The organism is Cohnella sp. GCM10027633 (genome assembly GCF_042675445.1).
In the GTDB taxonomy this organism is placed as follows: domain Bacteria; phylum Bacillota; class Bacilli; order Paenibacillales; family Paenibacillaceae; genus Cohnella.
The window spans coordinates 115344-230686 of record NZ_JBHTGV010000006.1; the positions used below are offsets into that span (position 1 = coordinate 115344).

Below are 115343 nucleotides of genomic sequence, written 5' to 3' on the forward strand. Positions count from 1 at the left end.
TGGTTCACATCAGACGGCTGCGTACCAAAATCGAGCCGGATCCGTCAAACCCGATCTATATCCAAACGGTGTGGGGAATCGGGTACAAGCTGGGGGAGGCCACGGGTTGATGCCGACGTACATCTCGATTTCCGTCATCCTGCTAATCTTAAGCAGCTTGCTTGGTTATCGCCTCTGGCACATGAAGCGGCAATTGGCACTTATGACCACGCGGGTTGAAGAGATTCGTGCGGGAGCCATCAACCAAAGAGTACGCCTCCCAAGCAGCAGTTCCGTTTTGGTCGGACTCGGAGGAAGCATAAACCGGCTCATAGACGATTTGCAGCAAAACATGGAGAAGCTTAATCTGCTGGAATCCGAACGAAAGAAGATGATTACCCACCTATCCCATGATCTGCGCACGCCGTTGACAGCGATTATGGGTTATGTGGAAGTCATGCAACGTGACCAGACCTTGACGGATGACATTCGGCAGCAGTACTTCCGGATCATAGCCGCCAAGGGAAACAAGCTGGATGCATTGGTCAGGGACTTTTTCGAGCTGTCCAAATTAGAAGCGGAAGAAGGCGCGCCGGAGTCGGAAAAATTAAATATCGTCGAGAAAATACAGGAGTCGGTCCTCTCTTTCTACCAACAGTTCCAACTCGCGGGGATCACGCCGCAACTGGAATTCCCGGAGCGGCACGTTTATGTTTGGGGAAACAGGCAGAGTATCGAACGAATCATGAACAATCTGCTGAGCAATGCGCTTCGTTACGGTGCGAATGGTGAGACGATCGGCATTCGGGTGCGGGAAGCGGAAGCACGGGTGCGGGTCGATGTATGGGATTGCGGCCAAGGGATTTCGGAGACCGACTTGCCCCATGTCTTCGAGCGCCTCTACACCGGCAAAGCTTCCCGCAACGCGAGCCAGCAAGGCAATGGACTAGGTCTAACGATTGTTAAGAAGTTGGTCGAGGAGCAGCGCGGCGAGATTCAAGCTAGCAGCATTCCGAATGAGCGGACCGTGTTCTCCTTCTACCTGCCTCGGGCAACTTAAGAAACATGTAAGAAATAGTTCAATCCGATGTAAATCCGCTATCGTATAATCAATCCAACCCATGCGAATGGTTACGAAGCTAGCTTCGCAAAACTCTAAGGAGGTTGGAAACGAGTGGAATATATCTTGAAAACAAGCGGCCTTACCAAGAAGTATAAGACGCATACGGCCGTTGACGGGATCGGCCTTTCTCTAAAAAAAGGCGAAATCTACGGATTCCTCGGGCAGAATGGAGCCGGTAAAACGACGACGATCCGCATGATCATGGGCTTGATCAAGCCCACGTCCGGACGGATCGAATTGTTCGGGAAGGACGCGGAAACAAGCCGCAAATCCGCTTTCGAACGCATCGGTTCCATGATCGAAATCCCCGGTTTTTACACGAATTTGACAGCTGTCGAGAATTTGGACATTCACCGGCGGATGATGGGGATGGGGAACAAGGAGAGCATGGAGGAATCGCTGGAGCAAGCCGGTTTGCTGGATGCCCGCAACAAAAGAGTGAAAAATTTCTCACTGGGAATGAAGCAGCGTCTTGGCATCGCCCGGGCCTTGCTCCACCATCCGGAATTGCTTATTCTTGACGAACCGACAAACGGACTGGACCCGGCTGGAATCAAGGAAGTGCGCCAGTTAATTATTGACTTGGCCTCCAAGCGGAATATCGCCGTGCTCGTATCAAGCCATATCTTAAGCGAGGTCCAGCAGATGGCGACGAAGCTGGGCATCGTGCATCGCGGAAGGCTGGTTGAGGAGATCGAGCAGCAGGATCTGCAGATGAAAAACAGGCATTGCGTCGAATTTAAAGTGAGCAACGAGCGCGAGGCGGTCATGCTGCTAGAACAAAAAATGGACATTCGCGATTATTCCGTTCCCGAATTGGGGGTTATACGGGTGTTCGAGCAGTTGTCGGAGTCGGCTACCATCAATCGAATGCTGGTTGAGAACCGGATCGAGGTTGCGGAAATCACGATGATGCGCGAAACCTTGGAAGATTACTTCCTAAGCTTGACGGGGGGCGAACTCGGTGCTTAACGTTTTCTATGCCGAGATATTGAAATTAAAACGCACCCAGCTCCTGTGGCTGACGCTCTTCGGAGGCATGCTGCCGGCCGTTTTATCGATATTCGGACAATCAAGGAACTTGAATTGGAACGAGCTTTTGATCAACAATTCTCTTTTCCTCAATATCATGATCGCACCGATGCTGCTTTCGCTGCTCGCAGGCTTTGTTGTCGTTCGGGAATACGGCGATAATACGATCAACCAGCTTTTCGTATACCCGCATCATCGTGTGAAGATCCTGATCGGCAAGATGATCATCATTCTATTCTTATCGACGGCAATCTTTGCGTTGAATTATGCTTTGACCTTGGCTGCCGGCAGCATCATGAGCGAACAATCGGTTTCGGAAGAGTTATTCTGGAAGTTCACCCGCGCACACGCATGGATGTTGGCGTTCCAAGCGCTGCTTATCCCGGTTACGATGACGGTAGGGATCATAGGCAAAAGCTTCATTCCGCCGATTGTACTGGGAATCGTCGCCGTTCTCATCAATATGTTGGGAATGCAGGGGGTTGAAGACCATATTGCCGGGCGCGTTACCTTTGTCAGCTATATCCCTTTCGGCTCCATGATCGTACACTTACTGGATATAATGAAAGCGAATGTCCCCGATGAAATATACCGCATCCATGCACTCTATCCTCAGGCAGCCGTCTTCTTGTTGTTTTTTCTCTTCAATGTATTCTACTACACGAAATCCGAGGTCCATAGCGGCTCTTGAACGTATTGGATCAGGTGTAGGTAAAAAGGAGCGGCAGATGAATCGTTCAGCACGCCCTAACTAGAACGAAACCGGCGAGGCGAAGACCCGAACTTCCGCTTGAACGCCCGCTCGAAATGCGGCATCGAACGAAAGCCGGAAGCGTAGCAAATTTCCGTTACGGACAGCCCCGTACCGCGCAGCATCGACATCGCGAACAGCAGGCGCCGCTCCTGAAGATACGATTGATACGTCGTTCCGGTCGCCTTCTTGAAGCATTCGCTATAATAATTGGCCGATAGACCGGCTTGGGCGGCTACGCCCGCAAGCGTCAAATGCTCGCGGAAATGATGCTCGATATGGATGATGCTGTCCCGTACGATCGCCTGAAGCGGCGACGCCTCGCCGGGAGCCATGTCTGGCGCCTGCGGCCGAGCGACATCGAGGCGGCGCTGCCGCGCCAAGTCGATCGCCAGCCGTTCGAAGCAACCCTGGACGATTAGCTCGCTCCCGATATCGCGGGTTGTTGCCTCCTCGTCCATCCGCTCGAACGTCTCTTCCCACGACGCCGCCTCCCGCTCGCCGAAATCGCATAGCTGCGGTCCCGGTCTATCGAATACGATGCCCCGCATCGGTTCGCGCACGAATCGGTCCGTGAAGATGAAGTCGAACAACCGGATCGTCTCGCCTTCGTACGGGACGATCTCGTGGAAGTCCGCGGGCGTGAGCAGGAAAGCGGAGCCGCGGCGCAGCTCCGCCCGGACTCCGTTCACCCGTTGATAACCTCTTCCCGACACGACGAACGCCATCTCGAAAAAATCGTGCCAATGAGCCCCGACCTTGACGTCGATCTCATGCCGAAACAGCCGGAACGACTCGGAGGAAGCCAAGTAATAGGCGCCGAGCAGCCTCTCGGGAGTGCTCGTATGCTCATCGTTCTTACCCACGGTCTTCCTCCTCGAGCGCTCCGTCTTCTATCTCCGATTATACGTTAACGAACGGGCTGCCGGCGATGTCCTTGCCTCTAGCGAGCCATACTTTATGCCCCGGGTTTTTGTCCGCGTACACCTTCGCCTCGGTCGAGAAGTATCTCATCGTGTAACCGCAGCGCCGGTTCGGACTCTTGTTCGCCGTCGCCCCGTGAATGATGCGGGAGTCGTGCAGCGAGCACTCGCCAGGTTCGAGCTCGAAATAGACCGCCTTCGATTCGTCGATGCTCTTGATCTCGGTCCCGAAGATGTTCTCGTTGCCGTCGACTTCTTCGTACTCCGAGAATCCGTTGCCGTGCGTGCCCGGAATGACGCGCATGCAGCCGTTCTCCTTGTTGCTGCGGTCGATCGCGAGCCAGACGGTGACGATCCCGTCGAAGTTGCTCAGCCGGCCGTTCCAGTACGCCGAATCTTCGTGCCACGGCGTCTGCTTGCCGATGATCGGCTCTTTGCAGATGAAGTGGCTGGACCATAGGCCGATATTCGGTCCGATGAACGGCTCTACCAGATCCAGCACTTCGTCACTCAGCAGAAACTTCAACAGTCGCTCGTCCCGGAAGTGCGGGGTATCCAGCTCGCTGTTGAGTTTTCTTCCGACCAGCTCCCATTGCTCCTCGAATATCGACGTCAGTTCGGCTTGCTTCTCTGCCGAGAACAGCGGTTTCTTGTGCAGCCAATAGCCGTTCTTCTCGTAAAAAGCGACTTCCTCTTGCGACGGTTTGCTTGCGATCATGGCGCATCCTCCTCATGGTTACGATCGTGGTTCGATCTGAATTCATTGTAGGAGAAACACGTCCGATAGCGCTCCGCATATTGTTCGCAAAAGTATGCTTATCTTCGGGTGTTTGCGGCTTCTTGCGCTTACGTTACACCAACGTCCGGAGAGACTCCGGGTTGAATGCCTTCAGTTCGTCTATGCGTCCGTCGCGGACTTTCGCCGCCCATTCCGGATCGTTCAAGAGCGATCTCCCGATCGCCACGAGATCGAATTCTCCCTGCTCCAAGCGACGAACGAGCTCGCCGAGATCGGCCACGCCGGCGCTCTGGCCGCGGAACGAGCCGAGGAATTCGTCGTCGAGTCCGACGGAGCCGACCGTAATCGTCGGTTTGCCCGTCAGCTTCTTGACCCAGCCCGCGAAGTTCAAGCTCGAGCCTTCGAACTCCGGTTCCCAGAACCGGCGCGTCGAGCAGTGGAAGACGTCGACTCCCGCTTCGACGAGCGGCGCGAGCAGCTTGCCTAGCTCTTCGGGAGAATGGGCCAGCTTCGCATCGTATTGCGCGGACTTCCACTGCGACATCCGCAGGATGATCGGGAAGTCCGGGCCGACCGCCGCGCGGCAAGCCGCGACGATCTCGGCGGCGAACGTCGTCCGGGCGATCGGATCTCCGCCGTATCGGTCGGTCCGCTTGTTCGTCCTCTCCCACAGGAATTGATCGATTAGATAGCCGTGCGCGCCGTGAAGCTCGATACCGTCGAAGCCGATTCTCTTCGCGTCCGCCGCCGCTTGGGCGAACGCTCGAACGATGGATTCGATCTCCTCGATCGTCATCGGTTCTCCGGCGGGCTCTCCGTTCAGATTAAGACCGGAAGGACCGATCGAAGGGGCGTCGGGGTAAGGTAACGAACCGGGCTTGCGCGCCATGCCGACGTGCCATAGCTGCGGTACGATGCGTCCACCGGCTTCGTGCACTTCTTGCACGACTCTGGCCCAACCCGCCAGCGCTGCATCGCCGTGAAAGTTCGGAATTCTGTCGTTCTCTCCCGCCGCGGGGTGATTAATCAACGTCCCTTCGGTGACGATCAAGCCGACGCCGTTCTCCGCGCGACGACGATAGTAGGCCGCGACGTTCGGTCCCGGAACCCCGCCCGGGGAGAAGGCCCGCGTCATCGGCGCCATCAAGATGCGGTTAGCTAACTGAAGCTTACCTATGGTAAAAGGTTCGAAAAGAGCGGCGACGGATTGTGCTTGCTTCGTTTCCTGCGGGTTGCTCATCCTTGTTCCTCCTCAGGTCAATCCGAGCCGGGAACTCACAGCTCGGATTGAACGTTCTCCTTGAATTGTCGTATTCCTTGCTCGTCGCGCCGATAATACGTCCATTGGCCGTATCGCTTGGATTCGAGCAAGCCGGTCTTCTGTAGCTTGACCAAATAACCGGAGATCACCGATTGGGCGAGCCCGGCCTTCTCCGCGATCGAGCCGACGCACACGCCGCCCTCGAAGCCGCAGCCAGCGGGCAAGTGGCTCTGGGGACCGAAATGCCGTTCAGGCTCTTTCAGCCACTCCAGGATGTTATACCGCGTCTCGTTAGACAAAGCTTTGATAATCGATAAAGTGTCCATAACGCTATTATATCTATTTTTATAGAAATGTATATATCTGAATGCAGACCTATCAGTAACGATACGAAAGGCCACCCCCATCGGGATGGCCTTCAAGCAAAGGGCAACGAGAGTCAATCATCACCCCATTTATTCCGCGACATTCGATGTGAACCGATGATGTCCCGAGCCGACGGTATATCTCGTATAGGTCCGTCCATGCTGACCCGATGGCACATAGACGTTCGCCGTCGCGTTCGCGGGAATCGCAATACGTAAGTCGAGCTCGGTGCCCTTCCTTTGCCAACTTACCGACACCATGCCTCTAACCGTACGAACCTGTGCGCTTGCATGCGCGAGGTCGCGAGGAATATAAGGCTTGACGGTGATCTCGTCGTAGCCCGGCTTCGCGGGCGATATGCCGGCCAGATGCTTGTACAACCAGGCATCGAGCCCGCCGATCAGAAACGCGTGGTTGTTGGACGACCGATCGTCCGCGAAGCTCTCCATCGCCGTCGTGGCCCCGTAGGCTTCGATCCAATAGCCCCAGCAGCCTTGATTCGTATTGGTGGCGAGCTCGTAGGCGACGTCGTTCCTGCCGTTGTCCGCCAGCGCTGCCAGAATCGCCTCGGCACCCAAGCAACCGACCGTCATCGTCTGCCTGGCCCGAATGTCGGCGACCAGGTGATTCAGCACGCCTTCCCGGGCGGAATCCGGTACGATCTCGAGGTACAAGGCGAGCGCGTTCGCCGTCTGCGAATTGTTGTCGTAGTATCCGCCGGCGTTCAGATAAGCGGCATTGATGCCGCTTCTGACATGGCTGGCCCTCGCCGATAACGCAACCGCGTCGTCGCGATAGCCCAGCGCTTCCGCGATTCTCGACAGAAGAACCAAGCATCTGTAATAGTAGGCCGATGCCAGGTAAGGCTTCGCGATATCCTTCGATTGACCGAACCAATCTCCGAACAGGACGCTGTTCTGCAGCAGGCCATCGCGATCCACACGCGTCGCGTAGACGTCCAGGCATCGCTTAATCATGGCATAATGCTTCTTCAGAAACGCCTTGTCGCCGTAAGCCATGTAATAGTCCCAAGGAATGAACGCGACGGCGGCAACCCAAGGCATGTCGAGGGCGTATTCATGGCCTTCGCTCGGGCATATGAGCGGAACGATGCCGTTATCCAACTGGCCGTCGGAAATGTCGTTGAACCATTTGTCATAGAAGGCAGCCATGTCGAAGTTCAGAAGATCCGCTTCGGAATGGCAATGGGCATCCCCTAGCCAACCCTGCCTTTCCCGGGTCGGGCAGTCCATCGGGACGGATACGAGATTCGAGCGGAAAGACCATACCGCGCTGCGGTGCAGCCGATTGAGCAGCTCGCTCCCGCATGCGAAACTCGATTCGTTCAAGATATCGTTGTGCACGACTTTGGCGACGACTCGGCCTGCGGTCAGCTCTCCCGGATAACCGGATATCTCTACGTACCGGAAGCCGTGGCAGGAAAATCTCGGCTGGTACGTTTCTTCCCCCGCGCCTCGCACGATATATTCGTCATAATGCGGCTGCGGCTCCGCCAACCAGCCGGCCTCGATGCTTCCCGTATCGATCGTGCCGTCCGGCCGAATGCGTTCGGCATAACGGAGGGTGACCAGGGTTCCCGAAGGACCGCTGACTGCCAGACTTAGGGTGCCGAACAGATTCTGGCCGAAATCGACGAGGAAAGTGTCCTTAGCGCCGCGTGTAACGGATACCGGCTTAATCTCCTCGGAACAATCGATAGGCTGCAATTGCGCGGTCAGCAGAAGCGGGCCGCTGTCTGGAATCGTCCCTCCCCAGGCTGAATCGTCATACCCCGGCAAATCCCATCCCACGGGCTCGAGCCTGGCATCGTAAGTTTCGCCCTTTCCCTCCGAGATGCTGCCTCCGGCATGTCGCAAAGCCGTATAAGGTCCCTTCTTCAGACGCCTCCACGTGCGGTCGCCGACGATAAGATCGGAGGTGCCGTCGTCATAACGAATGTCGAGACGGAAGATAACCTTTCTCGTGTGCATGATGCCTACGGCGTTGGCTCCGCCGCGGAGCAGACTCGTCACGTCATGCGCGCGGTACAATCCCCTTCTGAAATGCGTCTGTCCGGGGCTGAGCAAGTCTTCGCCCACCTTAACGCCGTTGATGCGCAGCTCGTACGCGTTCGCCTTGCTGCCGGTTGCGCCGATATACGCTCTCGCTGTCTCGACGCGCGCGTCCTTCTTCAGCTCGAAGGCGTTGCGTTCATAATAGACGGCTGTCGGACTGTTGGGGTATTCGGCATTCAACCAACCGCACCCCCAGTCCTCGAAAGCGAACATGCCGGTTTCGAAGCAGGCGGCTTCGCTCCACGGGGACGGATCGCCATGCCGGTCCCATAGCCGGACCTTCCACCAATAGCGGGTCGTCGACTTCAACGCCGAGCCGCCGTAGCTAACGGCATTTTGTTCGCTCGATTCGACTTTGCCGCTATCCCATAGATCGCCGATGTCGTCGTCGATAGAGAAGGGACGGGAGGCGACGATGATTCGATAGGCTCGCTGCGCATAATCCGAACCGTCGTACGCCGTTTCCCAGCTTAATCTGGGTTTCGGTTCGTCTATTCCGAGCGGTGCCGTCCGGTATTCGCATCGCAGGTTTATCGGTATGCCCGGAACGGTCGCCGAATTCGTATGCTGCATGAGTTAACCCCTTTTCTGCTATAATGATAGGCCTTGAGCCGACCCTACAGGGCTTCGATGAAAGTCTCCTCGTCGATGACGGAGCGATAGGCGTAGATAAACACGCCTGCGGACCATGCCTGATACGCCATGCCGGACGGCATGCCGCTCCTGCCGTTCAGCCATTCGTTGAATTCCCACTCGAATCGTTTGCCGATGCTGTTCGCTCTCGCCAGATTGGCCAGCTCCGTCTTGGCGAAGTCCTTCCTGCCCGCTTTCATGAGCGCCGCGACGTAGAATCCGCCGATGAAAGGCCAGATTCCTCCGTTGTGATACTGATACTGCAGGTTAAGATGAGCGTTCCTGTAGTACTCCCGCCAGTCCTTGTCGCCCGGCATGATCGGCGGATAGTTGGCCATGATGGGATAAGGCTTGTTCATGCCCGTCTGCACGAAGTAGTCGATGATGGCGTTCGTCTTGGGCTCGTCGGCGACGCCGAACAGGATGGCCAGGCTATTGCCGAGCGCGTCGCAGTGGTAGCCGAAGTCCCTGAACGAGGCATAGGGCAAATAAAACTTGCCGAACCAGTACAACTCGGTGCTCATCCGGATAATCCGCAGCCACTCTTGACTGTAGCCTCGCTCGTTGACGATTCTCGTCTTCTCTTCGACGTCTCCCGGCCAGAGCAGCAGATTCAGCTTGAATTTCACGTCCTCGGCAAGGTCGCGATACTCCGCCCCGCTCTCTCCGCATAGCTCCGCGAGCTTGGCGTATTCGATCAGCGCTTTGTAATAGAGCACGTTGTCGTACAGGATGTTGCCTCTGTTCGCGTACAAGTCCCCCCAATCCGCCGCTTCCTGGACTTCGAGCAAGCCGCAATTGTTGCTGTCCTGATATTCGAGCCATAGCATCGCTTTCTTAATCGAAGCCCAGTGGCTTATTAGGAACGGCAAGTCCTTGTAGCGTGAATAATAGACGCTCTGTCCGATGATGTACCACGGATTGCTGTCGACGGCGCCTTGGTTCGGTTCGGTTGCCGGACGGTCGACGTCGACGGACAGAGGGATCATGCCGAGCCTCGTTTGATATTTCGATAGCGTTTCGAGCGTGACGCGGAAGGCGTCCCGGAACGTCCGGTTCTCGACGAAGGAAGCGCCTAAGAACGTAATGATGCTGTCTCTCGCGAACACTTGGTTGTACCCTTCGGATAAGGCGGACGCCTTGGCTCCGATCTCGTGCATGCACCGCTCTACGACCAGCACGGATTTGCGGTAGGCTTCGTCAAGCAAGTTCATCGGCGTCGTACTCCTCTCTATTCGGTGTGTAGGGTCGAATCGGCATCCGTTACCTGCCTACCCGATGCAGGGCCGGAAGGACCAACTGCGGGTAATAGATGCCGTGACGCTCCGCGAACTCGACGACCGCGATTCCGGTATGCTCGAAGGCGAAGCTGCCTACCGGGAAGGGCCGGACGCCGAGCAAGAAACCGAGCAGCACGCCGAGGGAGCCGCCGTGGGCGAAAACGACCGCCGAGAGCGAACGTGCATGCGCTTCGGGAACGAAGCCTCCCATCCGGCTGTGCCAACCGATCGTGCTTAATTCCTTCAGGAACGGGGGGATAATTCTCGCGCACATGTCGAAGTACCCTTCGCCCATCTCGGTTTTCCATGTATCCTCCGCATAGGCGTCCCCCGCTTGACGCTGCATCGCCTCGAAGGCCGTGCTCGGCATCTTATCGAGCTCCCGGTTCGGCAACCACTCGTGCAGGAACGGCAAGATTCGAATGTCCGGTTCTCTGCCGGCCAAGACGATTTCCGCGGTTTGCAAGGCCCTGCCATAGGGCGAAGAGAATGCATGATCGTAGGTTTCGTCTTGCAGCGCTTCCGCCGTCTCCTTCGCCTGCCTAACGCCGCAATCTTCCGATAAGCAGCCGGATACCGGCCGTTCGGGACATGCGAAGGGATCGCCCGCCATATGTCCGTGCCTGATCAATGTAAGTCGCATCGTTTGTCTCCTTTGCTCATGAATGAAGGCAATGAATGAAGGTTGTCGTCTCCACCCATTGCCTTCGTTAGCGGAAGCCGGCTCGGTTATTGGCCCGATAGTTGCTTCACGTACTGCCGGTGCATCTTGGTCATATACTCTTCGACTTCGACGGCGCCCGCGGCATCAAGCTCTTTGACGTAGTTGTCGAATGCGGTCGCGGACTCGGCCTCCGTCTTGGCCAGGATGACGGAGTATGCATTCTCGTACAGCCGCTTATCGACCGCTTGCTGTTTGGCCAACGTGTCCGTATCCGCGCCGGCCATCAGGTCTCCGAGCGTCGTCGCATCGTACCAGTAAGGGCTGAGCTCCTTGTCTCTCTGCTGCGCTCTCGTGTCGTTCGTCACGATCGGATCGTCCTTCAGAATCCAGTACGTGCCCCAGCTGGTTTTGCCCATGTCGGAGCCTACCAGCCTCGAATAATAGCCCATGCCGGTTTCTTTCTCGATGTTCACTTGCTTCTCGCCCGCCAGCCAGCGGTCCAGATAAGATTGGACGAGCGTCGGTTTGCCGTCTACCATATCCCACTGAATGCCCTGCGGACCGTTCATCGCCAGGAAGTTGCCTTCCTCCGTCGCCAAGTAGTTCAGCAATTTCATGGCCGCTTCCGGATTTTTGGCTTTGTCGGTGATGATCAAAGCTCCGATACCCTTCTTGCTGACGGAGTATACGGCCGGCTTGTCGCCGTTCGGGAATTTGAATACGAAGTTTTGGAAGTACATTTTGTCGGCGTTCGGGAGATTCGCGTCGGTGTACGTCTTGAGTACGTCGTACGTCTGGTTCCAACCGCCGATGTGCGCCGCGACTCTAGCCGGGTAGAGCTTGGATTTCTGCCAGGTCGCGTAATCCTGCGTGAACGCTTCGGGATCGATCAGTCCTTCGCGGTACAGCTTGTTGTAGAATTGAAGAACATCTTTGCCCCAAGGCGCTTTGGGCCATAGCTTGATGGAATCGTCCGCGCCGACGTAGACTTTGGAGTCCGCGGGAGAACCGGCCATCGCGATCATGCCGAAGTATGGCGATCCCCAGTTGCGGTTGAAGCCGCTCAGCGGATACATCGTTTGCCCGTCTGCCGTCTTCGGATATTTCTCCTTCACTTGCTTCAAGTAGGCGTACACGTCTTCCGACGTTTCCAGCTTCGGCGACCCGAGCGCTTCGTAGATATCCGTCCTCACCTGCAGGCTGTAGCCGTATCCCGGCGGCGTGGCGCCTTCCGGCAAATAGCCGTTGGTCAGATGATAGATGTTGCCGTCGCTTTGCTTCAGCATGTTCAGGGCGGAGCCGTATTTCTTCTTCAAATCCGGGCCGTATTGATCGATCAGGTCGTTGAGCGGAATGGCGATCTTGTCCGCGATAACCCGGGTCGGATCCGACAGCATGATGAGGTCCGGATATTCGCCGCTCGCGAGCATCACGTTCAGCTTGTCTTTGCCGACGCCAGAGAAGACGTCCCATTGCAGCTTGATGTTAAGCTTCTCTTCCAGCTTCTTCGCGATGGGGTTGTTCTCCCAGAACGGATCTCCCGTCGGGAAGTTCGGCGTTCCTCCGCCGGAGTTCACGATCGTCAGCACGACCGGCTCTTCCTTCGTCTCGCTCGCTTGGTTGCCGGCTGGGCTGCTGCCGGGACTGCTCGTGCCGCTCGGGCTGCTCGATTCCGTTGCGTTATTGCCGCCTCCGTTGTTGGCGCATGCCCCCAGCATGGCGACGCAGATTGCCGCTATCGCCATCATCCTTGCCAATCTCGAATACCTTCTCATTTCGTTCGACTCTCCCTCTCGACGTTTATTTATGAATAGTAGGCTTTCGATGAATCCGAAAGTCCTATCATCCTTTCACGGCGCCTACCGTAAGTCCGCCTACGAAATACTTTTGCAAGAATGGATAGACCATGACGATAGGAACGGTCGTGATGGTTATGGTCGCCATCTTGATGACTTCCGGCGTAAGGATGGAGCCGGATTGCTCCAACCTGGCCGCCTGCAAGGGGTCGGTAGATTGAATTTGCGTTTCCATCAAGATTTTGACGAGCAAGCCCTGCAACGTCGAGAGATCCACGGAACCCGACGTGTACATATAGGTATCGAACCAAGTCGTCCACTGCGCGACGCCGATCATCAGCGCGATCGTGGCCAGTACGGGCGTCGACATCGGCAGAATGATGCTGCGCAGCGTCCTTAATTCGGAAGCCCCGTCGATTCTGGCCGATTCTGCCAGAGAAGGCGGCAAATCCTCGAAGAACTGTCGCATGACCATGACGTTCCAGACGCCGACCGCTCCCGGGATGATGTAGACAAGGAAGTGATTGTACAGATTCAGGTCCCTGATCAACATGAACTCCGGAATAAGTCCTCCCGAGAAGTACATCGTGATGATGAAGAAGAACAAGATGCCTCGTCTGTAAATCAGCTCTCGGTTGGAGAGCAAGTAGGCGAGTATAGCCGTGCATAGGATGCCTACGAACGTGCCGATTAGCGTTCTTGCGATGCTGATATAAGTAGAGTGCAGCAGGCTGCTCTCGTTGAAAATGGCGCGATACGCTTCGATCGAAAATTTCCGCGGCCAGAAGTAGATGCTGCCTCTCATGGCGTCTCTGCCTTCGTTGAAGGAAACGACGAGAATGTTCCAGAACGGAAAAACCGTTAGAAATCCGATCATAAGCAGGATGAAGCCGTTGATTGCATAGAACAATCGTTCTCCAGGTGTCGCTCTCATTCAGGTTCCCCCATTGCTTCTAGACAGCCCTAGAATATGCCCGTCTTCAAATATCTTCTGCAAAAGGCATTGCAGAGCACGATCAGAGTCAAGCCCACGACGCTTTTGAACAGACCGACCGCCGCTCCGTAGGAGTAAGCCGCTTGCTGCAGACCGTACTTCAACACGTAGGTGTCGAGCACCTCGGAATGCTGCATGTTCATCGGATTCTGGAGGAACAGCTGCTGGTCCAGGCCGGCGTTCAGAATATAACCCAAGCCGAAGGTGAAGAGCAGGATGATCGTCGGCAGGATCGTCGGCAGCGTGATGCTGAAGATCTGCCTGAACTTGCCCGCGCCGTCCATCATGGCGGACTCGTACATCTGCTTGTCGATCGAAGCGATCGCCGCGATGTAGATAATCGAGTTCCAGCCGATGTTCTTCCATACGTTGAGGCTCGTGATCATCGGCCAGAAGTGATCCGCGCTTCCGAGGAAGTTGATCGGTTCGTCGATCACGTTCAACCGAAGCAACAAGGAATTCAACGGCGCAAGCTCGTCGATGGAGAAGATCGTCATCGCCATCCCCGCCACGACGACCCACGAGATGAAGTGCGGCAAGTAGGAGACGGTCTGGATCACTTTCTTGTATACCGCGTTCCTCACTTCGCAGATCATGATCGCGAACGCGATCGCCGCCAGCGTGGAGAACACCAAGCCTAACGAGCTGATGACCACCGTATTGCGCAAGACGTAGGAGAAGTCGGGACTTTCGAAGAACGTCTTGAAATACTTGAGGCCGACCCATTCCCCCCCGAACGGCGTTCGATAGGAAAATTCTCTGAAAGCGAGCAGCGAGCCGTACATCGGTCCGTATTTGAAAATCGCCATGTACGCGATAAAGGGGACCAGTAAGAGAAGATGCACTTTTTGTCTTTTTATTTTGCTAAGGACGTTCAACGAATTCCTCCCCTATCCCGGCCGTATCCCGGCGTTGGCAATCGCTTGCCGGTTTTCCTATCTCAATTATGGTGGGGCGGCGCATGGAGTTCAATTTAAGGATCTATCGAATGCCATTGCGATCCGTATTCGTTTTGTATGGAAGAATCCATAGATACAAACAGAATCTATAGAAATCGAACGATTGGATAAACAGACTGCCCCGGCACGGTTGTAATCGTGCCGGGGCAGTCTGTCGGAGGCGTTATGCCGATTGCGGCCGAGGATCGACGGAGAACTGGATTTCGACGACCGTTCCCGGGTTGCCGGCGCATACTTGGATGCTCGCGTTGCCATAGAATAGCCTGAGACGCATGAACGTGTTCGTGACGCCGTATCCGACTCTGTTGTCCGGCGCCTCTCCCCGGTTCAGCTTCTCGATATAGTCGATGAAGCTCTCTTTGACCCCCATGCCGTCGTCGCTGATCGTAATCGCGAACCGATCCTCCGTTTTGCGAATATCGACGACGATATGAATGATCTTTCCGTGGATGCGGCCGTGGACGATGCTGTTTTCGACGAACGGCTGAATCGTCATTTTACTGATCGGCAGCTCCTCGAACGCGGGGTCCATTCGCACGTCCAGCCGGATCTGATCGCTGTGGCACAGGTTCTGCAGGGCGACGTAATACTCGATCAGCTTAATCTCGGACTTGATCGGGATGATGTCCCTGCCTTGGCTGAGCACGATCTTATAGAAATCGCTTAACAGGTCGATGATCGTGACGATTTTCGTCTCGTTTTTGCCGTAGGCGATCCATCGGACGGCCGACAAGAGGTTATACAAGAAATGCGGGTTCATCTGCATTTGCAAATATTTGATTTCGCTTTCTACCTTTTGGCGTTCCGTCTTCGTAATGTCTTCGGTCAGTCCCTCGATCCGGAGCGCCATGCTGCACAACGTTCGATCGAGCGCGGCCACCTCGCGGATCCGGTTCGTGCCCGGCAACAGATGCCGTTGCCCCTTCTCGATGGCTTTGATTTTGTTCACGAGCTTCTCGATGCTCTGGGAGAAGCGCTTGGAGAACAGAATCGCCAGAGCGACGCCGATCAAGATGAAGAAGCACGTGCACAGCAATACATAGTTGCCGATGGATCGTTTTTCCTCCTCCAGCTCGTAAGCGTTATAGAGAATGACCGAAGTTAACGCGTTATTGACGTTACCGTGATACGAGTAGTAGAAATCTTGACCCTGCCGGATCTTCGCGAACGTTTCGGCGCTCTGCGCACTGTTCTCCACGTCGTCCAGCATTTGTTTGCCGATCCATGCCTCCGGATTCGAGCGGAAGATGATATCCCCTTCGCTCAGCAGATAGATCAGATACTTCGCATCGCCGTCCGCTTTATACAGACTGCTAAGTTTGTCTTGATTGAGTTCGATGGCCAGCACGCCGCCCGGCAGGTTGATGTTGATATACTTCAGCAGCATGATTTTCGTCCCCGTGCCGTCCTCGTCGAACGTGACCCATACGTCTTTGCCGCGGGCCTCGATCGCCTTCTTCATCAGATCCTGCCTGCCGAAGCTCTCGATGCTCTTAATGTTTTTGCCGTCCGTGATCAGATCCGGGTCCATTTTATAGATGGCGATGCTTTTCATATCGTTGTTCGTCGAGACATAGTTTTCGAAGAGGTTGTTAATGTCCATGAATTGCTGGAAAAGCGCGTAGTCGACGCCGCCGGATCTTTTGCCTAAGAACAGGCGGGATATCGTACTGTCCGAATAGATGTTTCTGGCGGTCAGTTCGCAGTTTTTCATGATGTTCTCGATGCCGTTCAGCGTCTGGGACGTGGCATACCGCATGAATTCTTCGTTCTGGCTGTTCAGCGTCCGGTTCAATCTGCCGGTAATAATCGAACTGATCGTCACGCAGCAGACGAGGACGATCACGATGTTAACGGCAAGCATAATATGGAAAAATTTAAAGTCTCTTCTTCTAAAAGCGAGTGCCATTTCCGCTCCTCACCTTCTACGATCGTCCGTACCCCGTACGTTATATATGCTTGTTCCTGTATTCTCCGGGCGTCATTTGAACGTAATTTTTGAAGACGATGTTGAAATACGTGCTGTTCTCGTACCCGACTTTCTCGCCTATCTCATGGATTTTAAAGCGGGTTTCCTTGAGCAGCTCCTTGGCCTTCCCAATCCGCAGCCTTGTCAAATACTCCTGAATGCTGATCTCCATCTTCTCCTTGAACAAGATCCGGAGGTAGTTGGGGCTCAGATAGACCCGGTCCGAGAGATATGTCAGCGTAATCGGCTCCCGGTATTCATGATTCAGAATGCGTAAAATTTCTTGGATAATATAATCGTCTTTGTTGAGCCGTTTTCTGCCCATGTACGAGGATACGGAAACTAATATTTTACTCGTGTAGACGATCATATCCGGAATCGTTTTGGCGCTCACGATCGTTCTATAAATGTCGATTTCGTTCTCGGCGATTTTCTCGAAGCTTTCCTCCATCCCTGCCATTCGCTTGGACAGATTGGACAGCAAATAAATAAACAAGCTTTGAACGTGGTCGATATGTTTGTTGGGTTCGGCGAGCATGACTTGCACGAGGCGGTTGATGTCCTCCTCGTTGCTGTCTCCTTCGCATACCCGGTCGATCATTTGCGAGATGGCCGCTTTCGGTTGAAGAGGCTCCGATTCCGGCGCGGCGGCGATCGCCTCCTTGACCTCCGCGTAGCATACGATTCGCCCGTAGCCCAGTTCGACTTTTTTCCTCGCCGCCGTCCTGGACTGTTTATAAGCGCGGTTGAGCTCGTCCAGATTGGCGAACGGGTCGCTGACGCCGATAATGTATTTATAGCTGTTTTCCATGGACAAGCTTTCGATTTCGCTCTCGATTTCTTTGATCATGCCGTTGCTTTCTTCGTCTCCCTTGACCAAGGTGTGAAGCAACGCGAGGATGCCTTTGCCCGACTTCTTCAGAAATATCGCGTTCTTAAAGCCGCCGTTGCTCTCGAGCCTGTAGAGAATGACGTTGAGAATGTTCGCGTTCTCGAATATATCCGCATCCTCGCCGAAGTCGAACTCGATCAGGGCAAGCTTATACATGCCGATCATTCTCAGCTTTAAATCGTTCGCCTGCGCGTACAAGGACCGCGAATCGCCGGCGCTTCCGTCCGATACGATCAACTCTTCCAAGAATCGGGATTGCAGGTAACGAAGGTTGTTGTTGAATTGCTCGATCATCTTGTTGTTCTCGACGTGCGAGAGCTTCTCGTCGACCAGAATCGAAGTCGTCTTTTTGATCAGCGCGATCAATTCTTCCTGCTTCAGCGGCTTGATCAGATAGCTGTAAGCCCTGACCTCCATCGCTTCCTGAATGAGACTGATGTCCTCGTGGCCGCTGGAGAAGATGATTTTGGCTTGCGGGTTGAATCGAACGATCTGCTTGGCCATCTCGATCCCGCTCATGCCGGGCATTTTGACGTCGCTGATAATGATATCGGGCATGAGCGCGCGCGCTTTCTCCAGTCCGTCCAGCCCGTTGAACGCGGTCTCCACCTGGCGGATGCCGAGGATGTCCCAATTCATGTAGTTGTGCAAGGCATTCCGTTCAAAGTCGTTATCTTCGACGATCAGCAGTTTGATCATTGGCGGCGATTCCCTCTCCTCGAAGTTCGATCGTTATGCCACTACTATAACATTAAAAATAAATCCGAAGATCGGGGTTACGCAATACCTCTCTTATTCGCTTCAATTCGAAAGCGGATGCCGGCACCTCTCCGGGAACATAACGGCGGTCCCGATTGAAATCGCCGAAATACAAGCTTTTGAAGATCGCCTGCAGCTCGTCCAACTCGAACAGCTTGACGGTTCGAACGACGCCGTCGACCTCGATATGCACCGCGTCCGACACGTAGATAGAGCAACGGAATCGCTCCGAGAACGGCAGCTTCGCCGGATGATCGCCGATCCGGAACGTTCCCTCCGCCGGCTCTCCGTCCTTGAACGCCCGCACCGTTACATTCGACTTGAAATCCTTGTTCTCGAACGGCTTGTTCCGGATATATACGGGATTCGTAATCGCGACGTTCCCTGCGCCGTCATAGCACTTGGCGATCACGAAGCTGTCCCGGTCGACGCTCAGCGCTTCGGTCCACTCGAAGCTGGCGCCGTCCGTTCGGCATTCCCTCCAGACCTCTCCGTTCACGATCAGTTGAATCGAGCTTAACGGAGCTTCGCTGCAGCCGATGGCTTCGACGCGAAGCCGGAACGATTCGTTGTCCGCATAATTCAGCACCGTTCCCGGCCGATGACCGTTCACGGACAACCGAAGTATCGGCCCGGTCGTGACGACGTTTCTGCCTGCTTTGACCGCCGTGCACAATGCGTCGATGCTGAAGTCGTCCGCATACGAATAAGTCTTGAATTGAAGTTGCTTCCGCGAGAGGGAGTCGAACGTAAGATCCATCTCAGCTACGCCCGGCATGAAGTATCCTTCATTCAACACCTCGTACCATAACCTCTGATAATGGACGTGATCGCCGTCGTACCCCATGATGACCATGGCGTCGATCGATCGCGCCAAGATGTCGAACCCTAACGTCGTCGCGATGTTCGTGATGAATTCGCCCTTGTGATCCCACCAACTCGTCGGATGGGCGGCGACCGCGACCGAGTTGCTTCCTCTTTCGTTGGCGAGCGCTTCATACGGATAAGGGAGTTCGTAATTCGGCTCCTCCCCGATCTTGGTGAACAGCCAAGGATCCCAAGCCCGGTCGTAATAGCGGCTGAACGGGGGCTTCTGCTCGTAATTCATGAGGAACATGTGACCGTAACGGCATTTCACGATTTCGTTGCCGATATCCATGATCAATTCGTCGTCGTTCACGGCTTCGATAATGTCGCGATATTGGATGCGATAGGGCATAGACTCGTCGACCGGTCGCGCGCGAATATCCTCCTGCAGCGTCTCGGCGTCGTAAGGCGACCCGGCAAAAAAGAAATGGAAACCTTCGCCCTTCATGACTGCCGAGGCGTTGATAAGGTTTCCCGTGTTCGTGCGTTCGTTCCTCGCGACATGAGAGTGCGCGTCGAAGGCGAACAATCCGAATGCTCGCGGATCGACGATTTCCTTCAGGAGGATGTCTATCCGAGTATTGTCGTTATCGATAATTACCGTTTCCTGCGCCGGTACGAATAACTTCCCTTTCCCGCATTCGACCGCATAGACGCCGGCCTCGACTTCGAACTCCTGCCAGCCGTTGCCGTACGCGGCGGCTATCCTATGCCGGTCCGCGACAGGATCGCCTTCGCTCGGCAGCTTATACAATTCGATTCTGCAAAATAACGGCTTCCCGCGTTCGTCGCAAGCCCTCACCGTCAACTTCATCTTCATTCCCCCGCATTTTCAAGGATATAGCTCCATTATATAAACCCGAAAAATGCGCCAACCATACAAAAATCCATCGAAAGGCATTGCGATCGTTCACACTTTTTCGAGTTCAAATAGATAAATAAGAAAACGATCGATACATTTCAATCCCGCATCGCACGGGATTCCCCCCTTCACCGTTCAGGAATCCGTCACTCCTTCCGATTACCATCGCTTATAATGAGGACGACTATCGGTACAGTAGAGAGGAGCAAGACGATTATGAACCCGCATTCGCCTTATCGCGTTACGATCGACGGCGCGGAGGCAACCGTCCATACCGTTCAAGACGCAAGCTACGTGCTCTTGTCGTCCGACAAGATCATGCAGGTGGAAGTAGCGACGACGATTCCGTTCCGGACCGTGAAGGTTAGACCGCTAAGCGTCGGAATCGCGCCGGTCGTCGAAGGAAACCGTATCCGGTTCGAGGTAAAGGCGCCCGCCAAGCTGAGCATAGAGCTGGACGGCTCGTTGCGCTCTCCGCTGTTCCTGCTGGCGAACCCGCCGGAGACCTTCCGTCCCTCTCCCGACGACGTCGGCGTCCGTTATTACGCGAAGAGAGACGAACCTTACGATGCCGGCGAGATCGTGCTCGGCAGCGGCGAAACCTTATATATCGAGGAAGGAGCCCGCGTATACGGCCGCGTGTCCGCCTATCGCGCCGACGACGTCAAGGTTGCCGGCAGAGGCATTCTGGACGGTTCCTTGTGGAGGCTGGAAGGGGCGAAGCCCTATAGCGAGCGGACGCAGCGCATCCGGTTCATCGAATGCAGCCGAGTCTCCATCGAAGGCATTACGGTCGTAGACGGCGAGAACTGGCACATCGTTCCCATTGCCTGCAACGAAGTCCGCATCTCGGACGTCAACGTCATTACGTTCGAAGGAACCGGAGACGGCATCGACGTCGTCGGCTGCAAGGACGTCCGCATCGAAGGCTGCTTCATCCGGTCGAACGACGACTGCATCGCCGTCAAGGGGAACGATTACTTCCATCCGTCCGGCTGCGCCGACGTGGAGCGGGTGCGCGTCGAACGATGCGTGCTTTGGAATGCCCCATGGGGCAACGCGATCGAGATCGGCTACGAGACGAGATGCGAGCATATTCGCGACATCGTCTTCGAGGACATCGATATCATCCATTGCGAATTCGAGGGTTGGCAATCCGGAGGAACGTTCACGATTCATAACGGCGACCGCGCTACGGTCAGCGACGTGTTCTATCGCCGTATACGGGTGGAGGATTCCCGGGAGAAGCTGGTCGATATCAAGATCCAGCATTCCGTCTATTCCAAGGACGAGCGGCGAGGGCTGGTGATCAACATTCGATTCGAAGACATCGACGTCGTCGACGGGCCGTTCCCGGTATCGATCATCCGCGGATTCGACGGCGATCATCTGATCGAGAACGTAGCGTTCGAGCGGCTGACCGTGCACGGCGAACCGATCTTGAGCGCCAATCAGGCGCGCATGGTCGTCGAATTGGCCAAGAACGTCTCCTTCTCGTAGATTAGGGCGAGGATGTTCTCGCAAAGCGCCGGCGAATCGACGGATCGTTAACCGAACTCTTTTTTCCAAACGGCGTATCGCGTATCATTACAATAGAAGCGATAGTAACGATAGCGATTCGCCCTTGGGAGGAACGGTCATGGACTCAACGATCTTGCACTTCATCTCTCCGCCGATACCCTATTTCGTTGACTGCGGTCATGCCCATTACGGAGTCGGGGATGCTCATATCGAACGGAATTGCATCAACGTATTCGATCTGATCGTCGTCCGCAGAGGAGTTCTCGCGATCGGCGAGAACGGTCGGTCGTGGGAGATCAAGGAGGGAGAAGGATTCATCTTGCTCCCGAACGGCCACCATTACGGCAGCGCTCCCTGCGATACGGATACCGATATTATATGGATTCATTTTCAAACCTTCGGAAGCTGGCAGATGTGCGGCGATATGAAGGAATGCATGGGGAATCAGTTGGCATTGATCGAGGAACACAAGAAGCTTGCGTATCTTAACCACGCCGACGTCAGTCCGATTTTCATCCCGAAACACATGAAGCTCTCCTCGAAAGCGCTGGAGCTTCTGGAGACATTCTTCCAACAGGAACACGAGCCTTTATCGATTCGCAACTGGAAGCGGCAAGCGACGTTCCAATCGTTCCTTCAGCTCATGGATCGCGATTTCGCATCGCCCTTGAGCGACACCGCGATGAACCTCGCGGATCGGATCGAAATGTTCATTCGTCAGAACTATGCCGGCGAGATCACGAATTCGGTGCTGCAGAAGCAACTGAACTTTCACCCTAATTATTTGGCCAAGGCGATGCTTAAGGTATACGGAATGACCCCCATGGCCTATCTTCAATATTATCGCCTCGAGCAATCCAAACGGCTGCTTCTGCAAACGTCCTGGTCGGTGGCCCGGATCTCCGAAGAGGTGGGCTTCCAACATCTCTCCTACTATTCCTCCGCTTTCTCCAAGAAAGAAGGACTCTCCCCCCTCGGCTTTCGCCGTAAATTCGCCAAGAAGCGCTAAGCGCGGGCAACCGGATCAAGTTCTTGTCTTCCAAGACAATGATTTGGTCCTTTTTTTAACTATTTCACACTACCTTATTAGCGACTATGTGTGATAATCCTTAAAAATGAAAGTGTTTTCATAACCAAGAAGGAATCTCGAAAATTATCGCGAATTTGAGAATTGTGTTGAATATTGCAGGCTCAATATTCTATTGTTGGGGGGGCGGATCCGTTGAATAACAGGCTAAAAAAGGCGTTTGCGAGCAACAGACCGACACGGTCGGAAACCAAGAATTTCTCTACCGAGACGACGGGCTTTACCCGATTTAACCCGATGCGTTCCGTCGGCATGAAGCTGTTTCTTTTTCTATTTTTGAGCATCGTCGGATTCGTATTAATCGGAGGAACATTGTCCTATCGGTTGTCCGAAAGCATCATTAAAGACAAAGTATCCGAGAACGCGATCGGAACGATTACGCAGGCGGGAGGTAAATTGGACAACTACTTGCGGACTTATGATCAACTCACCCTGCAACTGCTTATGGAACCCGAGGTGAACGGCGCGACGGCTACGCTCTTCTCGCCGGAGGCGACGAGTAACGACCGGCGCGAAGCCAAGAAGACGCTGCAAGAGAAGTTTAACCCTTATACGAACGCCGACCCGAATATTCTGGCCATTCATGCCCTGTCCGCCGACGGGGATAAGCTCACGACGGTCGGTACGGGTAATTCGCTCTTGATGCAGGTCGTCGCGGATACCGGCGCCAAGGACAAGAGCTGGTTTACGCGCGCCATTGAGGCCGGCGGCAACCCGGTGTGGTTATCGACCTCGAGCGAAGGGCTTGTCGAGTCGTCCAATCGCACATCGTCGTTCGGCATTGCAAGGTTGCTCCAGACCCCGGTCTCGAACAATCCGATCGGCGTTATTCTCATCGAGATCAACTACGAGGCGATGAAGGCGGAGCTCGTTTCCTTGACCGGCACGCAGAACAACCACGTTCACCTGCTCGACGCGGACGGGCAATACGTATACGACGACGGCTCGCAGCCGATCGGCGCGAAGTCTTCCCTGGCGCTGACGGCAACGCCGACGGCCACGTACGAAGCGGCCGATCCCTACGGGCAGAACGCGCTTATCGCGGCTTCCCGCTCCGAATTGACGGGATGGACGCTATACGGCACGTTCCCGGTGGACGTTCTCGTCCGGGACGCGAAGCGGATATGGACGCAGACGCTGCTCATCGCGGCTGTCGCCGCCGTGCTGGCCGTCTTCATCAGCATCGTGCTCGTTCGCATGATCGGCCGTCCGCTCGTTCAGCTTCGCAACCTCATGCAGCTCGGCCGGCAAGGGCAGTTGCAGTCCCGCGCCCGCGTCGGCAACCGCGACGAGCTCGGACAGCTCGCCGATAGCTACAACGGCATGATCGACAACATCGCCTCCCTCGTCCGTCAGACGAGCGATTCCGCGTTACACGTGCACGGCCGCTCGGACGACATTCTCGCGGCCTCGCGGAGAACGGCCGACTCCGCCAAGGAAATTTCCCAAGCGACGGTCGGAATCGCCTCCGGCGCTTCGACGCTCGCCGCGCAAGCCGAGCACGGGATCGAGCTGACGCAGCATATCGGCGTCCGGATGGACGACGTCGTCGAGAGCAACCGCCGCATGGGCGTCACCGCGTCGGAGATGCGCAACGTCAGCCGGGAAGGCGCCGCCTACATGAGCGAGCTCATGACGAAGACGAACGCCGCCGAGGCGCAGACGAGGATCATCGCCGGCAAGGTCAAACAACTGGAAGGAAGCGCATCTTCCATTCTCAGAATCGTCGAGCTGCTTCATAACCTCTCGAAGCAGACGAACATTCTGTCGCTGAACGCCACGATCGAAGCTTCGCGGGCGGGCTCGGCGGGCAGAGGGTTCATGGTCATCGCGGGCGAGATCCGCAAGCTCGCCGAGCAGTCGCGCCAGTCGCTCGACTCCGTCGGCCATACGATCGAACGCATCCGCACCGAGATCGGCGAGACGGCCCAAGCGCTCGAGGAAGCGTACCCGACGTATCGCGAACAGATCGTCTCCGCTAACCATGCGGACCGTATATTTACCGACGTGCATACGAATATGGACAGCTTCATCGGGCAGTTGGGCAGCGTAACGGATTCCGTCGAACGCCTTAAGCAATCCCAAGCTTCGCTCGCGACGACCATGCATAGCGTCAGCGTCGTGTCGCAGCAATCGAGCGCAGCTTCGGAACAGGTCGCCTCGCTCGGCATGGAGCAGCTGTCGGTCAGCGAAGGCTTCGTGACGCTCGCCGAGCAGCTGCGCGAACTGTCCGCCAGCCTTAGAGACACGCTGGCCAAGTTTACGGTATGAACACGAACGGGGCTGCATCCCAAGTCGAAGTCTAAGTCGACATGGGGTGCAGCCCCGTCCTTTGCGAATCCTGTTCCGGACTATGGCGCGCTATTCGAATAGATCGGTGCTCAAGTATTTAAGACCCGAATCGTTAATCGTAAGGACGATGCGCGAGCCGCGCTCCCGTCCTTCGAGCAGCTTCAACGCGGCCGCCAGGTTCGCGCCGGAGGAGAATCCGGCGAAGATGCCTTCGCGGCGGGCCAACGCCCGGGTCGCCGCGATCGCTTCTTCGTCCGTCACCGTCAAGAAATCCGTCACGTCGTCTCGGTTCAGCAGCGGCAACGGCATGCCGTAGCCGCCCCCTTGTACCTTATGGCGGCCGTCCGTAACGGGATGACCGGCAAGGAAGGGCGCGGCCTCCGGCTCGATCGCGTAGCAGCGAATCGCCGGATTATACCGCCGAAGCGCCTTGGCGCAGCCCGCGAACGTACCGCCGCTGCCCAAGAAATCGACGAACGCGTCGATGTTCCCTTCCGTCTGCTCCCACATCTCGGCGGCGGTATAATGCTCGTGGGCATGGACGTTGCCGAGGCGTTCGAACTGATCCGCCCTGAAGGCGCCCAATTCCGTCACGAGCCGCTGCGTCACGGCTTCCGCGAGCGCGATGCTCTCTCCCGACACTTGACCGGGCACCGAACCCGGCGGTTGGTCGACGAGCACGACTTCGGCGCCGAGCGCGCTCATCATGCGCGCCCGTTCGGACGAATTCCCCTTCGACATTACGGCGACGAACTTGTATCCTCTTACCGCGCATACGATCGCGAGACCGGTCCCCGTGTTGCCGCTCGTCAGCTCCACGACCGTCTGTCCCGGCTTCAGGCTGCCGTCCTTCTCCGCTTCTTCGATAATCCGAAGCGCGATCCGGTCCTTCTTGCTGAAGCCAGGATTCAAGTACTCGAGCTTCGCGTAGATTTCCCCGTCCAGTCCTTCGGTCAGCCTGGACAGCCGAACCATCGGCGTATTGCCGATCGCTTGGTCTGCGCCGGTTAACAGTTTTGCTCTCATGGGCCACCCTCCCTTTCTCTGTCTGCTAGTATTCCAACACGACCATCTGATGGCATTCCAATCTGCCCAGCGTATAAGTCAGGACGCCGTCCGACTGAACGAACGGGAGCTCTTCCATCTGCGGTGCCGCATAGACCCGACGGATCGGCTGTTCGACCCGAATGCGCGAAGGGATATCGTACAGAGGCACGATGTCCTCGACGACCTCGATTCCGTTGCCGCGCTTGACGGGGGAGGCGTAGAGCAGATGCTGAACGTAGCGGTCGCGTGACGGTTGATGCTGCAAGGTAACGATGCCTTGCGCCGGCAATCCGACCTTCATGCTGTTCCTGCCCGCCAACAGACGGTCCAGCGCGTCCAATACCATTTCCCTCAGAATCAGGCTGCCTTTTACCGCATAATCCTCGAACACTGCCCAAGCGATATAGATGCCGTTCGCGCTTCGCACGACGCCCGGCCCTCCGTCGTTCATCGCGCTCGGCGTATGCTGATGGGAGCAGAAGGAGAAGACGTCCCGGTTGAAGTACGGATCTTCGCGTCCTCCGATCGCCGTACCGCCGGCCAGCTCGATTCTCTGGCCTTTGCCGTACATGACGTAGGCCGCTTCGTTCAACGCCCCCCGAGCTTCCTTCAGCCGATAATAATCGGGCTGATACGGATTCGGCTCCAGCCACCGGACGCCGAGATCGATCGCGAACCGATCGCCTTCGGGGCGTAGTCCCGAGCGCCCCGTCGCGAGCACTTGACCGCCTCCGGCCAAGTAGGCGTTCACTTTGTCCGACAGTTGCCCGTCCAACGTTACGTTGTCCGGAAGGATCAGTACGGCATAGCGGCCGAAGTCCGCCAGCGCGTCGACGACGTCGAACAGAATCTTCCCTTCCAACAGCATCCGAACGGCTCCGGCGTCGGTCTGCAGCGTGCGCGTATCTTGCATCGCGTCGTCCGTCGCCTCGAGCGACAGCAGCGCGACGTCTGCGACGTTCGAGACGTCGGCGCACCACGGCTCCTTGGCCTCGACTTCCCGGTAGGCCGCTCCGATGAGCGAATACGTGGCCGGATCCATGCTGCCGCTCGGATGCAATTGATCTCCGATGGAGCAACGGGAACCGTTCGCGAGACTGAGCGCCGTCTCGTACCGCAACGCGTTCGGGTGCTTATAGCCCCCGAATTCTCCCCACGTCGTATGGAATTTGCCGGTCATGCCGAGGAAATCCATCCCCAGCGTCTGGGCGTACCTCGCCGATAACGGGAAGTGATCGTACCCCCATCCGCCCGTCGGAAGCGATTCCAGCTCCAGATGCGTATTCATGCGTGCCAGATCGCGCCTGCCGCGGCGGATGTGGCCTCCGTTATGGAAGATTCCTATGCCCGGCCGTAATGCATCGACGACTTCGCGGACGCGATTCGTATATCGTTCATATGTCCGTTCCCATACGTTCAGCATCGCCTTCTCGTCGCGGGGATCGCCTCCCGCTTCGCGGACCGAAGCGACGCAGTACTGGCAATAGCACTTGTTAACGCCAACGATGTCGAGGAAGATCCCATCCGCCTCGTAGCGCGTCAATACTTCCTCGATCTGGGCGATCAACAGGTCCAGATACGGCGTATTGAAGCAGAGCACGTGATACCCCGCTTCCATGAAACCCTGCGCCCAGCTCGTCTTGTCGTCGATGTCTCTGACCAGCCAATCCGGACGGCGCCGAGCCAGCTTCTCGTCCAATCCGGCCGAGAGATAGACCGGCGTCTTCACGCCGATCTCGTGCGCGGCCTCGATCATCGCGCCTAACAGATCGAAAGCGAGACCGGGATGCGTCTCGTTCTTCTCGCTCGGATGATAAGCCCAACCGTGGTGGCACTTGGAGAATACGGTAATCGAATCGACGCTTCCTTCGCGTAGCTTTTCTTGAAACTGCCGCTTCTCGAAACGTTCCCCGATTCCGGCTATCGCTTCCGACGTATGGAAATCGAGGTGAACTTGTCTGAACCTCATACGCGCCTCCTATTTCGCTATCTCGGCCAACAGCTCTCCGACGATGCCGTCGTAGTCTTGATCGCTTAGCGAGAACAGCTCTTCTATGGTCTTCCTCGAATCCCGGTGCAGCTCCCGTTGATCGTCCCATAGGAACACCCGACGCATGCGCAGCGCCAGCTTGTCCCGGTCTCCGCCTCGCTCGACGTACATTCGGAAAATCTCGCAGTCGCGAATGCCCTTCTGCAGCAGCTTATAGCGAAGCGACAGCATCGGCTTGCCTTCCCGCCCCGGATACACGAAGTTCGTGTCGCCGGCCGGGAAGAACGGATAATGATAGGAGATACGGTTCAGCGGATCGTTCGGCCAAGCCGTATAATTCCAACGCAGGAAGCCGTCCAGCTTGAAATGCCAAGCGATCCAAGGAATCGCCCTGCTCTCCAGCAGATGCGAGCTAATGAACGTGTTCGGGTACTTGATGTCGCACGCGACGTAATAGAGCGTCTTGCCCGCTTGGCCTTCCTTCAGGCTCATCATCCGTTCGTACTCGACGGCTACGCAATCCAGCCCGGCCACATGGTCCAGCAGCCCTTCCTCTTCCATGAATTCCGCATGATTGATCGCGACCTTGTATTGGAAGGAAGGCGCCATCGCCCGCAGCTCCCGCATGCGGCTGCGGAACCTCGCGAGATCCTTCGGCTCATCCGCCAGTATTCTGACCCGATCGATCCAGCCCTTCTCGATGAAGTTCCGCTCGAGGGCGGCGACGTATCGCGCCAGCTGGCGCTTCTCTCTCATATACTTGTAGGTTCCGCTGCTCTCGTCGTAATACCGGATCCGCACGGCATCGTCATGGTCCTCGATGACGCCGCCGAAGCCCGCATCCTCGAGCACCCAGATGTTCAGCAGGCCGAACACCTCGATCTCCTGGCGGATGCCGTGCTTCATGCACAATTCCACGTACCGGTTCAACGCTCCGAAGTCGAATCGCCATTCCTCGTCCGCTTGCCGCGTCACTTGGACGATGCTGTATTCGAATTGATTCGCGGGATCGATCCGATCGTAGCAGGAAGCTTGTCCGGACCACGGAATCTCGGAGACGACGACGGAGATCGCCTTCTGGCCGAGCTCCGCCAGGGAGGAGACGTACGGCTCCAAGATCGCGAAATGCCGCTCGCTCCACAGCTCCGCGTCGTATTTGCGGGCGATATTGGAGCTGTGCTGCCATAAGTCCAAGTAAAAGGCGTAATCCGCCGGCGAGCTCAAGGCGACGTCCAGCACTTTCAATTCGAAGGTCAACGTACGTACGACGGTCTCGTCCTCGAACATGCGATGCCTGAATACGGTAATTACCGGAACGTAAGTCCCCGGCTCCGCATCCGAATCGATCTCGACCTCGATCCATACGGGCTGCGCTCTTCTCTTCTCCACGTAGATCGAAGCCTGTTGCAAGAGCATGTCCGACTTCAATTGCCTGTCGTCATCCTCTACGAGACCGACCAGATTGGCTCGAACGCGGCCCCGTTGCAATCCCGGCACATCCACGCGGACGCGATAAGTATCGATGGGACCCCGCTCGTAGAAAACCGCGTCTTCGTTGACGCATACGAGCATTTCCTCCTCCGAATACATCAGCAGCTGCACGGCCGCCCTGTCGTTCTTCCCGCATACGAGGGAGATCGGCTTGTTCTCTTCGAAAGGCGCCGCGAATTTGTGATAGACGCCGAATACGTACTTATAGCTGTCATGCTCCAGCCCTAACGTTATCGTCATGGGTATTCCTCCAGAAGTTAAGAAGTCCGCTTATTCGCTAGGCCATCCGATGGAGGCCGGCAAGATTCACCTCGCCCCGCAGCGGCTCGCCTTGGACGAAGAGCTCCAATTCGCGGGTCAAGTAATCGCCGATCCGATAGAGCCCGTTGTTGGTCGCGCCCGCGATATGCGGGATCAACGTGACGTTGGGCAACGAACGGAACGGATGGTCGATCGCCGGGGGCTCGGGCTCGGTGACGTCCAAGCACGCCCACAGCCGTCCCTTGCGCAGCTCCGCTGCCAGCGCCTCCTCGTCGATGAGCGATCCTCTGGCCGTATTGATCAGAACGGCGTCGTCCTTCATCAGCCGAAGCGTCCGTTCATTGATCATCCGGTCGGTTTCCGGTATCGAAGGCGCGTGAACGGATACGACGTCGGATTCCCGGAGCAGCTCGTCCAGATCGACCTTAACCGCTCCCATCGCGCGGATGTCCGCTTCGGAGACGAAGGGATCGTGGACGAGAACGCGAACTTGGAACGATTGCAGCAGCCGGATCAGATGCTTGCCAGACAGCCCCGCGCCGATAATGCCGACGTTCACCTCGTACAGCTCGCGCACGAGCTCGCGCTGCCTATCCCATTCTCCTTCGCGCGTATTACGGGCAAGCTGCCAAATGTTCTTGAGCGACACGATCGCAAGACCGAGCGCCGTCTCGGCTACGCCCCGCGCCAAGGCGTCGTTGGCGCTGCAGACGCGGATTCCGCGCTGCGCCACGGCCGGACTCGCGATCGGCTTCACCGTTCCCGCCGCGTGGGCGATCAGTTGGAGGTTCGGAGCGCGATCGAGAATGCTTGCGTCCAGCGACGGACATCCCCAGGAGGTGACGACGATGTCCGCCCCCGCGATGAGCTCCGCCGCCTCTTCGGGAGAAGGCCTTCGCGGACTTGGATTGACGCGCAACCGTCCGAGCTTCTCCAATCGCTCCAGGTGCTCGGGTTTGAATAACCGGTCCGTGAGCGTCCGGTCCTGTAGCAGCACGATCTGCCTGTCGTTCATCGTTTCGTCTCCTTCAGCCATCGATCTAGAAAGGAATAAGCCAGCTCCCGGATTTCATCCGGGAAATCATGCCCCCCCGCCCCGATGTAGGACCGGAAGCGGTCTTCGCGGCCGAGCCGGCGGTACAGCTTCATCAGCTCGTGCATGCCTTCCCCGACCGATCTCCAATGGGGGAAGATATGATCGTCCTGGCCGGCGTAGTTGAAAAAAGGTACCGGCGCGCATAAGGCGGCGATCTCATGGAATTCGAAAGGAACCCGGTCCTCGGCCAAGTCCGCCGAAATCTTCGGAATGTGCGTATACGGATACGGACGATGGCCCCAATGCTCGGGCTGCGGGTCTCCGGTGAACGGGCTGAAGCCGCAGCTCGATACGACGGCCTTGATCCGGCGGTCCATGCCCGCAAGGAAATAGGAATTGTAGCCGCCGAAGGAATGACCGATCGCTCCGATGGCCTCGGGATCGACCTCCTCCAAGGAACGGAGCACGTCGACGCCTTGCTTGTGATCGGACAGGTTCTTGGCCACCATGGACCACTCCAGATGCCGCTCGTAGAAGGGCCCGCTATGGAACGCGGGATAACCCGGATAGATCCGTTCGCCTGCCGTGAGGGCGTCCGGCGCGAGCACGACGTAACCTCGCCGCGCGAGCTCTACGGCGTACATGCGGTTGGCCCTTCCGGAGTCCGTCGCGATATCTTCTTTGCCCTGCTCGATCGTCGGATGGAGCGCGATAACGGCGGGGTAGCCGCTCTCCGGACGGGGGAACAAGGCGGGATCCGGCAAGAGAAGATAGGCCGATATTCGATCGCCGTAAGCCGTATCGTAGACGACTTGGATTCTCGTATGTCCGGGCTGCTCGCTCTTGGACACCTGCTGCAGTCTCGCGGACGGTCTTGCGGGCATCGCGCCGATATACGCCAGCCAGCTCCGACGGATTGCCGCGAGCTTCTCTACCCATTGTTCCTCGCTCTCGATGCCGCCGAGCAGCGGCGGAATGCCCGATCGGTTCAATTGCGACAGGACGTATGTCATAAGGCATCCCTGCTTTCGATAGTAAATAGACGGCTTCCTCCGAATAGAGGGATCGCCCCGTCGGAGAAAGCCTCCATAAGAACATTACTTATAAGCCGACATGAAGTCTTCGATAAGGATCGTCTTGTTCTCCAGCCTGGCCTGTTCGGCGGCGAACGCCATGACGTGGCTCTGCACCGATACGCTGGCCGAGGATAAGCTCTCGCCGGGACCGTCGCCTCGGACGAGCTGAACGAAATCCCTCATGATGCCCCGGTCCCCTCCGCCGTGATGACCGGTCGCGTTCAGATGAATCGTCTCCGTGGTCCCCGTCTTGAAGTCGGTCATTTCGATCGTTTGTTTGCCCATGTGCGCCCGCAGCTGTCCCCGGGTACCCATCAGCTTCAAGGTTCTCCCGCCGTCCGTCGTGAACGCGGACATCGTGAACGTGGCCGTAATCTCGTTCGCGAATTGCATGGCGACGACCTGATGGTCGACCACGTCGTTGTCGCAATGATAGACGCATCTGCCGTACGGACCGTTTCGGAGCGCTTCGAGGACCCCTTCGTTGCTCGTGTCGCTGCTGATCGCGGCACGGAGAATTCTCGCGGACGTCTCGTCGTCGAGGTCCATATAAATATCCGGTGCGTAATAAGGACAGGTCGAGCTGACCGGACAGCCGTCCATGCAACGCAACGGCGCTCCTTCGGGCGCGTTGTCCTTCTTGAAATGGGTAAGCGCTCCGAAGGAAGACAATCGCGTACAATCCGCCCCCGCCAGCCATACGAGAATGTCGAGGTCGTGGCAGCTCTTGGCCAGAATCATCGGGTTGGACTCTGCGGAATTCCGCCAATGGCCCCTGACGAAGCTGTGGGCGTGATGCCAATACCCGACGTTCTCGATCATATCCATCGACATGAGCCGCCCGATCCGGCCTTCGCCCAGCAATCGCTTGATGGTAGAGAAGAACGGCGTGTAGCGCAGCACGTGACAGATCGAGAATACGCCGTCGTGACGCTTGGATAGCTCGCCCAGCGTTACGCATTCCCGCGGGTCGTTCGACATCGGCTTCTCTAGCAACACGTGATAGCCGAGCTCCAGCGCTTTGACCGCGGGCTCGAAGTGCATGCGGTCCTGCGTGCAGATGATCACCGCATCCGCGACCCGCGGCCCGGACAACAGCTGCTCCCAGCTTTCGTAACATCGGGCGGGGTCGATCCGATGCCGAAGCGCGAAAGAACGCCTTCTCTCTTCATCCGGCTCGGCGACCGCCGTAAATTGCATTTCGTTCGGGTAGTCCAGCGCGTATTGGGCGTATTCGTTGCCTCTTCCGCCCGCGCCGATGACCGCCGCCGTTATTTTCTTCATGCCGTTTCCTCCTGTCTTGCCGCTATCATCCTTTAACGGAACCGATCAGCGCGCCTTGCTCAAAATGTTTTTGTATGAACGGATACACCGCGATAACAGGCAAGCAGCCCAGCAAGATGACCGCGTATTTCAGCGATTCCAGCACGACCTTCTGTCCGGACGCCGACGAAGCCTCGAGGACGTCCCCGGCTTGGCCGACGACGATCAGGTTGCGGATCACGAGCTGCAGAGGGAACAGGTCTTGATCGCGCAGCAACAAGAGCGCGGCAGAGAAGCTGTTCCAGATTTCCACCGTATAGAACAACCCCACGGTCAGCAACACCGGTTTGGACAACGGAACGACGATCGACGTCAGCAGCCTGAAGTCGGACAGTCCGTCTATCCGGCCCGATTCCTCGATCTCCTTCGGGATCCCTTGGAAGAACGTCCGCATGATAATCAGGTTGTACGTGTTCAGCGCGTTGGGAAGCACCATCGCCCAGATCGTATCGACCAACCCGTACGATCTCGCCACCAGGTAGAACGGAATCATGCCGCCGTAGAACATGATCGTGAAGACGATGAACAGCATGATCGGCTTGCCGAAAATCAAGTTTTTCCGCGATAGCGCGTAAGCGCCCATGACCGTGATCGACATGGAGATGAAGCCGCCGAGAACGACGTACAGCAACGTGTTGCGATAGCCGATCCAGATTCTCTCGTCGCCGAGCGCGGCGTTCACCGCGTCCCATTGGATCCCTCTCGGCCATAAGCCGACTTCGTTGCGGACGACGAATTCGGGCGAGCTGATCGCCACCGAAACCATGTGCAGGAAGGGGAATAGGCAAGCGAACGCCACGCCGGCCAGCAGCAAGAAGTTGACGACGTCGAACGCGCCGATCCTTCGATTCGTTACCATAGGCTCGTCTCCCCTACCTTCCTGCTGACCCGGTTGGCCGTATAGATGAACAACAGCGATACGATGGCCATGGACAGATCGATGGCCGCGGCGTAACTGAATCCGCCTCCCAGTATCCCGATGCGATAGACGTAAGTCGAAATAATGTCCGATGTTTCCATGTTCGCCGCGTTGCCGAGCAAGAACGCCTTATCGAAGCTGACTTCCAGAATGCCGCCGATTTGGAGAATGAACAGAATGACGATGGCCGGCACGATGCCCGGAAGCGTAACGTGAAGCGTCTGCTTCCATCTTCCCGCCCCGTCCATCTTGGCCGCTTCGTACAGCTGCGGATCGATCGCGGTCAACGCCGCCAGGAAGATGATCGTTCCGAAGCCCACGGTCTGCCAGATATCCGAGGCGATGAAGATCGTACGGAACCACTCGGACTTCTGCAGGAATAAAACCGGTTCGAAGCCCATCGTCTGAATCACCTTATTGATCCAACCCGTGCTCGGAGACAGCAGCATGATCAGAATGCTGGAGATGACGACCTGGGACAGGAAGAACGGCATGTAGCTCACGGTCTGCACGAACTTGCGGTACTTCTTCCAGCGCATCTCATGGAACAGAATCGCCAGAACGATCGGCGCCGGGAAGGAGAACAGAAACTTATATAATCCCAATAAGAGCGTATTCCGAATAATGATCCACGCATCGGGGTTGTCGATGAACGTCCGATAATGCTTAAGCCCGACCCAGTCGCTGGCCCACACGCCCTTGAACAGATTGTAGTCCATGAAGGAAACCGCGATCCCGAACATCGGGACGTATCTGAACATGATGTAGTAGATAAGCGCGGGGGCGAGCAGCAGCAAATACACGCGATCGCGTTTCAGCCGACGCGCGACGGATAGTCTATTCATGGCTGCCTCTCCTCCCGAATAAAGGGCAGGACCCTACGCGCGAGTGTCGGCGTACGGCCCTGCGGTTCGCATAGCGATAACGCTTTATTTCGTATTCGCGATCTGACGGTCCAACGCGGTCTGAAGCGTCGCGCGAATCGTCTCGAGACCGTGCTTCTCCAGATCCTTCACGAAAGCGTCCCATTCGGTCATCGGCCGCTCGCCGTAGATGAACTTCGTCACTTCGCCCGTCCAGAACTTCCAGATTTGATCGTTATACGCGGATAGGTTCGCGGCTTCGTCCGCCGTCAACGCAGGGCGGCTGTAAGCGACCGGGAACCGGTATTTCGGCGCTTCCACGTACGCTTCCTTCTCCTCGTCCTTCACGAGAGCGAGCCAAGCTTCGAAGTCGAACCAACCGTAAGTGGCAGCCGTCTGGATGCCGGAGACGACGCGAAGATCGTTAGGCTCCTTGTACGTATCGTTGAACTTCCGCTTGCCGTCCGCGATCGTATAGGTCTCGCCTTCTTTGCCCCAGCTCTGGATGTCCTTCCCCTTCTCGGAGAAGATGTAATCCAGGTAACGGTAAGCCGCATCCTTATTCTTCGAAGTCGAAGCGACGGACAATCCGAAGCTCTCGGAACCGCCTCTAGGGAGATAAGGCTCGGTACCTACGCCGATCGGAGGCGCCATGAACTCGAGGCTGCCTTCCGGCAGCTGGTTGTTCATGATCTCGATCTGGCCGATGAATTGGACGGTAACGAACGCCTTGTTCGTCGACATGAATTGCGCCCATGCTTTGTAATCCATCGTGAGCCAATCCGGCGGCATCAGCTTCGCTTCCAGGAACTTGTGGAGCGTCTCGACCATCGTCTTGGCATTCGGATCTTGAAGACCGTACTTCATCTTGGTCGGATCCTGAGGATCTTGGTAGAATTCCGGATAGATGCCGAACGAAGGACCGAACGTATCCAGCGTGCTCAGGCCGTGGCGGAACAGGAACGGGTAGCTGTCCGGGTACAGCTCCTTCAGCTTCATGGACGTCTCGTAGAGCTCGTCCCAAGTCGTCGGCGGAGTCAGTCCGTGCTTCTTGAAGATATCCTCGCGGTAGAACCAGACCATCTGGCTCGATTCGCCCGCTCCGTCGTTAATGATGCTGTAGATTTCGCCGTTCGGAGACGTGACTCTCGCTTTGACTTCCGGCTTGCTTTCCAAGTAAGCTTTCACGTTCGGCATCTGATCCAGATGCTTGGACAGATCTTCGAACGCGCCCTGCGGACCGAATTTCTGAACGTCGTTCGGGAAGACGGACATGATGTCCGGCATATCCCCGGAGGATACGGCGAGCGCCAGCGATTCGGGACCCGTCGCGAGCTCCTGCTCGACCGTGATGTTCGTCTCTTCCTTCACCCACTTCCATACGCCCCAATCCTCTTTCGGAGGCCAACCCGCGTTGTTCTCCGTCAGGATGCGAATGGTCGCCGCTTCCGGCAGCGCCGGAGCCGCGCTCTGCGATGCGCTTGCCGTCGGGCTCTCGCTTGCGGAGCCGGAAGGACTCGAAGCGGAATTACCGTCGTTATTGCCGCATGCGCTGATCAATAAAGCCATTGATACGACTGCCATCGATGCTAACTTGCCTTTTCTCATCTCGTTACCCCATCCTTTAGAATTGAATGTGTAAGCTTGCGCGTCGGAAGTCGATCGAGCCGATCCGGCGTCTCCTTCTTTCGCTTGCCCCCATCATAGGCCGGGGCGGAAGCCGCGGTATATAAGACGTTGCGCGGGAAGCTGGTACTTTTATCGGATAGTCGAAAAAAGTACCAGTCCGCCGTAAAAAAGCCGAAACGGCGGCAGGACCGGGATTACACCCGCGCGATCCTGCCGCCGTTCCTCATGGGGCCGAGTGCCCGCTATTGCGATATTCGCTCGGCTTAAGCCCCGTATATTTCTTGAACATCCGGTTGAACGAAGTGATGTTCCGATAGCCGACGGCTTCCGCGACCTCTTGAATTTTCAAACGGCTGTCGTGCAGCAGCAGGGAGGCAGCTTTGTTCACGCGCGTCTCGTTCACGAATTCCACGAGGTTCGTGCCCGTCTTCTCCTTGAAATAGGTCGACAAGTATCCGCTGCTTATATTCAGCTTCTCGGCAAGGGCGTCCAAGTAAATTTCTTCCGCTAAATTGTCCTTCACGTAATCCATGACGAAGGTAACGATATTGTCCTTCGGTTCCTTCTTCGCGTGAATCGCTTCCGCGGTTTGCTTCACCCAATCGCGAAGCAATCGCTCCAGTTCTTCGGCGGTGACGCATTGGCCGATTCTCTCTTCCGCGTTGGCCAGAATCTCCTCGAGCCGGGCCGGACTCAATAGCCCCGCGGAGACGGTGTGGCGAATTCGCTCCGTGATCCATTCGGCGAACCGCAGCCAGGCTGCCGCCGTTACGTCCGCGCTTCGCCACTGGTCCAGGAAGCGATCGAACAGCTGCGACAACGCTTCCGTATGGCCTTCCCGGAGATTCGCCCGGAACTGCGTATCCTGCTCGGGGCTGAAGCCGAATGCGATCGTTCCGCCCGGCGAATCGGCCACGATCTGCGTCTCGTCCACGAGACGACGCTCCTCGATGCGCTCCAGTACTTCCTTATAGGCTTCGTTGATCTGCTCCGAATGATCGAATATCGAGGTGACCGCGATCGTAATCGTACCGCTGTCCCGGTCTTGGTCGAAGATCGCCTTCATGTCTTCGAGCATCCGATGCAGCTCCTCCATTCGATCGATGAACACGAGGCTAAGAATGCGATTGTATTCGATCTGGAACGTCAGGGCGTCCGGGAAAGACTGGTTCAACCTCTCTTCGATGAACACTTTCATATAGTACAGCCATCTCTGGAACGTCCCGTTCGACGAAGGGGCGTTCTTCTTCTCGACGACTTGGATAAGGACGAACACGAAGGGCTTGCCGGCGAAATCGAGCTTGTCGGAATCGTTCTCGTTCCGAATGTCCTTCAGCCGGTGGATGAACGCCCATTGCTTCTGCAGCTTGTTCTTATCGCGCAGTTGGCTGCTGATCAGATCGAATTCCTGAATATTGGACCGATAATCGCCCGCGTCTCCCGATCCCCTGATCGAGGCGATCAGCTTCTTGAACGGATTGTTGATCCTGGCCGCGAACAGCAGGGAGATCACGATGACGAACAGGATCACGCCGGCGATCACCGCGACCAACGTGAACTTGAGCCGCGTCTGGTAGGCTAACTGAGACTCCGGCACCCGCTGCATATAGGTCATCCCGCTATTGTCGGCCGTCTTATAGAAATGATATTTGTCGTCGTGTATGAATTCGTTTCCCTTATGCTCCTTCAGCGCGCCGAGCGACAGGATGGAATCGGAAGTCCCGCTTCGGTATATCGTCTCTCCCGCCCCGTTATAGATCGCGAAGTCGTCGTTGATCGCTTGATGGAACGCCGTATACATTTTCTTGGCATCGAGAAGGACGACCATGTAGAACTCATCGTTGTCCGCGCGCTTGAATACGATCGGAATCAGCTCTCCGACGGCCTCTCGCCGGTTCTGGAATATATTCGAGTAGAAGGACTCCGCCGGGAAAACGCGATTGTTGTACGTCTGTTCGAACTGCGCGTCCCAGAACGACAGAGGATACCGATCGCTTGCCAGGAACGCGCCGAACATGACGTCGGGCTTCGCGCTCGTGCCTTTTTCCACCGCGAATTGACCGGACTTGGAATAGAACACGATGTTATGGATGAACAGGTTCGGATTGGATACCCAGTACACGATGTCCTTGATGACTTCGGGGAAATCGGAATATCGGGGTTCGCTCTGCAACTGCTGAACCCGTTCGCTGAAGTAGAACAGAGACATTTGCTTCTTGATCATATCGAAATGCTTCTCGTAGTTAGCCATCGTGTTGCGCAGCATCAGAGTATTGTATTTGACGATCTCCTCGCGGACATTGCTCTTCGATACGGAGAGCGTATAGGTGGTAAGCGCCGCGAGAATGAGGATGATGCACAAAAATCCCGCGACCAGTCGCAGGAACAGGGAGTTGGACTTCGAGCGTATATAGCGCAGGGGCTGTCTCCTGTTCATAACCATCCCTCTTTCTGTCGACGGACCGGATGCGCGCGCATCTTCGTTCCGTTATTCACGCTCCGCCGGCGAGTTTCTGACTTCTGTAGGCTTGTCCGAAGAGAGCTCCGTCATAACCGGTTGCCTCCAAGGGAATATCGCGCAGATAGACCGGTTGGCCGTCATTTTCCCGCGACAACTTGGCCGCTATCGCCGCCAGTTCGACCTCCGCCAACGAAGCGAAGGCAAGAGGAGCGGGCGTCTCCCCCGCGTAATAAGGCAAAGCGACTTCTAACAAAGATCGGTACAGCTTGCCGAAATCGACTTGAAAATGAGTGACGTCTCGTTGCGTCGTAATCGTTGCGTACATCGGCAAATATCCTTGCGTCGCGCCGACGATCACTTGTCCTCGATTGCCGTTATGCCATACGACTTCGACGTGTTGCTGTACATGCTCGGCTAAGTACCGGACGTACGCGATTCCTTCTCCCATAATGCCGTGAAGCATCGAGTACGCGTGAATGCCGTAGTTGAACTCATCAACGGAACAGCCGGCGATCGCGAATACCGTCTCCTTGCGATCATGCGTAGCGGACCACTCTCGGATTTCCTCGCACCAGCGCAACGACGATCCGCCGAACACCTTGATCCCTCGTCTCTCCCACTGGAGTATGGTCGAGAGGTCCTTGGCGTTGCCTGCCATCGGTTTGTCCAGGAAGATGCTTTTGCCGGCGTTGACGAAAGCCTCGGCCCGCTCGAGATGAACGTCCCAATCGCAGCTATGAATGATGGCGAGATCGACGACTTCGGCCATGTCCGTCAAAGAAGAGAATACCCGTTCTATGCCATGCCGCTCGGCGAACTTCTCCGCGTAACCCGCCGGGTACACTCGGCCGCCGTCATATACGCCGACGACGGAGTGCCCGAGTTCCCGAATGATGGGAATCCAATTGTCCGGATGAGAAGTATCGAGGTCTACGATGCCGATTCGCAATTTGCCCATCGTCGTTATGCTCCTTCCGCCAAGCGGTTCTACTATCTTCCTATTCTAACATGGTTAATATAAATTTAAGAATTTGTTTCTCGGAGGTTAACCGCCGTAGCGTATGATGGTCATACGTATGCGAACGGCATGCGGGACGAAGACTGGAAGGGAGCCGTTATCGATGAAATCATGGATACCGATCGCGCTCGCGGTCATGCTGCTTGGCGCGGGCTGCTCGTCTCCGCTTCGGGACCAAGCCTCTATCGAGAAGGACGTGAAGCTCATGGATCGACAGCTCATCTCTGCCGCCGAACGCGGAGACAACGATAGACTGCGGCAGCTCTTGCAAGAAGGCGCCGACATGAACGCGCGCGACTCGCGCGGAAGAACCGCCATCATGGCCGCGACGCACGGCAACCGGCCGGAGGCGGTCAAGCTGCTGATCGACGCGGGCGCGGATATTAACGCGCAGGACGATAGACGGGACAATCCGTTCCTGTATGCCGGGGCCGAAGGACGGTTCGAAATTCTGGAGCTGCTCATCGCGGCGAAGGCGGACACGAAGCTGACGAACCGTTACGGCGGAACCGCGCTCATTCCCGCTGCGGAGAAGGGACACGTGGACAACGTACGCTCGCTGCTGACGAAGACCGACGTCGACGTCAACCACGTGAACGATCTCGGCTGGACGGCTCTGTTGGAGGCCGTCGTCTTAACGAACGGCGGACCGAAGCATCAGGAGATCGTCCGGCTACTGATCGCGCACGGAGCGGACGTGAATATCGCCGACCGGGAGGGCGTGACGCCGCTGCGGCATGCCGTCAACCGCGGCTTCGCCGAGATGGAAGCGATCCTTCGCGAAGCGGGGGCGCGGTAGATGTCCATTCGGTTGCGCTTGCTCCTGACGAACACGATCATGCTCGTCATTACGATCCTTATCTTCCTCACGACGGCGTTCTTGGTTACGACGGCCGTGACCGGAGACGTGCGAAGCGTGAAGCAATTTTACCGGATCCATCTCTCTCTCGATCCGTTGAACGCGGCTCAGGAGAACATTTTCCAGGAACTGAAATACGTCGCCAAGAACGATCCCGACCAATTGCTTAACCCGGAGACGCTGAAGGAATGGGAATATAAGCTTCGAGTGGAACGGGCCTCGTTGCTTATCCGTCACGAGGACCGAACCCTGCTCGATGCTCCCTCCCTTGACGCCGAAGGACTCGCGTCGCATCTTCCCGCCTACGAGATGGACAACTTGAACATTCGCGATACGTTCACGATCGGCGACCGCTTCTTCGCGTACGGCAAGTTCGATTATTATTACGGCGATAGGAGCAAGGGCAGCTTGTTCGTCATCCGGGAAGTCAGTCCTTTCACGGCGCTCGTCGGGAAGCTGCTGCCCGTTCTCATCTCGCTCTTGTTCGTGCTACTGGTCGGCGCCAATATTCTGCTCTATTGGTACGTGACCCGCAGCATCGTCAAACCGCTTAGCTTGTTGCGGGCTTCGGCGGCGCGCATCAAGGAAGGCGATCTGGACTTCCGGGTGCGGCCGTCGACGCAGAACGAGATGGGCCAGCTCCTTCAGGCGTTCGAGGAGATGCGCCTCAAGCTGAAGGAATCCGTCGAGCTGCGCATGCGGTACGAAGACAACCGGAACGCGCTGATCTCCGACATCTCGCACGACTTGAAGACGCCGATCACGACGATCAAGGGCTACGTCGAAGGCATCCGCGACGGAGTGGCCGGCACGAAGGACAAGATGGACAAGTACATGGAGACGATCTACGGCAAGGCGGTCGAGATGGATCGCCTCATCGACGAGCTGTTCCTCTATTCGAAGCTGAACTTGAAGAAAGTCCCGTTCGACTTTCGGCGGATCGACGTGCGGCGGTTCTTGACGGATATCGCGGAGGAGCTGCGGTTCGATCTGGAGAGGCAGTCGATTCGGCTCCGGTGGCCGGACGAACATGGCACCCCCGTCTTCGCGATCGTTGATCCGGAGAAGCTGCGGCGCGTCGTCGGCAATGTCGTCTCCAATAGCGCGAAGTTCATGAACGCGGAACCGAAAATCATCGAGCTGCGTTTGACGGCGGAACCGGACCGCGTAATCGTCGAGATCGCGGACAACGGCCCCGGCATCGGACCGGATGCGCTCCCTCGGGTGTTCGAACGATTTTACCGGGAGGATGCCTCCCGAAGCGAAAGCACCGGCGGAAGCGGCCTTGGGCTCGCGATCGCCAAGGAAATCATCGACGGACACGGCGGCACGATCGCCGCAACCAGCAAGCCGGGAGAAGGAACCGTCGTTCGGTTCTCGTTGAACCGGGCGGAGAGGAGCGATACGAAGTCATGAAGCACATTCTCATTATCGAGGACGAGTCGAGCATATCGGATCTGCAGAGAGATTATTTCGAACTGAACGGATTCGCGGTGGACGTCTGCCACAGAGGCGACGAAGGGCTTCAGCTCGCGCTGGCTCGTCCCTACGATCTGATTCTGGTCGATCTGATGCTCCCGGGAATGGACGGCTACGAGATTTGCCGGCGCATTCGCGAGCGGAAGGAAGTGCCGATACTGATCGTCTCCGCCAAGAAGGAAGAGATCGATAAGATCCGGGGCTTCGGCATGGGCGCCGACGATTACGTCACGAAGCCGTTCAGCCCGAGCGAGCTCGTCGCCCGGGTCAAGGCCCACCTGACTCGATACGACAGACTGGTCGGCGGCAAGGACGCGAACAAGAACGAGATACGCATTCGGGCGCTCTCTATCGATACCGCCTCCCGCAGAGTGTTCGTCGGAGACGCGGAAGCGATCTGCACGGCCAAGGAATTCGACTTGCTTACGTTCCTGGCGACTCATCCGAACCGGGTGTTCAGCAAGGAAGAGCTGTTCGAGAGAATCTGGGGCATCGATTCGTACGGAGATATCGGGACCGTTACCGTGCATGTCCGGCGCATTCGCGAGAAGATCGAGCAGGACCCTTCCAATCCGCAATATATCGAGACGGTGTGGGGAGCCGGCTATCGGCTGACCGTATGACCGATTAATAGAACGTTAGCTTCCCGTTCAGAATTCGTTAAGATCTGCTTCCTTCCCCGTTAAGAATGACCCCTTAAGATGAAGAGGTAGCGAATTCATCCGATAAGGGAGTGCATTATTCATGAACAAACAAGCCATCGCCCTGATGCTCGCGGCGGCGATCGCGACGACCGGAGCTCTCGTACCGTATAACGTCACGCAGGCGCAAACCGCGAGGATCTCGTTCAGCGACCTCGCCCAAGCGGGTTCGTATCAAGCGGCCTTGCAGGCTCTGGCCGATAAGCGGATCTTAGCCGGTTACGCCGATGGAACGGTCAAACCGAACCGTACGATGAACCGCGCGGAATTGTCCAAGGTGCTCGCCGTCGCGTTCGGCCTGAATCCGCAAGGCGCGGCGGAATTGACGGCGGACGACGTATCCAAGGATCACTGGTACTATCGGTATGCCGCCGCTCTGAGCGGCAACGGCATCCTGCAGGCGGAGAACGGCAAGTACCTGCCGCATGCGAACGTCACGCAGGAACAACTGGTAGGCGCGGTAGCGAAGCTGATCAATAAGAAACCGATTATCGTGCAGACATGGGTCGACGGCTATGAAGCGGACGCAACCGCGACTCGGGGCGTTGCGGCGCAGCTCGTCTGGGAAGCGATCCCGCATATTCCGTCCGCGTCGGCGACCGTGACCGGCGTCAAGGCGCTGAACCCTGCGACGTTGGAAGTGACCTTCTCGGCGCCGCTGACGGCCGCCGACGTCAACTTGGAACAAGCGAAGCTGAACTTTGCGTTCGACAACGGCATCGGCATTCTCAACGTGCCGCAGTTGAAGAACGGCGCACGGTCGACGTATATCGTTCCCGTAACCGTCCAACAACCGGGCACGACGTATAAGCTAACGTACAAAGGCACGGTCGCGGGATCGTTCGAAGCCGCGACGAACAAGGTAACGCTCGGCACCGCTCGCCAAGTATCGAACGATACGTTCGAAGTCGAGTCGTACCGCGCGGAAGGCACGGCGGATTACGCGTACCTCGTCGAAGCTTACTACGGCAGCCGGAACGGCCAAGAGATCGCGCTCGACGAGAACAACGCGCATAACGGGCAGTCGTATATGATCGTCTCTTCGCTAAGGGACAAGAGCGTGACGCTGACTCCGGAAGGCGGCGAGCCGATCGTCGCGGCATACGTGCCCTACACGCAAGCGACCGACGGACGCCAAGCGCCGAAGTTCCGCTTGCCTAGCGGAACGACGCTGCAGCCCGGCGTCCAATATACGGTAACCTCCTCGTGGGCGACCGTGAAGGACGCCTCGTTCGTTGCCGGCGCGATCGCCCCGCTGACAGTTGCATCTACGGTCGCGGTGAGCGAGACGAGCATCGAGGTCGCGCTCTCGCAAGATCCGAAGGACGAGCTGTTCTCCGGCCGCGGCGTCGAACTGACGGCGGCGGACGGCACGAAGCTGACCGCGCAATACCGCGTGCAAACCCGCAAGGGCGCCGTCGGCACGTTCGACCTCGCCGCGGGAGGGAAGCTGGCTCCGGGAACGACGTACGCGGTCGCGCCGATCGGGAATTGGGCGATCGCGAGCGGGGTGACGGTAACGACCAAGTAAATGGGAATAGCCCGCATGCTCCGAGGAGCTTGCGGGCTACTTTGCATTATTCGGCTCGGTCGTTTCGACTTGTTAATGCTTGCACTCGTCGTCGAACTGCACCGCGCCCACCGCCAGCGGAGCGCTGGCGACGCCCGGGTTGTCGCCGAGATAAGCGCCTTGCGCGATCAGCTCGCGCTGCAACGCGGCGATCGGCACGTCGCGGAAGCCGGTGCCGGAAGCGCTGGCCATGGCGGAAGCTACGCCCGCTGCTTCGCCCATCGCGAAGCAGTTCGGCATGACGCGAAGCGAGCCTTGAACCGGACGGTCGGACGAGACGGAACGGCCGGCGACGATCAGGTTGGATTTGCCTTGCGGCAGCATGCAGCGGTACGGTACGCCGTGCGACTGTCCCGGCGGCAGATGCTTGACCGTCATCGTCGTGGCGGCGTTGGCCAAGTGAATATCGATGAAGTACGAATTGCGGGCGATATCGTCCTCGAACGAACGCGCGGATAAGAAGTCCTCGACCGTCAGCGTATAGTCGCCCTGAATGCGCCGCGTCTCGCGGATGCCGATCTGGTCGCCGGAATGGACGAGATGAATGTTCTCGAAGCCCGGGACGTACTGGCGCAAGAACCGGATTTGCGTCTGGATCAGCTTGCGCCCCTCGATGGCCGCACTCGTTAACTGCTCCGCATTCGTACCGTCGACGCCGAAGACGTGGCCGAAGTTGAAGCCGGCGACCGAATCCGTCACCCACGAGATGCCCGAGATGCGCTTGCGCCCTTCGGGGAGATCGCCGTTCTGCTGCGCCCGGATGACGGTCGGCTCCAGATGCGCCGGCTGCCCCGTCTCCTCCAGATAACGCAGGAATCGCCCCTTATCCGCACCGGTGACGAGGTAGCACATCGTGCCCGGCTGCAGTTCCCCGCCGTCGCCGCCCGATTGGAACGGAACGCCGGCCAGCGCGGCCAAGTCGCCGTCGCCCGTCGCGTCGATGTACAGCTTCGCCTGGATGACGGACCGTCCGGACTTGTTGCTGACGACGAGTCCCGCGATCCGATCGCCGTCGAGCAGCACCTGGTCCGCGAACGTATGGAACAGTACCCTCGCACCGCTCGCCAGCACTACTTCGTCGTATACCCGCTTCAGCGTCTCCACATCAATCGGCACCCAATCGAGCTGGGCGCCGTACGCCTCTTCGAACTTCGGTCCTGCCGCCGCCTTCATCTTGTCCAGCAGGTCCAGCCCGATGCCGCGAATGACCGGCTTCTCGCCGTCCGTGTACGGACAGAATGCCGGTACCAAGGCGGCCGTTCCCATTCCGCCCATGTAGCCCCGCTGTTCGATCAGGAGCACGTCCGCTCCGCTGCGCGCAGCCGCGATCGCCGCGGCGATGCCCGTCGGGCCTCCGCCGACGACGACCACGTCGGGCGAGTCGCTGACCCGCAGCGCCTGCGCAGGTATGGTCACGAGAGTCGAAGATTTCATCATGAGTTCCCTCCATCGTGTTCTCTATTGCTTTCAGCCTCATTATAGAGCGCGGTCGCGGCGCGATTAAGTTTAACTTTTGTTTCACTTATCTTTCGCTTATGCTAGAGTCGACGTCTTGAATATGAACGGAAAGGAAATTCGACATGCCGATTCGTAAATCCGTTACGCTGCGCACGATCGCCACCGAATTGGGTCTGACGGTGCAGACCGTCTCCAAGGCGCTGAAGGGCAAGCCCGGCATGTCCGAAGAGACGCGCCGACTCGTCGTCAGAACCGCCGAGAAGCTCGGCTACTATACGTCGGAGCAAATCCGCAGCCTGAAGGTCGACCGCATCGCCCCCTATCCGAGCGAGAGCATGCATTTCCTGCTTGCCCTCACCGATGCGTCCGCCTCGTACATCCGCGAATTGTTGAACGGCTTGCAGGAGCGATTCTATTCGTTCGGCCATCGGATCGAGCAAGTGATTCTACCGCGCCATGTGCAAGCGAAAGACATGCCGGACTGGATCGAGGCCAAGGGCATGAACTACGCGGACGGCGTATTCATCGCCCCGACCATCTCGCCGGAGGCGTGGGAACGCGCTCTGTTCGGCTTGCAAGCTCCGCGCATTCTGCTCAACTTCCCTCCGCCGGGACTGAGACTCGACAGCGTCATCTGGGACGTGTACGAAGCCGCCTATCAATCGGTCTCGTATTTGCGAGAGCTCGGGCACGAACGAATTCTGTACGTCGGGGACATCCACCGACAGCGCGGCTATATTCTGCGTTGGCAAGCGTTCGTCTACGCGATGGACAAGCTGGGAGCCGGCTCTGACTCCGCCCCGCGTTGGACAGGCCGGCGCGACGACGACCGCGAATGGATGGCGGAGCTCCGAAGCCGACTGGACGCCTACCGGCCGACGGCCGTCGTCTGCGGCATCCACGAGGACGTATCCGCCGTCTACTCGTTATGCCTCGAGCGGGGCTGGCGCGTGCCCGAGGACGTCTCCCTCGTCGGCTTCCTGAACGAGCAACCCGCCGAGCTTCCGCCCTTCACCCGGCCGCTGCTGCCGATTCGCGACACCGGCTACCGCGCCGCCGACCGGATGCTGTGGCGCATCGCGAATCCGACGCTGCCCTACGAGCATATCCGCATTCAGAGCGAGCTGTTCGTCGGCGGCACGACTGCCGCTCCCCGCGCATAAAGGAAGGCTATGTTAAATTCTAATGTTGTTATTTGACCAAAAGAAAACCGCCTTAGTAAAAGGCGGTTTTCTTGATGTCGTGTCCCGTTAGCTTAATCATTCAGTTCATTTAATCGATTTTCAGCTTTTTCTCAATTAAAATTTAACTTTCTTGATTAATAGGTTTCTCACCTATCAACTATTGCAGCTCCAAAAAGAAAGTTATAGTTAACGTTGGTTAGTACTAATTTATTTATACTTTTTATCATTACCTTTTCTTCAAGTATTGGCCGTCCAAAAATTGCCACATTTTGAGCCATTATAGATTGTTCTTGTGATTGGAATTCTGGTAAGCGTCTATTGGAAATTCCATAGACCGATGCTTGAAGTGGCATTGCTCCATTCCTTATATAGCTGAAATATGATGGATACACTATTCCATCAAACCCTGCTTGTCGTACTGTTGAACTAATTTCACGGGTAATATCATATGCATGCTTTCCTGCCAGAAAAAGCATATTTTATGCGAGATCCAAACTATCAAATTCAGATTCATCCTCATTGAGAATTACTGATAAATTCAATAGTTTCAAAGACGTTTTAGGAAGCAATGTAGCAACATATAATTCATCCTCCATTTTTGCACGCATTTCATGTATACATAGATCCAGATCAGGTGAAGCATAAAGAACCGGCTGCCTAACCGAATCTAAACGGCCGCTACCCAAAAATTCATCTGGTGGGCTGTCAAATTCCTCTGAATTATATCTGAGGTTCTCTCCACTTCTAATTCTGTAAAGCGGAGAATCATTTATTGTTAATACTTTTTTAGGGTATTTTTCCAAAATCTGCTTTATGACAGCCCTACGTTTATCAGTATCTAGTAAATCTTTTAAAGGTTCGATATCTCCATACATCCAAGCTCTAGGTCCATAATAAAAAAAACCAATACCTAATATTTTCTCAAAAACCTTCATATCCTTTTCGAGATTTTCATTTAGATAAATAGATGTTTCCTGAAGTTCATTGAACTGAATTCCCGGAAAAGCTCCATATTCACAACGAACCAATGACCCCCATACAAAAAAGCGATAAACAATTTCTTTCAACTGTTTTAGTGTTAATTTATTTCCCGTCATTAACATACAGTTTGGACAACTTTCACTGTTAGTACAACCAATTCGCTTGGCATCTAGCCGCAAACCTTGATCATGAAAACAGTCAGAACATGCAACTATTATTTCATCCATATTTTCATCGTTAGTTATTACCATGAATATACCTCTCAGTTTGTCTCTCAAATTTATTCCTTTTTCGATTCCTTCAAACCTCAAACTTACTATGCACCCATTACACGCATGTCTAGGTACTTACCAGTCCCTACATTTTCCATATTATCCTGCCCTTTAACGTAGTAACGGCCGCCATGCGGCAGCCGTTCATGTATCGTGCCCATTAGTTTAGCGACTGAACGATTATTTTTCCCTTAAATACTTATCCAGCATTCTTCTTGAGTAACCTCCCATTGGAGGCTCGTAACCAAACGTTTCATATGCCCATACAATTTCTCTTTGTAGCTGCCCTCCATCATCTTCATTCATAACTTCATAAAAAAAGTCAACATTTAATTTGCCATTACTGCTCACTGTTAGACTGACTTGCTCCCATAAAGCCTGCTTGTTATCTTCAAAACATTTATACAATTTAAGCAATAGATCACTTAATTCGGATAGTAATTCGTCGTAAATTTGTTGAGAAACATTATATCTTGTTGGAATATCACTACCATCTACAATTGAGTTTGTATTTAGTTCAACAAAATAGAACGCTGATGACCAACTCGCTTTTCCTTCTTCTACTTCCCCAAGGTAATAAAATTCACCCCAACTAGTTGGAATCATAGCATTAATTTTTTGAGCTATTTCTTGGTATACTTCTGCCAATTGGTTTTCCATTTATCTATTCCCCCTTAAGCAAAACTGCCCGTTAACTTAGTGACGGCCGCCATGTGGGAGCCGTTCATGTATCGTTTCCCGTTAATTCAACGTACTGGCGGGAATTTCTCCATTTGAATAATACCTGATATCCTTTCCATTCTTTTTAGCATATTCGATTTCTTTTTTAGTGCTGCTTCCAATGTACCCGCCTACATCAATGACAAATATTTCGTCTGATATATCAATTTTTTTAAAGTGGAGGTTACCGAGCAATTCTGCCTGTTCACTCGTAAGTTCAAATCCTTCGCTTTGCTCAAAAAACGCGAGGCTAATAACAATATTTCCTTGAAGCGTTAAATAAGTATTTGCTTGTTCGAATTGCTTTTTAAATTTAGTAGACCCACATAAAGTGATGATCGGCATAAATCTTTCCTTCCGTTGGGTTAACGTTTCCCGTTAGCGCAATAATCAATTTAAATACGCGAAAAGTCCAGATCTATATACGGTGTATTATTCAATAAGTTGGAATAATAGAAGCTTCGAGCTTGTTCGTCCCATTCGCTCCAATCGGGAGCGGTAAAGTCTCTGCTTCTATAAAGCGCGGATAAAACTCTAGCTTGTCTTAAATCGATAAATAGCGGAATTTTTTTTAACGATTCTTGGCTTATCGTATTTTCTTTACAATAGCCGTTTATGAAATTGGAAAAAAAGCGCTTCGTAATCTCTTTTCTGAACTCTCCATCCGCAATAACCCACGGTATAGGAATCTCATAAAATAATGGTGTAGCGATATCAGACACAAACCAACTATATTCTGCTTCGTCGAAATCGATAATATTGGCTTTGTCCTCATCATTCAGATAATTTCCGCAACTGACATCCCCATGAATGAGTCCATATGTACCTGTTTCCTTGGATAGAGAACTAATCTCCCGAATTATTCTATCGAAACGATCATGTAATTCCAGCGGACAATGCTTCTTAAATGAGGATAACAAGGCATTGTCATTCCATTCATACCGCAGATATTGGGGTGTATAATCACGAGAATGTTTATGTATTTCCCCAATAAATTTACCTATATTCTCATAAAAAGCATTGCTTTCCTCCGCGATCCTTGCACTTCTGCCAGAGACCTTCTCAAAGGCTGTCACAATGAAAGCCTCATCAATCTTATGAAGGAGATCACCCGCTACTGAACGAATCGGTCTAGCTACTTTTATGTCGGACTCGGCTAAAAACAAAATAAAGTCTAATTCCGCTTTCGTTAGTATTTCGTTTCGATGCGAGATGTGGGCAATTCTTAGAATAACTTCACGGTCGCCGAACACCCCTCTATAAACGAAGTTTTGAAACCCGTTTAGTTCGATTAATGTGTCTTCTCGAATACCGAATCGATCTGCAGCCTGTTTCAAGATGTCTTGGTTAAATAGCTGCTTAATATTCTTGTTCATAGTCGACTTCTGTCACACCCCAAAGGCCAATATTGATTACCAGAAATTAGGACGCTTTTTATCTGATAAAGTTGCATGAACCTGCTCGTTACTTAACAAATGAATAGGAGCTGCCGTTGGCTAGCTCCCCAGGTATCGTTACCCGTTTGTTGAACTGAGAAAATTCACTGATGACTAATAATTCCGAAAATAAGTTTAAACGCGCTGCGCATCTTATTCATTCGTTTAAAGCCTTCTTTGGAATCCCAGATGAATACTTTCTTTCCTAACCAAACTCTAAAGTAAAATGAATGAAATACAATTGGCTTAACAATGCCCTTTTGCTCAAGTTCTGTCCCGTCAGCAAGCTCTGTTTCCGTTCGAATTAACCAAGTGTTCCCTATGCCAATCTCGATATATTTCAAGCAGGACGACCTCTTTCAACGACGATATCGATCGTTTTAATAATACCACATATTGGAATTATTCTGCCCTTTAGTTGAAAAAAAGGCAGCCTAATGTTGGCCACCGTTTCATGGTGTTTCCTGAACTATCGTTACCCGTTAGTTGAGTGCCTCAATTGAAGTAAATGCAATCATGATTTATACTTCACAAACCAATCCATTGTTGCCACACTATTCTTTTTCGTTTATCAAACCGTTACTCACTCTTCTAACTGTTAGCGTTTCACTCTCCGATTCCACCACATTACCGCCAAAAGGAAGTTCAAGGTCATCAATAACTCGTGTCACGGTACCATTTTTGTTTTCAAAAGTTATCACCAAAGCAAAGGATTTGGCGTCCAACGGAATGCGAACTTTCCCTTCATGAGAGTCATACTTATTGTCATTTGTAATGGTAAACAAGATAGAATCCTCTTTCTTGATGAAATGCCTGTTTCGAAAGGTTGACGGTTTCTCAACCGCATCTTGAACATTACAAGAATAAAAATAAAACAGAATACGAGCTTTATAATTATAAAAGGGATCGAAGGAGGGGAGTTTACTGATAAATTGAAAGCCTACCTTGTCACCGCCCTGCGGCTCCTTTCGTAAGGTTACTCCAGGCCTAGGGCTTTGTATTTGCGTAAAATTAAAAGACATGCAAGAGATGGCAAGCGGGGAACCGAACACATATGTATTGGTTGTATCCATTAATTCATCAACACTCGGAACATTTCCTAACCGCTTAAGATTTAACAAGCGGAAAATCAGATATAAGAACAGCATAAAAATGAGCGTTGCACCGATCATAGTCCACAACAAGAACGTAAAATCATTTTCAGATAATCGACTTTTCTCATACCAAAGAAACACCCACCAAGCCGATCCTACACTGAGGATCACACCTATGGTCAAGAAGACGCTGATTTTGGTGTTTGTCCCATTCTCCGTCGTTGACCGATATTTATTCAGCAGCCTTTCAATGTGCCTCACAGGGTTTTCTGTCATTGTCTGGTGATACGTGTAGCCCTTTAAGTCTGACAACGTGTCCCTTGCTTTTTCAATCACATGCTGGCTGTTAATTGAAATAAAAATGGTAATAAAGCCCACAAGACTAAGCAATCCTCCTGTGACGCCAAATAAAACAGAGGCTATAAGCCCTAAATCATGAGTAGTTTCCACAATTGTAAGATTGTACATAACTTCCTCCTAATTTCTTCTATATCTTTATCATACCATCCTATCGCACCACGCAAAACTGCCCGTTACTTCAACAAATGAAAAGGAGCTGCCGCATGGCTAGCTCCTCAATTAACGTTGAACCGCTTGCTTCTCGTAAGTTTTCAGGATTTCGTCTTGGATCGCCCGCAGCTTTGCTCCGGTATGGTCGACGTCTTGACGAGAAGATGCTCGCCAAGCTGCGTTTTCAAATCGCGTATAAAGCTTTGCGCTTTTACATCATCCGATTTGTCCAAGATGAACACATATTGGTTGTGATATTCATCGATAAACCAAGTTCCGTAATCCTCCAATTTGAACAAATGATAAGGCACAATTGGAAAATGTAAACACTCTTTAACACAGCCTAAAATAAGAAGCGATCGCCCTGATTCGGGACGATCGCTTCTTGCCGCTTCCGCGCGAGCGCGTTATCTCGCAGCTCGTACGAGCTCACCGACTTGCTTCGCGGCGCTCAAGCAAGCCTCGATACAAGGTATCGCTTCCTTCATGTTCCGAACGATAATCGGTTCGTTGCCCAGCCTCTCCGCGATTCGCAGTACGGCCCCGACATCGTACCGATGGTTCCATTCCACGATCATTTTGCGCAAGTTGGCGAACGATTGCTTATAATTCCAGGGGCGAATTCCCGTTCTGGACAGCACGAATCTTCGAACGATCCGATAATCCCGCACGAGCACGTGAGGGTTCAGCAAGAGGACGAGGTCGGCCTTCCCGATCGAATCCAACGTCCAATCATGGTACTGGACGCCTTCGATGATCCAATGATCGGAACGGACGACCGTTCGCAACGTCTCGTCCCGCACGTCCTCCGGGTACTTCTTGTTGTCGGAGCTGCGGTCCCAGGTCATATTATCGATCTCGTAATACGGAATCCCGTACCGCTCGGACAGACGCTTCGCCAACGTCGACTTGCCGCTGCCGCATGAGCCGATAATGCGGATTCTCATCGTTCGCTCATCGCCATGGCGTTCTCGGCTACGATAAGCGAACGCAGACCGATCCGGTTTAAGTAGACAAGCCTCGGTTCTAAGTGCCCGAGCACATCGCCGGCGACTCCGCCGCCTATGGCGGGAGATTCTCGCAACCCTTGAACGAACCGCAACAGCGCCGGAATCGGTAAGCTCGCCGCTTCCCCCAGGCTCAGGCCTTCCAGCTCGATCGCGGCGCTCACCGGGCCGAGCTTCGTCCCCCCGCAAGCCGGACAATCGATCGGACCGGAGAAATAATCGATTGCCTTCAAGTTGCCCTTCGACTTCGTACCGGCATCTCGCATATACCGCAAGTCGTTGACGCATCCGCGATAATAGACCGTCGTTCGCTTCTTCTTATATACCGAAGTAATCGGTTCTACGTCGTACCCGAACGTCAGAATCTCGATATACCTTGGATCCTGCTCGGAGAGCGGCCTTGCGGCGTCGATCCCGATCGTCTTGGCCAACTGCTTGATCCTTTCCACTGGCGCGCAAGTCGTGCCTGCCCAGAGCAGCACCGCGCCGCTCTTCAAGCTCAGCTCCGGCGCGATCGTGCGGCGGGGCTCGATGTCGGCTCCCGCGCATGCCGGGCAAGGCGCGATCTCCGCCGGAAGTCCGTGATTCCCGGCCGAAGCATATAGCGACTTCACGAGCTCTAATGCTGCGATGACCGTACCGACGAGCGAGCCCGGCCGCTTCTCGTTGAACGGTTTGTACGAGAGCGCATGAGTTTCCACGAACGCAATATCCCCTTTGTCGCATAGGCGATGGATTTCCTGCTCCTTCCATCATGACAAATGCATCGCGATAAGGGAAGACCGAATCTAGCGTTAGCGAGAACGCTGCTCGGACATCAATTCAAATTCAGCATATCCTGACTAACTATGCTCTTGGTTTCATCGTGTCTGAACAACAGCTTATAAGCCGAATCCCAATCCGGCCTGCCCGCGACTCTCAATGCCAGCGTGAATTCCATCGCGCCTAAGTCTGGTAACCGGAACCCGACGGAAGGTCCTCTCCGGTTCTCGTTCGCCGCCAATGCATCGTAATCCCACGCCAATATCAACCGCCTCTCGCCGTCGCCTCCAATCAAATAAGCTTCCATCCGTCCGGCAGGAACGGCGTCCGGACTATCGTTCAATACCCACAGCTCGGGCGCGAACCATTCGCCTTCCTTCCAATCGAACTTCTCGATCCGGGCGCTCGCCAGCACCGGTCTGCACGCGGACTGAACGGCATAATACGCCGGCTTAGGCCGGGCGGGCCAACTGACGATGCTGTTGTTCGCCGCGGCTGGCCAAGGCTCGTTGTAACACCAGTTCAATGCCATGGCGCATTTCGGCTTCTGGCGCCTCGATTCCTCGTAGATGCATTTATAACCTTCCGATTGCAGCCATTGCCCGTATGCTACGACTTGCTCCAACGTCTCGTAAGCGCCGAAGTAATACGCAAGTTGATCGGACATTAACCACATATTGTCGGCAAGCGCGTTGAACGCATGATGGCTTTCCCACGACGTCCCCCGCTTCGGCGGGAACAGCTCGTCCGGCGGAATGAAGCTCTTCAACGCCTCGACCGATGCCGGCCCCGGCACGCCGAATTCCGTATAAGCCGTATTGCTCGCGCGCCTCATCGCTTGGAACACGTCTTCCCCGGTTTCATACCGGAACATGTAATGGCCGTGACCCATCCCGTCGAGCGGCGATGTCATGATGAACGGCGTCGCGGGGTCGAGTTGATAACAGTTCATATTCAGTAACCTGAGCGGAAGCGATTGATCGGTCATCCCCGACCAGGAGTTGAACAATTCGTTGCCGCCGCACCAGAGCACGACGGACGCATGCTTGCGCAGCCGGACGATGATCGAACGCGACTCTTGATCCAGCACCTTCAAGTACGCCGGCGAGTCCGGATAGAGGTTGCACGCGAGAGGGAATTCCTGCCACACCATGAGGCCCATCTCGTCGCAATAGTCGAAGAACGCTTCTTTATTGACGATGCCGCCTCCCCATACCCGCAGCAGGTTCATATTCGCGTCTTTGGCCAACTCCAACAGCGTGCGGTAATCGTCCGCGGTAATGTTACCGGGGAAAATATTCGGATTCACCCAGTTCGTCCCTTTGCCGAATACTCGCCGTCCGTTCACTTCCAGCGTAATAGGAGGATGGCTGCGGCTTTTCGGGAAAGTGGAGGGCTCTTGCCACGCGCCTTCGTGCATCACCAGCTTTATGCTGCGGAAGCCGATCGTTTGCCGATGAACGACAGGTTGCGACGAACTTCCCGCGGCTTGGAATACGACTTCGGAGACGTATAGCGGCTGCGCCCCTTGGTCATGGGGCCACCACAGCCGCGGCTGGTCGACCGACACATCCAATGAGCAGCTTCCCCCGTTAACGGCGCAACGATGGCGGATAATCGCCTGACCATCCGGATCCGATAACGTCCATACGAGATCGCCCTCGGCCAGGCGGTTGAAGTCGACCTTTAGTTGAACGTCGGCCCTGTCATACGTCTCGTTAAGCGAATACAGCGCGTCGGACGATACGATGTGCGCTTCGGGTCTAAGCTCGATGTAAGTCTCGTCCCAGATTCCGAGCGGGATCAGCCTCGGGTGCCAATCCCAGCCGTAGCTCACGGCGGGTTTGCAGGACTGGTCCGCTTGCGATCGGCTGACGGGCGCGTCCGCCCGCTTCGGAGCCGGATCGATGACGATTTCCATTCGGCTTCCTTCTCTGCAACGCTCGGTGATATCCAGCCTTACGGTAGTGAACATCCCCTCCTGACGATGAAGCTCGGTACCGTCCAAGAAGATGCGGAAGCGATAATCGATCCCATGGGAAACGAAGATCAACCGTTCGCCGGCTGGCATTGCGGGTAGGCGCAGCTCGGCGCGATACGTCCAGAACTTATCCTCTATCCACCCATACTGCCGCCAATTCTCGCCGTACGTATGGTCGCCCCAGCCTTCCGCCTTGGCCCAATCCAATTGCACCGCGCCGGGAACGGTCGCGGGAACGAAGTGAGACGGCGCTTCGTCCGGGCGATCGCTCCAACCGACTTGCCACGCTATCGCGTATTTGTTATCCACGATGTTAATCCCTCCGATGATAGGCGTTAAGGTCGATATTCCGTTCCGTCCAATCCAAACAAAGCACCCAATCCTGACCTCTCCCGCTCGTTGGCGGCGCGAACGACCGGTCTTCCGCTCGATCGAATTCTCCAAGCGCGATGAACGCCCCCGTACGAGGACAGAACCACGATGCACGCAACCGCGTACCGGCCAATTTCCCCGTCGCCGCGCGTATAGCCAGACCGTTCGGGGAGTAGATCCATCCGTAGTTCGCGCCTCTTGTCGCCACCATATAGTTGGAGCCCGATGCGTTTCCCGCGATTAACTCTTGATCCGGCATGCGGCCGACCGTATCCCGCGATTCCATTAACGAGCGCAAATGGCGCATCTGCTCGGCTCCCGGGCGCCGTAACGCCGTCTTCCAATCCATGATGAAGAAGGCACCCGGCTCTTCGAACGCCACGGAGGCGTATGCGCCGTCGCTCATCGACCAGACCGAATGGTGGCCGTACGTGTGCCCGAACGCTCCGGCGAATACGGCGTAATAGGCCGCCTTGCGCACGTCGGCTTCGTCGAAATACCCGTTGTCGGCTTGGAATCCCCGCGGGATATCTTCGTAGCAGGGCTCTGCGTCCAGCGTCGGCTTGACGGGCAATCTGGCATAGTCGGATTCAACAAGCTTGTAATTCGTCCGCTCGCCGATATCGTGGGAGGATTGAATCATATTGAAGTCGAGCCAAGGCTCGTCATGAACGTACAGCGAGGAAGAGATGCCGCCGCTCGGGTGGAACGTCATCAGGTGCTTGCCGTTATCCCCGTCCTTCAGCCCTTGCGCCATGCGTCCGACGATGTCGAAGTGTCTTCGGGTATGAAGCGGGCGATCCCCTCCGAGCACCCAGACGACGTTCGGTTGATCCCGATACCGCGTGCCCAGCCACCGGCCGTACGCGTACGCGTTGTCCGGCGTGAAGATCTCGGGTCCCTTGCCCCATAGCCGATTGAACTTATCTCCCCACGTCGGCAGCAACGCGATATAGATGCCTAGTTCCCCGGCTAGCCGGATAATATAGTCCGCATGGTCCCAATAGGAATACTCGCCGTCATCGTCCGGATTCGCGGGATCGATCCGACCGTCCGCTTCGATGGCGAGAGGCTTGCTGCCGTAGGCGTTGCCCGTCGTCGCTCCTTCGAATTCCGCCAAGAGGACGGCTTGGATCACGTTGAACGATTGGGCTGCCCGAACGCGCAAATATTGTTCGGCGTCCTCCCGGTTCAACTTGTGGAATAGCTCCCACGCGGTATCCCCTAGCCAGAAGAAAGGGGTTCCGTCTTCCTTCGTCAACAGGCGTCCGGCAGCGTCGACCCTTAACGGCTGAATGCCTCCGCTCATGTGCCGTTCCCTCCCCCGTGAAGCACGCGTACGAAATAATCTTCCTTGCCCACCTGGCCGCCCTTCAACGCCAATTCGATGCCGTCGAACCTCGCGTCCTCCGAATAACCGCGACAGAGCGGCCCTCCCGGCGCGATCGGCGCCGCGCATTCCAGCGCGTAAATGCCGAGCTCGCGCATAACGTACCCCGACGTGTCTCCTCCTGCGACGACGAACCGATCGACCCCGCCGATCGAGACGACCTCTCTCGTCAGCCGTCCCAGCTGCTCGCCGATCAGCTTGCCGGTGTCCGTAGGAGACGCTCCCGCGCGCTTCAGTTGTTGCCGCGTTGCCGCGATGGCCGCATCGCCTACGCCCATGGCCGAATACAGCAGAGGACTTCTGCCCTGCCGCAGCCATTCGGTTGCGCATGCGATCAATCTGCGCCGCTCCTCGTTCGCTTCGACCGGATCCAATAGCTTCGCCGCATCGACCGGTACATCCGCGAAGCCATACGCGATCGCATGACGGATCTGCGCTTCCGTTACCGGAGAGCAACTTCCCGATACCGCGAGCACGCGATCGACTTTACCCGCCGGCCTAGGAATCGCTTCGTCCGGCGACGTTATCCCCGCCTCCCGCCAATGCGCAACGAGCGCGTATTCGACGCCCGATGAACCGACGACGAACCGATTGCCGGCATTTGCCGCGCCTTCCCAGATGAGCTCGCCCGCGCGGTTCAATCTCTCTTCGTCCATGACGTCGTAGAGCAGCATATCGGGACGATCCGCCATCCGCGCCGCGAGGCGTTCCCTTACGAGACTCCCGTCTCCCGTCAGATCGAGAATATCCATGAGACCGATCGTTCTGTCCGTTTGCCTCGACAGCAGCAGGCGCAGATCGGATTCATCCATCGGGGTTACCGGATGGCGCATCATCGTCGGATGTCGGTCCAGCCGATAGATCTCGTCTCCGAACGCCGCGTAGTGATGGCCGAATAGCGTATACCGACGAAGCTGCGGGACGCCGACGAGGAGCGGAACGCAGCCTTGCTCCCCGAATACGGCGCCCGCCGTATCGACCGCGCGTCCGATGCTTCCGATTGCCGGGGAGGAATCGAACGTCGAGCATATTTTGTAATGGACGATCGTCGTCGGAATGTCCCGCATTCGCTCCAATACGGGCCGCAATTGCTGTTCTAGCGCTTCCGCCCCCAAGGAACGGCTGATTCCCGCAACGCCGTATGCCCGTAAGTTCGGGAATTGATCTAGCCGCTCTTGCGTCGGAGGCTCCAAGAAGAGCGCCGTCTTGACGCCGCCCCGCGTCAATGCCTCCATCGCGTCCGTAGAACCGGTGAAATCGTCGCCGTAGAAGGATAAGAGCAATTCGGTATTCCGACTGTTCCGGCTTCCCATTCCGTTACGCCTCCCCGTCCGCGGTCCGCGTTCGACCGAACTTCTCCAGCGCTCGGCGCAGCTCCGGATGCGATTGCGCGTATGCCGCCGCATCGATTCCGTTCATGGCCGCTTCCCATGCTTGCTTCATGCTGACAACCCCGGCGGCAGGACCGTCCGGATGCGCCATAATGCCGCCGCCGGCAACGTTGAGCAGATCGGAAGTTCCGAGCGATCGGAACGTTAGCTCCGCCTTTGCCGCCGACTGTCCGGACGACAGGACCGGAACGGCCTCGTAACCGCCGAACAGCGGCTTCCGCATCGCCTGAACGGAATGAATGACGGACTCGTTGCTCTCGTAGAACTTGCTGTCGAGCGCGTTAACGTGCAGATGGTCCGCTCCGGCCAATCGGCACAGCTTCTGATAGGCGGGGAACGCGATGCCTAGCAACGGGAATCGGGTCATCATACCCCATTGATTCCGGTGGCCGTGGATCGGAAGCTGGCTGTAACGGTTCAAGTAGGTCAACCCCGCCAAGCCGATGCTTTGGATGCTGACCATGACGCACGTTCCTCCGGCTTCCAGCACCAGGTCGTGGCGACGGCGAAGCTCGTCGATCTCTCCGGTAATATTGAACGCGTACATCGTCTTGCGCCCGGTACGATCGGCCGCCCGCTCGATCTCTTCCATGACGGCCCTCACCTTGAGGTCGAACGGGGCGAACGTCGGATCGGCGTTCAGCTCGTCGTCCTTGACGAAGTCCAGCCCCGCTTCCGCCAGCCCTCTGACCGTCAAGCGAAGTTCATCGATGGTTAAGCCGACGCTCGGCTTCACGATCGTGCCGATGATCGGCCTGCCGTATACGCCGGCTAGCTTGCGCGTCCCTTCCATTCCGAACTTCGGTCCCGGGTAGACGCGGGAGAACGGTTCGGGAAGCTCCAGTTCCATCAATCGCACGCCGGACAGCTCCCGTAATTCATACAAGTTGCCGGCTACCGCGGCCATTACGTTCGGAATAGAAGGGCCGAAGTTATGAAGGGGATAATCAAGCACCACTTCGCATCGGCTATAGTCTCCGTTATGTCCCTTAGGCGTCGCCGCTCCCGGCAACGCGGGGCGCTTGACGACCTCGGTTACCCGAACGGAGACGATCGCGGCCGCGCTGCGCGCCTTCACTTCGTCCGTCTCGCCGGGAACCGATACGAACGTGCCGGTCGATTGCTCCCCCGCCATCACTTGCGCCGCATGCCAAGGATCGAACGCAGTCTCGATCATGTACGTCGCTCTAACGTACGGCCTCGTCTCTTGTTCTCGTTCGTCCATTCGAACGACCTCCTCCTCAGGCGCGCTAGTCGTGCGCCCGCAATTCGCGTTCGATCGGCAGCTCGCCGGTCAGCTTCGCGATCAACAGCTCGGCCGTGCAAGCAATGTCGCCGTACGTGTTGACGATCGTGTCGATCGCCGCTTCGTACTCCTTATGGACGAACGGGTGATGATGCGCGACGAATACGACCTTCGTGCCCAGCTTCATCCAGCCGCCCATCATGTTCCGCGCGACTTCGTCGTGCAGCCGGACGACGTTCAGGCCGTAGCTAAGCTCGCTGCCGATAGAACAGAGGATCAGATCGTACGCATGGTCGACGGCCGCCTCGAACAACCGGTCCGGCCCGGGATCGATCCACTGATCGACATGCCCGCAGCGCTCGCGGAGCGCGGACAATATTCTCGCGTACATGTCTCCGTAACGATCGGAGCCGTTCATCGCTACCGCATGCAGCACGCGGCTCCGCTTATCCAGGGCGACGGGAATCAAGCTTCCGCGATCGCGAACGACCGTAATGGCCGCATCCGCGACCCGGCTGGCGACGGACTCCGAATACGTCCGATCTATCGGTTCGATCGTCCGGTCCTGCCCGGACGTCAGTCCGAACTGTTCCTTCAACGCGACGACTCGGCAAGCGCGATCCCTGAGCGCTTCCAGCGTTAACCGGCCGTTCGCAAGCCTCGCTTCCATCTCGCGGTAGAACCGCTCGTCGATGCGGGGAAACAGCAGCATGTCGCAGCCGTTCTCGAGCGTCGCCGCGCAGGCGTCGTAATAATTCATATAGCCGACCGCCCCTCCCATCTCGACCGCGTCCGAGACGATGAGCCCTTCGAAACCGAGCTCTCCCCGAAGCAAGTCCAGCAGCAGCCGCTTGGATAAGGTCGCCGGAGGATAAAGCCCGCGATCGTCGGCCTCGTCGTAAGCAGGCAGCGCGATATGCCCCGGCATGACGGCCATCGCTCCCCCGTCGATCAACGTCTTGAACACCCGTCCCGGCCCTGCATGCCAATCTTCCATGCCGAGCGGATTGATAGGCGTGGTCAAGTGCTGATCCCAGGAGGCGAACCCGTCTCCCGGAAAATGCTTGATCGTCGCCATCATGCCGTTGTCCTGCAGCCCGCGAATATACGCGCCCGCCATCTTCTCGGCATATGCCGGCGTATGGCCGGGACTTCGCGACGAGACGACGGGACTGTCCGGGTCGATCGCCAAATCCGCGACAGGAGAGAACGTCCAGTTATAGCCGATCTCTCCGGCTTCCGACGCCGCGATTCGGCCGACCTCGTAGACAAGCTCCTCGGATCCCGTCTGACTGACGCCCATGAAGGTCGGGAATTTAGATGCGCCGAGAATCATATCTCCCGGACCGCTCTCCAAGTCGCTGACGATGAACGGCGGCATGTCGCAAGCCGCCTTGAACCGCGCGATCTGGCCGTCCAGCTTCCCGCGTTCTTCCGGATGGAAGAACATCGCGCCGTATTCGCGTAATTCCGCAACCTCCGCCCGTCTCCAAGTCGGACAACAGACTTGATTAAGCAATCTTCGGAAGTCCCAGCCTTCGACGGTTCGTCTGATTTCATCCGTAATCCTGATTCGATACTTCATCGTTATGCCTCCGTCTCCGCAACCGGAAAGCCAAGGAGCCAAAGCCTCGTCGGCTTTGGCTCCTCGCCCGTTCGTCTATTGCGCTATGATTAATCTTGCAGGCCGTTCGCTTTTCTTGCCGCCGAATAGTTCTCTTGATAGAACTTGGTCACGTCGTCCGCGCCGGCTTTCTTGAACGCTTCGAGCGCCTCTTGCTTGATGTCCGCGAACGATTCGTCCGATTTAGCCAGAATGAGCTTCGCCGCGTAACGCATGCCCAGTTCCTTCAGGTCCGCGTCCTTCTTCTTCAGATCGTCCGTCAAGTTAGGCGACACGATCGTATTGTTCAGGATGACCTGCTCCTCGGACATTCCTTTGAACAACGTGGTGAAATTGGTCAACTTGCCTTCCGCTTCCTGCTTCACGAATACTTCGCCCGGCGAGGTTACGCCGTAGAATTCGCTGAAGTCCTTCTGCAGCTCGTTCGTTCCCTTGGCAAGCGCGTCGGCCGAGGTGAACAGGTCCACCGGAACGCCGTCGGCCGGATTCAAGACGCTCGAGCCGAGTCCCATCAAGTTAATGTCGAGCGCGATCCCCGTCGCTTCCCACTCCGGACCGCCCTTGGTTTTCAAGGCGAGCGTGGAATCCTTAAGAATCGGTTTGCCGTCCACCAAATCCCAATGAACGCCTTCGACGCCGCTGTACATCGTTCTTGCGCCTTCATAGGAGTAGAGGTAGTTCAGGAATTCCATCGCTTTGTCGGCGTGCTTCGAGCTCTTGGAGATGCTGTACGTCTTGTCCGTCCAGCCGATCGGCTTGACTTCGCCGAACCATGCATGGTTGCCGGCAGGAATAACCATGTAACCTTGACGCTCCGCGGCATGCTTCTGATTGAATTCGCCCGCCGTCCAGTCGGCCGGCGTGATGACGATCTGGCCGGCGGCCGTCTTGGCCGTGTAATCGTCGAACTTCATCGTCAGGCTGTCCGGATCGAGCAATCCGCGGCGATTGGCTTTGTTATAGAAGTCCATCCCCATCCAGTAGCTGGACTTCTCGTCGGTTAACAAGTTGATGAATTGTTTATCCAACGCGCCTTTGATCATCGTCTCCGTATTGGCGCCCGTCTGTCCCGTCAGGAACGTGAACGGATAGATATACGGCCACAAGCCCCAATCCTGGAACATGGAAACCCCGTACACCTTCTTGCCTTCGGCCGTCGTCGGGTGTTTCTTCACGATTTCGTCCAACACGTTGAGAAGATCATCGGCGGTCTTGATCGCCGGAGCGCCGATCTCCTTGTAATAATCCCAACGGATCGCCGGGCCGATCGTAAGCGGCGCAACCGTCGTGCTAGGTTGGGATTGCACTTGCGGAGGCAAGAAGTAGAGCTTGCCCGTGTTCTGGCTCCAGTTCTTCTTACTGTAATCCACGACCGTAGGAACGTTCGCCGTAATGTCTTGGCCGTACTGAGCCAGAAGGTCGTCCATCGGCACGATAAGATTGCCTTCGATCAATTGCTTGCCGTATTTGGTAGGATCGGCGCGCACGATATCCGGCAAGTCCCCGCCGGCCATCAAGACGTTGAATTTGTTGTCGTCGGCTTCGACGTATTCGATCTTGACGCCGATCTTCTTGGCGATCTCTTGCGCGATCGCGCTATCCAAGTGATTGTTCCAGATCGTTCCGGTTTGGACGACGACCAGCCGCAACGTAACCGCATCGGCGGATTTATCGACTTCTTGCGATCCCGAATCACTGGCGGAAGCGGCAGGCGTCGTGCTTGCGCTCGGGCTAGGGGATGCTTCGTTATTATTGTTGTTGCCGCCGGAGCAAGCCGTCAGCGCGGCGCTCATCGCGAGCGTTGCCGCCGCGACGGATAATGCCAATCTTCTTTTTATCAAGTGGATTGAACCTCCCTGAAAGTACGAGTATTGGATGATCTATAATTATCGAAGGATGTCGGCCCAGGCCTTGACCGAATGCCCCCGGATAATCCGATGAACGATCGCCGCGTTATCCTTTCACGGCGCCAAGCATAATGCCCTTCACGAAGAAACGTTGCAGGAACGGGTAGACGAGCACGATCGGCAGCGTGACGAGCATCGTGATCGTCATGCGGATCGATTGCGGCGTCATGACCATCGTTGCCCCTTGCCGCGTTAATTCGTCGGCGGTCATCCTAGCCAGATTCTGCGACTGGTTGAGCATGTTGTACAGCACGAGCTGCAACGTCTGCAGATCCGGATCCTCGATCAAGAAGAAGTTGTCGAACCACGTGTTCCATTGCCCGACCGCGGCGAACACGGCGATCGTCGCGACGATCGGCATCGACAACGGGAAGATGATTCTCGCGAATATCGTAAGGTAACCCGCGCCGTCGATCTTCGCCGATTCCTCGAGCGAAGCGGGCAGCTGTTCGATATACGTTTTGATTAGAATAACGAAGAATCCGACCAACGCGCTAGGCACGATGTAGAGCAGGAAGTTATTTTGCAAGCCGTACGCCTTCATCGTCAAATACCAGGGGATGAACCCGGCATTGAAGTACATCGTGACGAGCACGAACCGATAGATGACTTTACGGAACGGAAGCTCTTGCTTCGTGATCAGATAGGCGAAGAACGTGCAGCAGAGGACGGTCAGCGCCGTTCCGATAACGGTACGGAGCAAGGAAATCAGCGCCGCGTGCGACAATCCCCGAAGATGCATCGCGACGTCGTAACTCTTCAACGAGAAGCCCGCCGGCCACAAGTAGACGCCGTGCACTTGGGCTTGGTAGGAATCGCTGATCGAATAGATGAAGATGTAGTAAAAAGGATAGATCGTCACGATAATCAGCAGCGATAACAACAAGTAATTGACGACGATGAACAACGCGTCCGGCCAATTGATCGCCTTCTTGGTCATAGGAATTCCTCCTGCGTAGTTTCGGACATGCGGTTCGGCAGCGGCTAGATGATGCTCTCTCCGCGAATCTTCTTCGAAAGACGGTTAACGGAGAACAAGAGGATGATGCTGATTACCGTCTTGAATATGCCGACCGCGGTCGAATAGGAATAGTCCCGCATGACAAGACCGAGCCGATAGACGTACAGATCGAGCACTTCGATGCGATCGGCGACGAGCATGTTGTTGAAGACGAGATACTGCTCGAATCCTGCCGACAGCAGGTTGCTGATCGATAAGAGGAGCAGGACGAGGAACGTCGGCATGATGCTCGGAATCGTAATATGCCAGATGCAGCGGAATCTTCCCGCCCCGTCGACTTTCGCCGCGTCGTACTGCTCGCCGTCGATGCCGACGATCGCCGCCAAGTAGATGATCGAGCTCCACCCGACCGTCTTCCATAGCAACAGTCCGGTTTGAATGCTCCATACATGGTCGGGATTGCCCAACACGTTGACGGCCGCGTCGCTGAAGCCGAGCTTATGCAGAACCTGGTTGACGGCTCCCTCCGTGCTGAACATGCTGAACGCGAGCGAGAATACGATAATCCAGCTAATATAGTTAGGCAGAGTGGACGTCGTTTGCACGAGCTTCTTGAACCAACCGCTCTTCACTTCGGAGATCAAGATCGCCAGAATGAGCGGTATCGGCGCGGTCATGATCGATAGGAAGCTGAGCGCGATCGTATTCGTAAGAACGCGGACGATATTGGGATCGTCGAATATTGCCGCGAATTTGGCCAACCCCGTGAATTCGGTATCGCTCAGCGGAATGCCCGGCTGGTAATCGAAGAACGCGTAGATCCATCCGAAGAGAGGCACGTAGCTGAACGCGAAGGCGAAGAGCACGAACGGCGTCGCCATCAGGAGCAGCTTCCAGCCGTCGCTATGGATTCTCTTCTTCTTCGTCGCGATTGCCGCATGCCGGTTCGCTTCAATGGCTGTCCCCATCTGAATTCCTCCTTGTCTTCCTGTTGTACTCCCATCTTAACCTTGCGGGATTGCCATCAGAATGAACGATACGCGGAGGAAATTGAACAATATAAGGAACAAGGCAGCCCTATGGCTGCCTTCTTCGTACGTAGCTTGAACGATATTGCGATTTAGTTGAACGCGATCCGACAACCGTTCAAGCTTGCGCCGGCAACCGAAGGACGACCGTCGCGCCTTTCGCGACCGGAACGAATTGAATGCCGTACTCGTCGCCGTAATACAACCGAATTCGCTTGTTCACGTTCTGCAGGCCGATGCCGTTGCCGCTGCCCGTCCGCTCGATCTCGAAGCCTTCCCGGAGCCGATCGTTCATCTCTTCGAGCTGGTCGGTTTGAATGCCCGCTCCCGTATCCGAGACGACGATGACCAGAAGATCCGCTTCCCGTCTCGCGCTGATCTTGATCGTAACGACTCGATCTTCCGAATGGCTTCCTGATGCGATCGCGTTCTCGACGAGCGGCTGCAGGATGAATCTAGGCACGGTGTCGTCCAGCGCATCCTCGTCCGCCTCCACTTCGTAAGCGACGCCGTCGTTGAACCGCAAATTGATGATTTTGACGTAGTTGTCCAAGTAGCTTAACTCGTCCCTGAGCGAACACATCGTGTTCTTGTTCGTGTACGCCGCGCGCAGGATATTGCCTAGCGCAACGATGCTGTTGACGATGTTATCGGCCTTGATATCCGAGGCCATCCATCGGACCATGTTCAACGTGTTATAGAGGAAATGGGGATTGATCTGGTATTGAAGCGCTTCGATCTCCAGAATCCGCTTCTGCTCTTGGATTTCGTTATTCTTATCGATCAAGTCGACCATGCTCAGCGACATATCGTTGAATCGGCGAATGACCGTTCCGATCTCGTTGTTCGGCACCTCGCGAATAGTGATGCCCAGCTCCCCTCCGCTCATCTCTCTCATCATGACCGACAGCCGGTGCATCGGCTTCAGCATTTTGCGCAGCCAGAAGTAAGAGATCGCGAACATCATGAGCACGCTGACCAGGAATACGAGCACGAGCAGCCTTTGAACCTTGTAAATTTGATGCGAATATTGGCTAAGCGGAACTTCCTTCATCAGGTACCAGTCGCTGTCTTGCAGCTTGTAGTAGACCAATTGGACTTGACTGCCGTCTCGGGTAACGTCATGGCTGCCGTATGAAGCTCCGTTGTCCGGCATGAACGGCGAATCCGTCCCGACTCTCTCGGGACGTCCCGCGGAGATCACCCGGCCGTCGCCGTCCACGATATACATGTCGCCGCTGTTCGCCTCCGAATCGTTGGCGTAAATCGTGCTTAAATATCTTTCGTCGATATTGAAAATCAGCACGCCTCCGGCGCTCGGACGCAAAGTTGCGCGTACGGTCCTCATCATGCTGATCAGATTGCCGTCCGAGCCCCCGGTTTTGTAGGGGTTGTAGAAGGAATACGGAACTCCGCCGTTCACCGTCAATAGCGGAGAAGCCTCCTGCGCGCGCCGATATGCTTCCGATGCGATAAAAGCGTCGTCCCAACTTTGTTCCGAATGGACGAGCGTCGACTTGACGTTGCCTCCGATCGCGCCTGTCTGTTCGGAGAAGAAGTAGATGGAATGGATGTAGGTATAATTGCCGATATACGTCTCGATTCTGTTCAGCAGGTTGCTTTTGTACGTTACGAACTCGTAATCGTTAGGGTCGTCCTGGCTCGTCAATAACGATTGAATGCTGTTATCGAGCTTAAGGAGATTCGATAATCGGTCGATATCGCTCGCCACCGCATGAATATTATGGTCGAGCTGCTGGAACTGCTGATGGAGCGTCTTCTCGTTCTGCTCCTTGATCATATCGAGCATGAACGAATACAAGGCATAGGAAGCGGCCGCGAGGACGAGAAGGGAGATAATCATGACGGAGACGATCAACTGCGTGCCGAGACTCTGAAACCTGCCCTTCAGCTTCACGAATGCACGCTCCCGTCCGACAGCCGTTGTTTTCTGAATTCGTTCGGGTTGAGACCGGTAATCTTCTTGAACACCTTGCTGAAATACGTGTATTCCGGCGAGAATCCGACTTCTACGGCGATATCGTACGATTTGATCTGCGTCATCAGAAGCAGCTCTTTGGCTCGCTCTACCCGGTAGCTGTTCAAGTAATCGACGAACGTCATGCCGAATTCCTTCTTGAACAAGTTGCTTAAATAGCCGAAGCTCAAATTCACGTGCGCCGCCACCGTTTGCAAGCTGATGTTATCTTTATAGTGAAGCTTGATGTAATGGATCGCCTTCGTGATCTCGCTGCTCATCTGCATTCTGTTCTTCATCTCTTCCGCAAGCTCCGCGATGTGCGCTTCAAGAAGCTCCAGCATCTCCGGAAGCGTATCGCATTGCTCCAATCGGTCCGTGATATTGAACAGAAGCGTGCGCTCGTTGCGGCCGTAGTCGTACAGGCTCGTATGAATCCATTGGACGAGCTGGTAGAGCGTGATCTCCAGCGCCTTTCTCTCGCCTTGCAATCCGGACGCGAATGCCTCCAGCAGCTTCTCGAACGTCGTTACGCCTTGGGAAGGCAACCATTGCCGGAACGGTTCGTACTTGCGGATGCGTTCCAATACGACGAGAATCGCGGTCATGTCCACCGGCTCTCCCGCCGCGTGGATCTTGCCGCCTCCCGCGAGAAATTTGCGGGTTAACGCCCGTTGCGATTCCGCGTACATCCGGGGCAGCGTCGAATAGCCGTTGCGGATACCGCTGACCCCGAACGACAAGGAACCGTTATAGAACGAGCGCATGACCTCTTGCACGTGCATGAGCAGCCGATGCGTTTGCTGCCGGATCGCGTTCTCCGACGCGATATCCTCGAACTGCAGCAAGAGCAAATACTTTTGCTCGTCCAACGATACCGCTTCTCCCCGTTTGCCGTCGGACAGTATTTCCTCGAGGATGTTCATCATCGTCATTTTGACGAGGTGGCCGTGCTCGTCCTTGAACTTCTTCCGGATTTGCTCCAGCCGATCGATCTCCATGATGCAGACGACCATGCGTACGGGAGACAGCTTCAGATCGTTCTGCTCGACGAACCTTGCGAATTCGTCCTCCGTGTAGATGCTGTAGAAGACGTAATCTTTAATGATCTTCTCCGTCATCAATAGCAGGTTCGCGGTAGCGCGAACGGGTTCCTCGCGGGAGTGCTGCTTGTTCTCCTGAACCCTCAGTTCCTCGGCAACGCCGCGCAGCACCCCGTCGATCTCCTCCGAGGTCATCGTCAGCTTCAGAATATAGTTGGATACGCCGAGCGACATCGCCTTGCGCACGAGCTCGAACTCTTCCAGGCAAGACAAGACGACGAGGCGCGTCGCCTTGTCTTGCTCCCGGATGTTGGCGATCAGCGTCATCCCGTCCATCCTCGGCATGCGAATGTCCGTAATGATGAGGTCCGGACGCTCTCTCCTGTACAGCTCCCATGCCGCTTGTCCGTCCGGCAAGTCCGCGATGACTTCCATATCGTATTTGGACCATTCCACGGAATTTCGGATGCCGATCCGAACCAGCATCTCGTCCTCGACGATCATCACTTTATACATGGCCCGCAACTCCTTCTAGATCTCCAGAACGACTTGCTCCTCTTCGATGCCCCACTTGACGAAATGCCAATCGCCGGATAGCGTTCGCTCCGGCGCATCCGCCCGATCGGCGAAGTTCTTGTTGCCTTTATATTGATCCGGACTCGTTAGATGCCTATCCCCGTCGATATGCCGATGCGGTCCGTAGACGTTATAGCCGCTTGGAACGATCGTAACCGATATGTCTTGCGCGCCCTTGCGGAGTCCTTCCGGGATGTCGATGCTCCAGACCGGGCCCCAATGCCAGCCAAGCTCCGTATCCCCGATCCGGACGTTGATCGCGGACGCTTGGACTCCGAATAACTTCAACCTCGCCTTGCGTAAGTCCTTCTCGACGGCGATCGTCTTCTTCAAGATGACCGGTCGTCCCGCGAACGGATAACCGGACGCGATCATATCGGATGGCTGAGGGACTTGCGACGCCGTTACCTTGAACGGACCGCTCGTCATCCGTTGACGTTCGTCCTTCTCCGCGTAGGGGGATAGACTGGCGACCGCGAATTCGCCTCGTATCCATGCCGCCGGACAAGCTTCCCCGCCGGCCGCGGGCACGGCTCGGATAAGGAGCCGCTCTCCGGCATTCCTCGCGATCTCATCCGGAATATCCGCGACGTATCCTTCATCCCGGCGGTAGAAGGTTAGGCGTTGCCCATTGACGGAGCATTCTTCGACCGGATCGAGCAAGAGCAGCGACAGCCCGGTTATTGATGCGCTCTCTTCGATCGCGACCTCGAACGTTAGAGACCCGTCGATTTGCTGCGCGAACGATATCGGCAGCCGATTATTCGCCGGCGCTTGGCTAATCCGCCAAGGCGTCTGTTCGGGCACGATTCGGATGCGAGGGTCTTCTTCGCTGATCGCGACTTCATCGTTGCTCGGCATCGCGTCCCGCCATTGCCCCGCTTCGAGCACCCGCACGCCCGACCGCCGCCATTCGTCCGCTAATGAATCGCTTATCCGGCAGCCTTCGGCGAGAATGACCGTTCCGTACGTCCGGAAACCGATATGGATGGCCCCGTCCGACAGTCGGCCTTCCTCCTCGATCGCTCTCTCTTCCGTCAATTCGTAATGGATGCCCGCCTCGAAGCACGCATCGACGAGTCGAAGCAAGGATAGGCTCAAGCGGCCGCCGAAGGAATCGGGCACATTGGATCCGTCATGCTCGTTCAACTCCATCGCTTCTTCGGGGATGAACGCGGCCATCGTTCCTCTCGTCGGGACGACGATGAGCGCATCCGGCTCCGCTCGGAGATCCGGCAATTCCCTCGCCTTCATCCTAACGGATTGAAGCACGGAAGGGAATGCGTCTTTCCATGTCAAATGGCAAGGCATCGACGGCGGCCAATCTTGCATCGCCTGCGTCTTCAGCCTGAATTGATTGAGATGAAGCACGAATTGATCGATTCCGTGACCGGCCAACCACAACGCGTACCGCTCGAATGATTCCGGCGTAATTCCCCAGCCGCTCCCTCCCATCGCCTCGGCCAAGCAGCCTTTCCTTCCTTGCTGCACGGCAACTGAATGGGCGATCCGAGGATAGAAGTGATTGCCCGGATAACGTTCGAGCGCGTCGACCGCGGGGGTCTCTACTCCTTGCAATACTTGAAAGCACGAGCCGCTATAGGACAACTGAAAGTAGGGATGCTCCTCCGCTTTGACATGCGCCGTGAACCGTTTGCCGTGCTTCGCGCACCAGTCTTCGATCGGCCGATAGAACCCTTCGACCAGCATATCCGTCAGCAGCTCCCAGAAGCGGATGCGGACTCGCTCGTATCCCTCGTCATCCGCGAATAATAGAGGCAGCAACGGCATTAGCTCTTCCCCGTGCCGCTCCCGGTAACGTTCCGGCAATCGGTCATCCCACGGCACGGCGCCATGCTGCAGCGCCACGCCGTGACCGTCGAGGAAGGCCACCTCGTCCGAGAAAAATCCTTCGACGTAGGCGAACGCTTCCGGCTTCAAGCCTTTGCGGTAGCCTTCGTGCGTAATCTCGATGAACGTCTTCGTCGCTTCGATATCGAGCGAGGATATAGCGGTCCAGCTATCGACAAGGAGTTCGTAGCGGCCGTCCGGCATGCGCGTTCGGCGGAGCGACCGGCAAGTAGAGCCGGCGTGCTTCTCCAGCACCTGGCCTCCGGCCGTACCGGAAGGCCAGCCGTTCTCGTCGTACAGCCAGAAGATCATGCCCGTGCGCTTCGCATGGAGGATGAGCTCGGAGACGATCGCCAAATAGGGCTCGCCCATATAGACGGGCTCGTTCGTATAGTAGCGCGGATGGAACACGACGCCGTCCAAACCCGCCGCGCGCAATTCGTCCATCTGCGACGTAAGCGCCGTCAAATCAAGCGCGTCGTTAATCGACCAGAAGCTTAGAAACGTGAGATTGTTCATCGATGCCATCGCCCTTCGCCGAAAGTACGAAACTGCCGTCCGGACGACGGCGTCGACCGGACAGCAGATCAGTATGCACGTATAAGCCTATCGTCAGTTCAATTTCGTTAACGTTACCGCGTCAATGAACGCGGTATGATCTCCCGTCGCCGCCGATCCGACGAATTTGATCGTATGCGCGCCGGATGCGGCGGCGAACGAATTCGTCGCGTAGGCGGCGAAAGCGCCGGAAGCCGGCGATAGGGTGCCGATCAAAGTCGTATCGTAATAAACGTTAACGGTCTGATCTCCGCCGTAGTTCGTTCGTTTGGCCGCTTGGACGGAGATTTGATACGTACCCGTCGCGAAAGCAACGGATTGGCTGATCTCGCCATGCGTGCCGTTCACGCTCTGGATGAAGGCGGTCTGCACGCCTTCCGGAGCGGCGGCCGCTCCGAACGCGCCTCCGTTCTTCTGCACGCCGGCCCGGGCATTGAACGTCCAGCCGTCCGTCGTCGGACCGTACGAATGGTTAGCCGTCGCCGGCGTCTCGAATCCGGCATTCTGAAGCGTCGTCGACTGTCCCGAGCCGCCCGGCTTGTAATAGCACTTCTTCGCGACGTTATAAGCCGGATCGCTGCCGAACGTCCCCGTCGTGCAAACCGCTCCGTTCGTGAACGTTCCGAATACGAAGGCTCCGTTCGCGCCGTAAGCGACGCTTGCCGTCCCGGTGAAGGCGCAAGTGCCGAACTCGTTCGCGCAGAACGTATAGCCGTCGATGCCGCCGGACGATCCGCTAGAGATCGTATACGACGCCGTCGCGATAGCCGAATCGCTCATGCCGCTCTTGCGCGCGATCGCCTTCAGCGTCGTCGTGGCGGACACTTGGACCGCTCCCGCGTACAACGCCGACGATGCCGTCGGAGCGCTGCCATCCGTCGTATAGCGGATTTCCGCCCCGGCCGTGGCGGTCGAGAGCGTTACCGATTGCGCCGAAGCGTACGTGCCCCCGGCGGGACTGAACGTCGGCGTAGCCGCGGTCTGCGCCGACTGGAGCTGATAGTAGCATTTCTTCGGCTGGTTGTACGCCGGATCGCTGCCGAAAGCGCCGGTCGAGCATACCGCGCTATTCGTGAACGTTCCGTATACGAAGGCGTTGTTCGAACCGTAAGCGACGCTTGCCGTCCCGCCGAACGTACACGTCCCGAACTCGTTCGCGCAATACGTATAGCCATCGGGTCCGCCCGCGGCACCGCCCGTAATCGTATACGCCGCCGTCGTGACGGCCGAGTCGCTCATTCCGGATTTGATCGCGATCGCTTTCAAAGTCGTCGTGGCCGCTACGTTGATCGCGCCCGCGTACAGCGCGGACGATGCCGTCGGCGTGCTGCCGTCCGTCGTATAGCGGATAGCCGCTCCGGCCGTCGCGGTCGATATCGTCACCGTCTGCGCCGAGCTATACGTTCCTCCCGCCGGACTGAACGTCGGCGCGGATACGATCTGCCCCGACTGCAGCTGGTAATAGCAAGCTTTGAACGTTCCGGATGCCGGATCGCCTCCGAACGCCGTCGCGTTGCACCCGACTTTCTTGGAGAACGTGCCGTATAAGTAGCTGCCGTTCGCGCCGAAAGCGACCGAAGCCGTTCCCGGGAAGTTGCACGTCTGCGTCTCCTGCGAACAGAATTCGTATCCGGCCGGTCCTGCCGATGGCGGCGTGATCCGGTAATAGACGGCTTTCTTCGCCGATTCGGCCAATCCCGATTTGAAGGCGACGGCCTTCAGCATCGTCGAGCTCGTTATGGTCACCGGTCCCGCGTACGCGGTCGACGACGCGGTCGGCGTGCTTCCGTCCGTCGTGTACCGGATCGTCGCTCCCGGCGTCGCCGTCGTGATCGCGATCGACTGGTTGCCCGTATAGGAGCCGCCCGCAAGGCTGAAGCTCGGTATTTCCGCGCGAGTCGACGTCGATTGCGGAGCGACCCGGATGAGCGCGATGCCGTAGCTGCCCGGATCCGCGACGCTCGCAGCTTTGACGGCGATCAACTTCTCTTCCGTAAGCGATGGGGCGGTATACGATCCGCCGCTCGTGATCGAGCCGTTGCCGCTGCCGATGACGCTCCAAGCGATTCCTCCGGTGCCATCCACCAGGTTAGCGTTAAGTTGCGCCGTAGCGCCGGCGGCAGCCGCAGTATTAGCTGGCGAAACCTGCACCTGAGTTTGCGCCGGCAAAGTCGTGTACACGATGACGTTGCGCGCCGAATCGATCGAGGCATCCGCGAAGGAAGTACCGGCCGCGAATTCCGCGGACTTGGCCGGCAGCATCGCGTTGGCCTCCGGAACGACCGAATCGTTGAACGTGAATTTACGGAACGTCTTGCCGATATTGACGCCGTTGAAGTTAAACGCGACGTTCCGGCCTTCGGTGCCCTCGTTCGTCTCCAGCACGACGGTATAATCGCCGCTTGCCGTCTTGAACGCCGCCGCGCGAAGGTCCGGCGATCCGGTATTCACGGCGATTACGGAGCTGTGCGCGGGAATGTATCTGGACAACAATCCCGCCTCGTAATATCTCAGGTTCGGGTTCTTCTCCACGACGAGCGAATCCCATAGCGTGTAGGTGCCGTTCGTATCCGTCGTTTCGTTCGGATCCTCGACCCAGACCCCGTTGAGCTGCCAGATCAGTCCGGCTTTAATGCCTTCGTTCGCCATCTTGATGATGAAGTTCGCGTATCCCGCATCCCAGCCGCTGTCGTAGCGGCCCGGGAATCCGAACTCCGACAAGATGACCGGCTTCGTGCCCGCGATGTTTTTCCGGGCGGAGATTTGACCGCTGAGTTCGCCGTAACCCCCGCCGTAGACGTGGAACGTGAACGCGTCGATGGCGCCGTCGACGTTGTCCTTCATGTATTGCGTCCATGTCGGATCGTTCCATTCTTCCGGCCCCCATATCTGGACCAGGTTGCGTCTTCCGTCCGCGGTCAGCTTGTTATGGACCTTCTGAACGATGTTCGCGTAGTAAGCCCGTTGCTCGCCCGGCGCCTCGAAATCCCAATAGCCGTTCGGCTCGTTGTAGAAGGTCAAATACTTGACGTTCGTATAGCTTCTGTTGACGACGAGCTCTTGCAGCAGCGCGGATGCGGATGCGGCGAAAGCGTCGACGTCCGCCGGAGCGCTCGTATCGGCCGGTACGCCCGGAATGCCGAACCAGCTCTGAATATCTCTGCCGACCTTCCAGCCGAAGTTCAGCTCGATTTCCGTACCCGCGCTTTTCAGGGCGTCGAGGTATTTGTAAAAGGCTTGCATCTTGACGCTGTTGAACGTATACGTTCCTTTCGTCGGCTCCATCCAGTCCGGCTGGAACCACACGCGGGCGACTTTCGGCTTGATCGTCTCGATCCGCTTGCGGTCCATTTCCCAATACGCTTCCTCGTACCCTTTCGAAACGTTGTTCGTCATGAGGCTGGTCGGGATTAGATTAACGCCTACTCCCAGAAAATCCGATTGCACGACTTGATTCGGATAAACGTTAACCGTATGGGACGTTGCGGCAGCGGCTTCGGGCGCGGCGGTGAACGCTTGGCCCAAGGCGGTCGTCGAGATCAGCAAGGCGAACACCGCGGAGCGAATCCGATTGTTCCATGTCCTCTTCATGACCGACTCTCCTTTGGATTGAAAATGCTGACGTACGGACTAGACAAGCCTACGATTGCATCATTGCCGCCCTCAATTCCCTCCTTCTCCGGGAAATGTCTTAAGTATATCGACCCGATTCGCCAAATGGATTGAATGATTCAACGATTTGATTGAAGTCGCGATAAATAAATCGGCCCGGTCGATCAGGCTTGACCGGGCCGATGAATCTACGCATGCAGGCTAGTTAACGGCGTTGTAAATCCGATAGAGGAGCACGGCCGCTTGCGCCCGGGTACTCGCGGCGTTCGGAGCGATCCGGTTTCCGTCGCCGAGTACGATGCCTTCGCTTACGAACGATACAAAGCTCGCTTCGGCATAAGCAGGAATATCGCTCGCATCCGCGAACTGCCCGAGAGGCGAGGCAGGAGCCGCCGCTAACTCGAATCCCGCCGCCTTCAACGCCCTTTCCGCGAGCACGATCATATCCGCCCGGGTAATCGGGGCAAGCGGAACGAATCTGCCGTTGCCCGTTCCCGCGGCGATGCCGAGACCTCGCGCCACGCGCACGGCCTCTTCGTAGTAAACGCCGGATCGAACGTCGGCGAAGCGTTCTCCCTGTTGCCCGCTTAACGATAACGCGCGGACGAGGAGAACGAGGAAGTCGGCTCGCGTCATTACGCCGTCCGGATCGAAGGAAGATTCGGAAACGCCGTTCACGATGCCCTTGGCCGTCAGTACGCCGACCGCATGGCCGGCCCATGGCACGGAAGCAAGATCCTCGAAGGACGACCGGACATAGGCAACCGAGTATACGCTGAAGTGGGTCGTCGTGAACGTGACCGTTCCCGTCGTCTCGTCATATCGGCCGCTCGGCACGGCAACGATATTGCCCTGACCGTCGATGTAGCGGACGACGATATGCTCCGGATCCTCTCCTTGAGCCGGCTTATAGGGAATGCTTACGGTTATCGGAGACGCGGGATCGTTCCATGCGATGGCGTTGCCGCCGGACCAGACGGACAAGTCGATAATCGGACGGTCGCCGATCTCGGCCTTCGCCCGGTCGCTAAGCTTGCCTCGATCCGCCTCGGCGATGCGGATCTCGATCGTCTTGCCGGGAAGCGCGGTGCGGTCGAACATGGACGCGGGGACGCCGATCGTTCCGATCGGGCTCGCGATTTCGATTCGCTTGAACGAGTCGTCTTGACCGAACGCCGATGCCGGCAACTCTATCGCATAACCTATCGATTGCTTGCTCGCCGGAATATCGAATGCAAGCACGCCGCCGTTCCCGTTCGAGCTGCCGTCGGCAAGCGCCCTGGCCCAAGCCGCTTCGTCGATCGCGAGCTTGCCGGGCGTCGCGGCAGGTGTCGTAACCGTAACGATCGTACCCGGATTTCCGTTATTCGGAGAAGCGGCGACTTGGAACGAGACCGAATACGTCCGGGTCGTCGTGCCGTCTTGCGCCGTTACCCGTACGGTCGCCGTGCTCGCGAGAGATTCGGCCTGCGTCGCGACGACCGTCGCGTTCGCGTCCTCCGCCTCCGCGCCAACGGTCGGAATCGCCGTAGTCCCCGCCGGCAGAACGACGGTATATGCCAACGTGTCGTTATCGAACGGATCGACGGATACGCCGTTAACGAGCAGGCGCGACAAGTAAGCATTATCGCTGACGATGCGATAGTCCGCCCTCGCTTCGGCGGAGACGTGGAATCCGTCCTTCGCGGCGATCGCCCTGACGGACGTGTTCGACGAGACGTTAATCGGCGACGTATACGGCGTCGATGCCGCGGTCGGCGCGCTGCCGTCCGTCGTGTATCGGATTTCCGCGTTCTCGGTTGCCGACGAGATCGTCACGGTCTGCGCCGCATCGAACGTTCCTCCTGCCGGGCTTAATACGGGCTTGACCGCGATCGGACCGGATACGGCTTGCACGTAGCATTTTTTGGCCGTGTTGAACGCCGGGTCGAGTCCTCCGAACGATTCCTTGACGCAAACCGCGGCGTCCGTGAAGACGTCATAGTAGAATGAACCGTTGGCGCCGTACGCGACAAGTCCGGTGCCGCTGAACGAACAAGTGCCGAATTCGTCGGCGCAATACGCATAATCGCCCGAACCGGCGACGATGGCGTAATTCGCGGCCGCTACCGCGGAGACGTTCATTCCCGGCTTGACGGCGAAAGCCTTCACCGTCATCGTCGACGCGACTTCGATCGGACCGCCGTATAACGCCGAAGAAGTCGTAGGTACGCTGCCGTCGGTCGTATAGTAGATCGCCGCGCCGTCGGTCGACGTTGTAATCGTCACGGACTTGGACGAGCCATAGATGCCGTCACCGAGATCGAATAAGGGCTTCGCCGCCGTCTCGCCGGTCAACGGCTTATAGTAGCAAGACTTGGCGACGTTCGGCGCCGGATCTTGCCCGTCGAACGAATCGGCGTAACAGAGGACGCCGTCCGTGAACGTTCCCGTCTTGAACGAGTCGTTCGCGCCGTACAGCACGGTTGCCGTTCCGGAGAATTGGCACATGCTCCATTCCCCCGAGCAGCGCGTGAATCCGTCCAGCAAATCGACTGCGTCGGCTATCGCGTACGCCGCCGTCGCCACGTTGGAATCGCTCATGCCGGATTTCATGGCGATCGCTTTGATCGTCTTCGCGGACGACACGGCGATCGGTCCGCCGTATAGCGCCGACGATGCGTTCGGTTCGCTGCCGTCCGTCGTGTAGCGGATTTCCGCGTTATCCGTATCCGAATGGATCGTCACCGATTGCTCGGAATCGTAGCTGCCGCCCGGCGGATCGAATACCGGCAAGGATACGATCGAACCGGATATCGTATAGGTCGCCTTCGCTTCAAGGGAATCGTGCTCCCCGCCTTTGACGGCGATCGCCCTGAGCGTCGCCGTCGTTCCGATCGCGATCGGAGCAGCGTACAAGCTCGATTGGCTCGTCGGCGCGCTGCCGTCCAGCGTATAGTAAATGTCAGCGTCCGGCGTCGCGGTCGTTATCGCGACCGATTGGGAGGACGCGTAGCTTCCGGACGGGGGATCGAACGCGGGCTTGGCGACGATCGGTCCGTTCAGAGGCAAGTAATAGCACTTCTTCGGCGTATTGAAAGCCGGGTCGATCCCTCCGAAGCTGGCCGCGTAGCACGTCGTCGGCCCCGAATACACTTCGTAGAGGAAGGAGCCGTTGGCGCCGTAGGCCATGATCGCGTTGCCGGAGAACGTACATACGCCGAATTCGTCGGCGCAATACACGTAGTCTCCGGCGCCCAGCACGATCGTATAATTCGCGGTCGCCACGACCGAATCGTTCATGTCCTCCTTGAACGCGATCGCTTTGATCGTCGACGTCGCGCCGACGCTGATCGGTCCCGCATACAACGTCGACGAAGCGGTCGGGTTGCTGCCGTCCGTCGTATAGCGGATTTCCGCCCCCGCGGTCGTCGAACTGATCGTTACGGACTGCACCGCGCTGTAGATGCCGTCCGCCAAGCTGAATTCGGGCTTGGCGACGATCGCGCCCGTCATCTTCTTGAAGTAGCACTTCTTCGGAATATTGTAGGCCGGATCGCTGCCTTCGAAGTTATTAAGCGAACATACCGCGCTATTCTCGAACGAGCCGTATAGGAAATTTCCGCTCGCCCCGTAAGCGACGCTCGCGATTCCCGTAAACGTACAAGAGCCGAATTCGTTGGCGCAATACGTGTAACCTTCCGGACCGCCCGTCGAATCGACGACTTTGAAGATCGCCAGACCGATCGCGGATGGCGTCAACCCGACCTTCGCCGCGATCGCTTTCAGCGTCGTCTGGGACGAGATCGTCAGAGGTCCCGTATAGAGCGCCGACGCGGCGGTCGGCATGCTGCCGTCGGTCGTATACCGGATTTCCGCGCCCGACGTCGCCGTCGTGATCGATACCGATTGCGGCGAAGAATAGGAACCCGCGTAAGGACTGAATGCCGGCGTAGCCGCCCGCTCGCCCGATTCCAGCTTGTAGTAGCAAGCTTTGCTCGCATTGCCGGGCGCGGGATCGCTTCCGAAGGCAGCGATCGAACAAGTCACTTTCTTATCGAAAGTACCGGCGATGAAGTTGCCCGCGGCGCCGAACGCGACGTTCGCGATTCCCGGGAACGCGCAAGCCTGCGACTCTTGGGCGCATATCTCGTACCCGGCCGGGCCTGCCGACGGAGGCAAGATCCGGTACAAGGCTGACTGCAACGGCGAGTCTGCAAGCCCGTCCTTCACCGCGATCGCCTTAAGCACGGTCGATGCGTTCAGCTGCACGGGACCTGAATAGGCCGGAGATTCGACCGTCGGCGCGCTGCCGTCCGTCGTGTAATGGATGACGGCATCCCCGATGGCAGACGTTATCGCGATCGATTGACTGCCCCGGTACGTGCCCCCCGGCGGATCGAACGCGGGCATGTCGACCCGTTCGGCCGTCGTTGCCGGCAGGACGCGCACGAGAGATATGCCGTAGTTGTCCGGATCTTCCGTACTCGCGGCTTGAACGGCGATCACGGAAGTCTCTTGCACGACCGGCGCCGTGAATAGACCCGAGCCGGAGATCGTCCCGTTGCCGTCCCCGTACACGCTCCAGGTCACTCCGCCGGTGACGTCGATCAGCTCGGCGCTAAGTTGCAGCGTATCCCCGGATACGACCGCCGCTTGGGCCGGAGACACGGCGATCTGCGCCTGGCTCGGCATCGTCGTATACACGATGACATTGTAGCCGGAGCCGACCGAATCGTCCGCGAACGAAGTTCCCGCCGCGAACGTCGCCGAGGCTCCGGGAATAAGCGCGTTCTCTTCCGGAACGACCGCCTCGTTATAGACGTGCTTATAGAACGTCTTGCCGATGTTCGAGCCGCCGAAATCGAACGTGACGTTCCTGTCGTCCGTCCCGCTCTTCGTTTCCAGCACGATCGTATATTCGCCTTCGGGCGACTTGAAAGCCGCCGCGCGAAGATCGGGAGACCCCGTCTCCACGCGCAATACGGAACTGTGCCCGGGAATGTAGCGGGATAGCAGGCCGACCTCGTAATATCTCGGATTCGGCTTTGCGGTGACGGCGAGAGAGTCCCATAACGTATACGTTCCGTTCGTGTCTACGCCCTCGTTCGGGTCCTCGATCCATACCCCGTTGAGCTGCCAGACCAGGCCGGCTTTCACGCCTTCCGCGGCCGCTTTGATCATATAATTCGCGTACCCCGCATCCCATCCGCTGTCATAGTTGCCGGCGAAGCCGAATTCGGTCATGACGACGGGCTTCGGAGACACGTAGTCTTTGCGCAAGGAAATTTCATCGCTCAGATCGTCGTAATTGCCCCCGTAAATATGGAACGAGTAGGCGTCGAGCGCATCGTCTACGGTGTCTTTCATATACTGCGTCCAACCCGCGGCGTTCCACTCTTCCGGCCCCCAGATCTGCACGTCGTCCCTGAGATCGTCCGCGGTCAGCCGTTCATGCACCTTCCGGACGATCGAGGCGTAATAGGCTCTTTGATCTCCCGGAGCTTCGAAGTCCCAAGAGCCGTTCGGTTCATTGTAGAACGTCAAATACTTCACGTTCGCGTAATCGCGCTGATGAATCAATTGTTCGAGCAACGCCGAGGCCGAAGCCGCGAAGGCATCGACGTCTTGAGGAGCGCTAATGTCGGCGGCCGCGACGCCGGGTATGCCGAACCAGCTTTGAATGTCTCTGCCGACCTTCCAGCCGTAGTTCAGCTCCACCTCGGTGCCCGCTTCCCGAAGCACGTCGAGATATTTATAAAACGCTTTCATTTTGTTGCTTTCCCAATCGTAATGCCCCTTGGTCGGCTCCATCCAGTCGGGCTGGAACCATACCCGGGCGACTTTGGGCTTCAGCGTCCGTATGCGCTTGCGATCCATTTCCCAATACGCCTCTTCGTAGCCTTTCGAGCGATTGTTCGGCATGAGGGCAACCGGTATGACGTCTACGCCGACGCCTAGAAAATCGGACTGCACGGCTTGATCCGGATGAATGGTGACCGTACGATTAACCGGGGACGGCGCCTCCTCGGCCGAGGCCGCGGGCGCGGAAGCGAAAGCTTGGCCGATCAAGGTCGTCATGACGGCGGCAACGACCGCCAAGCCTAACAACCTCCTCTTTCTCCTTCTTGTTTGCATCGTCATTTCTCCTCTTCGGTTCAAGATTGCTGATACGACTCCAGCATAGAATCTCGTCCCGAAGCAAGGAATGAACGATACATGGAAATGGTTGAATGATCCAGTATGGCGCGATTGAATTATTTACGGAGTTGCTTGAAATTCGCGGGCTCTAATCCGCGGCGACGCGCACGATAACGCCCGATTCCTCGCAAGCGAGGCGAAGCGCATCGTCCGGCACGCGGTCCGTAACGATGCGGTATACGCCCGACAAAGGCGCGAACGACACGAGCACCTTGGCCCCGAACTTCGAATGGTCCAGCACGATGTTCGTTTCCTTGGCCTGCCTGATAGCGATCTGCTTGATCTCCGCTTCGTAGATGTTCGAGTTGCTGAAGCCGTGCTCCGCATCGAGACCCGTCGCTCCGAGGAACGCCCGGTCGAACGCCATACCGGCCAGACTTTGCGCCGCGATAGGACCGGCGAGAGAATTCGTCGATTCGAGATGAATCCCTCCGGTCAACAATACGGGGATATGCTTGCTGGTAAGCTCGGCGACGACGTTCAGCGAGTTCGTGACGACGGTGACGTTCAATCCGGCGGGAATGCATCTGGCGACTTGGGAAGTCGTCGTGCCGCCGTCTATGAAGATCGATTCGCCCGGCCGCACGAGCTCGGCGGCTTGACGGCCGATACGCGCCTTCTCGTCGGTCAGCAAGCCCGCCCTCTCTTGCAGCGCGATATCCTTGCCTACGAATATCGCGCCGCCGAACGTTCGTTTGATCGCTCCCGTCTCCTCGAGCTTCTCCAGATCGCGCCGGATCGTCATTTCGGTCACTTGGAACGCTTCCTTAAGATAGGCGATCTTCGCCTCCCCCGTCCGGCCGATCCGGTCCAGCATCTGCTGTTGTCTATCGTTCAAGCCCTGATTGGCGCTGCTTCTCATCCGATATGGCCTCCTGGTCCTGGTGGTGCCCTGTTCCTCTATTATCACCCGGCACCGGCTCCGGATCAATCGTTCCGGGTCGTTCTCGCGTACCGGTCGCGCTACTCCTCGATGATCGTCGGCATTCTCTCGATTCTCGGATCGGTGAATATATCGCATTCGTCCCGGCTCGTGCTCGAAAATTCCGATACGATCGCGCCGTCCGGCCCGCCTTGAAACCAATGCTTCGTCCCCGGAGGTATCGTATATTGCTCGCCGGGGAGCAGGATTATTTCATGGAATACCGTATAATAGGCTTCGCTGCCGACAGGGACGGCTGCCCGAATCCCGTTACTCGGCTCGCCCTCTACGTAGAGGAATACGCTGCCCGTCCGGCAACGGAACGTCTCCATCTTTCCCGGCTCCCCGTTCACGTGAGGATGAAGATGCTCGGGGCAAGTTTGCCTTGGGAACAACGCGAGCTCCTTGGCGCAATAACGCTCCGTATTCACGTACGTAACGAGCTCAAGCCCTTCTTCTTCGAGCCGCCCCAGCCCGAAGCAAGCAACTTCAATGCGTTCGCTCTCGTTGGCCGTAAGCGCGATGCCCGCATCGGCAAGCATCTTCGTCGCACGAGCCTGCGCGTTCCTGAATTCCCTTCGCGTAATCGACAACCTTCCTCGTCTCCCCTCGTTAAACGCTCTCCCATATGCGAAGCTTCGCGTTCTCTTCCCATCCCGGAAGCGCAAGCTTCGTCCGATGCATCGCCCAACCGGAAGCGATTCTGGACTGGACAGTCTCCCAGCTCGGAATGCCGCTGACCGCATCGGTTCTTTCCACGTTGCACGCTCCGACGCCGACGGCGCCGATCAGCGTATCCTCGATCGGCAAGCCTTGGACCAGTCCGGCAAGAAAGCCCGCGATCGTGCAATCCCCGGCCCCCGTCGTCCCGGCTACCTCGACTTGGAAGCAAGGCGCGAGCAACTCCCTGTCCAACCAATTGCTGATCCGATCCTCGCCATTAGGCGCGCAAGCTCCCATGTTCCGCAACCTGTCCGCGACGTCCGTCGTTCTCGCGTACAGGCCATGCTCGCCGAGCTTCAAGGCGACGACGCCCGCCCCCATGCGAAGGAGTTCTTCGGACAACGACGACAGCAACGGTCCCGACGCGTAGCCGAGCAATTCCGCCGTGCCATGCAGCTCGGTCAGCTCCCGGTACCTGTCGGGACGAAGCATATACAAGATCTCTTCGAAGCTGGGCAAGAACACGTCCACGTGCGGGAGCACGCGCGCCAGAATCGCCGTCCAATCCGCCTGCCCGGCGGCCGACTGCGGATCCGGCCTCGCCATATCCAAGCTGACGGTCAAGCCTTGTCGCTTGGCTTCGGCGAGCACGCGTTCCAGCTCCGCGCCTTCTTGCTCGTACATCCGGCGCATGAGCGGCGGATAGCCGAAATGCAGCAGCTTAGCCCCGTTCATCGAGGCGGCCGGCACGTCGGCCGCAGAGAACGTGTCGTTCGCGCCGGTACAATGCAGGAAGATCCGGTCGACGCCGGGCGGACTGATAACAAGCGAGTAAGAGCTGGTCTCCTCCGGCGAGACGATCATCCGATCCGCAAGCGAAGGGCCGTGCTCTTGCAACAGAGATACGATGGCTTCCCCGAACAAATCGGCTCCGATCTTGCCTTTCAACGCGACGGACAGCCCTAGCCGATGAAGCGCGATACCGGTATTCGATACCGCCCCTCCCGTCGAGAGCCGCGCCGCCCCGATATCGACGAGCTTCCCCGGCACGAGCAGTTCTCCGATGCCTTGGCCCGGTCCGGCAGCGTGCATCGTCGGAATGATATCCAGGCAAATATGTCCCGCGACGATAATGTCGGCGTTGCCGGCGTCTTGCAGGCTCACGCTTCGTTCCCCCAATCCAGGTTGACGGTGCTTCCGTTCTCGTGGGATTGAAGAGCGGCGGTGAACAAGCGATGGCTGCCCGCGGCTTCCTCGGGCGTCGCGCAGACGAACGGCTGGCTCATGCCGGAAGCGCCGTTCGCGATTTCGTCGCAGAACGCGGCCCACATCTGCAAGATCGAATCCGAGAAGCCGAATTCGAAGATGCCTCCCGTAATCGTGCCGTAAGCGGACTTATACGGAGCGTCCGCGATATGCCAAGCTTGCGGACCGCCCGGCTCGTAAGGCAGCGAAGCGACCTGCTTCGGATTCTTCGTCGTGAACTCCGCGGATAATTCCGTTCCCGTTATGCGGATGAACCACGTATTCGCATGTCCCGGGGCGATGCGTTTCGTGGAGAGAACCATCGGGAAGCGTTGATCCTCCGTCTTCACGTCGCAGGCGAGAATCGCGTTGTCCCACGTCTCGCAAGGCGCCGTCCCGCCTCGGCCGTCGGGGCGCTCCTCGACGATCTTCGAGAGCAGCGCGCGAACGCTTGACGGCTTCCACCCGAACCGCAGCGGCAGATGCAGCACATGCAGCCCCAGATCTCCCATGCAGCCGTATTCCCCGTTCGTCGCGACGCGCCGCTTCCAATTGATCGGCTTCGTCGGATCCAAGTCGCTCGAATGCCAGAATCCGGCTTCCGCTTCGATGATGCGTCCGAACTTGCCTTCGTTCACCCACCGGACGATCTGCTGCGCGCCCGGGAAGAACGGAAACTCCGAGGAGCTGCGCGCGATGACCTGCGGATTATCCTTGATGGCCGCGAAGATCGCTTCGTTCGCTTCGCGATCGATGCCGAACGGCTTCTCGCCGAGCAGATGCTTGCCCGCGCGAATGATATCGATATAGATCCGCTCGTGCAGATTGTGGGGAACCGCGCAGTAGACCGCTTCCACCGCCGGATCCGCGAGCAAATCCTTGTAATCCGTATAGGCGTTCTTAACGCTAGTCACGTTCTCTTCGAACCACTGCGTCGCGGCCGGATTCGCGTCGCATACGGCCACGATGCGCGGCTCGAAGTCGACGCCCGTCAGATGGCACCAACGCGCGGCCGCGCTGGCGAACTCCTTGCCCATCAATCCGCATCCGATGACGCCGAACGGAATGATCCTCTTCGCCATTAGACCCGCGCTCCTCTCAAGATCGCCAGCGCCTGCTCCGCGTTCGCGCCCTCGTGAACGATGCCCATAAGCGCGGAAGTCATGCCCGCCGGATTCGGATGCTGAATGACGTTGCGCCCGTACACGATGCCGGATGCGCCTTGGTTCATCAGCTCGACCGTGCGATTCACGATTTCCTCGTCGCTTGCTCGTCCTCCGCCGCGTACGAGAACGGGAATGCCGGATGCGACTTCGATGACGCGACCGTATTCGGTTACGTCGTCGCACGGATCGGCTTTGATCACGTCGGCGCCGAGTTCGACCGCCTGACGAACGAGCGGCATGATTTTACGGATATCTCCGTCGACCATGTACCCGCCCTTCTCCTCGTTGCCGAGCATAACGAGCGGCTCTACCATGAGCGGCATGCCGTACTTCTCGCATTCCGACTTTAAGAGAGTCACGTTCCGTACGCATTGATGATGCAATTCGGGCTGGTCGGGGAGAAGCAGCAGATTGACGCACACCGCGACGGCGTCGAGACGAACGGCGTGATCGATCGCGCGATCGATCAATTCGCTGAACAGGAATCTCGGCAGCTCGTTGCCGTAAATGTTGGCCGCATCGGTACGGAGCACGAGCCCCGGCTTCGCCTTGCCCGGAATTTCCTGCAGCAGCCGCGCTTGGCCGACGCTGAGTTGGATGCAATCCGGACCGGCTTGCACGACCGTCGAGATCGCTTCTTTCATATTCTCGATGCCCGCCAGGAACGAATTCTCGTTAAAAAATCCGTGATCGATCGCGACGTCGAAGCACTTCCCTTGCGCGCTGAACATCCGGTTCAATCTAGGTTTCGATGACATATCGGCGATGACTCCCATCTCGTGCATGAAGTAGGTTGATACCCTCATTATACATCTATTATGTTTGTTATCAACACAATAATGTTATAAACGAACATAAAGTTTGATCATGTCGCTTCCGGAGTTCCTTCCGTCTCCCGGGCGGCGAACGCCAAAAGGACCGCGCGCAGGACGCGGTCCTTCTAACGATCATCTGCTGCGGCTCATCCGATCAAGCAACCGTCATTCGCGCGACGTCAGCGTTTTCACGCGCCGAACGGTAACGGAACACGTCGCCGGCACGCGGATATCCAGCTCCGTGCCTTCCGGAGCCGTAAGCGCGAGCTCGACGATCGCTCCGTTCTCGGCTCTCCAGCTCGCGTCGATGCATCCGTCTCCCGGAAGCGGAACCGTTCCGCTCGCCCATCGCAAATCTCCGGCCATCGGCTCGACGACGACCTTCGTCCAACCCGGAGCCGCGGGACGTACGCCGAGCGCGTAAGCGCCGAGGAAATAACCCGGAGCTGCCGACCACGCGTGACAATGGCTGCGGGTGAGGTCGTTCTCGTTGGCGCGGTTCACCGTCGTATGCCCGTACATTTCCCAGCACGTCGTCGCTCCGTTATCCAGCATGAAGCCGTAATTGCGCCGAATATCGTCGAGCATCTCTTGGATATGGCCTTTCTTCATAAGCGCCTCGTAATAGAAGAACGACATGAACGGGCTTCCGATCTGCACGAATTGCTCCGGCGTCTCGAGCAAGTAGCGCTCGAGCGTCTCCCGCCGATCCGCATCCGCGTCCGCGACGCCGGCGAGCAGCGCCATGACTTGCGTCTGCATGCTGAAGACGGTCGAGCGGCGACCGCCGGGATGGATGCAGTCGAAGTAGGCCCTGCGCTCCTCGCTCCACAGATGACGATTGATCGCCGCCTTCAACGCGGCCGCGGCCGCGATGCGCGGCTCGCCCCTCTCCGGCGCGCCCGCGAATGCGGCCAATGCCGCCGTCTCCTCCATCGCCTTGGCCAGCATGACGTTCTGATGCGTCACGATGCCGTCGTCCGGTTGGTCGATCGGCGCCCAGTCGAGCAGGTTCCAGCCCTTCATGTCCAGCAAGCCGTCCGCGTTCAGATTCCGCAAGTACGCTTCGATCGTCGTCTCGATCTTCGGCAGCATCTCCTTCGCGAACGTACGGTCGCCGGTATGCTCCGCGTATTCCCGGCAAGCGACGATCCAGAAGAACGTCCAGTTCGGGATGACGCTCGACCATCCGCTCGGCACTTGATCTCCGTATAGCGGCGTCTGGAATTCGGAGCCCGGAACGAGGCGCAGGCACCGCTCCACGATGTCCGTCCCGCCGAACGCGTAATAGTTGACGAGCGCCTCGTTGCGGCTGTCTCCGACCCAGAACGTCTGCTCGTAAGCCGGACAGTCGACGAACGTGTCCTCCATGCACAGCTTCGTCGTATGCTTGGCGATGTCCCAGATCCGGTTCAGACGATCGTCCGAGCATTGGAACTGGCCGACTTCCGGCGAGGGGTAATTGCTCTGGACGACCCGGACGCCATGAATGAGCAGCGGCTTCTTCGCGCCTCGTACGGTCGCGATCAAGTAGCGGAACCCTCTGCGGACGGGCGACTCGTAGCGTTGAACGCCTTCCCGCGTCACGTAGCGAAGCGTATTGTCCAGACCGAACGTATGCTGCACGTACTCTCCCTTGCGATACTCGATGCCGTACCAATCGACGATGACGCCAGCTTCGGCTTCCAGCTCGAATTCGAGGAAGCCGCTCCACTCCTTGCCGAAGTCGATCATGAACTCCGTATCGCCGTTCTCGAACACGGGCACGATGCCCGGATCCACCGACGAGACGGCCACCCGTTGCAAACTCGCGGGAACGGCGTACGCTTCGGATACGCGCTTCGCGAACTGCGGCATGAAGGCATCCCGGTCATTGGCCAGCGCGTGGGGGATCCGTTCCACCGGATAGCCTGCCGCGCGTATGCCGCTTACGTCGGACAACGGTTCGATCGTCTCGGCGAACTTGATCTTCTCCGCTTCCCACCTCGCGCGCAGCTCGTCTTGGTCAACGTAATCGAACGTCGTGTACGTGAAGGACGGGCCGACGCGAACGAACGGCGACATCGGTACTTCCGACTCCGCCGGCTCAAGCGGCGATACCCACGCGATCTCGCGATCGCAATCGACGCCGATCCGATTCATATTCGCATGATCGGGACCGAACGCCGTGTACAGCAGCAGATGATCGCCCGCGGGAAGCGTTGCGCTGAACCGGACGAGCGGCGGTTCGATCGTCATCTCGCCTGCCGAGATGACGCGCTCTCCTAGCCGGACCATTCCCAACGTAGGGACGTTAAGCATGATTCGGACTTCCGCCTCTTCGCGGAGGCGCAGCGTCGTCGCGAACGCCCCGCAGAACCGGATGAGGTTGGCGTTCTCTTCGCCGGGCGTCTTCATGAGCGTATACGTATCGATGAACGCCGTGAGCTTGTACGGAACGACTCTCGCCAACGACAGAACCCGCGCGGGCAGTACCGGCTCTTCCGTCAAATACGGTATATCTCTCGGATGCAGCCTCGTCCAAGGCTCCATGCCTGCCGGCCCGATGACGTTCGCCGCAGCCCAACCCGCGTCCGAATAAGACGGGGATGTCCAATCGTCGGCCAGCGCCCTGCCGTCGATCCGCTCCGAGAACGCTTGCTGGCAAGCCATTCGCGATATGGCCGGATCTTGCCCGGCGTGAAGCGACGTTCGCCATGCGTCGCCGGTCGCGGTCAACGTCTTAGCCGTATCCCCTTCGATCAGGTCCAGCTGGGCAAGCAAGCCGCCCCTGCCTCGGAGATAGTAGAAGTTCGATATCCCGAAGTGCATGACTTGCACCGCGATCGTATTCGTCTCGCCGCGTTTGAGCAGATGCCCGACTTCGTGCCCGTCGTAGCGTATATCCGTCGGGAAGTACCGTACCGGCCCTCTCCCTACTCTTGTTCCGTTCACGTAAACCTCATATCGCGAGTCTGCCGTAATCCATAGGACGGCTTTCGCCGATAGCGCCATGTCCGCCGGGCATTCGAACGAGCTTCTGAACCAGCGCCATTCGTTGCGCGGGCTTTCCTCGGCTCCTCCCCAGATCCACTCGGCCGTCCAAGGCGTTCGTTTGGCGTCCATCTTCATGATCGTGCACCCCTATCGAAAGTAATGACTTCTTGTCACACTCATTGTAAAATGGCATCAACGACGAAAATATCCCCAATCCGGCCATGAATAGCCCGATTGGGGACATCGTGAAGGAGACTTCGAACGACGATGACGATTACCCGGACAACCGAACGGTACGACGGCAACGAATTTTTCGTCTTCCATGCCGACATCGCTGCCGTCGACGCGGTGGAAAATCTATGGCTGCTCGAGCACGAGCACGAGTTCGCGGAAATCGTGCTCGTCGTCGAAGGCGCGGGCACGCACTACTTGAACGGCGCGGCCGTCGGCGTCCGCGCCGGCGACTTGTTCGTCCTTCCCATCGGAACGCGGCACGTCTTTCGGCCGTCCGGACGGGAAGCCGACAACCGAAGCCTGAAGGTGTGGAATTGCCTGATCCGGCCTTCCTCCCTGCGCAAGCTCTCCGGGTTGTTGTCCGATGCCGGGTCGACCGGTTTCCTGGATTGGCTGAACGGCGAGTCGTCGACGGAGATCGGCTGGCTGCGCCTTCAGGACGATGCCGGGCGTCTCCGCAGCCTGTTCGCCAAGCTCAGAAGCGCCTATGCGACGCAGGCGATCGAGCCGGACGGGCTGCAGCTCTGGTCGAACGTCCTGGCCTTGTTGGCGATCGTGTACCGGGCATACGCGGCGGCAGCCGAAGCTAAGCCCGGCAATACGACGCCCGGAGGTTCGCAGCCGTCCTCCGAAGACGCGGTCTCCCGGACGCTCGCCCTTCTCGCCGAACGGTATGCCGAGCGAATCACGTTGACCGACGCGGCGGCGCATGCCGACATAAGCACGCGCCAGCTGTCGCGGTTGTTCGTTCGGCGGACGGGCAGAACGTTCCTCGATCATCTGGAAGACGTCCGGATCGACGCCTGCTGCCGGTTGCTGCGCGATACCCGGATTCCGATCAAGGATTTGCCGCCGCTCGTCGGATACGCCCAGTGGAAGTCGCTGAGCCGCGTTTTCCGCGAACGGATGGGCGTCTCCCTGCGGCAATACCGGAACCGTCCCGATGCGGCCGCGACTTGAACTAACGCGAGACCTTCGCGTCTTCCTTCTCCTGACTTCCTCCGGCGATTCTCTCGTAGAGGAAGTCGACGACGTGCAGCACTTCCATCCGACTGCCCGTCCCGTGCTTCTCGACACCCAGCTTCATCTGCAGCAGACATCCCGGATTGCTCGTCAGAAGATAATTCGCCTGCGTCCGATTCGCCTCCGTCATCTTATGCTCGAGAATTTGCCCCGCCATCTCCGGCTGCGTCACGTTATAGATGCCCGCCGATCCGCAGCAGCGGTCCGCTTCCTTCATCTCGACGAAGCGCGCGTTCGAGACTCTCCGCATCAGTTGTCTCGGTGCATCCGAGCTCTTCATGACGTTGCGAAGGTGACAGGAATCCTGGTACGTAATCGTGACGGGAGCTTCGGCAAGCGAGTTCTCGTCCGCGAACGCGGGCAATCTCCCCCGCTCCGCGAGCAACCGGCTAACGTCGATGACGCTGGCCGCGAACCATCGGGCGAGCTCTCCGTACCTCTCGTCATCGTGCAGCAAATGGTCGTACTCGACGAGCTGCGCGCCGCAGCCGCCCGCGTTCGAGACGATATATTCGACGCCCGCGTCCTTGAACGCTTGCACGTTCACGCGCGCCAGCTCCCTTGCTTGATCCATCTCCCCGCTATGCGCATGCAGAGCGCCGCAACACCCCTGAGCTTCGGGGATCACGACTTCGAAGCCCGCCTCCGACAGCAGCTTCACCGTGTTCACGTTCGTCTCCGCGAACAATACGTCCATGACGCAGCCTCGGAACAGAGCGACTCGCGCGATCTTGTCCCCCTTGGCCGGATATAACGTTCCGATCCGTTCGACGACGCCTTGGCCACTTGCATCCGGCAATATCCGCTCCATGTCTCGGATGTGCTCCGGCAACAACTTCATTATCCCGGTGCCTCTCGCTATTGCCCTCAAGCCGGATTTGCGGTACGCGGCCAACGATTTCCCGATCCACTTCAGCCGTCCGCGATTCGGGAATATCCCCTTGAATAGCGCGCTTCGCAAACCTTTGACGGCCAATCCGTGCTCGGCGTGATCCTCGATCGCGTCCCGGGTTTGCTCGATCAGTTGCCCGTACTTCACGTCCGCCGGACACGCCGGTTCGCAAGCCCTGCAGCCGAGGCAATGGCTCATTTGGTCCGCGAACGCCTGATCCGGCTCTATGACGCCGTCCACGACCGCCTTCATGAGCGCGATTCGTCCGCGGGGCGATTCCGGTTCGAGTCCCGTCTCGCGGAACGTCGGGCAGGCCGGCAGGCAGAAGCCGCAGCGCATGCAGTTCGTCAACTGATCGTAATCGAGCTTGGCGAGCATCGAGCGGGACAACGGATTCGCATGATCGATGTTAGGCTTGCCGAATGCGTTACCCACGTTCGATCACCACCCGTTTTCTCGTTTCCTTGGCGAACATTTTACCCGGGTTAAGCAAGTTATGAGGATCGAACGCGTGCTTGATCCCTCTCATCACGTCGATGCCCGGCTTGCCGACCTTCCATTCCAGGTAAGGAGCTTTCACGAGTCCGACGCCGTGCTCGCCGGTAATCGTTCCCCCGAGGTCGATCGCCGCTTCGAAAATTTCCTCGAAAGCAAGCTCGACCCGGTGGACTTCCTCCGCGTCCCTTGCATCGGTCGTCGCCGTCGGATGCAGGTTGCCGTCGCCCGCGTGGCCGAACGTCGCGATCGTAACGCCGTGCTTGCGGGCGATCTCGTTAATGCGCATGACCATGTCCGCGATGCGGGAACGGGGGACCGTCGCATCCTCGAGAATCGTCGTCGGACGAAGCCGGGCCAGCGCGGTGAAGGCGCTTCGTCTGGCCGAGAGCAGCTTGTCGGCATGCTCTCTCGTCTCCGCGACCTCGATCCGATCGGCGCTCTCCTGCTCGCAGATCTCCTTGATCCGCGCGATATCCCGCTCCACCGTCTCCGGTTCTCCGTCTTGCTCGATGAGCAGGATCGCCTCCATATCCCTTGGCAAGCCGAGCTTCGCGAAGTCGTCCACGACCCGAATCGTCGGGTTATCCATGAATTCGAGCGTGGCGGGAATGATCTTCGCTTCGATGATCCGGGATACCGTCCTCGCCGCGCCGTAGAGATCCTTATACATCGCCAGCATCGTCTTCTTGACGGCCGGCGGCGGAATGAGCTTCAGCGTCGCCTCCGTGATGATCGCGAGCGTTCCCTCTGAGCCGACGAGCAGCTTCGTCAAGTCGTAGCCCGCGACGTCCTTCATAAGCTTGCCGCCGGTACGGATGATGTCCCCGTTCGCGAGTACCACCTCGAGCCCGATGACGTAATCCTTGGTCGTGCCGTACTTCAGTCCGCGCAAGCCGCCCGAGCATTCCGCGATGTTGCCTCCGATCGTGGAGATCTTCATGCTGCTCGGATCGGGCGGATAGAACAGTCCGAGCGATTCGATATGCGAGATGAACGCCGCCGTGATCATGCCCGGCTGCACCGTAGCGGTCAAGTTGTCCGTATCGACTTCGAGCAGCCGATTCATCCGATGCATGACCATGACGATGCCGCCGTTGACCGGAACGGTGCCTCCGCACAGATTGGAACCCGAGCCGCGGGAGACGACGGGTACCCGGTACTCGGACAGCAGCTTCATGATCTCGGACACCTGCGCCGCGTTCTCGGGATAGATAACGCCTTCCGGCAAGTGCTGCAGCATCGGCGTGCCGTCGTAAGAATGGGTGACCCTCGCCTCGTTGTCGTCCCGGTAATGGCGTTCGCCGACGATTCGGCGTAGTTCGCGCGTTAAAGCTTCTTTTACCATCCGTAATCCCTCGCCCTATATTAGTCAGGTCATCTGATGACTTTGAGCCTGATTATATGCTATACTGTTGGCAATGTATAGTGCGAAATTTACCGGTGAATTGCCGTCATGGAGGCCTTGAATCCTATGAAAATCGCAACGGCGAAAAGCCGCGAGCTTGTAGCGGACCACCTGCTTCAACAAATCAAGACCGGAGAACGGCAGCCGGGCGATCGCCTGCCCTCCGTCGTCGAGATGGCCGAAGCGTACGGCGTCGGCCGCTCCACCATCCGCGAAGCGGTCAGCGCGCTCAAGGCGACCGGTTGGCTCGACGTCCGCCACGGCGGCGGCACGTTCGTCAGCAAGTCGTTGCCTACAGAGCCGAAGAATGCAGCGGATCTGCTGTTCCGCGACGCGGGATCGCTCATCGAGCTGCTGGAAGTACGCCAAGCGCTCGAGGTCGGCGCCGCCTCGCTCGCCGCGGCGAGAAGGAACGCGCAACACCTCGAGCGCTTGCGGGAGCTGCTCGTCGTCATGGAGCGAAGCTTGGACGGCAACGACACCGCCGAAGGCGAACGCGCCGACGTCGCTTTCCACCGGGAGATCGTGAACGCTTCGGGCAATCCGCTCTTCGTCCGGCTGACCGAGTCGTTGGCCGACCGGTTCGCGGCGACGATCCGCCAGACTCGCGAGCTCTGGTTCTATCGCGAGAACGCGACGGCTGCCCGGTTGCTCGAGGAGCACCGCAGCCTCTACGAGGCGATCGAGCGGCAGGACGACGGATTGGCCGCCTCGCTGGTCGCCGCCCACTTGGACAAAGTGATCGGCGTGCTTCGGGTCGCGTTGGACGAATAGAAAGTTAGATTTTCCGATCGGGAGGAGACAGCGCTCGACACCTTCCGCGGCGCAACTTCGCTACACTACTCTTGGAGAGTCCATTCATAGAGTAGAAGAGGAGTTGGGAGAAACGATGCAGATCAAGAAGAAGACCGACATCGCGTCCGTGCTGGACAGCTTCGAGACGATCGCCGCTTGGGACGAGTCGGGGGGCAAGCATTACTTGGTATTCGAGGACAGGAAACGCGGCGGACAATGGACGCTCATGAAGTACGGGGACCGGGATCTCTACAGCGTTCACGGGCTGGGCGCGGACTATCACGACGCGGAGGAGACGTTCTTCGGCGAACAAGCGGACGTCGTCGCCTTCCTGTGGGACAACCGTTCGGTGTACAACGCCGCGGCCAAGCGGCAATCGCAGCAAGAAGCGGCGGCGAGCGCGGAATAGCGGATCCAGTAATCGCATAAGAAGCCCCCTTCCTCCGCACGGGAAGGGGGCTTCTCGTATCGCAACTTGCGCTCCCCTGACGCGATGGGATAGTGACGATAAGGCGCCTGAACTCCCTTTCACGCCTTGCTCCCCGGTTAGAACCACCGAGACCTGCGGTGGCGCTCGGCGCGCGGCTGCCGGTTCTCCGCGGGAGGTGCGGCTTCCGGCGCCGCCGGCAGCGCGAACCTCACCGGTTGAGGATCCTCGTGCATCCGCTCCAGCGCTTCGATCCGGCCCCGCAGCTCCTTCACTTCCCGTTGCAAGTCGTGCACCGTTTGCTCCCAATAGTGGAACGCTTGCTCGATCAGCCGCTTGCCCGCGTCTTCGCCGAGCGCGTCCACGCCGGGCGCCCGCTCCGCGAGAGACTCGGCCAGCTTGTCCGGCTCCGCTCTCCCTGCCGAATCCGTAACTATCGTCGCATGATCCTCGTGCACCCGCATCGCTCCGTTCCCCGTCAAGTCTAGTATGCCTAGCATACCATACTAGACTCGGCTCCGCGGGCATTCGACAAAGGTTCCGATTATTCATCAAGCGTCATTATGCATTCCGCAACGCTGCCAACGAGGCCAGCTTCCGTCCCGCGTAATCGAACAACGTCAAGTTCGACCAATTGTTCGGATGCCCGACCGACCACTCCGGCTTCGACGGAATCCATGCCGGCTCCCACCAATGGAATCCCGCGCCTAGACCGTTCGGCACGTCGCGCAGAATGGCAAGCAGGTCGCGCAAGTAAGCCGCCTGCCCGTCGGCCGATGCCGGATAGCCCGCGTGCAGCTGCTCCTCGCGATCGACGATGAACGCTCGGCCTTCCACCGGAGTCAGCGTCCACGGATACGCCGTCTCGACGACGTAGATCGGCTTACCGAACGCCAGGGCCGTCTGTTCCAAGTTCGTCCGAAGATCATCCAGCGTCCCGTGCCACCACGGATAGAAAGACTGGCCGATAACGTCGAAGTCGACGTCGTGCCGGCGGAACCGTTCGAAGAACTTGCTCGTCGAAGGCCAATCGCCTCCCCGGTCGATATGGATCATGACTTCCGCTGCCGGCGCCTTCTCCCGCACCGCCGACACGCCCGCCTTCACGAGCGCGACGAATGCGTCCCATTGCGCGTCCGTATCATGCTCGCCGTCTACTCGCCCGTCGCCCCACAGCATGCCCGGCGTAATCTCGTTGCCGACCTGCACCATGTCCGGCATCGCCCCGGCCGCCCCGAGCGCGTCCAACGCGTCGGCCGTATAACCGTAAACCGCCTCGCATAGCTCGCCTAAGCTCAGCGCCTCCCAAGCGCGAGGCTTCCATTGGTTCGCCGGGTCCGCCCATTTGTCCGAGTAGTGGAAGTCGAGCAAGAAGTGCAGCCCGCGAGCCTTGATCCGCTTCGCCATCTCCACCGTCCGCTCCAAGTTGCAGTAGCCTCCGACGGGCTCGTTCCATAGGCGAAGCCGAATCGAATTCACGCCGCCGTCCTGCACGATCGCGAGCACGTCTCGCCGCTCTTCACCCTCGTAATACGCTCCGCCCGCCGCTTCGATCTCGTCGACGAACGAAAGGTCCATTCCTTTTAACATGCCGCCCGATGCCTCCCCGTTCCTATTCCTTCACCGATCCGATGACGAGTCCCTTGACGAAGAACTTCTGCAAGAAGGGATACACGATCAAGATCGGAAGCGCTCCGATGAAGATCTGCGCCGCGTTGATCGTCTTCTGCGACAGCAGGTCGGCTTCCGCCTGGCTGAAGCTGAGCGAGCTGAAGTCGCGGGTGATGATGACCGTCTGCAAGTACGTCGCGAGCGGATAGTCTTCCTTCTTGCTCAAGTAGAGCAACCCGTCGAACCAAGAATTCCAGTGCCATACCATCGCGAACAGCCCGAGCGTCGCCAGAGCCGGCAACGACAGCGGCAAGTAGATTCTGAACAGAATGCCGAACTGGCTCGAGCCGTCGATCATCGCCGCTTCCTCGAGTTCCTTCGGAACCCCGCGGAAGAAGTTCATGAGCAGAATCGTCAACCAGACGTTGACGACGCCGGGGATGACGAGCACCCAGAACGAGTCCATCAGGTGCAGCTTCTGGATGACGATATAGAACGGAACGAGGCCGCCGTTGAAAATCATCGTGAACACGAACGCCCACGCGTAGATCGAGCGGCCCTTGAACTGGTTGCTCTCCTTCGATAGCGCGTAAGCCGCCAAGCTCGCCACGAACAAGATGAGGCCCGTGCCGATCAGCGTCCGCTTGACCGCGACCCATAGCGAGCCGAGGAAGATCGGGTTGTCGATCGTCTTCTTGTACGCTTCCGCCGTGAAGTCGATCGGCCACAGCCCGACGATGTTCGCGTCCGCGGCCGCCTTGGCGCTGAACGAGACGGCGAACACGTGGATGAGCGGCACGATGCACAGGATCGCGAGAACGAGCAGCAGCGTCGTGTTGAACGCGCTGAAGATCCGATACGGCGTTGTTTTATGGTACATCGCTCATTCTCCTTCCTAGAACACCCGGTAGTTCGCCCATCGATAAGCGAGCCGGTACGAGATAACGATCAAGATCATGCTGATGACGGACTTGAACAGCCCGACCGCGGTCGCGAAGCCGAAATCGCCTTCTATGATAGCCGTCCGGTAGACGAAGGTGTCGATAATGTCGCCTTTGTCGTAGACGAGCGAGTTGTATAGGTTGAAGATCTGATCGAACCCCGCGTTCAGAATGTTGCCGAGAGACAGCGTGCCTACGACGATCGCGATCGGGAGGAGCGACGGAATCGTAATGTAGCGCGTCTGCTTCCAGCGGCTCGCGCCGTCCACTTCGGCCGCCTCGTACAGCGCGGGGCTAATGCCCGCGAGCGCCGCGAGGAAGACGATCGTGCTGTAGCCGAACTCCTTCCACACTTCGCTGGCGACGACCGTGAACCGGAACCAATCGCCGTCCCCGAGGAAGAACACCGGACCGATGCCGAGCTCCCCGAGCAGCCGGTTGACGAACCCCCCGTCCGTTGACAGGAAGTTGACGAGAATGCCGCCGAGAATGACCCACGACAGAAAATGCGGCAAATAAACGAGCGTCTGAATGGTGCGGTTGAGAAACTTCTTGCGCACCTCGTTCAGCAGAATCGCGAACGCGAACGGTACGATCAGGTTGAATATAATCTTGAGCACCGCGATGATGAACGTATTCCAAATGACTTGGATGCTGTCTTCCCGTTCGAACAGCGCCCGAAAATGGTCGAAGCCGATCCAAGGGGATTTCGCGAAGCCGAGCCACGGCTTATAATCCATGAAAGCCATGACGATGCCCGCCATCGGCACGTAGTTAAACACGATCAGGAATGCCAAAGCCGGCAAGACCATGAGGTGGAAGGGCCAACTGCGTCTGAGCGATCTCATATCATCCTACCTCCTAGCGCTGGATAGAAGACGAGGCAGCCGACGGTCCGGCTGCCTCCTCTCCGATTCGGTTCATGCGGTTATTTCGTCGACGCGTACCACTCGTTGACTTCCTTCGTCATGTCGTCTCCGCCGGAAGACTTCCAGTCGGCGACGAACTTGTCGAATTCGTCCAAGCCCTTCTTGCCGTAGATGATCTCGTTGAACGTCTGAAGCTCGATCTTCTTCAAGTAATCTTGCTTCGATTGCATCGTAGGCGTCGCGGGACCCGTGAATTTGTTCGTGAAGGAAATGTCCGGTTGGGACAGCAGCACCTTCGCCGCGGCCGGCGTCTCCGGACCGTAGTTGTTCTTCACTTCTTTCTCGAGACGGGTCGCCGGCTCTTTGCCGTCGGCCAGACCGAGCAACGCCTTCATCTGCGCGTCCGGAATGCGGGCGCCGTCCTTCACGAGCCAGTAGCGGTTGATGTTGACCGCGCCGCCCGGAACGTTGTCGACGTATACCGGATTGCCGCTCGCGTCCAAATCGTAGTCGTAGCCTTTGAATACGCCCAGATCCCACTCGCTTCCGACGGCCGGATCGGCCAAGTTGTCGAACAAGTAGTTCTGGTACGTGAACAGCGCTTCCGGATTCTTCATGTCCTTGTTGATGAGCGTTACGCCCGAAGTGAAGCGCGTGCCGTGACGGCCGGCTTTGCCGTCCGGTCCGGTCGGAATCGCGTACGGCTTCCACACCGCGGTCGGCACGTTCTTCGCCGTGTCGAGGAGCGGCCAGCCGCTCATCCAGTACGGTCCCGGAATAATGCCCGCCGTGCCCGCGACCGCCGGTTCGGCCGTCTTGTTCTCGTCCCACAGCGCCGCTTCGGCAGGAATGTAGCCTTTGTCGCGCCATTGCTTCAGCGTGTCGAGGCCTTGCTTGGTGCCCGGGTTCGTGGAGCCCCACTCGAGGTTGCCGTCCGCGCCTTCGTTCCATTGCCCCGGCACCGAGCCGTAGGCGCCGAACACCCACGAAGGGTCGCCCATCCACGTGTTCATCGTCGTCTTGAAGCCGATGGAGAGCGGCACGACTTTGTCGGGAGAGAGACCGTCCGGATTTTTATTCTTGAACGCTTCCATGACCGTCTCGAGCTCCGCGAGCGTCTTCGGTCCTTGAAGCTGCAGCTTGTCGAGCCAGTCTTGGCGAATCCAGAGCAGGTAGTCGTGGTTGTACGCGTAATCCAGCACCGGAATGCCGATTCTCTTGCCGTCGCGGATATACGGGTTCCATACGCCCGGATCGAGCGCCATCGCCTTCTTCCACGTCTCGTTCGCGTACTTGTCGAACAATTCGCCCGCGTCCGCGAACATGCCCGTGTCGATCAGATCTTGCGCGAGCTGCTCGTCGCCGATCGTGACGACGTCCGGCATGTCTTGTCCGGAGGACATCGCAAGACGCATCTTCGTTACGAACGCGTTATTCGTGTCGGTTACGGACCAGAGCGAATCGATCTTGATGCCGAGCGTCTCTTCCGCCCACTTCGTCTGCACGTTGTTCTCGATCGTCTCGCCGTTCTTGAACTTCAGCGCCGGATCGACGCCCCACACGGTCGAGATCGTTACCGGAGGATCGTACTTGTCCTTGTAGGCGCTTGCGGGTTCGGCGGAACCGGTTTCCGTCGCCGATGCGGAAGACGTCTCCGCCGGAGCGGACGATGACGCGCCCGCGTCGTTGTTATTATTGTTGCCGGAGCAAGCCGTCAGGAGCGACGTGAAAAGCGCGAGCGTGAGCACCGCTTTCCAGCCTGTTTGCGTACGGGCTTTCATGTGAATCCCCCTCGGAATGTGTCGTTGATACTCTCTCACGGTTTCATTATAGGGGCGTCCGTACGGGCTTCCTATGTCGCACATCCAACATTTCTGCACCTTTTCCAACCTATTTCTGATCGCGATATTCGTTCGGCGTCATGCCGTAATATTTGCGGAACATTTTGCTGAAATACTGCGGATTCTGATAACCGAGCTCGGAGGTAATCTCGTATATTTTCTTGTTCGTCGACTTGAGCAGGTAGAGCGCCTTCTCCATCCGCACCCGGATAATATAGTCGCCGAGACTCTCTCCGGTCTCGAGCTTATAGATCTTCGACAGGTAGACCGGGTGCAGGAACACCTTGTCGGCGATCGTCTTCACGCTCGTCTCGTGTCCGGCCTCTCCCATGATGAGCTCCTGCGCTTGCTTGACGATATGGCTCTTCGTGTAACGGTCGCTCTCCGACAGCTCGCGTTCGAGCTTCGCGAGCACTCTGCCCGCCCACTCCTTCAGCTTGCCGGACGAGTGCAGCGTCGCGCCGTCGAGCAGCGGGTCGAGTCCCGATTCGTCGATCTGATGAATGAGCAAGCCTTGCTTGTGCGCAATGTATAGGAAGGCGTTAGTCATGGACAGGAACGCTTCGTACAGATGCTCGCGGGTGACCGGCATCCGGTCCAGCGCCTCGAACACTTCCTCGACCTTCTCCCGCGATGCCTTCCACTGCTTAGACTCCAGCAAGTGCATGAGCGTCGGCGGTTTGTAGAGCGTCTCGAGCGCCTTGATCGTCACGTGCTCCTGGGAATGGTCCTCCTGATAGATGACCGCCGGACCGCGGCCCTGTCCGTGCTGGTAGACGGTCGCGAGCGCGCTTCGGTAAGCGGTCGACAGCTCTTCCGGGAACAGGAACCAATGGGTGACGACGGTCGAGATGTCCCCCTTGAGGTGCGTCAGCACTTGCCGGTGGAACTCGGTGACGAGCGGTTCCAGCTGGCGCCTGTCCGGGCTGACGCCTCCGCCCTCCTTCGGCGCGGCGACGAGCACGATCGAGTCGTGCGGCGCCTTGCTCAGCCAGATGCGGTATTGCGCGGAGTAAATCTCCTCCGCGATATTGCCGACGGCGTATTCCATCAGCGCGAACGACCCGGGATCGTATTGGTCGAAGTGCTTGCCGAGCCGAACGAGCATCATGAACGCCATGTCTCCCGTCCGCAGCGGAATGTCGTACTGCTGCAGCTTCGCTTCGATCGCGGGCGGCGACCATTGCCGGCCGAGCGCCAAGTCCCGCATCAGATTGTCCCGCAGCACCGCCTGGTCGGCTTTCCTTCCGTAACGCAGCTTGTGCAGCGCGTCGGCTTCCGCCCATTCGTCGCGCAGCGAATCGATCGCGTTCGCGATGCTCGTCATGAACTCCGCGTCGTTGACCGGCTTCAGTATGTAATCGGACACCTGCAGCTTGATCGCCCGCTTCGCGTATTCGAAGTCGCTATGTCCGGTCAGCAGCAGGCAGCGGACGTTCGGCCAGCGCTCGGACACCGTCTGCAACAGCGTCAAGCCGTCCATCTCGGGCATCCGGATGTCCGACACGACGATGTCGATCTGCTTCTCCTCCAAGATGGCGATCGCCTCGGCGCCCGAAGATGCGCAATACACTTCCCGCACGTTCAATTGCTCCCACGGAATCGTCATCCGCAAGCTTTCCGTCATATACGTCTCGTCGTCGACAAGCAGAATCTCGATCATGCCGTCCCCTCGCTTCCGGTGCCGTTGTTATCGTTAGGATCGTTATGCCAATAGAGCGTCACGCGAAGCCCGCCGAACGGCGATTCCTCGATCGACATGCCGGCTTTGTCGCCGAACCGCAGCTGCATGCGCTGGTTCACGTTCCACAGTCCGCAACCCGTCTTGTCGTCCATCGGCTTCGCGAGCCGCCGTTCCAATTCCTTGCGCCCCGCTTCGTCCATGCCTTTGCCGTTATCGTCCACGATGATGCGGAACTGTCCCCTCGCCTCGGATACGGTCAATTGGATCAGACCTTCGCCGGCTTTCTCCTCGATGCCGTGAAGCACCGCGTTCTCGACGAGCGGCTGGACGATGAGCGGCGGTATTTCGATGCGTCGCAGTCTCGGCGGAAGCTCGATGCTGACCTTCAGCTGGTTTTTGCGCAGCTTCTGGATTTCCAGATAGCTGCCGACGAAGTCGAGCTCCTCGGACAGCGCGACGAAGTCCCGTTCCTGACGCGTCGTATAGCGATAATAGCTGGACAGGTTCTCGGACATCGCGACGACGGCCGAGTTATGGTTCATCTTCGCCATGCTGGAGATGAACGAGAAGCAGTTGTAGAAGAAATGCGGGTTGATCTGCGACTGCAGCTGCTTAAGCCGCGCTTCCCGGACGTGGATCTGCTCGAGATACACTTTCTCGAACAGCTCCTGGATCTGGGTCACCATCGAGTTGAACCGCATGAACACGAAGCCGAATTCGCCTCTGCCTTTCGGCTTCAGCCGGACGGAGTAGTCCTCGTACTTCAGCTTCTGGAAGCTGTTCACGAGTTGCTTAAGCGGCGCCTGCACTTGCGCGTACAGCACGTAGGCGAGCACGCAGCTCATGAGCAGCAGCGAGCCGACGGCCACGTAGAAGAATCGGTTCGTCTTCTCGATCGGACCGACGACGTCCGCGAGCGGTATGTAGTCGATCAGCACCCAATCCGTCGTGTCCGAGCGCTGCGCGTTGACCAGATATCGCACGCCGCCAAGCGTGACCGTCTGGTTGCTGACGTCCATCGTGCCCTCGGCTTCGAGCAGCCCGATCAGCTCCTCGGCAACTTCGCGGTGAGCGCTGCCGTTGTAGATGGCGCCTACGTCTTTCTTATAGAAGAACGGATCCCGCCTGCCGTCGCTCTTGAACTGATCGAGCATGCCTACGATGTTGCGGCTATTGAACTGCACTTCGATGATAAGATTCGCTCTCTCCGGCTGATTGAACGCGTTGTAAGGCGTCGCGGTGAACAGCGAGAACCGGAATTGTCCGTCCGGCTCGTTCCTCACCTGCCAGCCCTGCTTCATCCGCTGCTTCAGCTCCGCGTCGTCGTAGTCCTTCACGTCGTTCGAAGAGATGACGCGGCCGAGCACCGGCGAATAGATATGAAGCGAGCTCGTCCAGTTCGAGGAATTCTCTTGAATGCTCAGCTTGCGCTGGATACGGTTAATGAGCGTGATCATCTCGAGCGGGAGCAGGCCTTTCGGAGTCGTGAACGTATCCCGGAGCTCGGAGATGTCGGGATCGTGGATCAAGAGGTTCGGCCATAGCGAGATGGAGGAGATGTTCGTATCGACTTGGTTCTGGAAAAAAACGAGGCGGTTCGTGTTGGCGTCGTTGAGCTCGTCGCGAAGCACGTCCGTGCTCGTCCGGTTGGAGAAGAAATAAAGCCCCATGATCGGAAGCAGCATGACGACCAGTATTAAGACGATCTTCGTGAACAGGTTGACCTTCGGCATAAGCGCGCTCGTCTCCATCCCCCGGCGGTATCGAACAGCCAGAAAGAGGTTGCCCGATAAGGGACAACCTCTTCGTAAATGCTTCTATTGTAAACGGTTACGCGCGGGATGGAAAGGGATGCGATCGCAACATTTTGTATGTTCTTGCAACATCGTTAGGGCTGTGGAAGCTTGGCGACGGCTTGGGCCGCTTCCGCCCGGGATAGGGTCGCTTCCGGCGCGAACTTGTTGCCTCCGCGGCCTTGGAGCAAGCCGAGGCTCGCCGCGCGTTCGACCGCTTGCTTCGCCCATCCCGCGATGCGGTCGGCGTCGGCGAAGTCGGTTGCCGCCGGCTGTTGCGCGATCTGCGCCGACGTTTGGAGATAGTCGTAAGCGCGAAGCAGCATCGCGGCCATCTCCTGCCGGGTTATCGTCCGGTTCGGCTCGAACGTGTTGCCGGTGCCCATGCCGTTCACGACGCCGATTGCGTGTACGGCGTTGACCGCTTCCGCATAGGAAGCAGATTGCGGCACGTCCGCGAACGGAGTCGCGGCTGGCGTTGTCGCCGGTAGCCGAAGCGCGCGGAACAGCATCGTCGCGAACTCGGCGCGGGTAACCGCCCGGCCTGGTTCGAACTTGTCATCGCCCGTCCCCGATACGATGAGCTTGGAGGCGAGCGACGCGATCGCCTTCTCCGCCCAATGGTTCGCGGGAACGTCCGCGAACGAACGGCTCACTTGCAGAACCGCGTAGGCGCTGAAGTGGCTTGCCGTCGCGGTGAATACGCCGTTGATCAGCTTGCCTCCGACGTAGGTCAATTCGCCGTCGTCCGCGATGTAGAAGATGCCGGAGCGGTTCGGATCAAAGCTATCGCCGACCGGGAAGGTCAGAGAGATCGGCTCGCCGAACGCGGACAGCGTCTTCCGCTCGCCGCTCGGAGAGACGTAAGCCAAGCCGAAGTCGTAAATGCCGCCGACCGACTCGATGTCGGCGCCCGTCGCTTGCTTCGCCTTCGCCAATAGGTCGGTTGGAGCGGCATGCGGCCCGATCGTGATCGCGATATGGCCGCCGTTCGCCGACGCTAGCTTCTGGAGTTCGACCAGAACGTCCGCAGGAACTTCCATCGCGACGGAACCGTCGTTCACGACGAGCGACTTGCCGGCGCCGATAAGCTCGCCCGCGTTCGCGGGCAACCGGATCTCGGTCGTGCCGGGCGGTACTTGAACTTGCGCTTGACCGCCTGCGTCCGGCGTCAGCGAGCCGGGTTGAACCGTGACGATGCCAGGCGTCTGCGGCGGAACGATGATCGTCCCGGACGGCGGCGCGTTCGCGAGCGTGCTCGCCGTAATGCTAGGTCCGTCGGACGTCCAGATCGCACCATCCGCGCTCGCTTCGACCTTGAACGCGTAGGTCTGGCCGGCTTGCAAGCCCGTAACCGTGTAGGTCGCGCCCGTGACGGTCGCGTGGAGCTGGCCATCGCGATAGATTTTGTATCCGATCGCCGGAACCGCGTCCGATACCCCGGACCATTGCAGCTTCACGCTCGTCGTCGTCGGCTCGGACGCGGTTAAGCTCGCTTGCGGCGTCCATGCGGGAACGGCGACTTCCCTATAGAACTCGACGCCGTCGAATCTCCCCCACGTTCCGCCCGTCGCGGCGACCTCGAAGCCGATCGTCGCCTGGCCGTTCGTGACATGGATATGTTCTATCGCATAAGTACCATATTGGTCCCACGCCGTATTGACGATATTCGGCGTCGTCACCTTATCGCCGCCATAGCCGTCCGCGAACAACCGCAGCGTCGTCTCTCCGCCTTCGCCGACCGTCCTCGCCCTCAGCGTATACAGTCCGTCGGGAAGATCCGTTATCGTCTGGGTTAACGTAAAGGCATAGTCGGTCTCTAGCCAATAGTTGAACGCCCGCGAGCCGCTGTACGCGTTGCTCGATTCGACCTTCGTCGCATCCGTCGAGCCGGCCACCGTCCAGCCTACCGGCGTCGATGCCGCCTCGAAGCCCGGATTGGCGGCGAGATTCCTGAAGGAAGTGACGGTTACGTCTATGCTCGCGGTCAGCGCCGTTCCCGTAACCGTGCCGTTCAGCGTGAACGTGCCTATCCGGCTGAGCCGGTCTTGGTCGGCCGCTTCCCAGATGACGGGCATCGGCTCGATGCTGCCTTCGTTATGGAGCACGCCGACCGTGGCCGGGAGCGCCGCCGACAGCTCGGCGGCCGGCACGTTCGCCGAGACGGTCATGCCGTTCGGCTTCACGACCTTGACCGCGGTCTTCGCCGGCAATTGCGTCGCGTCGAACCGGAACGCGTCGAGCGAAGACAGCGCGTTGCCATGGACGTCGAACATCGCTTGGTTGTCCCACGCGTTGCCTTCGTTGATCCGCCAACCGGCTTGGTAGTTGCCTTCCGCGTCCTTCGGCACCGGGATCCACGCCGGCTCCCAATAGAACACGCCCGCCCCCATGCCGCCCGCCGTGTGGGCTACCGTATTGAGCATCGTCGTGAACTGGTCGAATTGACCTTGCGTCGTCGCCGGGAAGCCGGCGGTCTCCGCCTCGTCCGCTCCGGCGATGTTGCCCCAGCCGTCGCCGTCCGCGAGCGTCTGCGGATGCGCCGTCTCGACGACGATGAGCGGCTTATTATAACGTGCGGACAACGCGTCGAGATTATCCTTCAAGTTCTTGTACGTGCCATGCCAATACGGATAGAAGGAGAGGCCGATGACGTCGAAGTCGACGCCGCGGCTCGTAATCGCGTCGAAGAAGCTCTCGAATACGCCCTTGTTGCCGCCTTCCGCAAGGTGAATCATCGTCTTCGTCTCGTACCCCGCCGGCGTCGTGTCATGAACCGCTTCGATGCCGGTGCTAAGCAGTTGCGCGAGATTATCGTAGTTTGCGATAGAGCCGCCATTGTTCGGGTCGCCGTCCGTATCGTCCACCATCATGCCCGGATTGATCTCGTTGCCGATCTGCACCATATCCGGATAGGCGTCGACCGCTTCTAGCGCGTTCAGAACATCCGCCGTGTAGTCGTACATCGCGGTTTTCAAGTCCGCGAACGACAAGCCTGCCCATGCCGCAGGCTTGTGCTGCTGGCCCGGATCGGTCCAGAAGTCGGAATAGTGGAAGTCGAGCAGCAGCTTGAAGCCCGCTTCCTTCACTCGCTTCGCTAGCGCGACCGTATGCGCCTTGTCGTTATAGCCGCCCGCTTGAACGGGGTCCACCCAGGTGCGCAGGCGAATATAGTTGACGCCGCGGTCCTTCAGGATCGCGAACAGATCCCTCTCGACGCCGTTATCGTAATACTTGCCGCCCGCATCCTCGATCGCCTGCAGCGTCGAGATGTCAGCGCCCTTCACGAATTCGCTCGGATCCCACGGCGTCGGCGACTGTTCCTCCTCTTCGACTTTGTAGAACTCGAAGTCGTCGAAGTACCCCCACACGCCGGCCGGCGCGTCGATCTCGAAGCCGATGCGCGCTTGTCCCCCGACGACTTGGATGCCGCCGACCGTGTATTGGTGCCAGTTCCCCCAGCCGTCGTTCGCGACGGCGGCCGTCAGCTTCGTTCCGCCGAATTCGTCCGCGAACAAGTTGATCGTCGTCGCGCCCGGCGTGCCTCCGGACGCCCACGCTTTCAGCATGTATTCGCCGTCCGGGAGACCGGTCAACGTCTGGGTGAAGCTGACGTTATAGGCCCCCGCGTTATAGTAATTGATCGATTGCGTTCCGCCGCGAACGTTGCCGGCTCCGCTCCCCGTCGTCAGCGAGCTGGCCGTTCCGGCGTACGTCCAATCCGTCCATACGTTCGCCGCATCCTCGTACCCTGCATTAACGACGAGATTGACCGGCGCGGCATCCGCCTTGTCCGGACTGCTAGCTAACGACGCGATCGTCGCGAATACGAGCGTGAACGCGAGGAAAGACGAGAACCACCGGCTCGTCCGATTGCTGCTTAACATGTCGTAACGCCTCCCTGTTCGTTCTGATTCGTGCTTCTGGCAATGAATTCACATTCATTATAGAAGCCGGCTCTCTCGGAACGTAGGATAGGGTTACAACATTTCAGCACCTTTGGCAATCAATATGCGAACGACGGAGGGAACCCTGGATTATGCCGTTCCAGCGCGATCGCATACGCCGGATCTCTTCTCGCGAGCGCGTGGTAATAGCTGCCGATTACGTGGTTGGCCGATACCGATCCGTTGTTGAAATCGAGCGTGATCGGTTCTTGGACATGCATGTAACGATACGTCTCGTCGGTGCGCGGGGACTTGTAGACTTGCGGGGGGAGAAGCGGTACCGCGTCGAGCACGTTATAGACGCGATAGCTATTCGGCACGCGGCCGGCGTACATGCCCGCGAACGCCGGATCGCCGACGCGCGGCGCCCCGAACGTGTAGACGACCGGATGGGTAAACCGGGTATTGGCGGTCATATCGGGCGCGCTTAACGTGGCGAGCGCTCCGCCGAGACTATGGCCGGTAACGAACAGCCTTTTGCCGGACGCGGACAGCTTGCGCAACGTCGGCAAGATCGCCGGACGAGCGGAATAATAGATGTCGGAGATGCCCTTATGCGAGAGGCCTCCGTCTTTGACGCACTTGTACTTCTCCTGGCGTGCGATCGCGTCGGAGATCCAGTCGGTCTTCGAGCTCGTGCCGCGGAAGGCAAGAATGACCCTGTCGTCCGACTCGAGGATGAACCCGAACGGCTCCCGTTGCCCGCCGAACGACTTCGCCTCGAAGTTGTCCGCGACGCGGTAACCAGCCGGAACGACGTAGTTCCCCGACGGATCCTCGTATTGGTTATAAGTCTGGCTGCAGACGGCCCCCAGGAACATCGCCATCCGATTATCGTACGCGCTCGCCCGCAAGCGACCCACCTCCGGTACTTTTCCCTATAGATTATTGCGGAGAAGGTGGATCGGTGCCTTCGGGCCCTCGAATTCGCGCGAAATAACACGACGACAGCGTGTTACCACAGATGCATTCCTCTCCCTGACGCGAGGGAATAGTGACCATAAGCGATAAAGCGTGATGGCGACGAGTTACAGAGGAGAAATGCATTTAGATTAGAGAAAAAGCCTGCCGAAGTTGCGGCAGGCTGAACTAACGAGCGGGATTATGTTTTATAGGAAATTAATTCAAGTCCATTCTATTCTAAAAATTGGTTGCCATCAAATCGTTTGTGATTTTCAGTGCTTCTTTTCTCTCCTCTGATGGTCCGGAGATCGTTACTCCTTCCCATTTTTTAGTGTTCTTATCAATCGGCGTGTAAACTTTAATGGCTATTTTGCTAAAGTCTTTATTTACATAAATTGAGCTATATTTAGGGTTGGAATCTAAGAAGCGTGTATTAAATCCATCATCAATAAAATCGAATACATCATAACCCAACTTTGAAGCAACTAAATAACTACCTTCCTCCTTAAATTTTATATTCAATATCTTATCTTTGTTTGGATCAGAAAACCCTTCTCCTTCTATACGAATTGTACCTTTAAAGGTCTTTTTCCCATTAAAAGATGTTTTAAAGTCTCCATTTATGCTAATTGTTACTGGCAATACCTTATAAGATGAGTCAAATATCGAGTACTCAATGCTATGGATAGACGTTGAAATCAACTTAGTTTTCGATGAATTAATAAAAAGCAGAACAATTGCACAAACTATGAGAAGTGCTATTGATGTAACGATGTATAACCTTTTTTTCATTTGAAAACCTCATTTATTGTTTTTGTTGTTAAACTAGGATACAACGCAATGAGAAATCCGCGTTGTATCCTAGTTGTTTAGTTACTTATGAATAAACATTCCACACACCAATAAAGGCTGGAGTAGCAATAGGAATTCTTTTAGAAATGCTTGGATTTGTAACTGCTTGAACAATATATCCGCTAGCATAAGATGTGGCCTTTTTAAAATTTAAGAAAGCGTCTACGGCTTTAGAAGCGACTGCATAGTCTGTAGCATAAATATACTCCGTTCTGGCGAGGCTTGCACTGGTAAGTGTTTTGGCATTTGGAGTTCCTGCGTTAGCAATTCCGGTAGAGTGATGTATCGACGAAATCTCAAACATGCTTGATACATACGATAACGTATCGATTGGACCAGAGGTGGAATGGTCTTTAACATAGGTGAAACACACAGTTGTAAGTTCAGAATAATTAAGATACTCACCATTCATAGTCACACTCGAGGCACCCGAAGGGATGCCTGTAAATAATTCATATGGTAATAAATCTGCATATGGAATTTTTTCAATTACAGCTCCGATTATTTTTTCTGCATACACTTTTAATATTGGTGAAGCAAGGTTAGTAGTCGATACCGATGTTCCGGACACAATAGTAAACGCTGCCTCGGATCTATAAAGTGCAGTACCAATATTGGTGCCGCGAGCGTAAACCTCCTGAATATCCCAGGTTTTACTTCCTCGAGTATGTGTATAGTTTAACTCATAGAAGTCCACGTTTGAAGTGTCAGACGGCACTGTGATGTAAGGGGTCACGATATTATTATTACTTGCTTTCGATTGCTCGGCATTAATTAATTGTTGTCCTTCTGTTGGAGACAGCTTGCGGACACCTAGAGTTCCGAGTTGGTCTTCTAATTCAATTTTTTGTAAATTGAGTGATTGGGATGACACAGTATTCTTGCTATCAACGGCAATTTTTGATTGTACTGTTTGAGATGCGCTAATTCTTTGTAAATCCAAGTCGCTCATTTGCTCGAAGAGTTTCAAAATCTCGGCTTTCTTCTCCGGACTAATCGAATCCTGGCCGATAATCATTTGGGGCTCAGCAAAAGCTGGACTTGCAACTAACAAAGATAAGGCTACTGTCATGAATACCAGCATGCGTTTTAGCAATTAAAACACTCTCCCAGAAATAATTTATATACAAGCTGGCCAGCATAGTATCGGTTTTTCATGATAAAAAAAGGAAGTTATTGGGTATTTAATTCACAATTACTGCGAATTCTTTCATTCCCACAGATTGATATCTGTGTAGAGAATAATCCTAAACTTTGAATTTCCACTTGACGTTGTCAGTATATCACCCAAATTTTAGGGTGTACATAGCGAATAATGTTAATAATTGTCGTTGGAAGTGGTGTTTTGGTAGTAAATCAATAAGCCTAGTGCGAACCATGTTTTTGTATGTGAAACTATTTTTAATTCACTATATTGTTAAATTATGGATAAAAAATACGAATCATAACTCAACAGGAACATTAATTTAACACCTCTGTCATACGACTGTCATACGAAAAGGTATTTGTATATAAAGGGATCCATCGACATCGGATTCGGTTACAACTGACGTAGGACTCCGGGAGGGGATCAATAATAAGTACCGTATGTTAATTGCAATGTATGGACTTTGACTTTGACGGTGCTTTACAAATGGCAATTGTGATCCTTACACCGGGTCGCCTTTAAGATTTGTATTTGACATAAAGTAGCGAAGAAAACGACAGCAAATCTAATGCAGGCTATGGGGCTACACTCTTGTACCATAAGAAATATAAGGCGATCGCGAACTCGAAACATAACCATCGTGTTTATGAGAATTTGCAGAATCGTGGATTTAACGTACCCGCACCAAACAAAGCGTGGGCTACAGATATTTGATACATCCGAATATGTCATGGCTGGGTATATCTAGCAAGCGAGATGGACTTATATTCTTATTATCGAACCACGCATCAGTGCGATAAGGTACTATTAGCAGCACCAAGCCGCAATAATGAGCTGTCTACTTTCTTGACTTAGATCCTCGACCACCAAGTTTCACGAAAAAGCGCTGTGGCAGCGAGCTAAAATTTTGCGCGATATAACGCTTTGAAAACGAGTTACTCCGACGCTCCCCGCTCCTCCTGACGCGAAGGGATAGTGCCCATAAGGAGCACCAGCAAGCAACAAAAAAAAGAGACGAAGCCCCGCCAACGGCGGGGCCTCGTCCCTTCAACCAACCCTTATTCGCTCTTCGCGGGCGGACGCTTCTGCCGGCTGCGCTCGTCGGCGGCGATCAGCCTCGTCATGTCGTCGATGAATTGCTCGTCCGAAGACGCCGCGTCGATCTTGCCGTCCGGGAACCGTATACCCTTGCGCACCCAATTGTTCGTCGACTCGTTCAGCACGAAGCCGATCGAGAGCAAATATTTGCGGCGAACATCCGTGAATTCGCGCGGCTTGGCGACCGGCTTCTCCGCGACCGGAGCGACCGTTACGCCCGGGATGTCGTCATCGTCATCGTCGTCTTCCGGCGGCTTCTCCTTCGTGAGCGGCTTCTTGGGCTTCGGCCCTTTCATCCAACGAAGGTCATAACGCATTTGCGGCGTAATGACGAACACGGACTGCCCCTTCACGTTTTCCTTGGGAATCTCCGAATGGAGCTCCTTCCGGTTCTTGAATCCTTCGATCACGAGCCGGATTTGCTCCTTCTCGATCGCGATCGGCACGACTTCGTTGCCGGGCATGTACACGTCGCACATGACCTGCTTGAACAGAAACTCGCCGAGCGTGGAATCGAAATAATTGGTGAAGCTGACGCTAACCTGCTTCTTGTTAACCGTAATGATCTGATTCAACGATAATCCTCCTACGCAAACCTCATTCCTTCTATTCTAACAGGTACAAGCCGTAATTCAAACCGCGGGGCGCTAAGGGATCAGCAAAATTTTACCCGAACTCAGCCGGCTCTCCATATAGCGATGGGCCTCCGCGCCATCAGCGAGCGGGAACAGCTTCGGAGGCTCCAGCCGCAGCCTCATCGCGAGCATGTCGTCGAATAACGCGTTCGCTCTTCTCACGCGGTCTTGATGCGTCGTCACGTGATTCCACAAGTCCCCGCCGGTCAGCGTCTTCGACGAATCCATCAGCATTCTCGGATCGACATGCGGCGGATCGCCGCCGGCCATGCCGTAGAAGACGACGTGCCCCTTCGCGCGCGTCGCAGCGAAGCTGTCCATCAACGTCGAGCCGACCGAATCGTAGACGACGTCGACGCCGGAGCCTCCGGTCGACCGCGCCCGGACTTCGCCCGACCAGTCCGAATCGTACAGCAACACGTGATCGGCACCCGCCTTGAGCGCGATTTCCCGCTTCTCCGGCGAAGAGGTCAGACCGACTACGCGCACCCTTGCCTTTGCATAGCTGCACGAGCAATTGGCCGACGCCGCCCGCCGCGGCATGGATCAGCACCTCGTCCGATCGCTTGACCGGGTAGCTGTCGTTCGCCAAATAATGCGCCGTCATCCCCTGAAGCAGCACGGCCGCCGCCTGCTCGAACGAGATGCCGCCGGGCAACGGAACGAGCCGATCGGCCGGGGCGAGCACGCGCTCCGCGTTCGCGCGGGGAACGTCCGCGAAGCCGACGCGGTCGCCGACGGCGAAGCCCTTGACCCCCGGTCCGATCGCTTCGACGATGCCCGCTCCTTCGTAACCGAGTATATAAGGCGGCTGACCCGCCAGATGATAATTGCCGCGTCTGCGGTAGATATCGGCGAAGTTAAGCCCGATCGCCTGCATGCGGACGATGACGCCGTCCTTCGTCGGCAGCGGCTCGGGAACGTCGCGAACCTGCAACACCTCCGGTCCTCCGAATCTCTCGAACGTTAACGCCATCATGATTCCACCGCTCCTTTTCCGCGAGTTTATTCGTAGTTATAATTGGTTAACATGCCTTAGCATCAGTATGGCCCGATATCGCGCGCGCAGTACCGCTTCCGTCTATCCTAACAGCCGAATGTCAGCCCATTGTTAAACGTTCGGTCACATTTCGTTGCAGGATTCGCCGGAAAGCGCGTGGAAGTACCCATGATGGATTCAACATTCGCGGAGCAGGTGCAACAATGACGACTTTCTATCAATTGAATACGATCTTCCTGAGCATGATCATGGAAGCCATTCCGTTCGTACTCGTCGGCGTACTGATCTCCGGGCTCATCCAGTCGTTCATTACCGAGCAATGGATCGCACGCGTCATGCCCAAGAACCGGGTGCTGTCCTCGCTGCTCGGCTGCAGCGTCGGCGTGCTGTTCCCTTCGTGCGAATGCGGCATCGTGCCGATTACCCGCCGGCTGCTGAACAAGGGCGTTCCGCTCAACGCGGGCATCGCCTTCATGCTGACGGGTCCGATCGTCAATCCGATCGTCCTGTTCTCGACGTTCATCGCCTTCGGCAACGATTGGACGATGGCGGCGATTCGCGCGGGTATGGCATTCGCCGTCGCGCTGGCCGTCTCCCTGACGCTCTCCTTCCTGTTCCCGACGCTTCCGCTCCGCGAGACGCAACAACGTCTAGCCCAAGCGGAAACCGCCGCGACCGCGCCGGCGACCGGCAAACCGTTGCCCGTTACCCGACCGGTCTGGTACGTGCGCATCTATCAAGTGCTGCTACATAGCATCGACGAGTTCTTCTCCGTCGGCAAGTATCTCGTGCTCGGCGCGTTCATCGCCGCCAGCATGCAGACGTTCGTGCCGACGTCGACGCTGCTTCATCTCGGCAGCAATCCGGTCACGGCGTCGCTCATCATGATCGCCCTGGCGTTCGTCATGTCGCTCTGCTCGGAAGCCGACGCGTTCATCGCGTCTTCGTTCCGCTCGACGTTCTCTACCGGGGCACTTTCCGCGTTCCTCGTGTTCGGGCCGATGATCGACATCAAGAACACGCTCATGCTGTTCGGCGCGTTCCGTGCCAAGTTCGTCATTACGCTCATCGCGCTCGTTACCGTATTCACCTTGATCGGATCGTTAATCGTGGGGAGGTTGTTCGGATGATCCGCTTCTACATCCTATTCGGATTCGCCTTCATGTTCATGCTCATTCACTGGGACGGCAAGCTGAACATGTACATTAACACCAGGTACGCCTACCTGTCGATTACCGCGATCGTCATGCTGCTGCTGCTCAGCTTGATCGAAGGACTCCGGATGTATTTGCTGGAGAAGAAGGCCGAGAAGCAAGCCGAGCTAGCCGCCAACGCGGCAATTAACCCATCGGCGCACGCGCACGATCATCACCATCATGAACATGCGCACGATCATCATCACGATCACGCGCACGACCATAGCCACGACCACGATCACGGCCATTCGCATGCGTCGCCCATCCGCTGGAAGCGCGTCGTCGGCTATCTGATTCTCGCTTTTCCGATCGTGACGGGAATCTTCCTGCCGGTTCAGACGCTCGACTCCAGCTTCGTCAAGGCGAAGGGCTTCTCGTTCCCGGGCATGGACGATTCGTTCTCCGACAAGAACCCCGGCAACCATCAGTTCCTCAGACCTGACTCCAGCGTGTTCTACTCGGAAGACAACTACGACAAGGTCAAGGACAAGGAACTGGCGGAATTCGCCGGCCTGAACACGATCGCGCTTAGCGACGACAACTACATGAAGGGCATGGAAGTCATCTACAACAATCCGGGCTTGTTCATGAACAAGACGGTCTCGTTCACCGGCTTCGCCTATAAGGGCGAGCAAGTGGACGGCACGCATTACTTCCTGTTCCGCTTCGGTTTCATCCATTGCGCGGCGGATTCCGGCGTCTTCGGGATGCTCGTCGATTTTCCGAAAGGGACGAACCTGCAAGACGACGACTGGATCCAAGTCACCGGCAAGTTGTCTTCCGAGCTGTACCAGCCGTTCAAGCAGACGATTCCGGTGCTCAAGGTCACGTCCTTCGAGAAAATCGACCAACCCAAAGACCCGTACGTCTACCGCACGTTCTAATCCGATCGCCGCAGAGGGGGAAGCCGCATGAAGCTCGACAATATTACGGTACTCGACTTCGAGACGACGGGACTGGATCCGGCTCGGGACCGCGTCATCGAGATGGCGGCCATTCGCTGCTACGGCGGCGACATCGTCAGCCAATTCAGCACGCTCGTCCGCTTCGACGGCGCGCTGTCTCCGAAGGTGACCGAGATTACGGGCATTACGTC

Annotated in this window: 85 protein-coding genes and 1 pseudogene (2 of these 86 cut by a window edge); 18 read left to right on the forward strand and 68 right to left on the reverse strand. The window is 57.0% G+C overall.

The window, feature by feature from the left end; translation table 11 throughout:
• The 4 genes from ACFQZG_RS16085 to ACFQZG_RS16100 all read left to right on the forward strand — a co-directional run.
• Positions 1 to 110: the end of a response regulator transcription factor gene (locus ACFQZG_RS16085; RefSeq protein ID WP_378154257.1), read on the forward strand. It extends 628 nt beyond the left edge of the window; only the last 110 of its 738 coding nucleotides appear in the window; its start codon lies beyond the left edge, outside the window; it ends in the stop codon at positions 108 to 110.
• Entirely contained in the window at positions 110 to 1039 is a 930-nt protein-coding gene (locus tag ACFQZG_RS16090; protein ID WP_378154259.1) for a sensor histidine kinase, read from the forward strand. The genes ACFQZG_RS16085 and ACFQZG_RS16090 overlap by 1 nt, the downstream gene beginning before the upstream one ends.
• A 114-nt stretch (positions 1040 to 1153) precedes the next feature.
• Positions 1154 to 2074 (forward strand): ABC transporter ATP-binding protein, encoded by a 921-nt coding sequence (locus ACFQZG_RS16095; protein ID WP_378154261.1) that lies wholly within the window; start codon positions 1154 to 1156, stop codon positions 2072 to 2074.
• Positions 2067 to 2825, forward strand: a complete 759-nt coding sequence (locus tag ACFQZG_RS16100) for an ABC transporter permease (RefSeq protein WP_378154263.1) — start codon at positions 2067 to 2069, stop codon at positions 2823 to 2825. The genes ACFQZG_RS16095 and ACFQZG_RS16100 overlap by 8 nt, the downstream gene beginning before the upstream one ends.
• Before the next feature lie 56 nt (positions 2826 to 2881).
• Here the strand turns inward: ACFQZG_RS16100 and ACFQZG_RS16105 are convergent, their stop codons facing one another.
• From ACFQZG_RS16105 to ACFQZG_RS16165, 13 genes are all read right to left on the reverse strand, one after another.
• Entirely contained in the window at positions 2882 to 3751 is an 870-nt protein-coding gene (locus ACFQZG_RS16105; RefSeq protein WP_378154264.1) for an AraC family transcriptional regulator, read from the reverse strand.
• A gap of 37 nt (positions 3752 to 3788) precedes the next feature.
• Positions 3789 to 4526 (reverse strand): phytanoyl-CoA dioxygenase family protein, encoded by a 738-nt coding sequence (locus ACFQZG_RS16110; RefSeq protein WP_378154266.1) that lies wholly within the window; start codon positions 4524 to 4526, stop codon positions 3789 to 3791.
• A gap of 133 nt (positions 4527 to 4659) precedes the next feature.
• Positions 4660 to 5787 carry an NADH:flavin oxidoreductase gene (locus ACFQZG_RS16115; RefSeq protein WP_378154267.1) on the reverse strand — a complete coding sequence of 376 codons (1128 nt, stop codon included), beginning with the start codon at positions 5785 to 5787 and terminating at the stop codon, positions 4660 to 4662.
• 35 nt (positions 5788 to 5822) lie between these two features.
• Entirely contained in the window at positions 5823 to 6134 is a 312-nt protein-coding gene (locus ACFQZG_RS16120) for an ArsR/SmtB family transcription factor (protein WP_378154268.1), read from the reverse strand.
• A gap of 129 nt (positions 6135 to 6263) precedes the next feature.
• Positions 6264 to 8822: a family 78 glycoside hydrolase catalytic domain gene (locus ACFQZG_RS16125; protein WP_378154270.1), complete on the reverse strand. Its 2559-nt coding sequence runs from the start codon at positions 8820 to 8822 to the stop codon at positions 6264 to 6266.
• Between the two features lie 44 nt (positions 8823 to 8866).
• Positions 8867 to 10096 (reverse strand): amylo-alpha-1,6-glucosidase, encoded by a 1230-nt coding sequence (locus tag ACFQZG_RS16130; RefSeq protein ID WP_378154272.1) that lies wholly within the window; start codon positions 10094 to 10096, stop codon positions 8867 to 8869.
• A 49-nt stretch (positions 10097 to 10145) separates the two neighbouring features.
• Positions 10146 to 10805, reverse strand: coding sequence for a histidine phosphatase family protein (locus ACFQZG_RS16135; protein WP_378154274.1), 660 nt, complete (start codon positions 10803 to 10805; stop codon positions 10146 to 10148).
• An 86-nt stretch (positions 10806 to 10891) separates the two neighbouring features.
• Complete coding sequence (locus tag ACFQZG_RS16140; RefSeq protein WP_378154275.1) at positions 10892 to 12601, reverse strand: type 2 periplasmic-binding domain-containing protein; 1710 nt, start codon at positions 12599 to 12601, stop codon at positions 10892 to 10894.
• A 67-nt stretch (positions 12602 to 12668) separates the two neighbouring features.
• On the reverse strand, positions 12669 to 13556 hold the full coding sequence (locus tag ACFQZG_RS16145) for a carbohydrate ABC transporter permease (protein ID WP_378154277.1): 888 nt from the start codon (positions 13554 to 13556) through the stop codon (positions 12669 to 12671).
• A gap of 29 nt (positions 13557 to 13585) precedes the next feature.
• Positions 13586 to 14494 (reverse strand): ABC transporter permease, encoded by a 909-nt coding sequence (locus ACFQZG_RS16150; protein ID WP_378154278.1) that lies wholly within the window; start codon positions 14492 to 14494, stop codon positions 13586 to 13588.
• Between the two features lie 244 nt (positions 14495 to 14738).
• The gene (locus tag ACFQZG_RS16155) at positions 14739 to 16484 is read right to left on the reverse strand and encodes a sensor histidine kinase (protein ID WP_378154280.1); all 1746 of its coding nucleotides are present in this window, start codon (positions 16482 to 16484) and stop codon (positions 14739 to 14741) included.
• A 40-nt stretch (positions 16485 to 16524) separates the two neighbouring features.
• The gene (locus tag ACFQZG_RS16160; RefSeq protein WP_378154282.1) at positions 16525 to 18135 is read right to left on the reverse strand and encodes a response regulator; all 1611 of its coding nucleotides are present in this window, start codon (positions 18133 to 18135) and stop codon (positions 16525 to 16527) included.
• Between the two features lie 52 nt (positions 18136 to 18187).
• Positions 18188 to 19876 carry a CehA/McbA family metallohydrolase gene (locus tag ACFQZG_RS16165; RefSeq protein ID WP_378154284.1) on the reverse strand — a complete coding sequence of 563 codons (1689 nt, stop codon included), beginning with the start codon at positions 19874 to 19876 and terminating at the stop codon, positions 18188 to 18190.
• A gap of 264 nt (positions 19877 to 20140) precedes the next feature.
• Between ACFQZG_RS16165 and ACFQZG_RS16170 the strand changes: the two genes are divergently transcribed.
• From ACFQZG_RS16170 to ACFQZG_RS16180, 3 genes are all read left to right on the forward strand, one after another.
• Positions 20141 to 21424, forward strand: a complete 1284-nt coding sequence (locus ACFQZG_RS16170; protein ID WP_378154286.1) for a glycosyl hydrolase family 28 protein — start codon at positions 20141 to 20143, stop codon at positions 21422 to 21424.
• 139 nt (positions 21425 to 21563) lie between these two features.
• Entirely contained in the window at positions 21564 to 22454 is an 891-nt protein-coding gene (locus ACFQZG_RS16175) for an AraC family transcriptional regulator (RefSeq protein WP_378154288.1), read from the forward strand.
• 390 nt (positions 22455 to 22844) lie between these two features.
• On the forward strand, positions 22845 to 24803 hold the full coding sequence (locus ACFQZG_RS16180) for a methyl-accepting chemotaxis protein (RefSeq protein ID WP_378154290.1): 1959 nt from the start codon (positions 22845 to 22847) through the stop codon (positions 24801 to 24803).
• Between the two features lie 90 nt (positions 24804 to 24893).
• Here the strand turns inward: ACFQZG_RS16180 and ACFQZG_RS16185 are convergent, their stop codons facing one another.
• The 11 genes from ACFQZG_RS16185 to ACFQZG_RS16235 form a co-directional block, all read right to left on the reverse strand.
• Complete coding sequence (locus tag ACFQZG_RS16185; RefSeq protein WP_378154292.1) at positions 24894 to 25850, reverse strand: PLP-dependent cysteine synthase family protein; 957 nt, start codon at positions 25848 to 25850, stop codon at positions 24894 to 24896.
• A gap of 25 nt (positions 25851 to 25875) precedes the next feature.
• On the reverse strand, positions 25876 to 27840 hold the full coding sequence (locus ACFQZG_RS16190) for a beta-galactosidase trimerization domain-containing protein (RefSeq protein ID WP_378154294.1): 1965 nt from the start codon (positions 27838 to 27840) through the stop codon (positions 25876 to 25878).
• A gap of 9 nt (positions 27841 to 27849) precedes the next feature.
• A complete protein-coding gene (locus tag ACFQZG_RS16195) occupies positions 27850 to 29592 on the reverse strand; it encodes a DUF4091 domain-containing protein (RefSeq protein ID WP_378154296.1) in 1743 nt (580 codons plus the stop codon).
• Positions 29593 to 29629: 37 nt separating this feature from the next.
• Positions 29630 to 30628 (reverse strand): hydroxyacid dehydrogenase, encoded by a 999-nt coding sequence (locus tag ACFQZG_RS16200; RefSeq protein ID WP_378154298.1) that lies wholly within the window; start codon positions 30626 to 30628, stop codon positions 29630 to 29632.
• Positions 30625 to 31662 carry an alpha/beta hydrolase gene (locus tag ACFQZG_RS16205; protein ID WP_378154300.1) on the reverse strand — a complete coding sequence of 346 codons (1038 nt, stop codon included), beginning with the start codon at positions 31660 to 31662 and terminating at the stop codon, positions 30625 to 30627. The genes ACFQZG_RS16200 and ACFQZG_RS16205 overlap by 4 nt, the downstream gene beginning before the upstream one ends.
• Positions 31663 to 31746: 84 nt before the next feature.
• Positions 31747 to 33009 (reverse strand): Gfo/Idh/MocA family protein, encoded by a 1263-nt coding sequence (locus ACFQZG_RS16210; RefSeq protein WP_378154302.1) that lies wholly within the window; start codon positions 33007 to 33009, stop codon positions 31747 to 31749.
• A gap of 25 nt (positions 33010 to 33034) precedes the next feature.
• Complete coding sequence (locus ACFQZG_RS16215; protein ID WP_378154304.1) at positions 33035 to 33907, reverse strand: carbohydrate ABC transporter permease; 873 nt, start codon at positions 33905 to 33907, stop codon at positions 33035 to 33037.
• Positions 33901 to 34812 (reverse strand): ABC transporter permease, encoded by a 912-nt coding sequence (locus tag ACFQZG_RS16220; RefSeq protein WP_378154306.1) that lies wholly within the window; start codon positions 34810 to 34812, stop codon positions 33901 to 33903. Before ACFQZG_RS16220 ends, ACFQZG_RS16215 begins: the two co-directional genes overlap by 7 nt.
• 84 nt (positions 34813 to 34896) lie before the next feature.
• Complete coding sequence (locus ACFQZG_RS16225; protein WP_378154308.1) at positions 34897 to 36438, reverse strand: extracellular solute-binding protein; 1542 nt, start codon at positions 36436 to 36438, stop codon at positions 34897 to 34899.
• 244 nt (positions 36439 to 36682) lie between these two features.
• Entirely contained in the window at positions 36683 to 38896 is a 2214-nt protein-coding gene (locus ACFQZG_RS16230) for a helix-turn-helix domain-containing protein (protein WP_378154310.1), read from the reverse strand.
• 55 nt (positions 38897 to 38951) lie between these two features.
• Positions 38952 to 39878: a Gfo/Idh/MocA family oxidoreductase gene (locus ACFQZG_RS16235; RefSeq protein ID WP_378154312.1), complete on the reverse strand. Its 927-nt coding sequence runs from the start codon at positions 39876 to 39878 to the stop codon at positions 38952 to 38954.
• Between the two features lie 163 nt (positions 39879 to 40041).
• On the opposite strand from ACFQZG_RS16235, the gene ACFQZG_RS16240 reads away from it, so the two are divergent.
• From ACFQZG_RS16240 to ACFQZG_RS16255, 4 genes are all read left to right on the forward strand, one after another.
• Positions 40042 to 40737 carry an ankyrin repeat domain-containing protein gene (locus ACFQZG_RS16240; RefSeq protein ID WP_378154314.1) on the forward strand — a complete coding sequence of 232 codons (696 nt, stop codon included), beginning with the start codon at positions 40042 to 40044 and terminating at the stop codon, positions 40735 to 40737.
• The gene (locus tag ACFQZG_RS16245) at positions 40738 to 42213 is read left to right on the forward strand and encodes a sensor histidine kinase (protein WP_378154316.1); all 1476 of its coding nucleotides are present in this window, start codon (positions 40738 to 40740) and stop codon (positions 42211 to 42213) included.
• On the forward strand, positions 42210 to 42899 hold the full coding sequence (locus ACFQZG_RS16250) for a response regulator transcription factor (RefSeq protein WP_378154318.1): 690 nt from the start codon (positions 42210 to 42212) through the stop codon (positions 42897 to 42899). Before ACFQZG_RS16245 ends, ACFQZG_RS16250 begins: the two co-directional genes overlap by 4 nt.
• 121 nt (positions 42900 to 43020) lie before the next feature.
• On the forward strand, positions 43021 to 44508 hold the full coding sequence (locus tag ACFQZG_RS16255) for an S-layer homology domain-containing protein (RefSeq protein WP_378154320.1): 1488 nt from the start codon (positions 43021 to 43023) through the stop codon (positions 44506 to 44508).
• A 72-nt stretch (positions 44509 to 44580) separates the two neighbouring features.
• Here ACFQZG_RS16255 and ACFQZG_RS16260 read toward each other — a convergent pair whose 3' ends face one another.
• Positions 44581 to 45981, reverse strand: coding sequence for an FAD-dependent oxidoreductase (locus ACFQZG_RS16260; protein WP_378154322.1), 1401 nt, complete (start codon positions 45979 to 45981; stop codon positions 44581 to 44583).
• 146 nt (positions 45982 to 46127) lie between these two features.
• Here ACFQZG_RS16260 and ACFQZG_RS16265 point away from each other — a divergent pair, with 146 nt between their 5' ends.
• A complete protein-coding gene (locus tag ACFQZG_RS16265) occupies positions 46128 to 47168 on the forward strand; it encodes a LacI family DNA-binding transcriptional regulator (RefSeq protein WP_378154324.1) in 1041 nt (346 codons plus the stop codon).
• Between the two features lie 167 nt (positions 47169 to 47335).
• On the opposite strand, the gene ACFQZG_RS16270 is transcribed toward ACFQZG_RS16265, so the two are convergent.
• From ACFQZG_RS16270 to ACFQZG_RS16405, 28 genes are all read right to left on the reverse strand, one after another.
• On the reverse strand, positions 47336 to 47665 hold the full coding sequence (locus ACFQZG_RS16270; protein WP_378154326.1) for a hypothetical protein: 330 nt from the start codon (positions 47663 to 47665) through the stop codon (positions 47336 to 47338).
• A gap of 3 nt (positions 47666 to 47668) precedes the next feature.
• Entirely contained in the window at positions 47669 to 48421 is a 753-nt protein-coding gene (locus tag ACFQZG_RS16275) for an RES family NAD+ phosphorylase (RefSeq protein ID WP_378154328.1), read from the reverse strand.
• Positions 48422 to 48622: 201 nt separating this feature from the next.
• Positions 48623 to 49102: an immunity protein YezG family protein gene (locus tag ACFQZG_RS16280; RefSeq protein WP_378154330.1), complete on the reverse strand. Its 480-nt coding sequence runs from the start codon at positions 49100 to 49102 to the stop codon at positions 48623 to 48625.
• An 81-nt stretch (positions 49103 to 49183) separates the two neighbouring features.
• Positions 49184 to 49507, reverse strand: coding sequence for a hypothetical protein (locus tag ACFQZG_RS16285; RefSeq protein ID WP_378154332.1), 324 nt, complete (start codon positions 49505 to 49507; stop codon positions 49184 to 49186).
• 50 nt (positions 49508 to 49557) lie between these two features.
• Entirely contained in the window at positions 49558 to 50538 is a 981-nt protein-coding gene (locus ACFQZG_RS16290) for a phosphotransferase enzyme family protein (RefSeq protein WP_378154334.1), read from the reverse strand.
• A gap of 164 nt (positions 50539 to 50702) precedes the next feature.
• Positions 50703 to 50942, reverse strand: a complete 240-nt coding sequence (locus ACFQZG_RS16295) for a DUF3977 family protein (RefSeq protein WP_378154336.1) — start codon at positions 50940 to 50942, stop codon at positions 50703 to 50705.
• A 210-nt stretch (positions 50943 to 51152) separates the two neighbouring features.
• Positions 51153 to 52160, reverse strand: coding sequence for a hypothetical protein (locus ACFQZG_RS16300; protein ID WP_378154338.1), 1008 nt, complete (start codon positions 52158 to 52160; stop codon positions 51153 to 51155).
• Between the two features lie 449 nt (positions 52161 to 52609).
• Positions 52610 to 53149 carry a P-loop NTPase family protein gene (locus tag ACFQZG_RS16305; RefSeq protein WP_378154340.1) on the reverse strand — a complete coding sequence of 180 codons (540 nt, stop codon included), beginning with the start codon at positions 53147 to 53149 and terminating at the stop codon, positions 52610 to 52612.
• Positions 53146 to 53910 (reverse strand): hypothetical protein, encoded by a 765-nt coding sequence (locus tag ACFQZG_RS16310; protein WP_378154341.1) that lies wholly within the window; start codon positions 53908 to 53910, stop codon positions 53146 to 53148. The genes ACFQZG_RS16305 and ACFQZG_RS16310 overlap by 4 nt, the downstream gene beginning before the upstream one ends.
• Positions 53911 to 54026: 116 nt before the next feature.
• Positions 54027 to 56261: a glycoside hydrolase family 2 protein gene (locus ACFQZG_RS16315; RefSeq protein WP_378154343.1), complete on the reverse strand. Its 2235-nt coding sequence runs from the start codon at positions 56259 to 56261 to the stop codon at positions 54027 to 54029.
• Positions 56262 to 56265: 4 nt separating this feature from the next.
• A complete protein-coding gene (locus tag ACFQZG_RS16320) occupies positions 56266 to 57633 on the reverse strand; it encodes a glycoside hydrolase family 140 protein (protein WP_378154345.1) in 1368 nt (455 codons plus the stop codon).
• Positions 57630 to 59027: a four-carbon acid sugar kinase family protein gene (locus ACFQZG_RS16325; protein WP_378154346.1), complete on the reverse strand. Its 1398-nt coding sequence runs from the start codon at positions 59025 to 59027 to the stop codon at positions 57630 to 57632. Before ACFQZG_RS16325 ends, ACFQZG_RS16320 begins: the two co-directional genes overlap by 4 nt.
• A gap of 4 nt (positions 59028 to 59031) precedes the next feature.
• Positions 59032 to 60330: a ribulose-bisphosphate carboxylase large subunit family protein gene (locus ACFQZG_RS16330; RefSeq protein WP_378154348.1), complete on the reverse strand. Its 1299-nt coding sequence runs from the start codon at positions 60328 to 60330 to the stop codon at positions 59032 to 59034.
• A 25-nt stretch (positions 60331 to 60355) separates the two neighbouring features.
• The gene (locus ACFQZG_RS16335) at positions 60356 to 61936 is read right to left on the reverse strand and encodes a glycoside hydrolase family 3 N-terminal domain-containing protein (RefSeq protein WP_378154350.1); all 1581 of its coding nucleotides are present in this window, start codon (positions 61934 to 61936) and stop codon (positions 60356 to 60358) included.
• 89 nt (positions 61937 to 62025) lie between these two features.
• Positions 62026 to 63816 carry an extracellular solute-binding protein gene (locus ACFQZG_RS16340; RefSeq protein WP_378154352.1) on the reverse strand — a complete coding sequence of 597 codons (1791 nt, stop codon included), beginning with the start codon at positions 63814 to 63816 and terminating at the stop codon, positions 62026 to 62028.
• 112 nt (positions 63817 to 63928) lie between these two features.
• Positions 63929 to 64822 carry a carbohydrate ABC transporter permease gene (locus tag ACFQZG_RS16345; protein WP_378154354.1) on the reverse strand — a complete coding sequence of 298 codons (894 nt, stop codon included), beginning with the start codon at positions 64820 to 64822 and terminating at the stop codon, positions 63929 to 63931.
• A 44-nt stretch (positions 64823 to 64866) separates the two neighbouring features.
• On the reverse strand, positions 64867 to 65811 hold the full coding sequence (locus ACFQZG_RS16350) for an ABC transporter permease (protein WP_378154356.1): 945 nt from the start codon (positions 65809 to 65811) through the stop codon (positions 64867 to 64869).
• Positions 65812 to 65989: 178 nt separating this feature from the next.
• A complete protein-coding gene (locus ACFQZG_RS16355) occupies positions 65990 to 67789 on the reverse strand; it encodes a cache domain-containing sensor histidine kinase (RefSeq protein WP_378154358.1) in 1800 nt (599 codons plus the stop codon).
• Positions 67786 to 69408: a response regulator transcription factor gene (locus ACFQZG_RS16360; protein ID WP_378154360.1), complete on the reverse strand. Its 1623-nt coding sequence runs from the start codon at positions 69406 to 69408 to the stop codon at positions 67786 to 67788. The genes ACFQZG_RS16355 and ACFQZG_RS16360 overlap by 4 nt, the downstream gene beginning before the upstream one ends.
• A 15-nt stretch (positions 69409 to 69423) precedes the next feature.
• A complete protein-coding gene (locus tag ACFQZG_RS16365) occupies positions 69424 to 71838 on the reverse strand; it encodes a hypothetical protein (protein WP_378154361.1) in 2415 nt (804 codons plus the stop codon).
• Positions 71839 to 71931: 93 nt separating this feature from the next.
• The gene (locus tag ACFQZG_RS16370; RefSeq protein WP_378154363.1) at positions 71932 to 75468 is read right to left on the reverse strand and encodes a chitobiase/beta-hexosaminidase C-terminal domain-containing protein; all 3537 of its coding nucleotides are present in this window, start codon (positions 75466 to 75468) and stop codon (positions 71932 to 71934) included.
• 222 nt (positions 75469 to 75690) lie between these two features.
• A complete protein-coding gene (locus tag ACFQZG_RS16375; protein ID WP_378154365.1) occupies positions 75691 to 81570 on the reverse strand; it encodes a chitobiase/beta-hexosaminidase C-terminal domain-containing protein in 5880 nt (1959 codons plus the stop codon).
• Positions 81571 to 81757: 187 nt separating this feature from the next.
• Positions 81758 to 82531: a DeoR/GlpR family DNA-binding transcription regulator gene (locus ACFQZG_RS16380; protein WP_378154367.1), complete on the reverse strand. Its 774-nt coding sequence runs from the start codon at positions 82529 to 82531 to the stop codon at positions 81758 to 81760.
• 101 nt (positions 82532 to 82632) lie between these two features.
• On the reverse strand, positions 82633 to 83133 hold the full coding sequence (locus ACFQZG_RS16385) for a D-lyxose/D-mannose family sugar isomerase (protein ID WP_378154503.1): 501 nt from the start codon (positions 83131 to 83133) through the stop codon (positions 82633 to 82635).
• 70 nt (positions 83134 to 83203) lie between these two features.
• On the reverse strand, positions 83204 to 84418 hold the full coding sequence (locus ACFQZG_RS16390) for a carbohydrate kinase family protein (protein ID WP_378154369.1): 1215 nt from the start codon (positions 84416 to 84418) through the stop codon (positions 83204 to 83206).
• Entirely contained in the window at positions 84415 to 85581 is a 1167-nt protein-coding gene (locus ACFQZG_RS16395) for a Gfo/Idh/MocA family protein (RefSeq protein WP_378154371.1), read from the reverse strand. Before ACFQZG_RS16395 ends, ACFQZG_RS16390 begins: the two co-directional genes overlap by 4 nt.
• Positions 85581 to 86423, reverse strand: a complete 843-nt coding sequence (locus tag ACFQZG_RS16400) for a class I fructose-bisphosphate aldolase (RefSeq protein WP_378154373.1) — start codon at positions 86421 to 86423, stop codon at positions 85581 to 85583. Before ACFQZG_RS16400 ends, ACFQZG_RS16395 begins: the two co-directional genes overlap by 1 nt.
• 222 nt (positions 86424 to 86645) lie before the next feature.
• Positions 86646 to 89591 (reverse strand): family 78 glycoside hydrolase catalytic domain, encoded by a 2946-nt coding sequence (locus tag ACFQZG_RS16405; RefSeq protein ID WP_378154375.1) that lies wholly within the window; start codon positions 89589 to 89591, stop codon positions 86646 to 86648.
• 132 nt (positions 89592 to 89723) lie between these two features.
• Here ACFQZG_RS16405 and ACFQZG_RS16410 point away from each other — a divergent pair, with 132 nt between their 5' ends.
• Positions 89724 to 90650, forward strand: coding sequence for a helix-turn-helix domain-containing protein (locus ACFQZG_RS16410; RefSeq protein ID WP_378154376.1), 927 nt, complete (start codon positions 89724 to 89726; stop codon positions 90648 to 90650).
• Position 90651: 1 nt separating this feature from the next.
• On the opposite strand, the gene ACFQZG_RS16415 is transcribed toward ACFQZG_RS16410, so the two are convergent.
• Both ACFQZG_RS16415 and ACFQZG_RS16420 read right to left on the reverse strand, forming a co-directional pair.
• Complete coding sequence (locus ACFQZG_RS16415; protein ID WP_378154378.1) at positions 90652 to 92040, reverse strand: (Fe-S)-binding protein; 1389 nt, start codon at positions 92038 to 92040, stop codon at positions 90652 to 90654.
• On the reverse strand, positions 92033 to 93448 hold the full coding sequence (locus tag ACFQZG_RS16420; RefSeq protein WP_378154380.1) for an FAD-binding oxidoreductase: 1416 nt from the start codon (positions 93446 to 93448) through the stop codon (positions 92033 to 92035). Before ACFQZG_RS16420 ends, ACFQZG_RS16415 begins: the two co-directional genes overlap by 8 nt.
• A 126-nt stretch (positions 93449 to 93574) precedes the next feature.
• Between ACFQZG_RS16420 and ACFQZG_RS16425 the strand changes: the two genes are divergently transcribed.
• Both ACFQZG_RS16425 and ACFQZG_RS16430 read left to right on the forward strand, forming a co-directional pair.
• Entirely contained in the window at positions 93575 to 94282 is a 708-nt protein-coding gene (locus ACFQZG_RS16425) for a FadR/GntR family transcriptional regulator (RefSeq protein WP_378154382.1), read from the forward strand.
• Positions 94283 to 94397: 115 nt separating this feature from the next.
• Entirely contained in the window at positions 94398 to 94712 is a 315-nt protein-coding gene (locus tag ACFQZG_RS16430) for a hypothetical protein (protein WP_378154384.1), read from the forward strand.
• Positions 94713 to 94849: 137 nt separating this feature from the next.
• On the opposite strand, the gene ACFQZG_RS16435 is transcribed toward ACFQZG_RS16430, so the two are convergent.
• The 13 genes and pseudogenes from ACFQZG_RS16435 to ACFQZG_RS16495 all read right to left on the reverse strand — a co-directional run bounded on the left by ACFQZG_RS16435 (position 94850) and on the right by ACFQZG_RS16495 (position 113030).
• Positions 94850 to 95230, reverse strand: coding sequence for a hypothetical protein (locus ACFQZG_RS16435; protein WP_378154385.1), 381 nt, complete (start codon positions 95228 to 95230; stop codon positions 94850 to 94852).
• 61 nt (positions 95231 to 95291) lie between these two features.
• Positions 95292 to 96320 (reverse strand): glycoside hydrolase family 53 protein, encoded by a 1029-nt coding sequence (locus tag ACFQZG_RS16440; protein WP_378154387.1) that lies wholly within the window; start codon positions 96318 to 96320, stop codon positions 95292 to 95294.
• A gap of 22 nt (positions 96321 to 96342) precedes the next feature.
• Complete coding sequence (locus ACFQZG_RS16445) at positions 96343 to 97221, reverse strand: carbohydrate ABC transporter permease (RefSeq protein ID WP_378154389.1); 879 nt, start codon at positions 97219 to 97221, stop codon at positions 96343 to 96345.
• 15 nt (positions 97222 to 97236) lie between these two features.
• The gene (locus ACFQZG_RS16450) at positions 97237 to 98130 is read right to left on the reverse strand and encodes an ABC transporter permease (protein WP_378154390.1); all 894 of its coding nucleotides are present in this window, start codon (positions 98128 to 98130) and stop codon (positions 97237 to 97239) included.
• Between the two features lie 80 nt (positions 98131 to 98210).
• Positions 98211 to 99932, reverse strand: a complete 1722-nt coding sequence (locus tag ACFQZG_RS16455; protein ID WP_378154392.1) for a type 2 periplasmic-binding domain-containing protein — start codon at positions 99930 to 99932, stop codon at positions 98211 to 98213.
• 109 nt (positions 99933 to 100041) lie between these two features.
• Complete coding sequence (locus ACFQZG_RS16460) at positions 100042 to 101655, reverse strand: response regulator (RefSeq protein ID WP_378154393.1); 1614 nt, start codon at positions 101653 to 101655, stop codon at positions 100042 to 100044.
• Entirely contained in the window at positions 101652 to 103409 is a 1758-nt protein-coding gene (locus ACFQZG_RS16465) for a sensor histidine kinase (RefSeq protein WP_378154395.1), read from the reverse strand. Before ACFQZG_RS16465 ends, ACFQZG_RS16460 begins: the two co-directional genes overlap by 4 nt.
• A 155-nt stretch (positions 103410 to 103564) precedes the next feature.
• Entirely contained in the window at positions 103565 to 107356 is a 3792-nt protein-coding gene (locus tag ACFQZG_RS16470) for a glycosyl hydrolase 53 family protein (RefSeq protein ID WP_378154397.1), read from the reverse strand.
• Between the two features lie 119 nt (positions 107357 to 107475).
• Positions 107476 to 108270: a lipase family protein gene (locus ACFQZG_RS16475; RefSeq protein ID WP_378154399.1), complete on the reverse strand. Its 795-nt coding sequence runs from the start codon at positions 108268 to 108270 to the stop codon at positions 107476 to 107478.
• A 286-nt stretch (positions 108271 to 108556) separates the two neighbouring features.
• Positions 108557 to 109111: a hypothetical protein gene (locus ACFQZG_RS16480; protein ID WP_378154401.1), complete on the reverse strand. Its 555-nt coding sequence runs from the start codon at positions 109109 to 109111 to the stop codon at positions 108557 to 108559.
• Between the two features lie 85 nt (positions 109112 to 109196).
• Positions 109197 to 110267, reverse strand: coding sequence for a hypothetical protein (locus ACFQZG_RS16485; protein ID WP_378154403.1), 1071 nt, complete (start codon positions 110265 to 110267; stop codon positions 109197 to 109199).
• A 1109-nt stretch (positions 110268 to 111376) separates the two neighbouring features.
• The gene (locus ACFQZG_RS16490) at positions 111377 to 111991 is read right to left on the reverse strand and encodes a hypothetical protein (protein ID WP_378154405.1); all 615 of its coding nucleotides are present in this window, start codon (positions 111989 to 111991) and stop codon (positions 111377 to 111379) included.
• Between the two features lie 72 nt (positions 111992 to 112063).
• Positions 112064 to 113030, reverse strand: a pseudogene (locus ACFQZG_RS16495) (quinone oxidoreductase family protein).
• 224 nt (positions 113031 to 113254) lie between these two features.
• Here ACFQZG_RS16495 and ACFQZG_RS16500 point away from each other — a divergent pair.
• The 3 genes in view from ACFQZG_RS16500 to ACFQZG_RS16510 are tightly spaced (at most 27 nt apart) and all read left to right on the forward strand, a layout consistent with a single transcriptional unit that may run on beyond the window.
• A complete protein-coding gene (locus ACFQZG_RS16500; protein WP_378154407.1) occupies positions 113255 to 114181 on the forward strand; it encodes a permease in 927 nt (308 codons plus the stop codon).
• Positions 114178 to 115131, forward strand: a complete 954-nt coding sequence (locus tag ACFQZG_RS16505) for a TIGR03943 family putative permease subunit (protein ID WP_378154409.1) — start codon at positions 114178 to 114180, stop codon at positions 115129 to 115131. The genes ACFQZG_RS16500 and ACFQZG_RS16505 overlap by 4 nt, the downstream gene beginning before the upstream one ends.
• Before the next feature lie 27 nt (positions 115132 to 115158).
• On the forward strand, positions 115159 to 115343 hold the 5' portion of the coding sequence (locus ACFQZG_RS16510) for a 3'-5' exonuclease (RefSeq protein ID WP_378154411.1). 424 nt of this gene lie beyond the right edge of the window; only the first 185 of its 609 coding nucleotides appear in the window; the start codon lies at positions 115159 to 115161; its stop codon lies off the right edge, out of view.

Coding starts and splice junctions, on each gene's coding strand:
- ACFQZG_RS16290 (WP_378154334.1), bottom strand. CDS start 50,538: ATGAACAAGAATATTAAGCAGCTATTTAACCAAGACATCTTGAAACAG.
- ACFQZG_RS16285 (WP_378154332.1), bottom strand. CDS start 49,507: ATGCCGATCATCACTTTATGTGGGTCTACTAAATTTAAAAAGCAATTC.
- ACFQZG_RS16135 (WP_378154274.1), bottom strand. CDS start 10,805: ATGCGACTTACATTGATCAGGCACGGACATATGGCGGGCGATCCCTTC.
- ACFQZG_RS16205 (WP_378154300.1), bottom strand. CDS start 31,662: ATGACATACGTCCTGTCGCAATTGAACCGATCGGGCATTCCGCCGCTG.
- ACFQZG_RS16470 (WP_378154397.1), bottom strand. CDS start 107,356: ATGTTAAGCAGCAATCGGACGAGCCGGTGGTTCTCGTCTTTCCTCGCG.
- ACFQZG_RS16400 (WP_378154373.1), bottom strand. CDS start 86,423: ATGTCATCGAAACCTAGATTGAACCGGATGTTCAGCGCGCAAGGGAAG.
- ACFQZG_RS16110 (WP_378154266.1), bottom strand. CDS start 4,526: ATGATCGCAAGCAAACCGTCGCAAGAGGAAGTCGCTTTTTACGAGAAG.
- ACFQZG_RS16090 (WP_378154259.1), top strand. CDS start 110: ATGCCGACGTACATCTCGATTTCCGTCATCCTGCTAATCTTAAGCAGC.
- ACFQZG_RS16370 (WP_378154363.1), bottom strand. CDS start 75,468: ATGAAGAGGACATGGAACAATCGGATTCGCTCCGCGGTGTTCGCCTTG.
- ACFQZG_RS16350 (WP_378154356.1), bottom strand. CDS start 65,811: ATGGGGACAGCCATTGAAGCGAACCGGCATGCGGCAATCGCGACGAAG.
- ACFQZG_RS16190 (WP_378154294.1), bottom strand. CDS start 27,840: ATGAGGTTCAGACAAGTTCACCTCGATTTCCATACGTCGGAAGCGATA.
- ACFQZG_RS16185 (WP_378154292.1), bottom strand. CDS start 25,850: ATGAGAGCAAAACTGTTAACCGGCGCAGACCAAGCGATCGGCAATACG.
- ACFQZG_RS16260 (WP_378154322.1), bottom strand. CDS start 45,981: ATGAAATCTTCGACTCTCGTGACCATACCTGCGCAGGCGCTGCGGGTC.
- ACFQZG_RS16270 (WP_378154326.1), bottom strand. CDS start 47,665: ATGCTTTTTCTGGCAGGAAAGCATGCATATGATATTACCCGTGAAATT.
- ACFQZG_RS16280 (WP_378154330.1), bottom strand. CDS start 49,102: ATGGAAAACCAATTGGCAGAAGTATACCAAGAAATAGCTCAAAAAATT.
- ACFQZG_RS16430 (WP_378154384.1), top strand. CDS start 94,398: ATGCAGATCAAGAAGAAGACCGACATCGCGTCCGTGCTGGACAGCTTC.
- ACFQZG_RS16210 (WP_378154302.1), bottom strand. CDS start 33,009: ATGAAGAAAATAACGGCGGCGGTCATCGGCGCGGGCGGAAGAGGCAAC.
- ACFQZG_RS16245 (WP_378154316.1), top strand. CDS start 40,738: ATGTCCATTCGGTTGCGCTTGCTCCTGACGAACACGATCATGCTCGTC.
- ACFQZG_RS16265 (WP_378154324.1), top strand. CDS start 46,128: ATGCCGATTCGTAAATCCGTTACGCTGCGCACGATCGCCACCGAATTG.
- ACFQZG_RS16220 (WP_378154306.1), bottom strand. CDS start 34,812: ATGAATAGACTATCCGTCGCGCGTCGGCTGAAACGCGATCGCGTGTAT.
- ACFQZG_RS16395 (WP_378154371.1), bottom strand. CDS start 85,581: ATGGCGAAGAGGATCATTCCGTTCGGCGTCATCGGATGCGGATTGATG.
- ACFQZG_RS16255 (WP_378154320.1), top strand. CDS start 43,021: ATGAACAAACAAGCCATCGCCCTGATGCTCGCGGCGGCGATCGCGACG.
- ACFQZG_RS16125 (WP_378154270.1), bottom strand. CDS start 8,822: ATGCAGCATACGAATTCGGCGACCGTTCCGGGCATACCGATAAACCTG.
- ACFQZG_RS16440 (WP_378154387.1), bottom strand. CDS start 96,320: ATGTTAAAAGGAATGGACCTTTCGTTCGTCGACGAGATCGAAGCGGCG.
- ACFQZG_RS16335 (WP_378154350.1), bottom strand. CDS start 61,936: ATGAAGTATCGAATCAGGATTACGGATGAAATCAGACGAACCGTCGAA.
- ACFQZG_RS16130 (WP_378154272.1), bottom strand. CDS start 10,096: ATGAACTTGCTTGACGAAGCCTACCGCAAATCCGTGCTGGTCGTAGAG.
- ACFQZG_RS16120 (WP_378154268.1), bottom strand. CDS start 6,134: ATGGACACTTTATCGATTATCAAAGCTTTGTCTAACGAGACGCGGTAT.
- ACFQZG_RS16345 (WP_378154354.1), bottom strand. CDS start 64,822: ATGACCAAGAAGGCGATCAATTGGCCGGACGCGTTGTTCATCGTCGTC.
- ACFQZG_RS16385 (WP_378154503.1), bottom strand. CDS start 83,133: ATGCTTGCCGATGCGGGCATCGCGCTTACGGCCAACGAGAGCGAACGC.
- ACFQZG_RS16155 (WP_378154280.1), bottom strand. CDS start 16,484: ATGGCACTCGCTTTTAGAAGAAGAGACTTTAAATTTTTCCATATTATG.
- ACFQZG_RS16500 (WP_378154407.1), top strand. CDS start 113,255: ATGACGACTTTCTATCAATTGAATACGATCTTCCTGAGCATGATCATG.
- ACFQZG_RS16215 (WP_378154304.1), bottom strand. CDS start 33,907: ATGGTAACGAATCGAAGGATCGGCGCGTTCGACGTCGTCAACTTCTTG.
- ACFQZG_RS16320 (WP_378154345.1), bottom strand. CDS start 57,633: ATGAGCGGAGGCATTCAGCCGTTAAGGGTCGACGCTGCCGGACGCCTG.
- ACFQZG_RS16505 (WP_378154409.1), top strand. CDS start 114,178: ATGATCCGCTTCTACATCCTATTCGGATTCGCCTTCATGTTCATGCTC.
- ACFQZG_RS16365 (WP_378154361.1), bottom strand. CDS start 71,838: ATGAACAATCTCACGTTTCTAAGCTTCTGGTCGATTAACGACGCGCTT.
- ACFQZG_RS16325 (WP_378154346.1), bottom strand. CDS start 59,027: ATGGGAAGCCGGAACAGTCGGAATACCGAATTGCTCTTATCCTTCTAC.
- ACFQZG_RS16425 (WP_378154382.1), top strand. CDS start 93,575: ATGAAAATCGCAACGGCGAAAAGCCGCGAGCTTGTAGCGGACCACCTG.
- ACFQZG_RS16165 (WP_378154284.1), bottom strand. CDS start 19,876: ATGAAGTTGACGGTGAGGGCTTGCGACGAACGCGGGAAGCCGTTATTT.
- ACFQZG_RS16465 (WP_378154395.1), bottom strand. CDS start 103,409: ATGCCGAAGGTCAACCTGTTCACGAAGATCGTCTTAATACTGGTCGTC.
- ACFQZG_RS16200 (WP_378154298.1), bottom strand. CDS start 30,628: ATGAACGACAGGCAGATCGTGCTGCTACAGGACCGGACGCTCACGGAC.
- ACFQZG_RS16235 (WP_378154312.1), bottom strand. CDS start 39,878: ATGGGCAAATTGCGAATCGGCATCGTAGACCTCGATACTTCTCATCCG.
- ACFQZG_RS16410 (WP_378154376.1), top strand. CDS start 89,724: ATGACGATTACCCGGACAACCGAACGGTACGACGGCAACGAATTTTTC.
- ACFQZG_RS16330 (WP_378154348.1), bottom strand. CDS start 60,330: ATGGACGAACGAGAACAAGAGACGAGGCCGTACGTTAGAGCGACGTAC.
- ACFQZG_RS16140 (WP_378154275.1), bottom strand. CDS start 12,601: ATGAGAAGGTATTCGAGATTGGCAAGGATGATGGCGATAGCGGCAATC.
- ACFQZG_RS16225 (WP_378154308.1), bottom strand. CDS start 36,438: ATGAGAAAAGGCAAGTTAGCATCGATGGCAGTCGTATCAATGGCTTTA.
- ACFQZG_RS16275 (WP_378154328.1), bottom strand. CDS start 48,421: ATGGTAATAACTAACGATGAAAATATGGATGAAATAATAGTTGCATGT.
- ACFQZG_RS16230 (WP_378154310.1), bottom strand. CDS start 38,896: ATGAACAGGAGACAGCCCCTGCGCTATATACGCTCGAAGTCCAACTCC.
- ACFQZG_RS16195 (WP_378154296.1), bottom strand. CDS start 29,592: ATGACGATAACGTTAGGGCTGGAGCATGACAGCTATAAGTACGTATTC.
- ACFQZG_RS16380 (WP_378154367.1), bottom strand. CDS start 82,531: ATGAGAAGCAGCGCCAATCAGGGCTTGAACGATAGACAACAGCAGATG.
- ACFQZG_RS16300 (WP_378154338.1), bottom strand. CDS start 52,160: ATGTACAATCTTACAATTGTGGAAACTACTCATGATTTAGGGCTTATA.
- ACFQZG_RS16170 (WP_378154286.1), top strand. CDS start 20,141: ATGAACCCGCATTCGCCTTATCGCGTTACGATCGACGGCGCGGAGGCA.
- ACFQZG_RS16160 (WP_378154282.1), bottom strand. CDS start 18,135: ATGATCAAACTGCTGATCGTCGAAGATAACGACTTTGAACGGAATGCC.
- ACFQZG_RS16445 (WP_378154389.1), bottom strand. CDS start 97,221: ATGTACCATAAAACAACGCCGTATCGGATCTTCAGCGCGTTCAACACG.
- ACFQZG_RS16460 (WP_378154393.1), bottom strand. CDS start 101,655: ATGATCGAGATTCTGCTTGTCGACGACGAGACGTATATGACGGAAAGC.
- ACFQZG_RS16450 (WP_378154390.1), bottom strand. CDS start 98,130: ATGAGATCGCTCAGACGCAGTTGGCCCTTCCACCTCATGGTCTTGCCG.
- ACFQZG_RS16405 (WP_378154375.1), bottom strand. CDS start 89,591: ATGAAGATGGACGCCAAACGAACGCCTTGGACGGCCGAGTGGATCTGG.
- ACFQZG_RS16480 (WP_378154401.1), bottom strand. CDS start 109,111: ATGAAAAAAAGGTTATACATCGTTACATCAATAGCACTTCTCATAGTT.
- ACFQZG_RS16455 (WP_378154392.1), bottom strand. CDS start 99,932: ATGAAAGCCCGTACGCAAACAGGCTGGAAAGCGGTGCTCACGCTCGCG.
- ACFQZG_RS16435 (WP_378154385.1), bottom strand. CDS start 95,230: ATGCTAGGCATACTAGACTTGACGGGGAACGGAGCGATGCGGGTGCAC.
- ACFQZG_RS16115 (WP_378154267.1), bottom strand. CDS start 5,787: ATGAGCAACCCGCAGGAAACGAAGCAAGCACAATCCGTCGCCGCTCTT.
- ACFQZG_RS16240 (WP_378154314.1), top strand. CDS start 40,042: ATGAAATCATGGATACCGATCGCGCTCGCGGTCATGCTGCTTGGCGCG.
- ACFQZG_RS16250 (WP_378154318.1), top strand. CDS start 42,210: ATGAAGCACATTCTCATTATCGAGGACGAGTCGAGCATATCGGATCTG.
- ACFQZG_RS16420 (WP_378154380.1), bottom strand. CDS start 93,448: ATGGTAAAAGAAGCTTTAACGCGCGAACTACGCCGAATCGTCGGCGAA.
- ACFQZG_RS16360 (WP_378154360.1), bottom strand. CDS start 69,408: ATGTATAAAGTGATGATCGTCGAGGACGAGATGCTGGTTCGGATCGGC.
- ACFQZG_RS16175 (WP_378154288.1), top strand. CDS start 21,564: ATGGACTCAACGATCTTGCACTTCATCTCTCCGCCGATACCCTATTTC.
- ACFQZG_RS16145 (WP_378154277.1), bottom strand. CDS start 13,556: ATGAGAGCGACACCTGGAGAACGATTGTTCTATGCAATCAACGGCTTC.
- ACFQZG_RS16305 (WP_378154340.1), bottom strand. CDS start 53,149: ATGAGAATCCGCATTATCGGCTCATGCGGCAGCGGCAAGTCGACGTTG.